The following is a 114706-nucleotide window of genomic DNA, read 5'->3' as shown; positions in this document are numbered from 1 at the left end:
GCAATCCTTGAACTTCGACACGACCTCGGGGTCGAAGATCATCCGCAGGCTGTCCACCGGCGCGTCCGGCATGATCTGCTTGATCTTGTCGACGTTGTAGGCGACGCCGATCACGCCGGTCATCCAGGGGATCAGATAGGTATTGTCCTTGTCGTAAACCGCCATGCGGGCCAGCAGCGATTTGTCGAGATGAACGGCATTGGGCAGCTTGGCCTTGTTCAGCGGCTGATAGAAACCGGCCTGAATCTGGCGGGCGGCGAAGGGAACCAGGCTGGGCACCACGAGATCGTAGCCCGATCCGCCGGCCGACAGCTTGGCCTCCAGGGTCTCGTTGGCGTCATAAAGATCGTAGGTGACCTTGATGCCGGTCGCTTTTTCGAATTCGGGAACCGTTTCGGGCGCGATGTAGTCGTTCCAATTGTAGATGTTCAAGGCAGACTGCTGCGCATGGGCGCCCGTTACGGAAAGTGCTGCCAAAGCGAAAGCGAAAACCGCCGCTCGGCGACATTGTTTCTTGGCCATGTACCACCTCTTCCTAATTCCGATATCCCACAAAGCGACGTCTCGTCCTTCGAACAGAAATGGCTTCGGCTGTCTATTACCACAATCAACCCGATCTTTTGTGATCACATCAATTGGAGACCAAGTGCGATCAGCAAAGATAGATCCGACGAAGACTGGCTCAAAGAACCGGTCTTAAATGATATTTGGCAACCCGCTCACGCCACCCCAACCAAGCAACCCAAAAAATGTGATCATATTATTAACCCACCGTTACCCCCTGTCAATTGAGAAGGCACTATTTTGGGCAGACAATCTATTTGCACAAAATATGATCAGTTAGCACAAAAAAGGACTCTCTTCGTCGCGAAACGCTTCACCTTAACGTCACCGGGCGGCATTCCCCTCTGGATCTCTGTGGTTTTTCACACCCGCCCTCCGATGACCTCGCACAAGCGATGCCAACTATCGGTTAAGGCGAAAAAAACCCGGAATCGATGATTCCGGGTTTTTTTTCGATTTTTCTCTTTGGGCGCCGGCCGGTCGCTCCACCCCTTAAGTTTCCAGAGCCTAAAGCGGTCCGCGATCGTATTGAATCATCATTTTTTCCGTCACCCCCGGACTTGATCCGGGGGTCCATGGATTGCCGGGTCACGCCCGGCAATGACGAAAGGGTAAGTGACCCAACGTGGTCGCAAATCGCTCTAAAGGCGTCCCAGATCGCGGGCCGTCAAGTCCAAGGCCTTGCCCGCCAAAGCCACCAGTTCATCGACCTCGCCCCTGGTGATCACCAGGGGCGGCGCCAGTACCATCCGAGCCCCCACCGCCCGCATCACCAGTCCATTATTGAAGCAGTGATCGCGGCAGATCTGCCCCACCTTGCCCGGCGCCTCGAAGAATTTCTTCGGAGATTTGCTATCGACCAGGGAAATGCCGGCGATCAGCCCCATGCCTTCGACTTTTCCGACGAGCGGATGGCCGCTCAGCGTGGCGAGACGTTCCTGGAAATAAGGTCCGATATCCTCCCGCACCCGGTCGATGATACCTTCGGCTTTCAAGATCTCGATATTGCGCAAGGCGACGGCCGCCGCCGCCGGATGCCCCGAATAGGTGAAGCCGTGGCAGAACTCCCCCGCCTTGGCGATCAGGCTGTCGCCGACGCGCCGCCCCACAGCGACGGCCGAAATCGGCAAATAACCGGAACTCAATCCCTTGGCCATGGTCATCAGGTCGGGTTCCATCCCGAAAGTCTGCGAACCGAACCAGTTGCCCGTGCGGCCGAAACCGCAGATGACCTCGTCGGCCATCAGCAGAACGTCGTACTTCCGGCAGATGCGCATCACCTCGGGCCAATAGGTGGACGGCGGAATGATCACGCCGCCGGCACCCTGGATGGGTTCGCCGAAGACGGCGGCCACCTTGTCCGCCCCCAGCTCAAGAATCTTGTCCTCGATCTGGCGCGCACGCTCCAGGCCGAACTCTTCGGGGGTCATGCCATCCCCTTCGCCGTACCAGAACGGCTGGTCGACCAGCGCGACGTCGGGCAGGATCGGCCCCCCTTGCGCCCGCTGCGCGCCTTGACCGCCCACCGAGGTGCCGCCGATGGTCGAGCCGTGGTAGGAATTCTTGCGCGAAATGATCCAGGTCTTCGACGGCTTTCCTTCCACCGCCCAGAAGGTGCGGACCATGCGGATGGCGGTGTCGATGGCCTCCGAGCCCGAATTGGCGAAGAATACCCGGTCGAGACCCGCCGGCGTCACCTGGGCGATGGCCGCCGCCAGTTCGGTGCTGGGCACCGTCGTCGTCTGGAAGAAATTATTGTAGTAGGGCAATTCCAGCATCTGCTGGGTCGCCGCATCGACCAGTTCGCGCCGGCCATAGCCCAGATTGACGCACCAGAGCCCGGCCATGCCGTCCAAGATCCGGTTGCCTTCCGAATCCCACAGATAGACCCCCTTCGAGCGCGTGATGACGCGGGCTCCCTTGGCGTTCAGCGCCTGGGTATCGGTGAAGGGATGCCAATGGTGCTGACGGTCCAGTTCCTGCCAATAGGCGGTGCCTTTATTGACGAGATTCATTTGTGAAACTCCTTGTTCTTTTGTTTTTGGGCAAATCTAAGGGCTTGTCGCCAAATAATCGCTCCAATCCCTTCGTTTCATATGACGCTTCCGCTCCGCTCCAGCGGGCTCAGGCGCCGCTCGGGCTAAGGCTCTGGGGTGAAATAATCCCCCCAGAGCCTTATGTTTATATGACGCCTGCGCCTCCGGCTTCGGCGGGCTCAAACGCCGCTCGGGCTAAGGGGCGTGCCGTCAGCGCAGACGCAGCCATGTACTCTTCAATTCGGTGTATTTTTCGAGGGCATGGAGGGATTTGTCCCTGCCGATTCCCGACTGCTTGAAGCCGCCGAAGGGAACCGTGATATCGTCGGCGTCATAGCAATTGGCATAGACCACCCCGGCCTTCAGCCGCCGCGTCACTTGATGAAGCACGTTGACGTCGTCGCTCCACACTGCGGCCGCCAGGCCGTAATCGCTGTCGTTGGCGACGGCGACGGCCTCATCGGCGTCGGCGACGGTGATCACCGACAGGACGGGGCCGAAAATCTCTTCCCGGGCGATGCGCATGGCATTGCTGACTCCGTCGAAAATGGACGGCTCGACATAACAGCCGCCGCTATCGACGCGGACCCTGGCTCCGCCCGTCACCAGCCTGGCACCCTCGCCCCGTCCGATATCGACATATTCGAGGACGCGGCGCGTATGCTGCTCGTCCACCAGGGCGCCCATGGTGGTCTTCGGAGCCAGCGGATCGCCCGGCCGGTAAGTGGAGGCGTGCGCGACCAACCGTTCCATCACCTTGTCGTGGATGCTGCGCTGCACGACAAGGCGCGATCCGGCCGTGCACATTTCCCCCTGATTGAAGAAAATCGCCCCCGCCGCCGCCTGCGCGGCGGTATCGAGATCCGAACAGGACTCCAGAATGATCTGCGCGCTTTTACCCCCGCATTCGAGGCCGATCCGCTTCATGTTGGACTGTCCGGAATATTGCAGGAACAGCTTGCCGACTTCGGTCGAGCCGGTGAAGAAGGCCCCGTTCACATCCCCATGCAGCCCAAGGGCCCGGCCGGCGACCGGGCCGAACCCCGGCACCACGTTCAGGACGCCGTCGGGCAACCCCGCCTCCGCCGCCAATTCCGCCAACCGGAGAGCGGTCAGCGGGCTCTGCTCGGCCGGCTTGACCACCACCGAATTGCCGGCGGCCAGCGCCGGGGCGATCTTCCAGGCGGTCATGATCATGGGAAAGTTCCACGGCACCACCACGGCCACCACGCCCAGCGGCTCCCGGGTTATGGTCGCCAGGACATTGTCGGCGGTCGGCGCCACCTCCCCATAAACCTTGTCGACGGCCTCGGCGTACCAGCGCAGGCACCGCGCCGCGGCCGGCACATCCACGGACAGGGAATCGGAAATCGGCTTGCCCATGTCGATGGTTTCGAGCAGGGCCAGTTCCTCGGCGTGATCTTCGACCGACTGCGCGAAAGCCAGCAACACGGCCTTGCGCCTGGCCGGGGCCAAGCCGCACCAGCGGCGATCGTCGAAGGCTTGGCGGGCGGCGGAAACGGCGCGATCGACATCGGCGTCCGAACATTCGGCGACACGCGCCACGACCCGGCCGTCGATGGGGCTGACGCAATCGAAGCGCCGACCGTCCAGGGCGTCGGTGAAGCGACCGCCGATGAAAGCCTGGGAACGGATGCAGAGCGCCTCCGCCCGTTGCCGCCAGATGTCCTGTTCCTGGGAAACCGTCATGACATCCTCGCCTAAAAATGTGATCACATTTTGTAGATGTGATCACATTCGGAAAGGACTGTCAATATCGCGCGACGCCTGCGGGCCTTAAGGCTTCTCCGTTGCCTCAGGCTCCCCGATGGCATGAAAGGAAACCCCGGATATTTTGAACCACCAAGGCACCAAGGCGTCTTTCGGATCAGTCGGTGGCGGCCAATCCGCGCCGCAGGCGTTCGGTCGACAGCCGATGACCGGACGGGAAAATGCCTGTGGCACACTCCGCCACCTTGGTGTCTTGGTGGTTCATCAAAAGCCGGAACGCACCGGAACGATCAAGATCTGGCCGATTGCCAAATGTACACACGCCCTAAGACGGTTGCCCCGCGCTTTCGACATAGGCCTTCAGTAATTCATTGGTTCCGACATGGGTGATGCCGTCGCGAATATCGGCTTCGATGGCAATGCGCAAGGCCAGCGGATCCTGGCGCTTCAGCGCCGCAAGGGCTTCCGAATGGCGATCCACCTGATAGAAATCCTGCAATTTCGACAGGGCGAGGCGGACGAAAGGGCCCAACTGCAGCCAAATGCTTTCGACCAGAGGCATCACCACCTGATTGGGATTGGCCTCGTAGAGGTGACGATGGAAATCCTGATTGAACATGGTGACCGCCTCGCGGTCGCCGGCCGCGTTGACCTGATCAATGCGCCGATCGATGGCAGTCAAATCGTCGACACGCTGCGTCGTGACATAGGGCAAGGCCCGCTCGGCCGCATGGCATTCGATCGAGATGCGCAGTTCGCAAAGCTCGCGAAACTTCGATGCGGTCATCTGAGGCACCATGATGCGTCGGTTGTCCCTGACCTCGAGCGCCTGTTCGGTGGAAAGCCGGCGCAATGCCTCGCGCACCGGCATGGCGCTGACACCCAGGGCGGCGGCCACGTCGCGGATGGTCAAGGCCCGGCCGGGCGGCACCAGGCCAATCATCACCGCCCGCCGCAGTGAACGATAAACCCACTGATTGGTCGTTTCCTTCGGCTCGCGCGCCAGCACTGGCAGATTGAGCGGCGCTGACGATACCATGACAAACACTCCTGATGGTTGACGCGAATTCAAAAATGTGATCACATTTTATCGAATGTGATCAACATAGCGCAACAGCCGGATTTACGGTTATATGAATTGCGCGGCGAGGTCGAGGCAAAATGGTGATGGAAGTTACGCTGGAAACGGCGAGGGCACAATTGGCCCAGTATCCCGGGATCGAGGAACTCGATCTTCTGGCCTGCGATCTCAACGGCATCCTCAGGGGCAAACGAATCCCGGCCGACAGCCTGGACAAGGTCTTCGGCGAAGGCATGAAGTTTCCCCGCTCGGTCCTCTGTCTCGACATCTGGGGTCATGATGTGCTGGCCAACGGGCTGGTCTGGGAATGCGGCGACGGCGACGGCGTCTGCAAACCCTGCGGCCCCGGCCTGATGCCGATGACCTGGAGCGAGCGTCCGCGCCTGCAGATGCTCACCATGATGCACAATGTCGACGGAACGCCGTTCGCGGCCGATTCCCGGCAAGTGCTGGCCAGCGTCGTCGAGCGGTTTCGGCCCCTTGGGCTGACGCCGGTGGTGGCGACCGAACTGGAGTTCTATCTGATGGCCGGCGACGCGGCCGGCGGCGGACGCCCCCGCCCGCCCGCCGCCCCCAAAAGCGGCTACGACCTGGATGCCCCCCGCGTCTATTCCATGGAGGAACTGGACGAATTCGACCAGGTCCTAAGCGCCATCCGCGAGGTCTGCCGCGCCCAGGATCTGCCCAGCGACACCATCATCGTGGAGAACGGCCCCGGCCAGTTCGAGGTCAATCTGCTTCATGTCGCCAATCCCCTGCTGGCCGCCGACCACGCGGTGCTCCTGCGCCGCGCCGTGCGGGCGGTGGCCCGTCGCCACGGCATGCATGCCACCTTCATGGCGAAGCCTTACGGCGACTGGGCGGGCAGCGGCTTCCACCTGCACGCCAGCCTGCTGGACGCGGCGGGACGCAATGTCTTCGACGACGGCACGCCGAACGGCAGTCCGCTTCTGCGCCAGGCCGTCGCCGGCATGATCGCCCTGATGCCGGAAAGCATGCTGATCTTCGCCCCGCACCTGAATTCCTATCGGCGCTTTCAGCCGGGAGCGCACGCGCCGACCACGGCAAGTTGGGGATATGAGAACCGCACCACCTCCTTGCGCATTCCCGACAGTTCCAACAAGGCCCGGCGCTTCGAGCACCGCCCGGCCGGCGCCGACGCCAATCCCTATCTGGTGGTGGCGGCCATCCTGGCGGGGGTCCTGCACGGCATCGAAAACCACCTGGAGGCGCCGCCGGCGGTACGCGGCGACGCCTATGGCGACGACGCGCAATCCACCCTGCCCTTGCCGCTGACCTGGGATCGCGCCATCCAGGCCTTCCAATCCGCCGAAACACTGCCGCGCTATCTGGGCGCGTCCTTCATGCGCGCGTTCGGCACCTGCAAGGCCCAGGAACTGGTCGAATTGGGACGCAGGGTGACGGATATCGAATACGCCACTTATCTGGGGTCCATCTGATGCTGATCGGCATTCTCGAGACGGGCCGCCCGGCCCCCGCCCTGGCCGGGCAATACGGCACCTACGCCGACATGGTCGAGGTCCTTCTGGGGGGGGACCCCGATCTCAACTTCCACCGCTTCTGGCTACCCGAGGAGGATTGTCCGGAATCGGCCTCCTCCTGCGACGCCTGGGTGATCACCGGATCGCGCTGCAGCGTGACCGAGGAGCAACCCTGGATGCTCGCCCTGGAATCCCTGCTGCGGAAGGCTCGGGATGCCAAGCGTCCGGTGATCGGCCTCTGCTTCGGCCATCAGATCCTGGCCAAGGCCATGGGAGGCCATGTCGCGCCCGCCCCCAACGGCTGGCAATTGGGCCTCAAGGACTACGAATTGCGCGACCGCCCCGCCTGGCTGGCCAAAGCGCCGGAACGACTGCGCCTCAACGCCATCCATCAAGACCAGGTGCTGACGCCGCCGCCGGGCGCGACCCTGCTCGCCAACGCCCCCGCCTGCCCCTATGCCGCCCTGAGCTACGGGAACTGGGCGGTGAGCTTCCAGGCTCACCCCGAATTCACCGTCGACTTCGAGAAGGCGCTGCTGTCGGCCTATGTGGGCGTCACCCTGCCCGAGGACAGCGGGCGCGCCGCCCTGGCCGACCTGGCCAAGCCGAATGCCGCCACCGATTCCCCGCTGATCGCCGAGGGACTGCTGCGTTTTCTGCGGCAACAAAGATGACATCAATTCCCGGTGAGCGGCGTCTCTCACCGGGAATTGGATATCACTCGCCGACCGCGTCCGAAAACAGATTGATCACCAGAACGCCGGCGATGATCAGGGTCATCCCGGAAATGGCCGGCCAATCGAGCTTCTGCCCGAACAAGGTCCAGCCGAGCAGGGAAATCAGGACGATGCCGACCCCCGACCAGATCGCGTAGACCACCCCGACCGGGATGGTCTTCAGCGTCACCGCCAGGAAATAGAAGGAGGCGGCATAACCCGCCACCACGATCACCGAGGGAACGAGACGGCTGAAGCCGTTCGAGGCCTTCAGCGCGGTGGTGGCGATCACCTCGGCGACAATGGCGATGGCGAGATAAAGATGTGACGACATGGGCACTCAAACATTCCTGAGATAGGCATCATATTCCACATCGGTCACGCGCAGGCGGAATTCGTTGAGTTCCTGCGTCTTGCAGGCCGCATAGAGCTTTTGGTAATCGTCGCCCAGATATTGGGAGACGAATTCGGACTCTGCGAAGGCCTCGATACCATCGTCCCAATTGCAAGACAGCCGCTCGAACTCCTCGTCGTCATCGCTCACCATCTGCGCACCGGGCTCGATCTGATTGGCGATGCCGTAGTGAGCTCCGGCCAGCATGGTGGCGATGGCCAGGTAGGGGTTGGCATCGGCACCCGAGACGCGGTGTTCGATGCGTGTCGCCGGTCCGCTGGTGGTGATCAGGCGCACCGCCGCATTGCGGTTGTCATAGCCCCATGAGGCGTAAAGAGGGGCGTGCTCGCTGTGCGTCAGCCGCCGATAGGAATTGGCGTGCGGAGCGAAGACCGCCATGCTTTCACCCATGGTCCGGACCAGTCCCCCCACGGCGTGCCGCATGACGTCGCTGCCACGCCCGTCGTCGCTGGAAAACACGTTCCGTCCGCGCCCGTCGAGAAGGCTGAAATGCACATGCATTCCGCTGCCCGCGCGGTCTCCGTAGGGCTTGGCCATGAAGGTGGCGTCCAGACCATGCTGGTGGGCGATCCCCTTCACCACCCGCTTCAACATCACCGCATGGTCGGCCGCCTTCATGGCATCGCCGACATGCTTCAGATTGATCTCGTACTGGCCCGGCCCGTTTTCCCGCAAAATGGCGTCGGCGGGAACGCCCTGCAAAGTACAGACGCGCGAAATGTCGGAAAGCAGATTCTCGAACTCGTGCAATTCGGCGATGGATAGAACCTGGGTCTGCCACCCCTGCCAGCGCCCGCTGCGGGAATTCGGCGGCCGCACGGGATCCGTCGCCGAGCGATGCGGGTCGATCAGATAGAATTCCAGTTCCGCCGCCACCACCGGCGTCAGCCCGGATTCGGAGAACCGCCGCAGAACCGCCGCCAGGATGGCGCGCGGATCGGCGAAGAACGGCTTATCGGGGCTTTCCATCATGGTCAGCATGACCTGGGCCGTGGGCCGCTCGAGCCAGGGCACCGGGGCCAGGGTGCCGGGAACCGGCATGCAGATACCGTCGGGGTCTCCGGTACCCTCGGCCAGACCGGCGGCCTCCACGTCGCGCCCCCAGATATCGAGGGCCAGCACGGAACGGGGCAAGGCCAGGCCCTTGGTCAAGATCTCATCGGCGCGATCGCGGGGGATCCACTTTCCTCTGGTCACCCCATTGACGTCGATGATGAAAGCCTCCAGAACCTCGATTTCTGGATGCTCTGCCATGAATGGCTTCAGAGCGTTGTCGAGACTGGATGTATTGTCCATTTAAATCACCATTTCTCGCGAAAGACTTATTGCGGTTTGTTCCGAAGCCTTCCTTGAAACGGGGGGACTGGATGCGACAGCATCGTCCACCCCCGGCATCGCCCCGATAAAATGATCACAATGTGACCCTAAATCTACGGGGTTCAGGTGTTGCGGAAACACCATATATCCGAAAACCGACAACAAAAAATCTCATAAAGTGATCACATTTACAAGCAGCTTCTTTTTCACCAACGGAAAGAGCGGGAAAACCAGGCTAGCCTCCACCATCACCCCCGTTATACTGCCCAAAAAACTATCCACCTGTGCCCAATTAATAGACAGTAGTTGCAAAAGATGGGCAGACCTCCAGATTTAATAGAGAAAAGATAATCGGAAGAGTCCGCACTTCATTTCATGCATGACTTGCGATCTATCGACTGCCGGCATAATCCGCAAGGATCGCCGATCGCAGAATCACGCATGAGACGGCGATGGGAAAGGGGCGGCAGGGACGACGGCGTCCATGCTTTTCCGGGGAGGGAGAAGGAACGTCAGAACTCCTGCCTGACCCGCAGCACCCCCGTATGGCTGCGGTAGTCGGCACGCAGATCACCGTCATATTCCAGACGGAGCGACAAGGCATCCGAGCGTTGCAACGTCGCCCCCAGCATCAACCGCGCGCCATCGGCGGCCGGACGGGCGCTGGTCACGGCGAAACCGGTGCCTCCCATCGAAGAGACGACCGTTACCGGACTGTTGGTGTAGGAATGCACCCAGCTTAGCTGCGTATCGACCAGCACCGAACCGAGCATGCTGGTCAATTGGCTCGAAAGCTTGCTTCCCAGTTCGCTTTCCACCGCATCGACCCCCCGCCCGTTCGTCGGCAGACCGGCCACTCCGGCGCCGCTTTCCCGGTAGCCGTCGTTGTCGACACGCACCTCCTGGATAGCGGCCATCGGGGTAAGGATCGGGCCACCCGCCAGCGGCATGTCATAGCCGCCGCCCAATTTGACCTGGATCTGCCGGCCGTCATATTTGGCCTGCGCAATCTCGCCCAAAAAGGCGATGGCGCGTTTTTGGTCATAGTGGTTGTAACCGCCCCCCAGCAATCCCCGCAGATAGGCGGGGCCGTTATCCGGCCGCCAGGTGCCGTAAGCGCTGAGTTGATAGCTGTCGAACCGGGTGCGGCTGCCGCTGAAGTCGGCAGTCCCATTCACATCGCCGCGCAGCCAACTGACCGCCAACCCGCCGACGACCTCGGCGGATAGCGGTTTGTCGGTCCCGATCAGCAGGCCGAAGGAAGACGATGTGTAGCCGGCCTTATTGATGCCGCCGTCCTGGCTGGCCACTCCGCCCAGAACCTGCCCCCACAACGCCCCCATGCTGTATTGGGAACCAGCCGCCCGTCCCGCCCCCTCACCCTGCGCCAAGACCGTCTGACGCAGCTCTATCGCCGTGCCGATCGGCAAGGTGGTGGCGCCACTGGCGACGATCTGCGGCACTTGCTGCGACGGCGCCAATTGACGAAGCGCGTGATACTGCTCTTGTATCGGCAGGGCGGCAAGCTGGGTCAGCATCGGCTGGTAGGAGGAATTACCGGCAATCTGGTCGAGCACGGATCCCACCGGCACCGCCCCGCCTCCCGCCACACGGCCCTTTTGCGTCCAGGAGGACGCCCCCGAACTCGATGACGAAACCGCCGCAAGGGTCACCAAAAGCTCACCGCCGCTGACGCTGAGCACGTCGCTGAAGCCATTGGTGGCCGCCGTCACATTGCTTCCCATCATCAAAGTCCCGGCCGAAATGACGGTGAAGGTCTCGCCGGCCGCCAGCCCGCTGCCGGAAATGGTGATGCTGGAATTGCTGATGCTGGCGACATTCGACACCAGCAATTTTCCGTAGCTCGTCGGCGAAGCCGCCACGACGGCCAGCACTCCCCCGGTCTGCACGTAGTTCCCGGTAATGGTCCGCGTATTGGCGACCCGCAGCGTCGCCCCGGTATTGCGCACCGTGTAGGCGGCCATGTTGATGTCGTCGTTGAGCAACAGGTTGCCCGATGCGAAGACCAGATCGGAAGCGCTGTTGGTGATGGTTCCTGCCCCGCTGCCGGAACCGGTCAAGGTACCGTAAGCCGAGCCGCCGGCGCCGCTGATGGTTAGCGGATTGGACGAGCTATTGAGAATATTGCCTTCGATGACGCCGCTGTTAGTGATCGTTCCCAAGGCGCCGCTATTGGTGATGGCGGCCTTGCTGCCTGAGATGATCCCGTTGTTGATCAGCGTCGCGATGCTGCCCGAATTCTCGATGGCCTGGGCGCCTATGGTCGTCAAGGAGGTGCTGGCGCTGATGACGCCGTCATTGACCAGCGTCGCGATGCTGCCGTCGTTGAGGATTCCCCAGAAACCGGCACTGATGGTGCCGCTGTTGCTCAACCTGCCGATCGTGGCTCCGGCGTTGTTGTAGATGCCGATGCCGGTGACGGTGCCGCCGCTGATCCTGCCGCTGTTGGTCAGCGCGCCGATCACCCCGTCGTTGCCGATCCCGGCGGTACCGCCGCTGATGGCGCCACCGTTGCCCAGCGCGGCGATGCTGCCGGTGTTCTTGATACCGCTTAAAAAGCCGTCGACGGCGGCGCCGTTGATCGCCAGCGTGCCGATGACACCGGAATTCAGAATGGCGCTCGACGTTATCAGGGACCAAGAGCCTGAAGTGAGGGAAGACCCGACACGCCCACCCGTGATACTCAGCATGCCGATAGTACCGCTGTTGGCGATGCCGGCATCGGAAACGGCACCGTTGCCGACGCCGCCGATCGTCGCGCCGTTGCTCGTCAGGGTGCCGACGGTGGAGCCGCCGGTGACCGAGATCCCCATGAGGCCGTTATCGATGACGACACCGCTGGTGAGCGACAGATCGCCCCCCGTCCAGGTCAGGGGACCGGTGCAACTGGCGGAGATCGTCATGCTCCCGCCACTGGCGGAACCACACGCCGCATAAGCGCTTTTCATCCCCCCGCAAGCCAGCGCCAAGACCGATACTCCGGCCAGCAATAGTTCCTTCCGCGCAAACATACGCCCCTCCCGGCAGCCCACCGCCATGATGGATCGAGCAATCTACATACCCCGATCACCAGACGAGCCTTAGAAAGGCTGCCGCGAGAAGTCAATACCCGCAGTTGTTTTTGAAGAAAAAGATCGCGTTAGGCGATGTTATTTTCAAGAATTTTCCACAAATAAGATCATTTCAAAATGATCTTTTCGAGAGAATCATTTGTTTATTCGAATAAGAATCGTAATTTAATAAAAATTACGTTAACAGCAAAACGATCCGGCCCTGCAAAAGGACCGGATCGCTCGCCACGGATACCGAAAAGACTTTCCGGCTCAGCCCGCCGAGGCGAGATCGCCCAGCGTCTTCTCGATGATGTCCAACCCTTCGTTCAGCACGGCGTCCGAGATGGTCAGCGGCGGCAGGAAGCGGATGACGTTACCGTAGACGCCGCAGGACAGCAGGATCAGGCCGGCCTCGGCGGCCTTGGAAACCAGGGCCTTGGTCAGCTCGGCGGCCGGCTCGCGGCTCGAGCGGTCCTTCACCAGTTCGACGGCGGTCATGGCGCCCAGACCGCGAACGTCACCGATGCAGGCGAAGCGGTTGGTCGTCGCCAGCTTCTTGAAACGCCCGGTGATGGTCTCGCCGATCGCCATGGCGCGGGCCAGAAGCTTTTCCTCTTCGATCACCGAAAGCACCGCGAGACCCGCCGCACAGGCCAACGGGCTGCCGGCATAGGTGCCGCCCAGACCGCCAGGGATCGGCGCATCCATCAATTCGGCCTTGCCAATGACGCCCGAGATGGGGAAACCGCCGCCCAGGCTCTTGGCCACGGTCATCAGATCGGGGGCAACGCCCGAATGTTCGACGGCGAACAGCTTGCCGGTCCGGCCGAAACCGGTCTGGATCTCGTCGACGATCAGAAGAATGCCGTTCTCGTCGCAGATCTTGCGCAAGGATTTCAGGAAATCGAACGGAGCCGGATTGAAGCCCCCCTCGCCCTGCACCGGCTCGATGATGATGGCGGCGACGCGGGCCGGATCGATATCGGCCTTGAAGAGCGTCTTCAGGGCGGCCAGCGACTGCTCGTTGGTGATGCCGTGGTAGGGATCGGGGAACGGCACATGATAGACGTCGCCGGGCAGCGGGGCGAAGCCGATCTTATAAGGGCTGACCTTGCCGGTGAGCGCCATGGTCATCATGGTGCGGCCATGGAAGGCTCCGGCGAAGGAGACGATCCCCGGGCGCCCGGTGGCGGCGCGGGCGATCTTCACGGCGTTTTCCACCGCCTCGGCGCCGGTGGTCAGGAAGATCGTCTTCTTGGGCCCGGGGCCGGGCATCCGCTCGTTCAGCTTCTCGGCAAGCGCGATATAGGATTCGTAGGGCGTGACCTGCACGCAGACATGGCTGAAGGCGTCCATCTGTTTCTGCACCGCGGCGACCACCTTGGGATGGCGGTGCCCGGTGCCGACGACGGCGATGCCGCTGGCGAAGTCGATGTAGCGACGGCCCTCGACGTCCCAGATCTCGGCGTTCTCGGCCTTGGCGGCGAAAACGGGGAGCATGGTCGAGACGCCGCGCGGAACGGCGGCGACGCGACGGGACTGCAGGGCGCTATTGCTGGTCATTCCTCAACACTCCTTAAAGCTTGCCCGAACACCGGACGATCAATCGTCCAGACCACCCAGGCAGATGTATTTCAACTCCAGGAAATCCTCGATTCCGTACTTCGAGCCTTCGCGGCCGGTACCGGATTCCTTGATGCCGCCGAAGGGAGCCACCTCGGTGGACAGCAGCCCCTCGTTAACGCCGACCATGCCGTATTCCAGGGCTTCCATGACGCGGAAGATGCGCCCGACGTCGCGGGCATAGAAATAGGCGGCCAGGCCGTATTCGGTATCGTTGGCCATCCGCACGGCCTCGGCCTCGGTCTTGAAACGGAACAGCGGAGCCAGCGGTCCGAAGATCTCTTCGCGGGCGATCGCCATTCCGGTCGTCATCCCGGTCAGGATGGTCGGCTCGAAGAAGGTGCCGCCCAGCGCGTGGCGCTTGCCGCCCAGCAATACCTTGGCGCCCTTCGCCGTGGCGTCGGCGATGAGGCTTTCCACCTTTTCGACGGCTCCGGCATCGATCAGCGGCCCCTGCGTCGTGCCCGCGGCCAAGCCGTCCCCGACCTTCAGACCGCGCACGGCCTCGGCCAATTTGGCGGCGAAGGCGTCGTAGACCTTGTCCTGCACGAGGAAGCGGTTGGTGCAAACGCAGGTCTGCCCGCTGTTGCGGAATTTCGAGGCGAGGGCCCCGGCCACCGCGGCGTCCAGATCGGCATCGTCGAAGACGATGAAGGGGGCGTTGCCGCCCAGTTCCATGCTGACCTTCTTCACGGTGTCGGCGGCCTGGCGCATCAGCAGCTTGCCCACCTCGGTCGAACCGGTGAAGGAGATCTTGCGGACCAGCGGGCTGGCCATCAGCTCGTTGCCGATCACCGATGACCGCTTGCCCGGCACCACATTGACCACGCCCGCCGGGATGCCGGCGCGCTCGGCCAGTTCGACCAGCGCCAGGGCCGAAAGGGGAGTATAGGTCGCCGGCTTGACCACCACGGTGCAGCCCGCGGCGAGTGCGGGAGCGAGCTTTCTGGTGATCATCGCCACCGGGAAGTTCCACGGGGTCACCGCGGCCACCACGCCCACCGGCTGCTTGATCACCAGGAAGCGACGGCTCGACGCCTGGGCGGGAATGGTATCGCCATAGACCCGCTTGCCCTCCTCGGCGAACCATTCGACGAAGGAGGCGCCGTAGACGATCTCGCCACGCGCCTCGGCCAGAGGCTTGCCCTGTTCGGAGGTCATCAGACGGGCCAGATCCTCCTGATGGGCGATGATCAGGTCGAACCATTTGCGCAAGATGGCGGCGCGGTCCTTGGCGGTCCTGGCACGCCAGCCCGGCAGGGCCGCATCGGCGGCGGCGATCGCCCGGCGCGTCTCATCGGCGCCGCAATTGGCGACGTCGGCCAGCAGCGAACCGTCGGCGGGATTGGTTACGGGAAAGGTTCCGCCGTCGTCTGCGGAAAGCCAGGCACCGTCGATATAGGCATGCTTGCGCAGCAATGCCGCGTCCTGGAGATCGATCATGCGAGCCGCGCTCCGAATGGGTTGTTCCTGGAAAAGACGCTAGCACTGTTTAAAAAATTAAACAACAGTCTTTAAGGATTGGCTTCCAGCTTATCTTTTGCGTGCGCTCTGACGGATCACGGCTTAAAATATCAAACGAATTTAAAGGAGAGCATCATGGAGTTCGACGTCGGTGCCCGCCTGAGGGTCATTCGGGAGAAACACGGGCTGTCCCAACGCCAATTGGCCCAGCGCGCCGGAATGACCAACGGCACCATTTCGCTGATCGAACAGAACCGCACCAGCCCGTCGGTGGCGTCGCTGCGCAAGGTCCTGGGCGGCATACCGATGACTCTCGCCGAATTCTTCAGCCATGACGATCTGCCGCCGGCCGAGCAGATCTTCTTCCACAATGATGAACTGGTCGAATTGGCCAGCGACATTCCCGCCGCCCGCAAGGGAACCATCTCCTTCCGCCAGGTCGGCGATCTGCGGGGGCGCACCCTGCAGATCCTGCACGAACGCTACGAACCCGGAGCCGACACCGGAACCGGCCGGAACATGCTGCAGCATGATTCCGAGGAAGGCGGCATCATCATCGAAGGCGAGATCGAACTGACCGTCGGCGACCAGAAGAGAATCCTGAAGAAGGGCGACGCCTATTTCTTCGACAGCCGCCTGCCCCACCGGTTCCGCAATCTCGGCGACAGGGTCTGCGTGCTGGTCAGCGCCTGCACCCCGCCCTATCTCTGATCCGGCTTCGCTCGCCGATAAACCCTCGCCCGCTCGCTTACGCTCGTCCCCTCGCCCGCAAGGGGCGAGGGGAGACTTTCTTATCCGAGCGCTCATGGGCAGGGACGCCGGCGCCACTGGGATTTTACGCCCCATCGCCGCTAGTTCGCCCCCGTCATCAAGCGCTCGCTGCGGCGGCGCAGCAGTTCCAGGCAGACCAGCAGCACCACCGAGGTCAGGATCAGAACCGTCGCCACGGCGGTGATGGTGGGATTGATGCTTTCCCGGATGCCGCTGAACATCTCGCGCGGCAAGGTGCGCTGTTCGGGCCCCGCGATCATCAGGGCCACCACCACCTCGTCGAAGGAGGTGGCGAAAGCGAACAGGGCGCCGGACGCCACGCCCGGCATGATCAACGGCAGCACCACGCGGAAGAACGTCGTCAGCGGCGGCGCCCCCAGGCTGGCCGCGGCGCGGGCCATGCCGATATCGAAATGGGCAAGGGTGGCCGAGACGGTGATGACGACGAAAGGCGCGCCAAGCGCCGTATGGGCGATGATCAGCCCGGAGAAACTGTTGGAAAGACCGAGGGGGGCGAAGAAGAAATAGACCCCGATGGCGGTGATCACCACCGGCACGATCATCGGCGAGAGCAGCAGCCCCATCACCACGGGCTTGAACGGCAGGCGGGCCCGGTTGAGGCCGATGGAGGCCAGCGTGCCCAGCACCGTCGCGGCGATGGTCGCCGAAACGCCGACGATCATGCTGTTGCGCAGGGCCGGAAGCCATTTGTCGGAGGTCAGAAGCTCCTCATACCAGCGCAACGAAAATCCGGGCAACGGATAGGTGAGAAAATTGCCCGAACTGAAGGACAGCGGAACGATGGCGAAAATCGGCACCAGCAGGAAGAACAGCACGGCGGCGGCGCCACCCCAGGTCAGAATGGCGCCCAGTCTTTGCGAAACGGTAAGGGGGACTTGCGGAGCGGCCATCGTCGTCAACCCATCTTGATGGCGCCGTCGCCGACCAGGCGGCTATAGACGCCGTAAAGGACCATTGTGGTGGCCAGCAGCACCGCCCCCAGCGCCGAGGCCATGCCCCAATTGACGCTGTCGGTGGTGTAGAAGGCGATGAAGTAGCTGAGCATCTGGTCGCCGGCGCCGCCGACCAGGGCGGGCGTGATGTAGTAGCCGATGGCCAGGATGAAGACCAGAAGACAGCCGGCGGCGATGCCCGGCAGGCATTGGGGCAGATAGACCCTGACGAAGGCCACGGCCGGCGGTGCGCCGAGACTGATGGCGGCGCGCATGTAATGCGGCTTGATCGCCTTCATCGTCGAATAGAGTGGCAGGATCATGAAGGGCAGCAGGACATGGGTCATCGCCACATGCACGCCGATGCTGTTGTAGATCAGGCGGATCGGAGCATCGATGACCCCCATCCAGACCAGCAGGCGGTTGACCAGGCCCTCGTTCTGCAGCAGCACCACCCAGGCGGCGGTCCGCACCAGAAGCGATGTCCAAAAGGGCAGCAGGACCAGGATCATCAACAGGTTGGCCACCTTGGCCGGCTGCGTCGACATCAGATAGGCGACGGGGAAGGCCATGAACAGGGACAACAGGGTGACGGTCAGGCTGATGCGGAAGGTTCGCCCCAGGACATCAAGGTAGATGGCCCGCTCTTCCGGGACATGAACGATGGAACCCGAGGCGTCGTGCTGCAAATCGACCGCCGCCAATAAATAGAAGTCGGTCAGCGGACCGCTGGCCCGCTTGACGGCGGCCCAGGTTTCCCGCTCGCCCCAACGGGCGTCGAGCGCCACGAAGGCGGCGCGGATGTCGGCCTCGTCGGCGGATGGAGCCTTGCGGGCCGCGGTCATGATCAAGGTGCGAAAACCATTGATGTCATAGTTCAGCCGCCGGGCCGCCGCGCTGGCCGTGCCATTCGCGCGGGCCTCGGCCAAATCCCGGGCGGCCGCGCGGTAGACCTCCTCGGACGGCAGATCCTGTCCGCCCCACCCCTTCAAGGCGGCAATGGTGCGCGGCATGACGGAGGAAACCTCGGTATCCTCGACGCTGCGCCAAAGCATGCCGGCGATCGGCAGGGCAAAACTGACGATGACGAACAGAAGCAGCGGCGCGACCAATCCGAAGGCCGCCACCTTGCGCATGCGCTCGGCCCGCCGCAAACGGGCTTTGAGCGCCCGGCCGCCGATGGCGGCATTCCCGTCGGTGGACGGGGAAAGTTCCCCGTCCGCGCCCTGATTGATCATTTGGCGGCCCATTTGTTGAAGCGTTCGGTGAGCCGGTCGAGGTTTTCGAGCCAGAACTGGTCGTCGATTGGCTCCACATTGGCCATGTTCTGCGGCGCCGTCGGCAGAACCGGCAGCAGCTTGGGATCAACCAGGGCGGTGGCCGCCTTGTTGGTCACCCCATAGGAGACGTAAGTCGGCAGGCTCTTCTGATTCTCGGCCTGGCCGGCGAAATCGAGGAACTTGTAGGCGGCGTCCCGGTTGGGACTGCCCTTCAGGATCACCCAGCTGTCGATGGTGTAAAGCGCGCCATCCCAGACGATCTTGAAGTTCTTTTTGTCCTTGTCGTTGGCCGCCGTGATGCGTCCGTTATAGGCAGAGGTCATTGCCACCTCGCCCGAGGCGAGAAGCTGTGGCGGCTGGGCGCCGGCCTTCCAGAAGATCAATTCGGACTTGATGCCGTCGAGCTTCTTGAAGGCCCGGTCGACTCCGGCCTCCGTCTTCAGGACCTTGTAGACGTCCTGGGGCTTCACCCCATCGGCGATCAGGGCGATTTCCAAATTGGTCTTCGGCCCTTGGCGCAGCGCCCGCTTTCCCGGATACTTCTTCAAATCGAAGAAGTCGGCCCAGCTCTTCGGACCTTCCTTCAGCTTGTCCCCGTCATAGGCCAGGATGAAGTCGTAGACGATGTTGCCGACGCCGCACTCGCTCACCGCCGCCGGCAGATAGGCGTCCTTGCCGCCGATCTTCGAATAGTCGAGCTTCTCGAACAGCCCTTCCTCGCAGCCGATGGCCAATTCCTCGGATTCGACCTCCACCACGTCCCAGTTGGCGTTGCCGCCCTGGATCTTGGCCCGCAACACCCCGACACCGCCGTCCCACGGCTCGTCGGTCATCTTGACCCCGGCCTTGGTCTGGAAGGGCTGGAAAAACACCACCTTCTGCGCATCCTGAAGCGCGCCCCCCCAGGACACCACGGTCAAATCGCGGGCCAGGGCGTCGCCGCCGGCCAGACATAGCGCGGCCCCGGCGAAAAGGGCCAATGAGGCGATCGATTTATTCATCGGACAAGTCCCTTCCAATCTTCAAAACGCGGTTTCAGGCGTCCCCGGCCGCCACCTTCAGCGGCGCATGGGCATGACAGTCTTCGGCGCGGAACGACAATTCGATCCGGTCGCCGGGTTTGGGTTGGGATAGATTCGGTCTGGCCTGCATCTTGATCATCAGGCTGGAACCACCGGGCACTTCCATGACCACCCGCAGATGGTCGCCCAGATAAATGCTCTCGACCACGGTGCCGGTCAGGCGGTTCGTCACGTCCGTCGGCGAATCGCCGATATAGAGGCGTTCGGGACGGATCGACAGAACCGTCGGCATGTCCGCCCCATAGACATTGACCCGGGTGGCCTGGACCCGGGCGCCACCATCGAGGACGACCGTGCAGCGATCACCGTCGATGGTTTCGATCCGCCCATGGAGATTGTTGTTCTCGCCGATGAAATTGGCGACGAAGGCGTTTTTCGGCTGTTCGTACAAGATATCGGGCGCGGCGATCTGCTGGATGACGCCGCCGTGGAAAACCGCCACCCGGTCCGACATGGTCAGCGCTTCCGACTGGTCGTGCGTCACATAGACGACGGTAATGCCCAACCGCTCGTGCAGATGCTTGATCTCCATCTGCATATGCTCGCGCAATTGCTTGTCGAGCGCGCCCAGCGGTTCGTCCATCAGCACCAATTCGGGATCGAAGACCAGGGCGCGGGCCAGGGCGACGCGCTGCTGCTGGCCGCCCGAAAGCTGGGCCGGGCGGCGTTTGCCGAATTCGGCCAACTGCACCATGTCGAGGGCATGGGCCACCTTGGCGCCGATCTCGGCCTTCGGCACCTTGCGCACTTCCAGGGGGAAAGCGACGTTCTGCGCCACCGTCATATGCGGAAACAGGGCATAGTTCTGAAAAACCATCCCGATATTGCGCTTGTGCGGCGGCAGGCTGTTGATCGCCTTGCCGTTCAGGGTGATCTCGCCGTAGGTCGGCACTTCGAAGCCGGCCAGCATCATCAGGGTGGTGGTCTTACCGGACCCGGAAGGTCCCAGCAGCGTCAGAAATTCGCCACGATGGATGTCGAGATCGAGATTCTTAACGACCAGAGCCTCGCCGTCGTAAGTCTTCTGCACCATCGAAAATCGAACAAGAACGTCACCGCCAACCATTCAACGCCCCCTTCACCCCCACCACTCCGGCGGGGGTTCATGATCAGGGGGTCACGATAGCAATGTTTAAAAAAATGAACAAGCAGATTGCTCATTTCCCGTGCATGTCTGATTTTTGGCCATTTTATGCCCATAAATTGAGCAAATGGCCGAAATTTTAAACAGTTGCCATTCCAGGGAAGAGCGACGCTACCAGGACTTCTTCTTCGGCAAGGTGGCAACGACGCCGCGCTCGGGATCGGTCACTTCCATCTTGATTTTGAACTGTCCGGTCCGATTGACCAGATCGGTCAAGGCGAGCGCCAGCTTGGCCGCGACATAAGGCGTCACGGCGAAATTATAGGGCGGTTCGCGGCCATCGGTCTCGGTTTGCAGGCGCACGGTGATGGTGTCGTTGGCATCCACATAGGCGAGCGAACTGATGACCAGATCGATCTTCCTGTTCTCCAGCCCGAAAATATCCGGGACATTGTTTTCGAACAGGGCTTCCGCCGCTTTCTTGTCGATCAGGAACTCCATTTTCGAAATCTCTTCTTTCATGCAACCGGATGGGCCGGAAGCCCTTCAGGTCTTCGGTTTCAAATGGACATGATGGGAATGCCCGTGATCATCCGCGTGATGATGCTCATCGGACGATCGGTGACTATGCCGGCCATGCTCCATCTCGGTGGCGACCAGATGCAGATACCCGTGCCGCACGCCGGTCTCGGCGATCGTCTGTTCGGAGAACTGCCGGACGGCGGGCGTCGCCCCCCGCAGCAGAACGACCTCCAGGCAATTCTCATGGTCGAGATGGACATGCAACGTCGAAAGCATCAGGTCGTGGTGGCTGTGCTGCGTCTCGGTCAGACGGCGCGCCAGTTCCCGCTGATGATGATTATAGACATAGCTGAGGCAGCCGATCGCATATTCGGCGTCGCCTTTTTCTTCCCGGTCGGCTTCAAGACGCTGGCGCAACAGATCGCGGATCGCCTCGGAGCGGTTTTCATACCCCTTGCGGCGGATGAAGCTGTCGAACTCCTCCAGAAGTCCGTCATCCAGGGAAATGCTCACCCGTTCCATCCCATCCTCCTCGCCGGCAATCACAGGGAGCGGTTTAGCATATTGCCGGCGGTCTGAGGAGTTGACAGTCTCCGCGCCCCACTGGTAATACAATTAGAAAATTCGTCATACGGACAAGACAGGGTTTGGAGACGACATGTTTTCGCGACTTCTCCATGACGCTCCAGGGGGCCTGCGGCGTCGGCTGATCGGTCTTTACGGGCTGCTGGCGGTGGCCAATCTCCTGACCTGGGGCTGGGCGCTGATCGCCTTCCGCGATTATCCGGTCCTGTTGGGAACAGCCCTGCTCGCTTACAGTTTCGGGCTCCGCCATGCCGTCGACGCCGATCATATCGCGGCCATCGACAATGTGACCCGCAAGCTGATGCAGGAGGGCAAACGCCCCGTCGCTGTCGGCTTCTTCTTTTCGCTCGGCCATTCGAGCGTCGTCGTCGGACTGTCGGTGGCCATCGCCGCCACCGCCGTCGCCCTGCAGGGCCGCTTTTCCGAATTCAAGGAGATGGGCGGCATCATCGGCACCAGCGTCTCGGCCTTCTTCCTGTTCGCCATCGCCATCGCCAATATGATCGTCCTGGCCGCCGTCTATAAAAGTTTCCGCGCCGTTCGGCGTGGCGAACGCTACGTCGACGAGGATATCGACCTGTTGCTGGCCAACCGGGGTTTCCTGGGCCGCCTGTTTCGCCGCCTGTTCCGCCTGATCTCCAAAAGCTGGCATATGTATCCGCTGGGATTGCTGTTCGGCCTGGGGTTCGACACGGCGACGGAGGTCGGCCTGCTGGGGATTTCGGCGGCCGAAGCCTCGCGCGGACTTCCCATCTGGTCGATCCTGGTGTTTCCCGCCCTGTTTACCGCCGGCATGTCGCTGGTCGACACGCTGGACAGCACCCTGATGGTCGGCGCCTATGACTGGGCCTTCATCAAGCCGATCCGCAAGCTCTACTACAATATGACCATCACCCTGGTTTCGGTGCTGATCGCGGTGTTGGTCGGCGGTCTGGAAACCCTGGGGCTGCTCGCCGACAAACTCTCCCTCGAAGGGCCCTTCTGGGAGCTGATCGGACAGATAAACGACAACTTCGGCGTCATGGGCTTCGCCATCGTGGGAATTTTCGCCGCCAGTTGGCTGGTCTCGATTGCCATCTACCGCTGGAAGGGCTACGACGAAATCGAAGTCACCGCCTGATCCCAGCCCCCAAGGGCCTGTTGACAAATAAGACAGTCAGGCCCTAAAGCCCGAGCGGCGCTTGAGCCCGCCTGAGCCGGAGGCGCAGGCGTCATTTATAACGTTAAGGCCTGACGCGATTATTTCGCGTCAGGCCTTAAAGCCCGAGCGGCGCTTGAGCCCGCCTGAGCCGGAGGCGCAGGCGTCATATAAAACCCTCAGGTCTTCTTTTCCGAAGGACCGTCTTTCTGCCCACGATCATCTCCATATCCGATCCCGAAGACCCGCGCATCGAGGCTTATCGCTCGGTGCGGGAACGCGATCTGGTCGGCCGGCAGGGCCATTTCATCGCCGAGGGCGAGGTGGTCTTGCGGGTTCTGCTGGCCAGCCGGCACCAGCCTGTGTCCCTTCTCCTCGCCGACAAGAGGCTGGATGGCCTGCGCGCCTTGTTGCAAGTCCTCGACGACGGCGTTCCGGTCTACACCGCGCCCCAGCCGATCATCGACGGCATCGCCGGCTTTCCCCTCCATCGCGGAATTCTGGCGCTGGGACGGCGTGCCCCGCCGGTCGATCCCGCCCAGTTGCTGGCCGCCTGCCCTCCCCGGGCGCTGGTCGTCGTTTTGAGCGCCATCGCCAACCATGACAACATGGGCGGACTGTTCCGCAACGCCGCCGCCTTCGGCGCCGACGCCGTTCTGCTCGACGCCCAGTGCTGCGATCCGCTTTATCGCAAGGCGATCCGGGTTTCAGTGGGCGGCTGCCTGAAGGTTCCCTTCGCCCGCATCGAGGCCGGCACCGACATTCCGGCCCTGCTCGCCTCCCAAGGCTTCACCGCCATCGCCCTTAGCCCATCGGCGGAAACGCCGCTGTCGCGAGCCCCCCGCCCGGAACGCACCGCGCTGCTGTTCGGCGCCGAGGGTCCCGGACTACCCGCCGATCTGCTGGCCCGCACGCAAACCGTCGGCATCCCGATGACGGGAGGGTTCGATTCCCTGAACGTCGCCACCACCAGCGGCATCGCCCTCTATCACTTCACCAGAGACTGACGCTTTCGGCTCGGGCTTGGATTTCGCCGAATTCCGAAAATTATCTTTGCCGATGGATTGTGCACTCTGGCAGCTTTGGCCAGAATGGCCCCCTCCCCTCAAACACCCGAAGGACATGACAAGCATGGGCAAAATCGACACGCGCCTCGCCGAATTGGGCATCACGCTTCCCGTCGCGGCGGCGCCGGCGGCCAATTACGTTCCGTTCGTGCTCAACGGCAATCAACTGATCCTGTCCGGCCAATTGCCCTTCCAGGACGGCAAGCTGATTCATCTCGGCCACCTGGGCGACAAATTGACGGTCGAGGAGGGATATCAGGCGGCCCGCCTATGCGGAATCAATCTGATCGCCCAGATCAAGGCCGCCGTCGGCGATCTGGATCGCGTCCGCCGCATCCTGCGCCTCGGCGGCTTCGTCGCCAGCACCGCTACCTTCGCCGATCAGCCGAAGGTAATCAACGGCGCGTCGGATCTGATGGTCGAAGTGTTCGGCGATGCCGGCCGCCATGCCCGTTCGGCGGTGGGTGTCCCGGCGTTGCCGCTCGGCGTCGCCGTCGAAATCGACGCGCTGGTCGACGTCAGCGTTTGATGCCACCCGGCCGGCTTGACCGGCCCGCTCCGTTCAGCGAACGAAAATCAGGCGAAGGCCGAACAGCAGGAAGACACCCCCGGCGACACGATCCAGCCAGGTTCCGGCCTTCGGCCTTCCCGACAGCCAGCGGCCGACCGATCCCGAAAACCAGCCGATGGCGGCGAACTGCACCGCCGCCTGCAGGGTGAACAGCACCCCCAGCTGCAAGATCTGCCAGACGATACCGCCCTTCGCGGCATCGACGAACTGGGGCAGGAAGGCCAGGAAGAACAGCACCACCTTGGGATTGATGGCGTTGGCCATCAATCCCTTGAGGAACAGCCTGCCCTGACCATCCTCGACGGCCGAGGCTTTCGCCGCCCCGCCGCGCCCGCGCAGGGCGCCGACGCCAAGCCACAACAGATAAAGCCCGCCTGCGACCCTCAGGGCGGTGAACAGCACCGGCGAGGCGGCGATCAACGCGCTGAGCCCCAACGCCGCCAGAACCGTATGGCTGAGACAGCCCAATGCGCAGCCCAGACCGAAGATCATCCCTTGCCGCCGCCCGCGCGACAGCCCCAAACCCAACACCATCAGATTGTCCGGTCCAGGCGCCAGGGTGATCAATCCGGCAGCCAGAAAAAACGCGGCGGCCTGCCCGAGATCCAGCATCACCATTTTCCTTACCCGAACACTTGCGACAAGGCGTGGACCAGCAGACCGACCAAGCCACCGACCAGGGTGCCATTGATGCGGATATATTGGAGATCACGCCCGAATTGCAGTTCCATCTTGCCGACCAGGGTGTCGGTATTCCAGTTGCGAACCACCCCGGCCATGAAGGCGCCGAACCGCTGGCGATTGGGCACCAGCAGATGCAAGACGGCGCGGGCGGCCCAGCCGTTCACCACCTCGCGCAGACGGACATCCTCCTCCAGACGACCGGCCAACCCGGACAGGGCGCCGGTCAAGGCGCGCTCGATCCGGTTGCCGGTGGACAAATCTTCCAGCAGCACGCGCTTGGTCTCGACCCACAGGGATTCGAGATAGGCCTGCACCTCGGGATGGCCGATGATTTCGTCCTTCAAGATCTCGGCGCGGGCCTGCGCTTCCGGCGCATGGGCCAATGCCTCGATCAGCGCTTCGACGCTGTCCTGGAATTGCAGGCGCCAGGGATGAAGAGGCTGTTCCATCTCCGACAATGTATCCAGAATCCCCGCGACGATGCGCTTGGCCAGACGGCTGTCGATCCACTCCGGCACCCACCAGCTCGACTTCTCATTGATCGCCTGATAGATCTGTTCCTGGTTGCCCTGGACGAATTCCCGCGCCGCCGTGATGCCGATGTCGAACAGCGCCAGATGCTGGCCGCCGGCCACCAGGATACGCAAGATGCGCGACATCAGGGGGGCCGCGGCCACCTGCCGCAAACGCTCGGCCGCCGCGTCGCGCAGCATCTGGCGGACCGGCTCGTCCTGCATGGCCGAGACGAGGGGCGGCACGGCGGCGATCAGGCGTCTGGCGGCGAAACGGGCATTGCCCTCGCGGGACAGCCAGAGCGACAGACGCCCCCCCACATCCAGCGAGCGGACCTTCGGCAGCAGCACGTCGGGACTGAGAAAATTGTTGGCCACGAAATTTCCGACGGCGTCACCGATGCGCTCCTTGTTGCGCGGTACGATCGCCGTGTGGGGAATGGGCAGGCCGAGGGGCCGGCGGAACAGCGCGGTGACGGCGAACCAATCGGCCAAACCGCCGACGATCGCCGCCTCGGCAAAGGCCCGCAGATAGGAAAGCCAGGGATAGCGCGCCTCGCCCATGCGAGCCGCGACATCGGCCAACACCATCACAAACAAAAGGCCCACGGCCGTCAGACGCATGCGCCGCAAGGCGCGCCATCGTCTCAAATCATCGGAATTGCCAGCCATGCGTCCGTCTGACCCCTTGCTCCATCGGCCCAGGCCACTCCTGTTTTAGACCGAAGCGTCCAGGGATTCATGCCAATTCTCGGTGATCGGAACCAACCACCGAGCCCTCAATCGTCGGGGGTGGTCGAGTGTTTGCCGGTCTTTGATTCAGTCATAATGCGAAATACCCCGCCGCACCCCATGTAAAGCGAAGCGATGTCACAGCCCATGAGGAAAATCGAAATGCCCGATGGAAGCGACGGCGTCACGGTCCGCAGCATCCGCGGCATCGGCGAGATCGCCGCGGCGGACTGGGATGCCTGCGCGGGCCCCGACAATCCATTCTGCGCGCATGCCTTCCTGAGCGCCATGGAGGACTCGGGCTCGGCCGCGACGGCCAGCGGCTGGTCGCCGCGGCATTTGCTGATCGAGCGGCCGGACGGCGGCGTTCTGGCCTGCGCGCCGCTTTACGTGAAAGGCCATTCCTACGGGGAATATGTCTTCGATTGGGCCTGGGCCGACGCCTGGCATAAGGCCGGCGGCCGCTATTATCCGAAACTGCAATGCGCCGTCCCCTTCACGCCGGTGACCGGCCCCCGCCTTCTCGTCCATCCCGCCTGGCGCCAGCGCGGCCTGGACGCCGCGCTGGCCGAGGCGATGACCAGCCTGGTCGACCAGGCGGGGCTGTCGTCGGCCCATGTCACCTTCTCGACGCAAGCCGAGGCCGAGGCTCTGGCCGCCCGGGGTTGGCTGCTCAGGATGGGCGAACAATATCATTGGACCAATCAAGGGTATGGCGGCTTCGACGACTTCCTGGGCGCGCTGTCGTCACGCAAACGCAAATCCATCCGCAAGGAACGCGAACGGGCATCCTCGCTCGATGTGCGAATCCACACGCTGACCGGCGACGATTTGCGCCCCGCCCACTGGGAGGCCTTTTACCGTTTCTATCTCGATACCATCGAAAAGAAATGGTCGAACGCCTATCTGACCCGCGATTTCTTCTTCCGCCTGGGCGAAACGATGGCTGATCGGGTCGTGCTCATCATGGCCGAAAAGGACGGACGCTGGGTCGCGGGCGCCCTCAACCTTCTCGGCAACGATACGCTTTACGGCCGCAACTGGGGGGCCGACGGCGATTTTCGCTATCTGCATTTCGAGATGTGCTACTACCGCGCCATCGACTTCGCCATCGCCAATGGCTTGAAAAAAGTCGAGGCCGGCGCCCAGGGCGAACACAAGCTCAGCCGGGGCTATATGCCGATTCCCACCTGGAGCGCCCACTGGATCGCCGATCCGTCCTTCCGCCGGGCCGTGGCGAACTTTCTCGGCGAGGAACGCCGCCGGGTGAGCGAAAGCATCCAGGAACTGTCCGAAGGCGGTCCTTACCGCCATTCCGATCCTTGCGGAGAATAGCGAACTCTCCGGCCTCACCCCGGCCAGCTCGCGCCTTTCAACGTTCCGCCCCGCCTGTCCGGCAATCTCACGAGCCATGAGACCGGAAAACCGCTTCCAGAAAAATATTGAATTATGAATTATCTGCTGAGATTATAGACATTCGAGAGTCATTGCGGTGATATTGCTTAAGTAATAGGCATATTTCCGGCGTGGAGCGCTTATGACGATCATTGTTCACGGACAGGCGTTGCTGACGACTCGACCGGACGGAACGGTGGCGGAGCATCGTGATGTCGGGGTGGTGGTGGAGGGCGCCACCATAGCGGCCATTCTTCCCTTCGACGGACTGACAAGGCGTTATCCCGATGTCCGCATCGTCGGTGACGGCCGCGACGTGATCCTGCCGGGCTTCGTCAACGCCCATCATCACGTCGGACTGACCCCGCTTCAGCTCGGGTCTCCCGACATGCCGCTCGAACTGTGGTGGATCACCCGAATGCTCTGCCGGGCGGTCGATCCCTATCTGGACACCCTTTACGGCGCCTTCGACATGATCTCGTCCGGGATCACCACGGTCCAACACATCCATGGCTGGGTTCCGGGCACCCTCGACACCGTCGCCGCCGCTTCCGAAAATATCTTGCGCGCCTACGACGACGTCGGGATGCGCGTCTCCTATTGCTACGCCGTCCGCGAACAAAATCGTCTGGTCTATCAGGATGACGCCGCTTTCGTAGACAGCCTGCCGAGGGACCTCCAGGGCCCCATGCGGTCCTGGTTCGACCGCTTCCGCACGTCGCTGGACGACATGATCGCGCTGTTCGAGCAATTGCATGAGCGGCATGGCGGCAAATCCCGCACCCGGATACAGCTTGCCCCCGCCAACCTGCACTGGTGTTCGGATAAGGCGTTGGACCGGATAGCGCTGGCGGCCGAGGGAAAAGACGTCCGCCTGCATATGCATCTTCTGGAAACCGCCTATCAGAAGGAATATGCGCGGCGGCGTGCCAATGGCGCCTCGGCCGTAGAGCATTTGCAGTCCCTGGGACTGCTGGGGCCGCGCATGACTCTCGGCCACGGGACCTGGCTGAACCAGACGGACATCGAACTGGTGGCGCGGACGGGCACCTGTATCTGCCACAATTGCTCGTCCAACATGCGACTGCGATCCGGGCTGGCCCCCCTGAATCACTTCAAGGCCGCCGGCATCACCACGGCGATCGGCCTCGACGAGGCGGGGATCAATGACGATCGGGACATGTTTCAGGAGATGCGCCTCGTACTTCGGGCCCACCGCACCCCCGGCATGGACGACACCGTGCCCACCACCGCCGACGTTTTCCGGATGGCGACGACCGGCGGCGCCCAGACGACCGATTTCGCGGGCGCCATCGGCAGCCTGGAGGTCGGGAAGGCGGCCGACCTGGTCCTTCTCGATTGGGACGGCTTGAGCCAACCCTATCTCGATCCGCTGACCGGCCGCCTCGACGCCGTGGTGCAGCGGGGCCGGCGCGACCATGTCCGCACGGTCGTTTGCGACGGCCGCGTGATCTTCGACGGAGGCCGGTTCACCCAAGTCGATCAGGCCGCCGCGATGCGGCAATTGCACGACCAGCTTCAAAGCGCCCTGAGCAACGACGAGGTCGAGCGGCGCAAATTGTCGCAAGCGCTGCTTCCGCATGTCCGCCGCTTCTATGCCCGGTATGTCGATCCGTCGCGACATGAACCGTTCTATCGGCAGAGCTCCCGTCTTTAAGAAGGGAAACAGAGTGTCCAAACGTAAATGTCGCCTGGGGATGCTGACGCCTTCATCGAATACGGCATTGGAACCGTTGACCGTCCGCATGCTCGGCGACCTGCATCACATATCGGTCCATTTCGGCCGTTTCAATATGGCGGGACCGTCTTCCTCCGGCGCCGCCCTGACCTCATGCGACACCGAAGAGATCGTGGCGGCGGCAAGCTTGCTGTCGCATGCGAAATGCGACGTCATCGCGTGGAGCGGAACATCGTCCGGCTGGATCGGGTTTTCCGCCGAAGAGGCGCTCCGCGCCGAAATCGAAAGAGTCACCACGGCTCGCGCCTGTACTTCGGTGCTGGCTCTGAATGAAGTCCTGCGCGCCACGCACGTTCGCACATTGGGACTGGTGACCCCCTATCTCGACGATGTCCAGGCCCACATCATCGCCGATTACCAGTCCATCGGCATCGACGTCGTTTCGGAATTTCATTTCAGGCTGCAGGACGGCTTCAGTATCGCCGAAGTGGAGAAAAATGCGCTGGCCGATGCCGTTCGCGGCGTGGCGCAGGCTCGGCCGGACGCCATCGTCACCGCTTGCGCGAATTTGCCGGCGGCTCCCCTGATTGAGGAACTGGAGACCGAACTGGGAATCCCCTGTTACGACACGATCCAAACGGCGGTATGGAAGTCCCTCGTGCTTTGCGAGGAAGCGCCGACACAGATCATCGGCTGGGGAAGTCTGTTCAGAAACGTGACCCCCCTGCTGGCGGTCGCCTGATTCATGCCCCCCTCCTCCGACACCGGTCAGAACGCGGCGAACATCCGGCTTGAAGGCGTTTCGCACAGGTTCGGACAGACGGACGTCATCAGTGACGTGTCCCTGGATATCGCCGATGGGGAATTCGTGGCCCTTCTCGGCCCGTCGGGCTGCGGCAAAAGCACGCTTCTACGGATCCTCGCCGGATTGCAGGAACAAACCATCGGGCGCGTGCTGATCGGCGAGCGGTGCGTAGATGGGCTGCCCCCCCGGACCCGCGGCGTGGGAATTGTTTTTCAGAATTACGCCCTGTTTCCCCATATGACCGCCCTCGCCAACGTGGCCTACGGCCTTGAGGCGGTCGGCATAAGCCGGGCGGAAGCGCTTGTCCGGGCGCGCGACGCTCTGGCCGGCGTCCAGATGACGCCGTTTGGCGAACGTAAGCCGCGAGCCCTGTCGGGTGGCCAGCAACAGCGGGTGGCGCTGGCGCGGACCCTGGCGATCGGCCCCCGCATCCTGCTGCTCGACGAGCCCCTGGCGGCCTTGGATAAAAACCTGCGGCTCGACATGCAGCTGGAAATCCGGCGCCTGCAACGAGCACTGCGCATTACCACGGTGATGGTCACCCATGACCAGGAGGAGGCGATGGGGATGGCCGATCGCATCGCCGTCCTGAACGCCGGTTGCGTCGAGCAGTTCGATACGCCCGAGGCAATCTACGATCGGCCGGAAACGCTTTTCGTCGCGAACTTCGTCGGAGCCGCCAACATGCTCGAAGCCGAACTGCAAGGCGGCCCGGAGGGATTTCGCCTGCATCTGGCCGACGGCACCCTGGATCTGGCAAAACCGGCCCCGGCCAGCCGGCCCGGCAGGGTGCAGGCATCGATCCGCCCCGAACACTGGAGCGTCGCTCCCGCAGATGGCGAGGGGCCGACCGCGACGGTCTCGATCGTCACCCCGCTGGGCCCATCGGCGCTGGTCGATCTGGTTTTGTCGGATGGACGGCCATGCCGTTTCTCCTTTCCCCGTGCGCAAGGCGTCCACCTGACACCCGGCGACCAAATTCGCCTGGGATTGCAGCCAGGCGCCGCGATCCGCCTGTTCGTCTAGGCTCTCAAGGAGTTCCCGCCATGTCCCTTCCCGTCATCAGCCGCCGCAATTTGCTCCGCTTTGCCGGAGCGGCGACCCTCGCCTTTGCGGCCCCGCAAGTGCGTGCCGCCGGCGGGCATGTCACAGCCACCACCTTTCCCGGAGCCTGGGAGGAAGCGCACCGTCGTTTCCTGCTGCCGGCGGTTCAGTCGGCGACGGGCATGGAGGTGACGCTCACCGCCTCGCAGGCGGTGGACACCGTCACCAAGCTGGCGGCAGCGCAATCCAATCCCCCGTTCGACGTGGTGATGATGGACGAAGGTCCGTTCCTGCAAGGCGTCGGACTGGGATTGTTCCGTCCGATGGTCGCCGGCGCGGTGCCGAACCTCGCCTCCCTGCCGACACGGTTCGTTCATCCCGAAGGGCTCGGCGCCTATGTCTCGGCCCAGGTTTTCGGCATCGCCTACAACAAGGAACGAATCTCCACTCCTCCCGCCGCCTGGGAGGACCTGCTTTCGCCGGCCTTCAAAGGCAGGGTCGGACTGGTCGGACTGGACTCCACCCTCGGCACCGTCTGGATGGTGGCGCTGGCCAAGATGCTGGGAGGCGACGAGGACCACATGGATCCCGCCTTCGACTTCATCGCGAAACTGCTTCCCAATGTCGGAGCGGTCGCCGCCAACCCCGGCGCGCTGGGCACTCTTTTCCAGTCCGGCCAGATCGATATCTCCTGCCACTACCTCAACAACGTCGCATCGCTGGCAGCGAAAGACGTCCCCGTGGCGCTCACGCGGCCGGCCAGCGGTTGGGGGCTGGTCCGCAGCCTCATGTGCGTGACGAAGAACACGGCCGTACCCGATCTGGCATCGGCTTACATCAACGTGGCTCTCAGCGAACCGGTACAGAGGCAGATGGCCGGCGCGCCCTATTATCTCGCCCCCACCAACAGCAAGGTCGCCTTCGGCTCGGAAATGGCGCTCATCGCCAAAAACGCCGGCGAGATCGACCAGTTCGTCCAGACCGACTGGATGAAGATCAATCCCAGGCGGGCGGAATATATCGATCGCTTCAATCGGCTGGTGAAACGGTGAGCAGAACCACCACCTGGCTGACGGCGCCGCTTTGCCTCTATTTCGTCGGCTTCGTGGGGATTCCGCTGCTGCTGATCTTCTTCATCAGTCTCCACGACACGCCGGCGATGACGGGTATCGGCATCAAGGGTTACATCCGGTTCTTCAGCGACGCCTACAATCGGGGAGTTCTGCTCGACACCCTGTTGCTTGGCGTCGAAACCACCGTCATCGATATCCTGTTGGGCTTCCCGGTGGCCTATCTCTATGTGGCGGCGCCGCGCTGGCGCCGTTTCCTGATGTTCATGGTCTTGCTGCCGCTGTTGACCAGCACGGTGGTCCGGACATTCGCCTGGGTGGTCATCCTCGGCAATCACGGCCTGATCAACACTCTTTTGGCGCAGGCGGGTTTGATCGGAACGCCGTTGCGGCTGCTCTACACACCGGGCGCCGTCGCCGTCGCCATGGCGCAAATCGAACTGCCGCTGATGATTCTGCCCCTGATCACGGCCATCGGCGGGATCGACGCCCATATCATCGAAGCCTCGCACGTCCTGGGAGCCGGGCGCTGGCGGACGCTTCGCCGCATCGTTCTCCCCCTTTGCGTGCCCGGCCTGCTGACGGGCACATTGCTGGTGTTCACCGGCGCCGTCAGCGCCCTGGTTACCCAAACACTGGTCGGCGGCGGACAACTGGCCTTCATGCCGTTCTATATTTATCAGCAGGCGATCCAGGCGCAGGATTATCCGTTCGCCGCCTGCGTGGCGATCGTCCTGCTCATGACCATCCTGCTGATCGTCTCGATCCTGAACGCCCTGGGGCGGCGCAGCGCCGGTTACGTCCATGGATAAGACGCGCCGCCGGCTGGATCGCTGGAGCTATTGGACGGTCATCCTCCTGCTGGCGGCGCTCGGCCTGCTGATGCTGGCGCTGCCCAGCCTCATTGTCGTCGCGACCTCGCTGACATCCGGCTATTCCCTCCGCTTTCCGCCGCCTGGGCTGTCCTTGCGCTGGTATCGGTCCCTGCTGTTCGATTCGCCCGATATCACGGCGGCCTTTGTCACCAGCCTGAAGCTGGCCGCCGCAGCCACCGCGATCGCCACGGTCCTCGGCGTCGCCGCCGCCATCGGCCTGGGACGCCGAGGCGCGCCTTGGGCGCGTCTGCTCGAAGCCCTTTTCCTGTCGCCGCTGACCATCCCCTCGCTCGCCCTCGGCCTCGGCATCCTGGTGCTGTTCAATCTGTTCAGCGCCGGGCTGTCGTTCGCCAGCTTGCTGACCGGACATGTCGCCCTTTGCGCGCCCTATATCGTCTTCACCACCTCGGCCAGCTACGCCCAACTCGATCCGACGTGGCTCGACGCCTCGCGCAGCCTGGGTGCCAGCCCCTTTTTCACTTTTCGCCGCGTCGTGCTGCCGAACATCCTTCCCGGCATCCTTTCGGGGGCCTTCATCGCCTTCATGAACTCTTTCGATAATGTCGCCCTGTCCCTTTTCCTCTCGGACGGCCGTTCGGAAGTTTTACCGATCCGCCTTTGGCATATCATCGAAGACAGCCTGGACGTCCGCGCCGCCGCCGCGTCGGGCGTCCTGATCGCCATCACCGTTCTGTCCATGCTGCTGATGGAGCGTGTGGCGGGGACATCCCGGTTCTTGCGCTGAACGACAAGGAGACAGTCATGAGTGGGAATGACATGGTGAAAGCGCCTCTTGCCGGCTCAGTCCTTCTGGGAACGGCACCGATTCGGCGGGCAAGTTTGCATGACGAGATCGTGCTGCGCCTGCGGGAAATGATTCTCACAGGCAGCCTGCCCGCCGGCAATCGGGTTCCGGAGGCCCATCTCTGCGAGACACTGGGAATTTCCCGCACCCCGTTGCGGGAAGCCTTGAAAGTGCTGGCCTCGGAAGGGTTGATCGAGCTGCGCCCCAATCGGGGATCCGTCGTCGCCGAGATCGATGCCACGGCAGTCCAGGCAATGTTCGAAATCATGGAGAGCTTCGAGGAAATGATCGGCGTCCTGGCCTGCCGCCGCGCCAGCGATGCCGAACTGCGCGATATCGACGACCTGCACCAATCCCTTAAGGAGCTGCACCGGACCAATGATCTCGCCGGTTACTTCCACGCCAATCAGACCATCCATCTCCGCATCATGGAGGCGGCTCACAATCCCGTTCTCGTGCCGATCTATGAAGGCTTGAGCATAAAAATCCGCCGGGCGCGCTACATGGCCAATTACGACGCGATGCGATGGCGGGAATCATTGGACGAACATGAAAAGCTCAACGCCGCGCTGCAAAATCGCGATGCGAGCCGCTTGGCGGTTCTCCTGCGCGAGCATATGCGTGTTACCGGAGAAGCGGTGATCAAGGCCCTTGATGCGCCGGATGAAGAACTCCGCAACACGGTATGAATAGCTATAGCGTGATGCCTTAAATCCGCATCACGCTGGATCGCGTTGACATATAGGATTCCCACGGACCTCTCGTGCTTTCATGTCCATCCTCGCCATCGTCAGCGCCTTTATTTGGACCAGATGAATGTCAACGCGATCTAGTGCATTGACACCAAAAGAAGATTCAACGATTTCGTCAATGCGCTCCAGCCCGCGCGGCGCTTGAGCGTTGAAAAAACGGAGCTTTTTCGCTCTTGACCGGACGTTCGATGGTCCAATCGTCAATCCCGGAAGCTACCGTTCGCAGAGTTCAGATGCTGACTGACCTAAATGACCGGGTCTGTGACTTATACCAACTCTCGGTGATCGGAACCGATCACCGAGCCCTCAATCGGCCAAGATCGCCATTTCATCGATCTGCTTCAGCACGTTGCTTTTCAATATCGCCACTCGACGGGTTTGTCAGGATGGCGCTTGTGACAAGGTGAACGAGATGATCCGCCCGTGGCGCGAATGAGGGTTGGTCGACCGCCCAGCCGAGAGCCGTTATCAGGGCGAACAGGTCGTCCCCATTCATATCGGCGCGCGCCATTCCCTCGCCCTGAGCACGGAGAAGTAGTTGCGCGCCTGCCGAATGCACCGCTGCGCACGAAGCATAAAGAGCGGAGTCCGGGTTCGTGTGGGCGGCCGCCATCATGGCGATAACGCCCCTATAGCTTTGGGCGAATGCCACCAATTCTCGAAACCAGGTGAGAAGTGCTTTGTCAGCCGAAGTCGACGTTTCGAGTTCGTCTGCCTTCTGCGTTAGTGCGTCCAGATTGGTACACAGCAACGCTTCGAACAAAGCTTCTCGCGTCGGGAAATGACGAAGCAGTGTGGCCAACCCGACGCCGGCCCGGCGGGCGATATCGCGCATCGACGCGTCGGTCCCATGCTCGGTGAGGGCGTCACGCGCAACGTTAAGAATTTGGCTGCGATTTTTTTTTGCGTCGGCTCGCATGGACTGCCTTGATAAATGGATCAGCGATCCATATTATCTGGATCAGTGATCCAGATTCTCGATTCGGATCAGTGGTCCACAAGATATAGCGCATTTGTGCCGATGGGAACAGAGACGCAGTCCGACACGACGAAAGGAAAAGTCATGGGAAAGCTTGAGGGTAGGGTTGCCGTCATCACGGGTGGCGCCACCGGCATCGGCCTCGCCGCGGCAAGGCGCTTCATCAAGGAGGGCGCCTTCGTCTTCATCTTCGGCCGACGGCAGGAAGCGCTTGACGCCGCTGTAGCCGACCTCGGCCCGAATGCCCGCGTGGTGAAGGGCTCGGTCTCCGATGAGGCCGACCTCGACCGACTCTACGCGGCGGTGAAGGCCGAACGCGGAACCCTCGACATCGTCTTCGCCAATGCCGGGACGGGAAGCCCGCTTCCGCTCGGCAAGATCACCGCCAAACACATCGACGAAACTTTCGACACCAACGTGAAGGGGACGATCTTCACGGTCCAGAAGGCGCTGCCGCTGATGGGACAGGGCGGTTCGATCATCCTGACCGGATCGAGCGCCGGCACCACGGGAGCTCCGGCATTCAGCGCCTACAGCGCGAGCAAGGCGGCCGTGCGCAACCTCGCGCGGACCTGGGCGGAGGACCTGAAGGGCACCGGCATCCGGGTCAACGTGCTGTCGCCTGGAGCGACGGCGACCGAACTCGCAAAGGAAGCGCTGGGCGAAGAGGGCCAGAAGGCCTTTGCCTCGATGACGCCGCTCCAGCGCATGGCCGATCCGGCGGAGATCGGAGCGGTAGCCGCCTTTCTCGCGTCGTCGGACAGCAGCTTCATGACCGCCAGCGAGGTCGCCGTCGATGGCGGCCTGGCGCAAATCTGACGCGCTTCGCCCAGCCGGGCTCCATTCAAATATTCAGAGCCCGTAGGGCTCGGCGAACCGAAGGAATTTATATGAGCTACGCAATCATCGGCTTCGGCAAGATCGGGCACGCTCTTGCCGAAGCGTTTGGCCGCAACGGCATCGAAGTATCCGTTGCAACCACGCGCGATCCGGAAAGCTTTGCGGCTGATGCGGCCGCGATCGGACCCACGATCATTCCCAAAAAATTGGCGGACGCCATCAAGGCGGACATCATCTTTTTGGCTGTCCGTTTCGCGCAGCACCCGGATGTCGCGAAGGCGCTTCCCACCTGGCAGGGGAAGACCATCATCGATGTGACCAATGCCTACGGCCTGCCCCCCGAGGAACTGGGAGGACAGCCTTCTTCCAAGTTCGTCGCGCAAGCCTTCACTGACGGACGACTGGTCAAGGGCTTCAACCATTTGGCTGCCGCGGTCCTTGCCCAGGACCCGGCCATACATGGTGGCAGGAGAGTGGTGTTCCTGGCGAGCGACGATGACGGCGCCGCAGCGGAGATTGGTGTACTCGCGGAAAATCTCGGTTTCGCGCCGATCAAGCTTGGCGGGCTCTCGGAAGGTGGGCTGCTGGTCCAGGCGCGCGGAAATAGCTGGGGTCAACTGATCTTCAAGGACCTGGTCAAGTTCGATGGATGAATCGCGCCTGACCCACAAGGAGCAACAACATGCATGTTTTCGTCACTGGCGGGACGGGCCATTCCGGTCCGTACATCATCTCCGACCTCATCGCCGCAGGTCACGAGGTCACCGCCCTCGCCCGGTCGGACAAGGCCGAGGAGGCGGTGTCAAAGCTCGGCGCGAAGGCGCGTCGCGGCAGCCTCGATGATCTCGACGGGCTCAAGGCGGCGGCTGCGGACTCCGATGGCGTCATCCATGTCGCCCACAGGCAAGACCTGATTCCCACGGGCGGGATCAACGCCGTGGCTGCCGCGGAGCACAAGATCATGCTTGCGTACGGCGAGGCTTTGGCGGGGACCGGAAAGCCACTGGTCGTATCGGCGAGCATTGGCGGACCTGGGTGGGAAGGCCTGGGCCGGCCGGCCACGGAGGAGGATCCGTCCCTTCCCGGCGGCGATCCATACAAGGGTACACTGCGGGTTCGCAACGTCGTGGAGACCACGGTAATCGGTCTCGCCGAGCAAGGCGTGCGGTCTTCGATCGTCCGGATTCCTGAGATCATGCACAGCGCTACCGATAATGCCGGCTTCTTGCCGCTGCTGGTCGGCCTCGCGAAGGAGAAGGGTGTCGTCGGCTACCCCGGAGACGGCGAGAACCGGTGGACCGCTGTGCACGCCCGCGATCTCGCCTCCGTGTTCCGCCTGGCACTGGAGAAGGGCCCAGCCGGCAGAAACTGGCACGCGGTTGCCGACGAGGGATTTCCGTTCCGCAAGCTTGCCGAGGCCCTTGGCAATCGCCTGAACTTACCGGCCGTGTCCATTCCTGCGGACGTGCTCATGCTGCCGGGATATTTCGGGTTCCTCGCCAACCTGGTCACGCTGGACACCCCGGCATCCAACGCAATCACCCGCCAGACCCTTGGCTGGGAACCATCTCAGCCTGGTCTGTTCGCCGATTTGGACAACGGCCATTACTTCCCTGCCGGCTGACGAGTTGACGGCAGGGAGCCGGATCACAGCGACGCCGGCGGACAGCGATAACCCAACTCACAAGGAAACCGCACATGAGCACTATCAGCATTATCGGATCGGGCGGCATGGCCGCGGCGATCGCTGGCCGCACCGCCAACGCCGGGTACACCGTGGAGGTGGTCGGCCGCGACCCTGTCAAGGCGCGGGCGCTGGCCGACCAACTCGCGGCCGGAGCGACCACGGGGACGTACCGCGCCGCGCCCGCAGGCGACATCGTTATCCTCGCCGTGCCGTACACCAGCGCCGCGGCGGTGGTGGCCGACTATGGGGAAGCGCTCGGTGGCAAGGTGATCATCGACATCACCAACCCGATTGCTTCCGACCTCTCGGGTTTCGTCAGCCCCGCCGGCAGTTCCGGTGCGCAGGAAATCGCCAAACGCGCCCCCGCCGGTGCACATGTCGTGAAGGCGTTCAACACCATCTTCGGCCATGTGCTCGCCAAAGGTGGGCGCCTTGATGCGTTCATCGCAGCCGACGACGCGGAGGCGAAGGCACGTGTCTCGACATTCCTCGAAAGTCTTGGGCTGCGTCCGCTCGACGTCGGCGATTTGCACATGGCCCTGACGCTGGAGGCGCTTGGTCTGATGATGATCGGCCTGGCCCAAAACGGTGTCGGCATCTGGGATTTCGCCATGAACGTCGATATCGGCTGAATCGTCAACACCACGTCCATGTCGGCTGATTGAGGTTTACGCTGTCGCGACGGAACGGGCAGATCCGAATGTCAGGTTTTGGGCGCACCTTCGGCCCATCGCAGTCGCATGGCGTGAACGGATAGAGCTGTCCAAACCGTCAAAACTTCTGTGACGCGGTACTAGCCTGTCTTATTCATGAAGCTTCATGAATAAGACAGGCTAGCGCATTGAATAGAAAAAACGGTTATCTCTGCAGGGACTGAAAGTCTTCCTTATCGATGGTCAGGATGTGGTCGATCAGCCAGCGGCATAAGCGGTCGCTGGTTTCCCCGGTCAAATCGGCGCGCCGCGACCGGACATCGAAAATCAGGCGATCGAGGTCGGCCAGAAGATAGCGGTGCTGGGCCACATGCCGGCGCGCGCGTTCACGATCCCCGAGCGCCAGATGGGCCTCCTCCTCGTGGAAATGATGCCAGGCGATCCGGCGCAAGCGTTCCAGCAAGGCATCGGCGTCGACCAGATCGTAATGCCGGGGAAGCAGGCCGATTTCATTGATGGTGTCGATCAGGGCGCGATGATGCTGATCGATCCAGTCGACCCCGAGGGCAAGATCGCGGGTCCAGCCGATCAGCGACTCGCGCGGCGCATTTTCCTCATCCCGTGAGAGGGCTATGTCTTGAAGCCCCCTTTGCGCTTCGTCATAGCGAAGATACCGTTCGATGGAAGCCGCCATGTCGAACCAGAGGCTCGCCCCGCCGCCGGCCGCGAAGTCGGCGAGAACGGCATCGATCTTGCGCATCATCGCGTCGTAACTCGCGGTGAATTGCAAAAGCTCGCCGTCGCTGGCGTCGGCCAGCGCGCCGACCTCCTGGTCGAAATGAATTTCCGCCTGCTGGCGGAACGCCGACAGGCGTTCGCCCAGGATCGACGTTTCCGCGCCCAGCCGCCAGATCTGCACGATTTCATCCAGACGATCGGCGAGATCCTGAAGCCCGCCCATGATCATCGAACGATCATTTGCAGGCAACTCGTTTCCCGATATCAACGCGCTTTCCACATTACGCTCCGTCCATGGCGCCGGTTCGAGGAATGGCGCAGTTCTTCGAAACACCCCGCGGAGGGCAGGTATTCGGCGCCCCGAATAACCATAAAATAATTATAGGAATATGCGTCTATCCGACACCGAGTTCAAGAGGCAAGCAAAAGCCGCCTTGGCTCCGGCCGCTATCACCGAGCGGATCCTAACGGGAGGTCTCCTCAAGCTGAAACAATTCGGCGGCGCTGGTTCCGCAAGGATCGCTGCAATGGACGCACTCCACCTCGCCTTCCGGACGATGTTCGAGAGCGGCCAGACGCGCCTCCAGTTGCACGATGCGCTCCGACATGCAATGCAGCGCCTTACCCACCGGATCGGGCATCAGATGATGGTCGAGGTCGATGCCGTGCTTGGTGATCCGGCGCGCTTCGGGCGGCAGGACGATGCGGCCGGGAATGCCGACCACCGTCATTCCGGCCGGAACATCCGAGATGACCACCGAATTGGCGCCGACATTGGCCCGACTGCCGACGCGGACCGGCCCTAGGATCTTCGCGCCCGCCCCCACCAGAACGCCATCCTCCAGAGTCGGATGCCGTTTTCCCTTGCTAAGGGAAGTGCCGCCCAGGGTGACCTCATGATAAAGCGTCACGTCGTCGCCGATTTCCGCCGTCTCGCCGATCACCACGCCGGCACCGTGATCGATGAAGAAGCGCCGGCCGATGGTCGCCCCGGGATGGATGTCGATATTGGTGACCATGCGGGCGAGAAAACTGACGAACCGCGCGGTAAACTTCGCCTTGCGCCCCCAAAGGCCGTGGGCGAAGCGATGGATCAGCAAGGCATGCAGGCCCGGATAGGTGCAAAACACCTCGATGCGGGTCCGTGCCGCCGGATCGCGCTCGAGAACGCATTCGATATCCTCGCGAAGCAGGGCCCACCGGCTCAATTGCCGTCCGTTCCGCTCTTGCACCTCACACTCTCCCGGCATTAAAGAAATCGACGCCTATCCTAAGACGCCGCGCGGAAAAGTCATCCGTCATTCCGCCCCCTGGGGAGGCTGCCCATCATGATGGGGATGACCATGATGATGAGGCTTATGCCGGTCGAGCCAGGCCACCAGACGGCGCACCACGATATAGAAGGCCGGCGTGAAAATTAACCCGAAACCGGTCACCCCGAGCATGCCGAAAAAGACGGCGGACCCCAGGGACTGACGCATCTCGGCGCCGGCCCCGGTGGCCCAGACCAAAGGAAGAACGCCCAGGATAAAAGCGAAGGAGGTCATCAGGATCGGCCGCAGGCGGGTTCGTGCCGCATAGACGGCGGCATCGACGCGGTTCATCCCTTCGGCCTCGCCCTGCCGGGCGAACTCGACGATCAAAATGGCGTTCTTGGCGGCCAAGCCGATCAGCACGACGAAACCGATCTGAGCCAGGATATTGATGGGAATGCCACGGATCTGCAGACCGGTCACCGCCGCCAGGAGGCACATCGGCACGATCAGGATCACCGAAAGCGGCAAGGACCAGCTTTCATACTGGGCCGCCAGGACCAGGAAGACGAAAAGCACCGAGGCGGCGAACACCAGGATACCGCTATTGCCGGCCAGCAGTTCCTGCAACGCCAGTTCCGTCCATTCGAAACCGAAACCGTCGGGCAGGCGCTCGGCCGCCAGCTTGGACATCTGTTCCAGCGCGTAACCGCTCGAATAGCCCGGTAAAGAGGCACCCTGCACCTCGGCGGCGGGATAAAGATTATATCTTGGCACCCGGTAAGCGCCGGTCATGAAGCTGAAACTGGCGACCGAACCGATGGGCACCATCTGTCCGCGGACGTTGCGCGTCTTCAGATTGCCGATGGCGTCGAGATCGGTGCGGAACATCCCGTCGGCCTGGGCCGTCACCCGGTAGGTTCGCCCCAGATAATTGAAATCGTTGACGTAGGACGAACCGAGATAGACTTCCAGTGCCTCCGACACCTGATCGGCCGAAACGCCCAGTATTTCCGCCCGCACACGGTCGACATTGGTGAAGACGCTGGGCGTCCGGTTGTTGAAGGTGGTGAAGACGCGCGCCAGACCGGGAATCTGGTTCGCCGCCGCCGCCATGTCGTTGGCCGCCGCCTCGAGGGCGGGCAGGCCGCGTCCGCGCTTGTCCTCGATCATCATCTTCCAGCCGCCGGCCGTTCCGATGCCGCGCACCGGGGGCGGCGCGATGGGAATGATCAAGGCATCCTGAATGGCCGACAGACGGCCGCTGAACGATGCCAGGATACTCCCGGCCGACAGCCCCTTGGCGGCGCGCGCCTCGAACGGATCGAGAATGATGAAGGCCGCGCCGGCATTGGAGGCATTGGTGAAGGTCGCCGCGTCGAGACCGGCGAAGGGCACGACATGCGCGACGCCAGGCGTATCGAGAGCCGCCTTGATGACCTGATGCAACACCTCATCGGTTCGGGCCAGGGACGCGCCCGGCGGCAACTGGATGATGGAGATCAGATATCCCTGGTCCTGATCGGGAATGAAACCCTTCGGCGTTTCATAGAATTGCAGGCCGGTCAGGCCGATCAGTCCGGCATAGACGGCAAACAGCAGGACCGAAATGCGCGCCAGGCGCCGGGTCAGGCCGCCATAGCCGCCGGCGATGCGGTCGAAGGTCCGGTTGAACAGCCGGAAGAACAGGATGAACGGCCGGGCCAGGGGCGAAGCCTGATGGTGATCCTGCTCCTGATGGCTTTGGAACAGGAGGGCGCAGAGCGCCGGCGAAAGCGTCAGCGAGACGATCAGCGAGATCACCGTCGAAGCCGCGATGGTCACCGCGAACTGCCGGAAGAATTGGCCGGAAATGCCCGGAATGAAGGCCGACGGGATGAACACCGCCGACAGCACCAGGGCAATGGCCACCAATGCGCCACCGACCTCGTCCATGGTGACGTGAGCCGCGTTCCTGGGCGTCATCCCCTCGCGCAGATTGCGCTCGACGTTTTCCACCACGACGATGGCGTCATCGACCACGATACCGACCGCCAGCACCAGGCCGAACAGTGACAGACTGTTCAACGAATAGCCGAGGGCGGCCAGGACGCCGAAGGTGCCGATCAGCGAAACGGGAATGGCGACGATGGGAACGAGCGAGGCCCGCCATGTCTGCAGGAAGGCGATAACCACCACGACGACCAGCAGAATGGCCTCGAAGATGGTCACATAGACTTCATGGACAGACTGTTCGATGAACTGCGTCGGGTTGTAGACGATGGTATATTTGACGCCCGGCGGGAAGGACCTCGACAGGTCGTCAATGGTCTTCATGATGCGGTTGGCCGTGTCCAGCGCGTTGGAGCCGGGCAACTGGAATATGCCCATGGGAACGGCCGGCGTGTCATCGAGATAGCCGTTCACATTGTAGTCCTGGGCCCCCAGTTCCACCCGCCCGATGTCGCGCACGCGGGTGATGCGCCCGTCGGCGTCGCTCTTGACGACCACATTGCCGAATTCGGCGGGATCGGAGAGACGGCCTTGCGTCTGGACGTTGAACTGGAAGGCTCCCGGCTTCGGCACCGGCGGCTGGCCCAGGACGCCGGCGGCGACCTGCACATTTTGGGCCTGCAAGGCCTTCAGCACCTCTCCGGGGGTCAGGTTGCGGGCGGCCACCTTGTCGGGGTCGAGCCAGATGCGCATGGCGTAATCGCGGGCGCCGAACACGGTGACGCTGCCCACCCCGTCGACTCGGGTCAGCACGTCCTTCACCTGCAAAGTGGCATAGTTGGAGAGGTAAAGCTGATCGCGCGATCCGTCCGGCGAGATCAGATGGATTACCATCAGGAAGTCGGGCGAGTTCTTGACCACGTTGACGCCCAGGCGCTGTACCTCGCTCGGCAATTGCGGATTGGCCAGGGCGACGCGGTTCTGCACGAGAACCTGGGCGATATTAAGATTGGTGCCGGGCCGGAAGGTGACGGTCAGCTTCAGATTGCCGTCACCCGTCGATTGGCTCGACATATAAAGCATGTTCTCGACGCCGTTGATCTGCTGCTCCAGCGGCGTCGCCACAGTGTCGGCCACCACCTGGCCGGAGGCGCCGGGATAGCTCGCCGACACCACGATGGTGGGGGGGGCGATCTCGGGATATTGGGCGAGCGGCAGCGTGAAATAGGCGATGGCGCCGATCAGGGTGATGAACACCGAGACGACGGTCGCGAAGATCGGCCGGTCGATGAAAAAGTGCGAAAACCGCATCGAAGCCTCTCTTCGTCAGCGCGCCGGCGGACCGGATGGAATGGTTCCGGCCTGCGGCGTCACCTTGGCGCCCGGCCGGGCCCGCATCAGCCCGTTGATGATGACCTTGTCATCCGGGGAAAGCCCGCTTCTGACCACCTGCATCCCGTCCTGCACGGGCCCCGCGACGATCGGCTTGACGCCCACCGTCCCGTCTTCGGCGACGATCAGGACGACCTTGCGCGACTGATCGGTGACGACCGCCGCCTCGGGCACCAGAAAGGCGTCGTAGGGCGCGCTCTTCGGCAGGCGGATCCGGGCGAACTGACCGGGAATGATCGACAAATCACGGTTGTTCAGCACAGCGCGGGCGCGGATGGTGCCCGCGCTACGGTCGATCTGGTTGTCGATGAAATCCAGGCGCCCCGGCAAGGTCCAATCCTTGTCGTCGGACAGGCGCAGTTGAACGGAAAGTTTGCCGTCCCGCCCCGAGCCGACATTCCCGGCGGCGACGGCATGCTGGAAGGCCAGATAATCGGCCTCGCTCATATCGAAGTTGAAATGGATCGGATCCAGCGAAACGATGGTGGTCAGCAGGGTCGAGGAGGACGAGCCGTTGCTCCCGCCACCGCTGATCAGGTTGCCGATGCTGACCTGATGGGCGCTGATCCGTCCGGTCACCGGGGCGGTGACACGGGAGAATTCGAGATTGAGTTCGGCATCCCGGACCTGCGCCCGCGCCACGTCGAGCGCCGCCTCGGCGGCTTTCGTCTGCTGCACGCGGGTATCGTAATCGCTGGCCGCCAGATAGTCCTTCTGCCGCAACTCGCCACCACGCACCAATTGCCGCTTGGCCAATTCCAGCGAAGCGGTGGCCTGGGCGAGACTGGCCCGGGCCGAAGCCACGGCGATTTCATATGGCCTGGGGTCGATGACGAACAGCAGGTCGCCCTTGTTGACGATCTGCCCGTCGGTGAAATGAATCTCGGTCAGATAACCGCTGACCCGCGCCCGGATCTCGACATTTTCCACCGCCGCGAACTGACCGGTGAAATCCATCCATTCGACGGTCTGGCGTTTCAGCGGCGGACTTACCGTCACGGCCGGCGGCGCTGCCTGCTGCTGGGCCAAGGCCGGCGCTCCGGACCAGGATACCCCTCCCGCCAGGCAGGCGCCGACCAGCGCGAAACCCCTCGCCCAACGCGAAAACACGATCCCCTGCATGCTTAGCGACCCCATGATCCGGCCAATACTGAACTGTTCAGTTTAGTAATGCCCCGGATCGAAGTCAACGCGACCGGGATGAAAAAAGTGGTTTGAAAACTTATAGTTGACACCAGCGGCCGCAGCCCACGAGGGGAGAAGGACTTTTGCCCGGACTTGTTCCACGGCTATTCGGCCATGACGAAAATGAAAATTGCCGCACCTGCGTGCCCGCCTCTCCCCCGGTTTCCATGTGGGGAGAGACCTGGGAATTGCGAGGGGATGGCAATGCCGGACGGACAAGCTTATTTTGGCAATGGACTTCGAGCGCGTGGCGGATAGGATCTCCGCGCGCCGGCGCCTCACCGCCCCGCGAGATGGTGACGACGGCGCGAGACCATCCGTATATCGAGTAAAAAAGTGACCCGTCAGCCCGTCCCCGCCCCGACCGCCCCATCGTCCGAAACCGACGGCCAACCGGTGTCCCACCGATGATCTGGCCGGTTGCCACCGACAAATATCTGGGATTTCTGGCCGTCATGGCGGCAATGGCCATCATGCCGGGACCCGCCATCCTGTTTGCCGTCGCCGCAGGCATGGCGCGTGGACCGCGCGGCGCCGTCCTTGCCACGGTGGGAATGAATCTGGCGGCGCTCGTCTGGTTCGTGGGGTCCGCCCTCGGCCTGGTCGTCCTCGCCTCGACCGTGCCCTGGGTCTTCAGGCTCGCCGGCTGGATCGGCGTTCTTTACATCGGCTGGTTGGGACTGGAGGCCCTCTTCGCCGCCTTCCGGCGGGAGCCGGCGGCGCCGAAGGCCATGAAGACGCCCGGCGTTTCGGTGTTCCGCGACGGCTTTCTGGTGCAGGCGACGAACCCCAAGGCGCTGCTGTTCTTCACCGCGGTCCTGCCCCCATTCGTCGATCTGGGCCGTCCCGTCTGGCCGCAGATGGCCGCCTTCGCCCTGGGCCTGTTCATCCTCGACGGAACCGCGATGATTTCCTATGGAATGCTGGGTGCCGCCTTCGCCCACAAAATGGGCGAACCGAAATTCCGACGCGCCTTCAGCCTGCTGGTCGGATCGATCCTGCTGTTCGTCGCCGGTCTGATGCTCTTGCGGCTTTAACTTAATATCCCCGGCGCCGGTCGACCAGCCCTTCGACGGTCTGCCCCTCCTCGAACCTGCGCATGTTGCGGACCACCTGACGCACCGACGGCCCCAGCAGGGTTACCGCCGCCACATGCGGCGTGATGCGGACTTTCGGGTGATTCCACAGACGGCTTTCCTCCGGCAGGGGCTCTTCGGGAAAAACATCGAGAAGGGCGCCGCGCAATCGCCCGGCATCGAGAAACTCGACCAGGGCGTCGGCATCCAACTGATCTCCACGCGCCGCATTGACGATCCCCGCATCGGCGGGAAGGCGCCCCAACCGTTCACGGTTCAACAGGCCCCTGGTTTCCTCGGTGGAGGGCAGGACATTGATCAGGACGTCCGTTTGCGCCAGCAACGTATCGAGGCTCGCCACTCCCGATCGGCAGACGACGCCGGGGATGTCCGTTCCGGCGCGGCTCCATCCCGAAACCTTGTAACCCAGCGCCGACAAGGTGGTGGCCACCACGCCACCGATGCGGCCCAGTCCCAGGACCGTTACCCGCGTCTCGTCGGACGAGCGTACCGGCAGCGGTCGCCACAAGCCGGACGTCTGCTGCGCTTCATAAAGATCGAGGTTCCGCTGGAAACGCAGCACGCCGGCAAGCGCATATTCCGCCATTTGCCGAGCCATGCCGGCATCGGTCAGACGGATCAGGGGAACCGAGTCCGGCAAATCGTCACGTTTCAGGAAACGATCGACACCCGCCCCCAGCGCGAACACCGCCTTGGGTTCGGGCAAGCGATGGAAAAATCCCTCGGGCGGATTCCAGGTCGCGACATAAAAGGTCGATCCCGGGGCCGGTATCGCCGGCCACATCCTCACCTGAAACTCAGGTGCCGCCTCGATGAAAAGTTGCTGCCAGCGTTCCGCATCCTCGGGAACGTAAAGAAGGAGCGTGCGGTCGGAATCAATCACTTTGCGAATAACCGGGACATATCTGAAAAAGCCTTGAACTCAATGGCGTTTCCGGCGGATTCGGGAAAGAACATGGTGGCCGTCCGCCGACTTGCCCCTTGAAACGCGGACATGAGGTTCGACGGCGAATGGCACACCGGGCCTTCCTCGGCCGGTCGGGCAGTTTTTGCCATTGCGGCATGGCGAGCACAACACCGAAATGCGGAACGGGCAGATCATCGCCCCACCCGCTTTGAAAACCTCCCTGCTATTTGCTTGCCCGGAGATCGACAATAACCGCCACCGACAATCCGACCATCTGGCCGCTGCTCCACTCGCCCTGGCCGACCCCATAGTCGGTCCGCAGCAGTTCCAGCCGCCCCTTCGCGTGGCCGGAACTTCCTTCCGTTTCGAAGGTGAAGGGCAGCACCACGTCCTTTTTGATGCCGCGAATGCTCAAGCTGCCGACGGCCTCATAGGCATTTCCGCCCCGAGCCCGAAAGGAGGTCGCCTCGAAGGTCGCCTGGGGAAAGCTTTTCACGTTGAACCAGTCCGATTGCGGCAAGGATTGATCCTTTTGCGGATCGCCCGTCACGGCACTTCCCATGTCGATGGTCACCACGGCATGCCCCGACGCGGGATTGGCCGGATCGAAATCGATCTGGGCCTGCCATTTGCCGAAGTGGCCCTCGAAGGGGGTTCCCGACTGGCTGCCGGCGAAGCCCAGGCTGCTTTTGGCGGTATCCACGGTCCAGGTGGCGGCCATGGCGGACGGGGCGGCGGCCAGGAGACAGGCCAGCGCGACGGCCGTCATACGGATGAAAGTCATGGATTGGCGCTCCGGGAAGAAGGGGAGAATCGCGGCAGCATTCGCCGCAAGACGTCGTCTTTCAGTAAAAAGTGATGCCGCAAGGCGGCTCCGATATGCACCACCAGAAGGGCGATGAGAACCCAGGCCGCCGCCGAATGGAGATCTTCCAACGCCTCGGCCACCGGCTTCTTATCGGCGAGCGTGCTCAGGATCGGCAGATGCGGCCAGGCAAGCACGCCGAAGAGAACCGTCGGGATATTGAACGGCGAGGCGGAAACCAGCGCCCACCCGCTGAAGGGCAAGCCGAGCAGCAAAAGGTAAAGGACGAGATGACCGGCATGGGCCGCCGCCTTTTCCCAGGCAGGCATGTCATCGGGCAGCGCCGGCGGCCGGTGGGCCAGCCGCCAGGCCAGACGCAGCAGCGTCAGGACGAGAACGCTTATGCCCACCGACTTGTGCATCTGGAACATCGAGAACTGCAAGGCCGAGCCCTTCGGCAGATCGGTCATGATCAAGCCCATGGCAAGCAGGGCGATGATGGCCACCGCCGTCAACCAATGCAGGAAGACCGCCACGCCGTCGTACCGGAAAGAGCCGGACATGAGCATTCTCCGCCGACTACTGGACGCGATTGAATTCGGCACTGATGGTCAAAGCGATATCGTCGCCCACCATCGGAACATAAGCCCCCAGACCGAAATCGCTCCGTTTCACATGCCCCGTGGCGTTGAAGCCCAGGTCATATTTCTTGGCCATGTTGGTGCCGCCGCCATTGAAGGTCACATCGAGAGTCACCGGCTTGGTCACACCATGCAGGGTCAAATCGCCGGTCACCGTGCCGGTGGTGGGGCTGATCACGGTGATCTTGGTCGATTTGAAGCTGGCGCTGGGGAACTTCGCCGTATCGAAGAAATCGGGCGTCTTCAAATGCTCGTTCAATTTGGCGACCATCGTCTCAATCCCGTCGAGATTGATCGTGGCTTCGAGGGTGCTCGACGTCGGGGCCTTGGGATCGAAGGTCAATTTCGCATCAAAGTCAGTAAACAATCCATAGGACGTCGAATAACCAAAATGGCTATAAGAAAAAAGAATCTTCGCATGGCCCTTGTCGACAGTGAAAACACCGCCCTCCAGCTTCGCCAGATCCGTGGTGGGCCCAGCCTGTTGAGCGAAAGCGGGAACGGCGGCAGCCATGGCCACTAGGAAAGCCATCACTTTAAATTTCATTTTGCACTCCGCATCTGTGTTTTCCGTGTCGCCATTTTTGGCGATATGGAACTTTCATTACTCTACGGTTTATTTTTTCGCGTACACGAATTTCAGAGACCGTGATTTGAAATTCACTGTTCCCTCTGCCGCAACAATCGAGCCGACCGGCTCCTTTGTGATCACAGTTGGGGAGCGTCGGGACGGGCGACAAGCCCCTTCCCCATGACGGAATTGGGAAAACTTGACGCCAGGGGCCGTCCCTGCGAAAGCTGGTTTCGCAAATGAATACCGGAGGATAGTTTGGCCCACGTCGTCGCGGCATTTCTAGGGGTGGTGATCGGACTGTTCCCCATCGTCAATCCCCTGGGCATGGCCCCCATCTTCCTGCGACTGACCAACGGCTCCAGCGACAAGGTGCGCGCCGCCCTGGCCTGGCGCGTGGCGATGGGCGGCCTTTTCCTGATGATCGCATCGCTCTTCGTGGGGTCGCACATCCTGGCCTTTTTCGGCCTCACCGTCGCTTCGGTTCAGGTGGCCGGAGGCATGGTGCTCGTCGCCTCGGGATGGCGGCTCCTGCAACAGGGCGACGACGGCAAGAGGCGCGAACAGCTCTCCCGCGTCTCGGAAGACGTCATGCTGACGCGCGCCTTCTTTCCACTGACCATGCCGCTGACGGTGGGGCCGGGAACCATCTCGGTGGCCATCACGCTGGGCGCCAAAAGCGCCGGCTCCGGCGATCTGCTGTTTGAAACGATCGGCACCCTGCTCGGCGTCGCCACCGTGGCCGGCGGCATTTATCTAAGCTACCGCTTCGCCGATCGCCTGCTTTCCGTCCTTGGCGAAGCCGGCCGCGACGTTTTTCTCCGCCTGTCGGCCTTCATCCTGCTTTGCCTGGGCGTGCAGATCGTGTGGAACGGCTACAGCGCCCTGATGGCCGGCCTGCCGCATTAGGCCGGTCAAACCCTGAGCGCCGCCAACCGCCCCATGTCGCCGGCATCCAACCGGTAGGGCAGCCAGGTCTCCAGATGCCGGAACCCGGCCGCCGCATAGAAACGGCGGGCCGGCTCGTTCCAGGCCAGCACATTGACATCCATCCGGCAACAGCCCCGCGATTCGGCGATCCGCGCCGCCTCGGCCAGCAAGGCTCGGCCGGCACCGGACCGGCGATGGGCCTCCAGGACGAACAGATCATGGACCATCAGGGTCGGCGCCGCCGACCAACTGGAATAGGCTTGATAGAAGATCAGCAGGCCGCAAGGAACGCCGTCCGTGTCGGCCAGCAGCACCTGAAAGCGGGGGTGATCGCCGAAAGCCTCTTCGCGGATGGCCCTCTCGGTCAGACAAATCCCCTCCGGCGCCCCTTCGAAACGGGCCAATTGCCCGAGAAGAGCAAGAATGGACTGGGCATCCTCCGGTTCAGCCGGCCGGATGGTGACAGAGGTCATGGAACATCCCCCATGATTTCATTAAAGATGTACCACTCTGCCAGGACGCGCCCTCCCCTTCAATTCCACCGATCCGACGGACGGGAAAGCGCACTGTCCGCATCGCCACCACATCAGCAGTACAGGACAAAATTCACCTGAAACTTTCTAAACATCCATTGATATATTCAAAACAACCAAACATATTTCTTGCAATAAGATAAATTTTGTTGAAAATATATTTTATTAATCAGCTCGGTTTTGGCAAAGACGTCACCGACTCATTTGTGACAATCCAGTGATGAAAAAGAAATTTTATCTCCAATATGCAGCCTTACCCTTCCGCGTAGAGGGGGGCGAGCTTCTCATCATGCTGGTAACCTCCCGGGAAACCCATCGCTGGATTATTCCCAAGGGTTGGCCGGAGAAAAATCTCAAGCCCTATCAGGTTGCCGAGACCGAGGCGTATGAAGAGGCGGGATTACGCGGCGGCATCGTCAAAACACCGATCGCCGCCTTCGAATATCAAAAAATCCTGGGCCCCAAGCAGAAGGTCACCTGCCTGGTCGATGTTTTCCCGCTGAAGGTTCGGGAAATTCTGGATAGCTGGCCCGAGCAAACCCAGCGCAAGCGCGCCTGGATGCGCCCCGAGGAAGCGGCCGCCGCCGTCGTCGAGAAAGGCCTGAAACGCCTGCTGCTGGCCTTCGCCAAGGATCCGGAGCAGGCCGATTTCGCCGACTAATACCAGATCTCGGTGATCGGAACCGATCACCTCTGCCCTCAATCGCCGGGCGGGTTTCTCCGAAACCCCTGGCTACGCGCCAACGATGGCGCGGGTGTCTCAATGGGCCAAACCAAGTCTCGATGAGTTATTCTCATCGAGACTTGGTTTAAGGGCCGCCGCCGCGGAAATTGAGAATTATGCCAGATCGGCCGGCGCCACGTCCCAGCATCGCAGGCAGGCCTCGCCGTCCTGGCAATCGATGATGCCCAGATGGCCGGTGCGCATCTTGAAGCTGTCCGGCTGCGCCTGCCCGGCCAGCAGCACACGCGGCAAAAACCGCAGAATGCCGTTGCTGCTGACCACCAATGGCCGCCGATGCCCGGCCAAAGCCAGACACTGCGTTGAAAAAGCCGTCACCGCCGCCTCGACCTCGGCCCATGTGGTGGCCCAGCCGACCTCGGCGGGCCAAACATCGCGACCGCCCCAGGCAACCATCGCCGCCTCGGCGTCGGGGCCATCAGAGGCGATCTCGTCATTGGTCCGGCCGGCCCATCGGCCATAGTCGATTTCATCGAGGCGGGGATCGATGACCGGCGCGGCCAGACCTAAACTGTCGGCGATGATTTCGGCGAAACGGCGCGTGCGGCGCAGCGAGGCGGCATAGACGGCATCGGGAATCAGTCCGGTCCGGCGCAAGGCTTCCGCCGCGGCCGCGGCTTGGACCAGACCTTTGTCGACCAGGGGGAGATCGGTCTCGCGGCCGACCCAGACCACCTTGTCTCCCGGAGCGAAGGTATTGCCGTGGCGGGCGAACAGAACCTCCATGTCACTCTCCGACCAGCTCACCCTCACGGGCGATGATGGTTTCGACGAAAGGAATATCCTCGGGCGAATCGATCGAACCGTGGGTCCGCCCCCGATAATCCACCACCACGACATTGATGGGAATGCCGTTTTCCAGCGCGCGCAACTGCTCCAGTTGCTCGGCGGCCTCGAGCGGCGACTGGGGCAGAGCGGACAATCGATCGAGGACGGCGCAGGAATAGCCGTAGATGCCGATATGCCGGTGGACGGGAGACAGCTCGCCGTCCCGCTTGCGCAGATAGGGAATGACCGCCTTCGAAAAATAAAGGGCGCGACCGAATTTATCCATGGTCACCAAGGTCCCGCTGGTCGGACTTAGTTTCTTCAGCGCCTCGATCTCGGCGACCTGCGTCCAACTGCAATGCACAGCGGCCGTCACCATGCCCACGCCGGAATCCGCGTGGAAGGCGTCGACCAGCCCCTGGACCACCCAGGGCGGAGTCAGGACGGCATCGCCCTGCAGATTGATTACCGCATCGGGACGTTTGGGAAGCTTGCTCAACGCCGCATGCACCCGATCGGTCCCGGTGGCGCAATCCGGCGAGGTCAAAATGGCCGAAGCGCCGAACGTGGCGGCATGGTCGGCGACGCGCTGATCATCGGTGGTGACATAGACCTGGCTGACGCCGCCGACCGCCTTGGCGATCCGCCAGACGCGTTCGAGCAGACTGCGGCCAGCCACCACAGCCATCGGCTTGCCGGGAAGCCGACGGGAATTGAAACGGGCGGGAATAACGATGGCGACGTCCATGATCGGAGCCAACTCCTGAAATGCTCTTTCCCCTCTCATGACCGGGACTGGTTCGCGCTTCAAGGGTTTTTCTCGGCCATCGTCACCGACGCGGCGATCTTTCCCTCCGACCGCTTCCGATCGAGGTGGTTATTTTCCATCGGCCAGCTCCCGACTTGACCCGTCAACAAACCTTGGGAATAGTACCCCTCGAAACGCGCACCTATTGATTATCAGAATCATGATCTCCGCGCCCCACAAATACACCGATATGCTGAGCCTATATCGTAAAGAGGATATAAATTGTCCGAGAAATTACTGGATGTTTTAAAGGTTTTCACCAAAGGCATCGGCTTAAGGCTCGTCATTTCTTTTATCCCGCCCTGTGCGCTTGCCTGGTTTTTTTTCTTTTTATATCTTCAGGAAATATTTCATAAAGATTACACTTCGTTTTTGACAACCCTCGCCCTGGGCCTGATTACCATCGCCATCGGCAGCGGTATCGTTATTTGGCTGATCCTTTCCCTGGTCCCCCCCTTGCGCCGGATCATCGAATGCACGATCGCGCTCGAGGGCGGACAACTCGATTGCGACATTCCCTATCTGGCCCGCAAGGACGAAATCGGCCAATTGGGACGGGCCCTCGAAACTTTTAAGCAGCACGCCATCGACAACGCCCAACTTCAGCGGCGCGAGGAGGAACTGAAACGTCAGGCGGAAGAGGAGAAGCGCCGTGCGATGACGGCTCTGGCCGACAGCTTCGAAACCAGCGTCAAGGGAATCGTCCAGATCGTCTCCTCGTCGGCAACCGAGTTGCAGGCGTCCTCGGAAACATTGGCCGCGATGTCGGAGCAGACCCGCAACCAGGCCGCCGCGGTGACGCAGGCGGCGAACCGCGCCTCGACCAATGTCGAATCAGTGGCGGAATCGACCCATATCCTCACCTCGTCGATCAGTGAAATCTCGCGTCAGGTGACGGAATCGTCGCAGGTGGCGCGGAATGCCGTGGAAGAAGCCCGGCAGACCGACCAGATGGTGCAAGGCCTTTCGGGGGCAGCCCAAAAGATCGGCGATATCGTCGCCTTGATCAACGACATCGCCAGCCAGACCAATCTGCTCGCGCTGAACGCGACCATCGAAGCCGCCCGGGCCGGCGATGCCGGCAAGGGCTTCGCCGTGGTGGCCTCCGAAGTCAAGTCCCTGGCCAACCAGACGACGCGGGCGACCGAGGAGATCGGCACCCAGATCGAAGAGGTGCAGCAGGCGACGGCGCAAACCGTCGTGATGATCCAATCGATGACGAAAACTATCGGAGACATCAGCCGCATCACCCAGGCCATCGCCGCCTCGGTCGAAGAACAGGGCGCCGCCACCTCCGGCATCGCGCGCAATGTCACCGAAGCGTCGACGGGAACCAGGCAGGTTTCTGATAATATCGACGGCGTCAGCCAAGCCTCGGCCGAGACCGGTCAGGCCTCGGCACAGGTCCTCGGCGCCGCCCGCGATCTGTCCGTCCAGGCCGAACATCTGCGGGAAGACATCGACCGTTTCATTTCCCATATCCGAACCAACTGAGGTCCCGTCGTGCAATCGAGAATTCAAAAGGGCGGTGACGCCGTCGAACTGTTCCTCGAAGGGCGTTTCACCTTCGCCGATCACGAATCCTTTCGTCACATCATCGAGGAATTGGGGGCCGACGCCCCACCCCGACAGTGCACGATCGATTTGACCGAGGTGAGCTATCTGGATTCGGCCGCGGTCGGCATGCTGCTTTTGATGCGCGAACGCTTCGACCGCAGCAAGATCACCCTCAAGGGTGGCAGTTCCTCGGTCAAGGAACTGATCCGCATCGCCAAGTTGGGCACCCTGTTCGATATCGCCGACTGACCTTCCGCCGATCTCCTCTTGAAACGGAGATCGGCGAGGGACTCATATCGACGAGCCACGTCAATGGCTCGCCGATATTATTTTCCGGCTTTCATGGCGTTTTGCCGATATTGGCGGAACACCGCGTCAGCCAGCTTGCGCTGGTCGTCCGTCATGGTCTGGTAAAGAACGTCAAAGGCATCCGCCAGCTTCTGGGCGGATTTGGCCTGAGCGGCAACGATCTCCTGGTAGGCCCGCAGATCCTCCACGGCCGTCATGCTCTGCTCGTTCTTCCTGCTTTCAGCCGTCAGGGCCTCGATGGCCTTGGCATTGGCGCGCATCACCCGCGCCACCGCCTCCCATTGACCGGCCTGCCCCTCGCTGATGTGCATTTTGTCGTGCAATTCGGCTATCCGTGTCTCGGTATAATCGGGCACGTCCTTCTGGGAGGTCGTCGCAGCGGAAGGGGCCGGCTGCGCCTCGCCAGGCCCGGCGATCAACAACGGGGAAAAACAAGCCAACAGAATTCCGCCGGCCGTCATCACTCCACGCGCCCGCCGCAAAAATGGCCGCCCCCGATCGTACTCGAACATCACTTGCATCCCTATATCTCCGCGCCCCCACGAGCCTTGGCATTCGCGGGGCCGACGGCATGATCATGACCGTCGCGATGACGTTTTGGTTAACACAAGGCGGCAATATCACCGTGAATTGTGAAAATCATTGGGCAGATATGGGGCATTCGCCATCGGATTTCGACATAATTGAGGAGCCATCCTCTTGCGGACGGGCCACGGCCCGTCCTTTAATCCCGGCATCCAACGGGGTGGAGGCCCCGCCCGGCGATTGAGGGCTCGGTGATCGGGCACGCATCACCGAGACTTGGTATAACGTTTCAAGGAACCAACAAATGGCGAAAGGCACACGGGCCACATTGGCTGTGGAAAAGGCTAAAAAACCCTTCGAAATTCTCGAATACCATTACGATCCCGACGCTCCCTCGATCGGCCTGCAAGCCGCCGAGGCCTTGGGACTTTCCCCGGCGATGGTCTTCAAGACCCTGATGGTGACGGCTGGCGACGAAATCTGCATCGCCCTCCTGCCATCGGATCGGGAACTTAATCTCAAAGCCCTGGCCGCCATCGCCGGAAAAAAATCGGCGGCCATGCTGCGTCCCGCCGACGCCGAGAGAATCAGCGGCTATCACATCGGCGGCATCAGCCCCCTCGGCCAAAAGAAACGATTGCGCTGCTTCATCGACGACAGCGCACAGAACCTTCCGTTCATGATCGTCAACGGCGGGCAACGGGGCCTGCAGATCAAAATCGCCCCGCAGCACCTGCAGGCCATTCTGGATGCCCGGACGGCCGACCTGGCCAGCAAAGATTGATCACGACCGAATGCCCCTTGAAAGCGATATCGCTTCGATATATGTTAAATAGACAAATGGAGACTTGGGACGGACAGAAATGATCATTGCCTTGGCACAGACCAAAGGCGGCGTCGGAAAGACCACCTTGGCGGTCAACCTGGCCATCGAAAGGGTGATTCGGCGGCATCGCGACGTATTGCTGGTCGACGCCGATGAGCAAGGAACGGCCACGGATTTCGCCAGTCTGCGCGGTGAGCGCCTGGGCGGCACCGGTTTCACCCTCGTGCAATTGACGAAAGGAACCTCCGTCCGCACCCAGATCCCCACCTTGCGCGAAAAATTCGACGACGTCGTCATCGACGCCGGTGGCCGCGACAGCGGCGCCCTGCGCGCGGCCCTCACTCTCGCCGATATCGCCGTCATTCCTTTCCAGCCTCGCAGTTTCGACGTCTGGACTCTCGACAAGGTCGCCAGTCTTGTCGCCGATGCCAAACTGGTCAATCCCGGGCTGCGCGCCCTCGCCGTGCTCAATTGCGCCGACCCTAAAGGTCAGGACAATGCCGCGGCGGCCGAAGCCTTGGCGGACAATCCGGAGATCGCCTATCTCGATTGCCCCATCGGCCGGCGCAAAGCCTTCCCCAACAACGCGGCTATTGGTTTGTCGGTCTTCGAAGCGGGCCAACCGGACGCCAAAGCCTGCCAGGAGCTGGAACGACTGGCCGACCATCTTTTCACCACGCCCCTCAGCACCCAATGAATGAAGGAGACCCCCCGATGACGATCACCAAGAAGCCCAGCCGTCCGAAAAAGACCGAGGAGCCGCGCGACGCCATCGCCTCGGCCTATATCGAGGCCACCGAAAAACGCGCCAAGACGGAAAGCGCCTCGGCCGCCGCCGCCGTCAAAAAAGCGTCCGCCAAGCCCAAGGTGAAATCGGAACTTCCCCCGGCGGAACCGGCGGAAGCCGCCAGCGCCTTGATCAAGGAAAAGAAATCAAAAGAAAAAGGTAAGGAAAAAGACAAGGCGAAGAAAAAAAAGCATAAGAAAAAAGAGGCGGTCATCATTCGTTTCGAGGACGCGCAACTGGCCGGCATCGACACCAGTGCCGACGCTCTCGGCCTGTCACGGGCCGCCTGGGTTCGCATGGTTGTGGCCCGCGCCCTGGCGAAAGCTTAAGAAGCGACAACGAATTGCGGGAGCGGGCGGCAGAAACCTCGTTATCATACCGCCCGCTCGGGTTGAAAAGCGCAACCCGGTGAATGCATCAAAACAAAATGACAAAACACATATTTTCTTCTTCAAATTTTCATAAATCACGATCGAAATGGTGAATTTTTGATGGCATGACCTGCCATCTATTTACGAAACGGATTCACGGAACTATTTTCGCCTTCAGCAAAAATAACCGTGAGCACAGGAATGTTTCGCCTTTCAGGCCTTGCCTCGGCCCTTGAACATATGGCCGATTTTCAGACGTTTTCCTGCGCGATCGTGGAAGACGTGGTGATGCCCGCCAAGCCGCTGCCCGACATGAGCGACGCGACCCTGATCCGTTGCGATCTGACGGCCGCCTCCATGCCCGAGGATCTGGGGAACGCTCTGTTCGTCGATTGCCGGATGAGCGGGCTGTCCTTCAAGGGGGCGAATATCTTCAACACCCGCTTCATCCGGTGCGATCTTTCCGGCTGCCGTTTCGTCGGCTGCGATCTTTCGGCGGCCCAGTTCGAAGACTGCCGCCTGGATGACGAGGCCTTTCAAGACAGCGATATCGACACCATCGAAATCATCAGAAGCGGAGCCACCATCGCGGCTTAATACCGCCCCCGACGAAACTTCATCCTATTGGATCGTCAGCCCAAGCTTTTCCACTTCGGCAATCGCGGCGGCATCCTCGATCCCCGTCATCGACGATAAAAACATGGCGCCTGCCACGATCCCTTCACGATGCGCGATCTCGCCGGACCGTCCCTGGGCGAGAGCCTCGGAAATCGTTTCATCATAGGCCTCGGCGATCAGCTTGCGCGTCGTGGCATCCATGCCTCGCTTCCCCCATGACACCAAACATTAAAAAAGCTTTGGCACAGGATAGCAGGGGACGTCTTGAGCAATCAACCTGTGAGCATCAATTCCCGGATCGAATCATTCGCTTCTTTATATTTCACTAAATAACAACGACATATTCTATTTTTACCAAACATTCCAATAAGGGAAAATCGCCGATAAGTTTCTCATTTGTCGATATAGACCAACCATTGTTATAGTTACACGCCATATAATAGATATTCACCCAGGGTAATTCGAAATATATTGTCACCACGTATTTTCCACTCCAGGTGATGCATGCCCTATCTTTCCCGCCTGAGCCTAACCGCGAAATTGGCCCTCCTTAGCATCGGAGCCCTCTTGCTGCTGGCCGTCGCATTGACATCCCTGATGGCGAACGATCTCCGAACGGCGATGGAGCGTCAGGCAATCGAGCGGCAAAACGTCAATATGAACGTCGCCAGGGACGTCCTACGAAACCAGGGATCGGAGTTTTCGGCGCGCGACGGACAACTGTTCGCAGGCCAGACCCGGCTCAACGACAACAACAATATCGTGGACCATATCCAGGAACTGGTCGGCGGAACGGCCACGATTTTTCTAGGCGATCTCCGGATCGCCACCAATGTCAAAAAGCCCGACGGCAGCCGCGCCGTGGGCACCACACTGGCCGCGGGTCCCGTGCGGGACACGGTTCTCGGTCAGCAGCGTTCCTATTCCGGAACCACCGAAATCCTCGGTCAAACCTATTACGTGCGCTACGACCCGATTGTCGATGCGGGTGGCAAGACCATCGGTATTCTGTTCGTCGGATTGCCGCAGAGCGATTTCATGAAAGTCATCGCCTCCCTGATCGAAAGAATCGCGGGGTTTTCCGCCGTCGTCACACTGCTTCTCGCCATCCCTCTGTTCCTGGCCATCCGCGCCAGTTTCCGCGCCCTCGAAAAGATCCAGATGGTTCTCCGGAAATTGGCCGACGGTATGCTCGACACCGAGATCCCCCATCAACACCGACAAGACGAAATCGGACGCATGGCCGAAGCCGTCGGCGTGCTCAAAGCCAATGCCCAGCATGCCAGGCAAACGGAAACCGAGGCCAAGCTCCTTGAAGAGCGGGTCGCCCGGGAGCGCCAGCAATCGGTCATCCAGATGGCCGACACCCTGGAAAGCAACGTCAAGCAGGTTTCCGACGCCATTACCGCCTCGGCGGCGGGGCTTCATCAGGCGGCCGGGTCACTTTCTCATCTGGCGGTGACGACCTCGGAACAGGCCTCATCCATCGCGGCGGCGGCGCAGCAGGCCTCTCTCAATGTGCAGACGGTTTCCTCGGCGACGGAAGAGCTGACGACCTCGATCCAGGAGATCCGCGGCCAGGTCACCCAGGCGTCGCAAACGTCGGCATCGGCCGTAACGGAAGCGCAGCAAACCAATCAGATGGTCCAAAGCCTGGCCCAATCGGCCAAGCGCATCGGCGAAGTCGTCAAGCTGATCAACGATATAGCCAGCCAGACGAACCTTCTGGCTTTGAATGCCACCATCGAGGCGGCTCGGGCGGGAGAGGCCGGCAAGGGGTTCGCCGTGGTGGCCACCGAGGTGAAGAACCTGGCCACACAAACGGCCAGGGCGACGGAGGAAATCGTCGGACAGATCGATGCCGTCCAAGGTGCGACGATACAAGCGGCGGAAGCGATATCCGGCATCAGCGGCACCATCGACAATTTGAATCAGATTTCGGGCGCCATCGCCGCGGCGATCGAGAAGCAACACGACGCCGCGCGGGAGATCACCCACAATATCATCGAGGCGTCGCAAGGCACCCGGCAGGTGACGCACAGCCTCACCGAGCTGAGCCGCTCCACGGCGCAGGTCGGCGAGACGTCGGCGGGCGTTCTGGAAGCCTCGCGCGGTCTGGCGCAGCAGGCCGCGCGATTGGATGGCGAAGTCGGCAACTTCCTGACGGAAATGCGCCAAGCCTGACTTGAGGCGCCGCGCAGGCCAAAGTGCATTGACGAAATCGCTTAATCTTCCTTTTGTGTCAATGCACTATGGCGTGTCGTCAGTTACCGCTCTTCCGGTATTTGGGTTTCGCGATTCAATCAAAAGACGTCATGCCCGGCCTTGAGCCGGGCATCCACGCCCCCGAACAAGTCTCCGTCGTTCGCTCCCTCCACGTGGATGGCCGTGTCGAGCACGGCCATGACGGTTTTTGGGGCACCAGCACCATATCCCGGTAACTGACGACAGGCTAGGGCGTGTGGACATTCATGACGACCATGCCCCCTTGATGGGACACATTGAGACTTCTCCCGTTGCCTCTGGTTCCCCAATGGCATGAAAGGAAACCCCGGATATTTTGAACCACCAAGGCACCAAGACGCCAAGGCGACTTTCGGATCGGTCGGCGGCGGCCAATCTGCGCCGCAGGCATTCGACCGACAGCCGATGACAGGGCGGGAAAATGCCGGTGGTACGCTCTGCCACCTTGGTGTCTTGGTGCCTTGGTGGTTAATCAAAAGCCGGAGCGCACCGGAACGATCAAGAGGACGAAGAGAATCTGGCCGATTGCCAAATGTCCACACGCCCTAATAAGACACTTTCAACGTCAGAAAATAACTGGTTTCCATCCGCTGAGTCACGACGTCCTTGTAAGGCCAAAGATTTTCAGCGCTCAGTTCGACCATGAGATTGTCCGTGGGACGCCAAGCGATGCGCGGCGCCAGATCGACATGCCCCTTCACCCCGACCGTCCTGGTAACGGTCGGAACACCGGCGGTGATCAGCACTCCTTTGGTCGCCGAGACATAGCTCGCATAGAGGTCGGTCTCCCACTCGCCCCATCCATAACCGATATTGGCGTTGACCTTGTTGACGGGGGCGGCGTTGCGCAGCCCCCCATCCGAATGCTCGTGAAGCCGCTGGTAGGTGTAAGTGCCCCCCCAGTTCCAGCCTTCCCGCGCCTTGTGGTCCAAAGTGAGTTCCAACCCGTTGGTCACCGAACCGGTCGTATAGGTCGTCACCTGGGCAAAGCGCGCCGGCACATAGGTCAAAAGGGCGTTCCGCGAACCGATATAGCGCATCGTCATGTCGTGAAAGACGTTGACCCGCGCCGTGGCGCCCAAATCGCGGAACTGATGGTCCCACCCCGCCCGGTAATCATAGACCGCCGACGCGGCGAGGTTGGGGTTGCCCTCGAAATAAACGGTCTGACCGTTGACATACTGCCTCTGATATTGCCCAAGCTGCCCGAAATTCATCAAGGAGGGCAGCTTGAGTCCCCGCGAAAAGGACAGGCGCAGCTTGTCTTCGTCGGTGACGGTCTTGACCAACGCCGAACTGACGCTGGTCCCCATGTCGGCCCGGTCGAAATCGGCATTGCTGTAGAGGTAGTCGTGCACCGTGCCGGAGCCGCTCCGGCCCAGCTTGAAATAATCATAGCGAACGGCGTTGACCGTCGTCAGGGTCGGCGAGAACTGATGTTCCCACATGGCCGAAGCGGCCCACAGATCGCCGGTCAGGACACCGCCGGTCACCAGGGGCGCGTCCACGCGATCCCGACGCGCGTCGGCGGCGAGACGGAAACTGTCATCGGCGCCGATCTTGAAAAGATCGGAAATTTGCGCGGCACCGGTCTGATCGTCCATACGAAAAACGTTCGCGATGGCCTGCGACGCCACCCAGGGCAGGTTGACGTCGCTGTAGGAGGCGTTGGCGTTCACCCGTCCGATGGCGGTCTCCGTCGTATAACTGGCTTTCACCGCGTCGCTCTTGATCCTCGCGTCAAAAAACACGCTGGAGGAAATCATCCGCTGGCTGACGTCGGTGTGGGAAGCCTCGAGATTGAGGCGGCTGTCGTCGGGAAGCCTGGCACCGGCGCTGACGGAAAGGGCGCGGCGGGCCGGATCCTTGGAATAAGCGAGATTGGCGGGAGTCTTGGAGGAAATGCCGCTGTCATCGATATGATCGTTGGCGACGGTCACGCGAACACCCGCCTGATCGGCCAATGGCCAAGTCGTCGTCGCGGCAAGGTTCCTGAGCGCATGATTGCCGACCCGGGCCCGGGCCATGTTGATCTTGTCGTCGACCGGATCGAAGGTCACGATATTGATCACGCCATCGACGGCATTGAAGCCGTAAAGCGCGCTTTGTGCGCCATGGATCACTTCGATCTGGCGAATCTCCTCAAGCTCCACCGGCAAGGCGGCCCAGAAAACCTCGCCGAAACCGTCGAAATAGACCTGCCGGCCATTGACCATCACCATGACGCGGCTGACCAGCGGCTGGATATAGCCGCCGATGCCGACATCCGAGGATCCGGCGGATTCGCGAACGACGTCGACTCCGGCCAATCGGCGCAGCAGGGTCGGAATATCACGCGCCCCTGACCGCGCGATGTCCTGGGCGGAGATCAAATCCATCGATACGGCGGAGTCGGAAACACGTTCGGGCTTTCCGGTGGCGCTCATGGTCACCGGTTCGCCGAACAGGGCTTCGTAGTTTCCATAGTCGAATTCCTGCGCATGGCCGGTCCCGGCCAGCAGAAGCGACAGGCAGCAGATGGTCGCGGGAGTGTGCCACCTCATCTCAGTACTCCCTGACCATCATGCGGAAGGCCTCGGAAAATTCCACCCGGTATGACGAGGCGACCGAACGGTTGATGATCACCTCGACGCGAGGAGAACTGGCGATGCCGACCACGCACTTCCCGGCCTGCAGGCAGCTCAGGTCCGAGGAAATGGTCAACGCGTGGTTTTTCAACGCGTAGTCCAGGATACGCTTGTCCAGCGCCTGCGTGGTACCGCTGGCGACGATGGCGATCTTGAAGGCGGGAACCTCATCGAGTCGATGGGCATCGACAAGACTGGGAACGAGCTCGGCCCTCACCGAACTGACACCCGAATTGACCCATTCCTGTATGGTTTGGGCATCGGCGACCGATGCCTTGTTCTCCCCGTCATAAATGACGGCCAAGGGGGTTTTCCCCCGGGGCGGCGCCATCATGAAGTCGAGGATCCGAACGCCAACCTTCAATTCGTTCAACGTCGTCGCCTGCCCGGATCCCGACAGCAACAGGCACAGCGAACAGAATATTCCGAATACAACTTTCTGGCGCATCTGTTCCTTAGCACCCCAACCACAGGAACTAGGGAAAGAGACTATGTGAAGTTTGCTATTTTCGTCAATATAACATTAAAAAATTTAAAAATACGGCCCCCACATCAACCAAATGATGCGCCAATCCATTGATTTAGCACCCTATAGTAGAACGGAGCGTTTTACTTGATTTCACGATCTTCATTGAGACGCATCCAGAACTGTTCGGCCGCCAAAGACTGCTTGGCCAAGGAACGGAATAAACGGATTTCCAGATCGATATCCCAGGATTCGCCAGCCGCGCGAACCAGCACCCCGCGATGCAAATCCTGTTCGATCACGCTGTAGGGCAGCCAGGCCACACCGCGCCCCTCCAACGCGAGCGCGCGCAATACGGCGGCCAGATGCGAGGTGAAAATCGGTTCCAGACAGGACCGCGCCCGAATGACGACAGGTGCCGCGGCGACGATACGCCCCAATCCCGATTCGGCATTGTAGGCAAGGCAAGGAATAGGCCCTTCCGCCGTTTCCAACGCATATCGCGGCGTGCCGTTCATCGGGGCGCTGACCGGCAGCAAGCGGTCGCGCCCGACGAGCCGGGATTGGAAGAGATCGGGTCCCAGCCGACCGGGAACGGCGGGATGGCAATGGCATAGAAGGAACTGGGCCTGGCCCTGCAACATGACCTGTTCGCAGGCTTGCAGGCTGTCCGAAATCAGCCGGACCGCCCCGAACGGCCCGCGATCCTCCAGCGATCTGAGCCAGGATGGAAAGAAGGTCAGCGAGAGGGAATGCGTCGCGGCGAATCGCAGCGTCGCGCCGGCCTGACCGTCCACCTCCCGACATTCCTCCCTGCTTTGAAACAGCCGGCGCAATGCCTCGTCGGCACTGGGGTGGAATATCCGGCCGGCCTCGGTCAGCGCCACCGGTTGATGGGTCCGGTCGAAAAGCGGCGCGCCCACCCAATCTTCGAGAGCCCGAATGCGGCGACTCAGCGCAGGCTGAGTCATATTCCGCAATTCGGCGGCACGCGAAAAGTTGGCACAGTTGGCCAGCGCCAAAAAATCCTCCAACCATGACAATTCCATGGTCAATACCACCCCTGCATTATGCCATCACAAATCAGAATTGGATCAAACACCACGGCCGAGCCTACTCTCGCAACAACAACGAAGGATATTACCATGCGCATTACCGACGTTCGCGAGAAGACTTTTTCCATCGCTTCGCCCATTGCCAACGCCTACATCGATTTCAGCAAGATGACCTGCTCGGTGGTGGCCGTGGTGACGGACGTGATCCGTGATGGGAAACCGGTCATCGGCTACGGCTTCAATTCGAACGGCCGCTATGGCGCCGGCGGCCTTTTACGTGACCGCTTCCTGCCCAGACTGCGCGAGGCCGATCCGAAAACGTTGATTGACGAGGCCAACGACAATCTCGACCCCTTCCGTATCTGGAAGACCATGATGTCCAACGAAAAGCCGGGGGGCCACGGTGAACGTTCGGTGGCGGTCGGCACGGTGGACATGGCCGTCTGGGACGCCGTCGCCAAGATTGCCGGACAGCCTCTCTATCGTTTGCTGGCGGATCGCTATCGCGACGGTCAGGCCGACGACAAGGTCTGGGTCTACGCGGCCGGGGGCTATTATTATCCGGGCAAGGACCACAAGGCTTTGCAGGCCGAGATGCAGAGCTATCTGGATCGCGGTTACCGGGTGGTCAAGATGAAGATCGGCGCCGTCCCCCTGGAAGAGGATTTGAGCCGTATCGAGGCCGTCCTCAAGATCGTCGGCGATGGCAGCCGCCTCGCCGTCGACGCCAACGGCCGCTTCGACCTGCCGACCGCCATCGCCTATGCCAAGGCGCTGCGGCCTTACGGCCTGTTCTGGTACGAAGAGGCAGGCGATCCCCTCGACTATGCCCTGCAAGCGGAACTGGCGCCCCATTACGCCAATCCGATGGCGACCGGAGAAAACCTGTTCTCGCATCAGGATGCTCGCAACCTTCTGCGCTACGGCGGCATGCGCTCTGACCGCGACTGGTTGCAGTTCGACTGCGCCCTGTCCTACGGGCTTGTCGAATATCTGCGCACCCTCGACATGCTCAAGGCACAAGGGTGGTCGAGCCGTCGCCTGGTCCCGCACGGCGGGCATCAGATGTCGCTCAACATCGCGGCAGGCCTGCATCTTGGTGGCAACGAATCCTATCCCGACGTCTTCAAGCCATTCTGCGGTTTCGCCGACGGCATCGCCGTCGAGAACGGCTATGTCGGCCTGCCGCAGGCCCCCGGCGTCGGATTCGAGGAAAAATCCGAGCTGTTTTCTGTCATGAAAACGATCCTGGACTGAGCCTGGCGATCATGAAACAAAAACTGGAAGAAACATGTCGCCCAAGAGCGTGGAATCGAATTTCCCCGAGCCCCCTCTTGCGATAGGCTTCTTCGGACCAACGCCCTCGCCGCCAGGGGTCAGCGTTTCCCCATAACGGCGCCAGAATTCAAAAAGCGCACGGGATGGAACGATGAACGATACCCCCCTGTTTCGCGGTACGATTTCTCCGGTTCCCACCATCTGGACGGCCGATGGAACGCTGGACCGGACCGGCATGGGCAATATGCTGGATTTCGTCATCAAGGGCGGCGCCGACGTGGTGTTCTGTTGCGGCAGCGCCGGTGAATTTTCGCAGATGACCGAGGGACAGCGCCGCGAGGTGGCGGCCTTCACGGTTGAGCATGTGGCCGGCAGGATCCCTGTGCTGGTGGGTATCGCCGCCTGCGGCACCGATCTCGCCATCGATTTCGGCCGGCACGCCAAAAGCATCGGCGCCAACGGCGTGGTCGCGGTCAATCCCTATTACGCCATCCTGCTGCCGGAAAACATCGAGCGGCATTACCGCCGTCTGGCCGACTCCGTCGATCTGCCGCTCATTCTTTACAATTTTCCGGCCCTGACCGGCCAGGACCTGTCACCGTCGATGATCCTTTCGCTGGCCAAGGCCTGCCCGAATATCGTCGGCGTGAAGGACACCACCGATACGGCGCGGCACATCCGCGACGTCATCGCGCTCGTCAAACCCGTTCGCCCGGATTTCGGCGTCTACGCCGGTTTCGACGAATATATGCTGGAAACGCTGATCATGGGCGGTGACGGCGGTTTCCCGTCGGCACTCAACTTCGCCCCCCATATTCCAGTCGGCCTGTGGAAGGCGTTCCAGGCCAAGGATGGCCCCCGGATGATCGAATGGCAGCGGCAGCTCTGCCTTTGCCCACCGATGTTCTCCCTGGAATCGCCGTTCTACGCGGTGGTGAAGGAGGCGGCGAAACTGGCGGGGGCCGATATTTCCACCCACGTCCTGCCGCCGGCGGCCCCGCTGTCTGACGCCAAACGGGAAAAAGTGAAGGAAACATTGCGCCTGTTGGGCGTAATAGACTGAAAAGCCAAGACCATCCCACCCTAAAAAAAGCGAGGAAAATTACCGTATTTGCGATTTTTTTTACTGTCCATTATCCATTGGGGTATAAACATCGTTGGGCGAGCCGCGTTCTTGGGGGCGGCGATAAAACGAAAAGAAACTGATTCACGCATGTTGACGCGCAGGGGGATGATCGCCGGTCTGGTCGGTTTGGCCGCAGCACCCATGGTGGGCTGCGCGAATCGTTCGCAGCCGGCCGTTTCAACCACATCCTCACCTCCGGTGACGGTGCCGGCCGTGGCGACCGATCCCAGCGGCAGACTGGATGCGGTCATCGATATCAGCCATTGGACGACGGTAAGCGACTTCAACCAAGCCCGGAGAAGCAGCAACATCCTGGGTGTCGTCCACAAGGCCAGCGAAGGGGGCGATTGGCGCGACCCGCTTTACGTCGAACGCCGATCGCAAGCCGAGGCAGCGGGACTCATGTGGGGTGCTTATCATTTCGGCACCCGCCAATATTCCGGCGCCCAGCAGGCGGCGATGTTCCTCTCCACGGCGCAGCCCGGCCCCAACACCTTGATGGCCCTCGATCTCGAATTCAACGAGGCCAATCCGGGCAACACGATGAAACTTTCCCAGGCCGAGGAATTCGTCCAGACCATCCTCGCCGCCACCGGCCGCCTACCCCTGGTCTACACCAGCGCGGCCTGGGCGGACGGAAAGCCGATGGGACGGGCGAAATGCAACCTGGGCGGCGCCATCGGCGGCCAATCCATCCTCGCGCAGTGCCAACTCTGGCTCGCCGACTACCGCGTCGAACCCCGGATTCCAGGTGCCTGGACCGACAAGGGATGGCACTTCTGGCAATATGCGGGCGACGCGGTGAAGGGCGGCCCCTTCGGAGCCCAGGCCCGCAGCGTGTCGGGCGTCGACAAGTGCGACCGCAATCTGTTCCCCGGCGACGCCGTGGCGCTTCGCCGGTTCTGGACCGAAGAAGCCGGCCGGAAGCTGGCCTGAGGGAAAGAAGCCCCGGCGGCGCGCGCCGCACGGATTATTCTCACACCCGCTCCAGCGCCAGGGCGATGCCCTGTCCGACGCCGATACACATGGTGGTCAACGCCCTCCGGCCACCGCTTTTTTCCAGATATTGAACCGCCGACAGCACCAGACGGGCTCCGCTCATCCCCAAGGGGTGACCAAGGGCGATGGCGCCGCCGTAGGGATTGACCCGAGACGAATCATCGGCGATGCCAAAGTCCCTCAGGCAGGCCAGGGCCTGGGCGGCGAAGGCCTCGTTGATCTCGATCACGTCGAAGTCATCGAACCCCAGGCCAAGCCGGGCCAACAGCTTTCGGCTGGCCGGCACCGGCCCGATTCCCATCAGCCGGGGAACCACGCCGGCCGTCGCCATTCCCAGAATACGCGCCCGGGGCCGCAGGTCATGCTCGCGGACAGCCCTTTCGGAGGCGATCACCAGCGCAGCCGCCCCATCGTTGATGCCCGCCGCGTTACCGGCCGTCACCGTTCCGGGAGAGCGGAACGGCGTCCGCAGCGCGGCCAGTCCCTCCGGGGAGCTATCCGGCCGGGGCTGTTCATCAACACTGATCAGGGACGCCCCCCCCTTCCTCGCCACCACGACCGGGACGATCTGCTCGGCCAGGATTCCGGCTTCGGCGGCCAGGGCGGCGCGGTTCTGGCTGCGCAAGGCGAAGGCGTCCTGATCGCCGCGCGAGATCTCGAATTCGGCGGCGACGTTCTCGGCGGTCTCGGGCATGGAATCGGTACCATAGCGGGCCCGCATCAGCGGATTGACCAGCCGCCAGCCGACCGTCGTGTCTTCGAGAACGGCCGCGCGCGAAAACGCCTGTTCGGTTTTCGGCAAGACGAAGGGAGCCCGCGACATGGATTCGACGCCCCCCGCGATGGCGAAGTCGATTTCCCCGGCGACGATGGCCCGCGCCGCGCCGCCGACCGCCTCCAGGCCCGAGCCGCATAGCCGATTGACCGTCACGCCGGGAATCTCCACCGGAAAATCGGCCAGCAGAAGAGCCATCCGGGCCACATCGCGGTTGTCCTCGCCGGCCTGGTTGGCGCATCCCAGATAGACCTCGTCGAGCCGCGACCAATCGGCGCCGGGGGTTCGCGCCATCAAGGCGCGCAACGGAACGGCGGCCAAATCGTCGGGCCGCACGGTGGCCAGGGCGCCCCCATGGCGTCCAATAGGCGTGCGCACGGCATCGCAGACAAATGCTTCGCTCATCTCAACCTTCTTCATCCAACAGGGTCAAATCCACGGCGCGGGCGCGGAGATCGGGGTCCTGTTTCAATTTGAACTTGGCGACACGGAATGTCGGTGTTTGCGGCAAGGCGTCAAGAAATGCAACATACCTTGGACATTTGACGCTGGAGAGAGACGTTGCGCACCACTTCTGGAGGTCGCGGGCGGTCAATCGGGAACCGTCCTTGAGGACGACAGCCACCAGAATATCCTCCTCCCCCAGATCGGATGCGACGCCGATGGCCGCCGCCTGGGCCACATCCGGATGGGCGCCCACGACACGGTCGAGTTCCGCGCCGGAGATGTTCTCGCCACGCCGCCGGATGATGTCTTTCCTGCGCGCCACGAAATAGTGGTAGCCGTCGGCGTCGCGGCGTACCAGATCGCCGGTGAGGAACCAGCCATCGCGGAACGCCGCCCGGGTTTGGTCAGGGTCCCGGTAATAGCCCTTCATGACGATCGGCGTCCGGACGAGCAGTTCCCCGACCTGCCCCGGCGGAAGATCACGCCCTTCGTCGTCGGCGACGCGCAATTCGCTGAAACGGACCGCCGGGTCGGGATGCCGGGCCGCCACCCCCATGCTGCCGATTCGCCGTTCGCCATCGAAGGGCAGATTGCAGGCCCCGGGTATTTCCGTCATGCCGTAACCCTCGATGACGTGATGCACCCCGAAATCGCGGATGAACACCTCGGCGATTTCCGCCGTCACCGGCGCGCCATAGACCTTGACCAGACCATGCCCCGGCACGAATTCCTCGCGCGGGCGACGGGCCAGAATGGTTCCGATGGCCGCGATGATATTGACCTCGGTCGCCCGCGAACGGGAAACCAGGGGCCAAAAGCCGGACGCGCTGAAGCGCGGCGCCAGAATCAGCGTGGCGCCCGCCGCCACCGCGCCGCCCAGCGAATAGAACAAGCCATTGATGTGGAAAAGCGGCAGGATGCAAAGCAGCCGGTCCTGCGTCTGCAAATGCATTCTTTCGACAAAGGCCTCACCGGCCATCACGAAATTTCCCTGGGAATGCGTCACCCCTTTCGGAAAACCGGTGGTTCCCGAGGTGTACATGATCAGGCAGATGTCGTCCGCCGTTCCGGCGGCGGGCGCCGCCCTCGGGGGCGCATTGTCCGGTACCTCGGAAAATCCGGGGACATCGTCGACAGCGGCGCCGAAAACCAGAAACCAGACGGCAAGCCCTTCGTCAGCCGCGGCTCGCCGGACAACCGGAAGGCTCGCCGGTGCGCAGACCACGCCTGAAACGCCGGCATGGGCCAGAATATAACCGGCCTCGCCGGCCCCGAAGTCGGGATTGACCGGAACCAGGATGGCGCCGATTCGCGCCAGGGCGAAGAAAAGCACGACATAATCGGCGCAATTGGCGGCCATCGCCGCCACGCGATCCCCCCGTTCCACCCCCCTGCCTCGCAGCATGCGAACGGTTTGTTCGACCGCCCCCTGGAATTGCCGCCAGCTCGTGGCGACATCATTGAAGATCAGAAACGGACGATCGGGATCGGGCCCCTGGCGACTTTCCAGGAATGCCCACAAGGTGCCGTCATGCGGGGGAAAGAATGACAAGGTTTCGAGCGGCGATCTCTCGGGCGGGGAACGATCGGACATGCACTCACCGAATGTTCGATTATCGCACATAAGTTCGAATATCGTACGAAACTAGGCGGCGGGCGACGAGCCTGTCAAGCGGGGAAATCGTTTATTTTTCGCTTGACCACTTTCCGTTTCACGCCCTAACGTGTAGGCGATATTCGAACATAAGTGCGATAATCGCCCATACGACGATCAGAAATGCGACCGCCACGCGACGCTCGCCGGCAGTGGCGGCACTGGAATTCGATGGATAAGCGCGACAACGCGAAAAGCGGAAGGCGCATCGACCCCGACGGGAGGAAAAACAATGAAACGAATTCTCCTGGCCATCGCCTGTCTATTGGCGACGGCCCTGCCGGCCCTGGCCGAGACGCCTTTGAAGATCGGTCTCGTCGCCCCCTTCTCGGGTCCCTTCGCCGACTACGGCAAGCAGATGGACGCCGGGATCAAGGCCTATATGCACCAGCATGGCGACACCGTCGCCGGTCGCAAGGTCGAGGTGATCGTCAGGGACACCACCGGTCCGTCGCCCGAAATCGCCAAACGTCTGGCCCAGGAACTGGTGGTCCGGGACCAAGTGGATTTCCTGGCCGGCTTCGGCCTGACCCCCGAGGCCCTGGCCGTCGCCGATATCGCCACCCAGGCGAAAAAACCGATGATCGTGATGAACGCCGCCTCCTCGGTGGTTACCACCAAGTCGCCTTACATCGCCCGCTTCTCGATGGCCCTGCCGCAGGTGGTGGCGCCGCTCGCCAGTTGGGCGGCGAAGAACGGAATCCGCAGGGTGTTCACGCTGGTCTCCGACTATGCTCCCGGCATCGATTCGGAAGCGGCCTTCAAAAAGGCGCTGACCGAAGCCGGCGGCGAAGTCGTCGATTCCATCCGCGTTCCCCTGCGCAGTCCCGAATTTGCCCCCTTCATCCAGCGCATCAAGGATAGCCAGCCGCAAGCCGTCTTCGTCTTCGTGCCGGCCGGGGAACAGGGAATCGCCTTCATGAAGGGGTTCCAGGAACGCGGTCTGGGGGCGGCGGGGATCAAAGTGATCGCCACGGGCGACATCACCGACGATCACGTGCTGGACGTGATGGGCGATGTCGCCTCGGGCATGATCACCAGCTTCCATTATTCGGCGGCCCACGATTCACCGGAAAACAAAGCCTTCCTGCAAGCCTATGAGGAGGTCGCGGGCGGCGGAGGCCGGGCCAACTTCATGGCCGTGGCCGCCTATGACGGGATGAACGCCATCTATCAGGTCGCCTCGAAACTCAACGGCAAGATCGACGGCGACAAGGCGATGGAGATCCTGAAGGGCATGAAATTCACCAGCCCACGCGGGCCGATCGCCATCGACCCCGATACCCGCGACATCGTCCAGACCGTTTACATCCGCCGGGTCGAAAACATCGGCGGTCATTATTTCAACGTCGAATTCGACCATGTCCCCGACGTCCGGGATCCGGGAAAATAACGATGGCGGCGAGCGTCCTCGGAGTTCTGTTCGATGGCGTGGCCTACGGCAGCCTGCTGTTTCTGATCAGCGTCGGGCTGTCGGTGACCATGGGCCTGATGAATTTCGTCAATCTGGCCCATGGCGCCTTCGCCATGGCGGGGGGATATCTCTGCGTCGCGCTGATGCAACGGGCCGGGATGCCTTTCCTGGCCACCCTTCCCCTGGTTTTCCTGGCCATCGCCCTGGTCGGCGCGGCGCTCGAACGCACCCTGTACCGCCGCCTTTACGACGCCAGTCATCTCGATCAGGTGCTGTTTTCCATCGGGCTGACCTTCATGGCCGTCGCCGCCGCCACCTATGTCTGGGGCCCCAACCAGCAGCCGGTGCGCCTGCCCGGCTTCCTGCGCGGCCAGATTCATCCGGGCGGCGTCGACCTCGGCGCCTACCGCCTGTTCCTGATCGGCCTGGTGGCCGCGACCACCCTGGCCCTGCATCTTCTGATGGCGAAAACCCGCTTCGGCGCCCGCGTCCGCGCCTCGGTGGACAATCGGGCCGCCGCCGCCGGACTGGGCATTCCCGTCGACAGGATCTTCGTCCTGACCTTCGCCCTGGGCACCGGACTGGCCGGCGTCGGGGGCGCCGTCGGCATCGACGTGCTGGGGCTCGACCCGACCTTTCCCATCAAATATATGGTCTATTTTCTGCTGGTGGTGGCCATCGGCGGCGCCGGCAGCATCAAGGGCCCGGCGTTGGCCGCCCTGCTCCTCGGCGTCTTCGACGTGGCGGGGAAATACTACGTTCCCGAGGCCGGCGCCTTCATCATCTACGGACTGATGCTGACGCTGCTGGCCTTCTTCCCCCGTGGTCTTTACGGGAGGAAGGCATGATGCTGCGCCCCTTTCCCACCCCGGCCGCCGTTTCCCCGGAGGAGGACGTTATCCGGCCAGCCGGACCATGCGAAAGGATCGCCCGGTTGCCGGCCGACCGTTGGACCCTGCGCGAAACGGCATTCTGGCTGATGCCGGTTCTCGGCTATTTCGCCTTCCCCGGTTACCTGATGCTGGGCAGCCAGATCCTCATCGCCGGCCTGTTCGCCCTCTCCCTTGACCTGATCATGGGCTATGCCGGCATCGTCTCGCTTGGACATGCCGCCTTTTTCGGAACCGGCGCCTATGCCGCCGGACTGCTGGCCAGCCATGGCTGGCACGAACCGTTGTCCGGCCTTCTCGCCGGGGCCGCCGCCGCCGCCCTCGTCGCCCTGCCGGTCAGCCTGCTGGTGGTGCGCGGCCAGGACCTGGGCCGGCTGATCGTCACCCTGGGCATCGGCATGCTGTTCTTCGAAGCGGCCAACAAGGCGGCCGCCATCACCGGCGGCGTCGACGGGCTGTCCGGCATGGAGATCGCCCCCCTGTTCGGCCTGTTCGATTTCGACCTGTTCGGCCGGACGGCCTATCTCTACAGCCTGGGCGTCCTGTTCCTTCTCTTCCTGTTGTGCCGACGGCTGGTCCATTCGCCTTTCGGTCTTTCACTTCGCGGCATCAAGGAGAACAGCAAGCGCATGGCCTCGCTGGGCGCCCCCGTCGAGCGGCGGCTGGTCAGCGTTTTCGTCATCGCCGCCGCCCTGGCCGGCGCCGCCGGAGCCCTGCTCGCCCAGACCACCAGGTTCGTCGGGCTGGATTCGCTGTCCTTCCAGCGTTCCGCCGAGCTTCTGATCATGCTGGTGCTGGGCGGCACCGGCCGTCTGTACGGCGCCCTGATCGGAGCCGCCCTGTTCCTGCTCGCCCAGGACATCCTGGCCGGGCTCGATCCGGTTTACTGGCAGTTCTGGCTGGGCCTGATGCTGGTGGCCGTCGTGCTCTATGCCCGGGGCGGCGTCCTGGGCGGCGCCGCCCTGCTTGCCGGACGGATCAGGGGAAAACGCCGATGACCACCGCCCTTCGTACGGAAGGACTGTCGAAAAGCTGGGGTGGGTTCGTCGCCAACAGCCAGATCAGCCTTTCCCTGCCGAAGGGCGCCCGCCACGCGCTGATCGGCCCCAACGGCGCCGGCAAAAGCACCTTCATCAATCTGTTGACGGGAGTGCTGGCGCCGTCATCGGGCGAGGTCTTTCTGATGGGCGAACGCGTCACCCACCTCGCTCCCCACGAACGGGTAAAACGGGGAATGGCACGGACCTTTCAGATCAACACCCTGTTTCCCGGCCTGACCGTGCTGGAATCGGTGGTCCTGGCCATCTGCGAACGATCCGGCGCCGCCCGCATCTGGCATCGCACGGTCGCCGGACGCCGGGCCGAGATCGACGAGGCCTGGGATCTGCTGGCCCGCCTGCACCTGGACCGCGACGCCGACCGCCCGACCCGCAGCCTGCCTTACGGCCGGCAACGACTGGTGGAAATCGCCCTGGCGCTGGCCGCCCGCCCCAAACTGCTGCTGCTCGACGAACCGGCGGCGGGCATCCCGACGGGCGAAAGTTCGGAGATCTTCGACGTCATCGCCGGGCTGCCCGACGATGTGACCATTCTCTTCATCGAACATGACATGGATCTGGTCTTCCGTTTCGCCCGACGCATCACCGTCCTGGTCGGAGGAAAGCCGCTCACCGAGGGAACACCGGACGAAATCGCCGCCGACCCGCGCGTCCGCGAGGTCTATCTGGGCGAGCTTCCCCATGTCTGAACTTCTCAGGCTGGACAACGTGACCGCCGGCTATGGTGACGGCATCGTCCTGGACGACGTCTCTTTCAGCCTGAAGGAAGGGGACAGTCTGGCGCTGCTGGGGCGCAACGGCGTCGGCAAGACCACGCTTCTCGTCACCCTGATGGGCTTCACCCGGCTCCACAAGGGCCGCCTGGCCTGGCGCGGCCGCGACCTCGGTGGAATGCCGACCTTCCGCAGGGCCCATGCCGGACTGGGCTGGGTGCCGCAGGAACGCCTCATGTTCCCCTCGCTCAGCGTCGAGGAGCATCTGACCTCGGTGGCCCGGCCGGGGCGATGGACTCTGAAGACGGTCTACCGTGTTTTCCCACGCCTCAGGGAACGGCGGGCCAATCTGGGCAACCAGTTGTCCGGGGGCGAGCAACAGATGCTGGCCATCGGCCGGGCGCTGATGGTCAACCCGAGCCTGCTGCTGCTGGACGAGCCGATGGAAGGGTTGGCGCCGATCATCGTCCAGGAACTGGTGAGCGTCATCCGCGATCTGACGACCGGGACCGGCATGGCGGTGATCGTCGTCGAACAGCATGCCCGGCTGGCCCTGGCCCTGACCCGTCAGGCCATCATTCTGGACCGGGGCCGCATCGTTCATCGGTCGGACAGTGCCAGCCTGGCGCATGACGACAGGCTGCTCCAGCGCCTGGTCGCCGTCGCCTGACGGGACGCGGCAAACCGAAAACCAAAAACCGAAAATCCAAAAAGGGAGGGTCGCATGCGGACACAGGTAGGTATCGTCGGTGCCGGACCGGCCGGACTGTTGCTATCCCATCTGCTGGCGCGGCAGGGCGTCTCCTCGGTCATTCTCGAAACGCGCAGCCGGGACGAGATCGAATCGACCATTCGGGCAGGCGTCCTCGAACAGGGCACCGTCGATTTGCTGACCGAGGCGGGGCTGGCGGACCGCATGCGGCGCGAAGGCCATGTTCACCACGGCATTGAATTGCGTTTCGAGGGCCAAGGCCACCGCGTCGATCTCAGCGGGCTGACCGGCGGCCGGGCCATCACCGTCTATGCCCAACACGAGGTCATCAAGGATCTGGTCAAGGCCAGGCTCGACGCCGGAGGCCGGATTCTTTTCGAAGCGAAAGACGTGCGCCTGTCCGGCCTGGATGAGCGGACGCCACGGATCTCGTTTCTGCATGAAGGCCGGGCACAAACGATCGATTGCGACTTCATCGCCGGTTGCGACGGCTTCCACGGCGTCTCGCGCGCGAGCATTCCCGCCGCGCTCAAGGTCGAATACGAGCGGAAATACGACTTCGGCTGGTTCGGCATTCTGGTCGAGGCGCCCCCCTCGTCGAAGGAGTTGATCTATGCCTCGCACGATCGCGGTTTTGCCCTGGTCAGCACGCGCTCGGAGACCATCCAGCGCCTTTATTTCCAATGCGACCCCAAGGACGATGTGGCCAACTGGCCCGACGAGCGGATTTGGGAGGAACTGGACCTGCGCCTGAGCACCGAAGACGGTTGGCGGGTCAAGCGGGGACGCATCTTCCAGAAAGGCATCATCGCCATGCGAAGTTTCGTCGTCGAGCCTTTACAATACGGCCGGCTGTTCCTGGCCGGCGACGCCGCCCATATCGTGCCGCCGACCGGCGCCAAGGGGCTCAATCTAGCCGCCGCCGACGTCAAGGTGCTGGCCCGGGCCTTCGAGGAGCATTACACCCGCGGGCGGAGCGATCTCCTGGAAAGCTATTCCGCCACGGTGCTGAAACGGATCTGGCGGTCCGAACATTTTTCCTGGTGGATGACCTCGATGCTGCATCGTTTCCCCGACGGAGACCCGATCCAGCGCCGCTTCCAGCTGGCCGAACTGCGCAACGTCGCGGCATCCGAGGCGGCGGCCAGGCTGCTGGCCGAGAATTATGTCGGATTGCCGATGGCGTAAGGCGTGTTGTTATTGCGCCGCCTTCGTCGCGTCAATCAGGGCCTGTTCGAAAGCGCGCACCGCGCGACGGTTGCCATCGGCACGCGGCGCGGCCAGGCGGAGCGCCTCGCGACGCGCCAGCCACGGGGCGGGTTTCCGGCATTCCCCGGCCCACCGGACGGCAAGCGCCGCATAGGCCTCCTCGGAAGCAACGATGCCTTCGTTCTGGCCGATCTGACGAAGCACGCCCGCCGCCAAGCGCTGACGCAGAAAAGCCCCTTCAAGGGTGATGATGGGTAGCCCGCCATGGGCGGCTTGCCAGGCCGTCGTATAACCGGAAAAGGCCGGACTATCCAAATAGATGTCCATTTCCTGGAGGAAACCGCCGAATTTTCCGGGCGGCAGCCACGGCAACATGCGCAAATAGTCACCCGGATCCAGCCCCTCGGAACGGAATGCGCCGGCGAGGCGATCGAACAGGCGATCCGAGGCCCAGGGATATTTCGCATCCCGCGATAGCCAGAACTGGCAGGCCCCGGCGGCCTTGGCGATCTGGACATAGAGATGATCGTAGCCGGGATCGAATTTAAAGGGCGTGTGGCAAAGGGCGAAGCGGACGGTTGCCCGATCGGCGGGCAGTCCCAGGCTCACCGGATCGATCGGAACGGTATCGACGGCGAAGGCCTTGGTGCAAACCCCGGTTCCCGGCAGGCGCACCAGTTTCTCCCGATAGTGGCGGTCGGCCTCGGCGCCCTCGAGCAGCGCGCCGGAAAAGAACAGATCGATGGTCGGCAAACCCGTGGTGATGGGATGCCCCCATCCGGCCACCTGGAGCGGAGCCAGCCGCAGGGCCGCCAGGGCGGATGTCGCGGGATCCATGCCGATTTCGGGATAGAACAGGATATCAGGCCGATGCGCCGAAATATCCGCCAGCCAGGAGGCCATGGTTTTGGGGCCCTGTTCGAAATGAGCGACCCGCCCCGCCGCCCAGATGGTTTCCTCGTCGGATTCCGGCCGGGTCTGATAGAGGAAAACCTCGAAACGACGCCGGTCCAGACCGTCGATGATCCCCCGCAACACCACGTCCCAGACCGGATGCCGCCGGATCTGCGCACTGACGATACCGATACGCAAACGATGGCGGGGAACACCCCCGCGTTCCTGGACGATTCTCGGCCCCTGCCAACGAATTTTGGCGGCCGCCGCCGCCAGATCACCGAACCGCGACAAACGGCCGCGATGATCGCCGGGACGATAGGCCAGATAGAATGGCTGGGCGCTTCCCACCGCGTCTCCGAAAGCGGCGCCATGGTCCTTCGCCCAAACGGCCAGATCATCCAAGGCCAAATCGAAGGAAAGTGGGGCGGCCAGACTGGAGGCCGGCGTTTCGGCCAGAATGGGCAGACTGTCCATCGTCCGCACCAGACGGCACTCGGCGTAATCGGGCTCCAGGGCGAGCGCCCTGCGAAAGGACGCGTCGGCGGCATCCCGGCAACCCAGGGCGCGCAAGGCCAGCCCCAAATTATAATGGCCTTCGGCGAAATCCGGCCTCACCGTCACGACGGAGCGATAGGCCGCGAGGGCGGCCTCCATCGCCCCCCCATCCTTGAGCGCGTTGCCCAGATTGTTGAGTGCTTCGAACCCGTTCGGCGTGACGGCCATCGCCCGGACGTAACAGGCGATGGCCTCACCTGATCGACCGTCGTCTCGCAACGCATTTCCCAGATTGACCAGAAGCTCGCCATAATCCGGCCGCAGCCGCAACGCTCGACGAAAGCAGTCGATCGCATCCTCGCGCCTGCCCAGGGCGATCAGTGCATTTCCCAGATTGTAGTGGGCCTCGGGCGAGACGGGGGCGAGACGGAGCGCGTGGAGGAAGCAACGGAAGGCGTCCCTCCATTGTTCCATGCTTGCGAGGACAAGGCCGAGATTGTGATAAATCTGCGGCAGACCGGGCGCAAGAGCGAGCGCCCGGCGGTAAGCCGAGGCAGCCTCGGCCTCCCGGCTCCGCGCCCGCAGGGCCAACCCCCAATTGTGATAGGCCTCGGCGAAATCGGCGTTCAGGAGGATGGCCTGGCGGTAACAGACGCACGCCTCGGCCGGCCGGCCTTGCGCCCGCAAGGCATCCCCCAGGCCGGCATGAGTGGCCGGGGACGTGCCGTCGACCGCGATCGACGCCAGAAATCTATCGACCGCCAAGGCGGGGCGCGCCGTCCGCAGGGCAATCATGCCCAGAAGATGCAAGCAACGCGCATGGCGGGGATCCGCCGCCAAAATAGTCAGATAAAGCTTCTCCGCCTCGACCAGACGCCCCGCCTGATGAAGACGAAGAGCCTCGGCCAACGACGGCGCGACCGGCGTCTGTTCTTGCTGCTGCCGCGAAGGGGTCATCTGTCTCCGGTCGAATTCCTGTCAGGAGCTTTGGCCAGCCGTCTGTCGATTCCCGGCAGCATAGACCTTCCCAAGGCGGAGATGGAAGCGGCCCAGAGGAATCGATGAAGACTGATGCTTAAGAATTGAAAAATGACCTAAAAACTTAGGCAGTTCGCCGTTTCATCTGGCCCCCACCCCCGGCGATTGAAATGGCGCGTTGTCCCAGATGATTCCGGAACTGACCCGCTACCGCGACTGGGCCCACGCCCGAAGGCATCAAAGATTATAAAACTGAAAGAACAATCATCTTAAGGTTGAAAAACACAGTCTCAACACAATAATTCCGGAAAAAATAGACGAATAGAATCGGCAAATACGCCGAATTGGCGAATGCAGCCTCAAACAGACAGTAAAAATTCATATATATCTTTATATTTCATTGACATAAAGCATATGCGATGACATAGACATAAGATATATTTCAATTGTAAGAAATCCTATTTCACAGTCGGATTCATGATGAAAATCAAGACCATCCTTAAAACTACATGGAGAATGACAACGTCGAATTGGCGACCTTTGGATGCCGACACGGCAACTCTCGAACGGTTCAAATTTCGCCAATACCATGCCATAGCACGACTAGTTCCTTTTCGAATGGCCGCTGACTGTGCGAATGCTTTTTTGATATGCATCATCGCTCAAGCGGCACTTCCAATACCCCTGTTGGCCGGGTGGTACGTTTGCATTCTGGCGGTCGCCGGCATGAGCGTATCGGTCTGGTGGCGCTGGTTTCGCAATGGGACGCCGGACAATGCCGGCGGCGCCCCCTTTTCCCGGCCCATCCTGCTTTCCGCCGCCATGGCCTGCCTTTACGCGGTGGCGATCATCATGGTTTTCGACCATGTCCACCCCGACGGGCAGGTGGTCCTGCTGACTTTGCTGGGCGGCCTGATCGCCGCCGGCGCCCTGGGACGGGCGATGGTGCCGCCCTGCGCCTTCGTCTGGATGGCGCCGCTCACCGCCGCCGCCGCCTATGCCCTGTGCCAGACGACGGTCGGTTCTTCCTCCTTTATTCTGATATTGCTGGCGATCTACGTCCTGATCGTCCTCATTTCGGTCCTGTCCATGTCGAAAATGTTCCTGGCGAGGCTGACGGCGGAAGCGTCGGCCGAGCATCAGGAACAGGTGGTAAGCCTGTTGCTCCGAGATTTCGAAACCCATGCCAGCAACTGGCTGTGGGAAAGCGACAAACAAGGACGGATGACCCGCGTCTCGACACGCATGTCCCAGATCTTCGGACAATCGCCTTCCGCAATGCTGAATGTCGAACTCGGCCGCCTCCTCAGCGGCGAGGAGTCGGAAAAGACGGATACAGTCGGGGAAATTCGGGCGTTCGAGAATAGGCTGTCGCTTCCCCAACCCTTCCACAATCATATCGTCCCCTTCAAAGGCGGGAACGAATGGCGATGGCTGAGCCTGACCGCCAAACCCATCCTGGATGAGCGCGGGAACCACGGAGGCTGGCGCGGCGTCGGCGCCGACATCACCGAAAAACGCCGCTATGAGATGGAACTGGAGACCCTCGCCAAGCAGGACCCGCTCACCGGCCTGCCCAACCGGCGCCATTTCCTGAAGATCCTGGCGGACCAGACGGCGGCGGGTACCACCAACGCCCTCTTTCTCATCGATCTCGACAACTTCAAGACGATCAACGACACACTGGGTCATTCCATCGGCGACAAACTGCTGCAAATGGTGGCGCGGCGCTTTCAGGCCTGCACCACGAGCGGCGGATTGTTGGCCCGGTTGGATGGCGATGAATTCGCCTTCCTTGAAAAAGACATCGATTCGATCGAAAGCGTTATCGAGCAGGCCACCGCCTTTTTGGACAGTCTCAGCGATCCCCTCCATGTCTCCGATACCAGAACCGAAATTCGCGCCAGCATCGGTATTGCCCTGGCTCCGGAACACGGCCGCACGACCAATCTTCTGCTGAGAAACGCCGATGCGGCCCTTTATGCGGCCAAGGAAACCGGCGGCGGCGCGGCGCGCGTCTTCGACAGTTCCCTCGGCAACCGGCAACAAGAACGCTTTGAAATCGTCAGCGACCTCGGCTTCGCGCTGAAGCAGGGGCAATTCACCCTGAACTACCAGCCCCAGGTCGACTGTCTTAGCGGACGCATCACGGCGTTCGAGGCCCTTTTGCGCTGGCGGCATCCAGAAAAAGGTCTGATCCCTCCGGATCACTTCATCCCCATCGCCGAGGAGACGGGGCAGATCATTTCCATCGGCGCCTGGGCTCTGGAGCAAGCCTGCCGCGACGCCGCCCAATGGCCGGACGATCTGACCGTCGCGGTCAACCTTTCCGCCGTCCAGCTCAACAGCCGGGGAATCATCCAGACCGTCCGCCAAGCCCTCGACGCCAGCGGCCTGCCGCCGCACAGGCTGGAACTGGAGGTCACCGAATCTGCCCTGGTCAGCGATGCCGCATCGGCACAGGCCACCTTGCAGGCCTTGCGCGACATGCGGATCGAAATCGCCCTCGACGATTTCGGAACCGGCTATTCCATGCTGTCCTATTTACGGAACTTCCCCTTCGACAAGCTCAAGATCGACCGATCCTTCGTTATGACCCTGACCGATACGCAAGGCGATGAAAGCCGGGCGATTTTCCGCGCGATCATCGATCTTGCCTCGGCCCTCGACTTGAGAACCGTGGCCGAGGGGATCGACAGTGAGGAGAAGCTCTCGGCCGTCCGCAATTACGGCTGCGACGACGTACAGGGTTATCTCGTCGCCAGGCCGATGGAAGCGGTGGAGGTGTTCAAATTCCTGAAAGGCTGGCAAGCCTGGTAACCCGATTCAATCCACCGGCGGCGGGGACGCCTCGCGATCCATGTCCTGAAAGACCCCGACCGCCAGATGAAAGGCGTGATTGGCGGCCGGCACACCGCAATAAATCGCCGTTTGCAGCAGCACTTCCTTGATTTCATCACGCGTCACGCCGTTATTGGCGGCGGCACGGACATGAAGTTGAAATTCCGCGTCGCGATTGAGCGCCACCATCATGCTCAAGGTCAGCAGGCTGCGTGTATGCCTGGGCAATCCCGGCCGCGTCCAGATTTCACCCCAGGCATAGCGCGTGATCAGATCCTGAAAATCCTCGCTGAAAGCGGTACGCTGACGAAGGGCCCGGTCGACATGGACATCGCCCAGAACCTCGCGCCGGACGCTCTGTCCCTGCCGATGACGATCTTTTTCATCCATGATTCGCCTACCCGTTCAGAAACGCCAGGACAGCCCTGGTAAAAGGGCCGGCGGCTTCGACATTGGACAGATGGGCCGCCGGCAACTCGACATAGATCGCCCCGGGGATCGCCCCGGCGAGGAAACGGCCGTCGCCCGGCGGCGTCGCCACGTCGTGCGTTCCGGCGATGACCATGGTCCTGGTAGAGATCGCCGATACCAGGAAACGCAAGTCATGCTCGCGGATTGCATGACAGCACCCGACATACCCCTTGGGCGGCGTATCCCTCAGCATCGCGGCGAACGGCGCCACATCGTCTGGAAAACGCCGCAGGAAGTCGGCGGTGAACCACCGTTCGACCACCGGAGCGACGGCCGCCATGCCTCCGGCCTCAACGGCGGCGGCCCGCCGGTCCCACGCCTCCGGTGGACCGATGACGGCGGCGGTATTGCAAAGCAGCAGGCGATCCAGTCTTTCCGGCGCCCGCAGAGCCAGGGACTGCCCGACCATCCCTCCCATGGACAGCCCGCAGAAATGAACGCGATCGAAGCCCAAGGCGTCGAGCAATCCCAGAAGATCGCCCGCCATCTGCCCGATTGCGTAAGGCCCGGGCGGAACCGTCGTTTCTCCATGGCCCCGGCTGTCGTAACGCAGGAGACGGAAGCGCCGGCTGAAAGCGGCGAGTTGCGGCCGCCACATGTCGAGGGTGGTCCCCAGGGAATTGGACAACACCAGAACCGGCGCGTCTTCCGGTCCATCCAGGCGGTAGTGCACCGCCAACCCGGCGACATCGATCATCGGCATGAAAGGCCTCTCATCGGCGTTCCCGCCAGGCCGCCAGGACGCGATCGACATAAACGCCCGCCAGCCCCAAGGACTTGGCGGGATCGAACAGCGCGTCCAGCCCGGCTTCGGTCAGATGGGCCCGCACGGCCGGATGGCCCGCCAGAACGTCTCTCAACTCACGGTCTTCGGCAATGGCGCGGCGTGAGCAGTCCTCCACCACCGCATGGGCCGCCCTGGCCCCCAGATGGGGGGCCAGGGCCATGGCGGCGGAGGCGCTGAAGATCAGGCCGTGCGTCAGGCCGATGTTGTCCCGCATCCTTTCCGCGTCGATCTCCAGACCTTCGAGAACCGCCGCCATCTGTTCCACCGCCCCTCCCGCCAGCACGCAGATCTCGGGCAACGTCTCCCATTCCGCGAGCCAATTGCCGAGACCGCGCTCATGTTCCTGGATCATCGCCGCCAGCATGGTCGAAACCAGCCCCGGCACGCGGATCGCGGCGGCCAGCACGCTGGCCGAGGCGACCGGATTGCGCTTGTGGGGCATTGCCGACGACCCTCCGCGTCCCGGTCCCGCCGGCTCGAAAACTTCGCCGACTTCGGTTTGCATCAGCAATGAGATATCGCGGGCGACTTTTCCCAGACTGCCGACCAGCAATCCCAACACCGCGGCCAGTTCGGCCAATCTATCGCGCTGGCTGTGCCAAGGCAGATCCGGCAAAGCCAGCCCCAATTCCTCGGCCAGGGCCGCCGCCACCGCCATTCCCCGCTCGCCCAGGGATGCCAGCGTCCCCACGGCGCCACCGAATTGCAGCACCAGGAGACGCGGCCGTATCTCGGCGAGCCGCGCCCGGTGCCGTTCGTTGGCGCTCAGCCATCCGGCCGCTTTGAGCCCGAAGGTGGAGGGCTGGGCCTGCTGCAGCCAGGTCCGCCCGGCGATCAAGGTGCCCCTGTGACGTTCCGCCATATCCGCCAACAGGCCGGAGAGTTGTTCCAGCCCCCCTTCGATATGGCGCAAGACCTCCCGCAACTGCAGGATCAGGCCGCTATCCATGACATCCTGCGACGTCGCGCCCCAATGGACGAAAGCTGCGGCCTCGGCATTCCGGTCTCCGACCAGGGCGGTCAGTGCCATGACGAGGGGAATGGCGGGGTTCCCCGCACGTCCCGCCGCCTCGGCCAATTGCCCGACATCGAACGCTTCGGCGCGGCAGCACGCCGCAATGGCCGCCGCCGCCGCCGCAGGAACGATACCGCAGCGCGCCTCGGCCCGGGCCAGCGCGGCCTCGACCTCCAGCATCGCCTGCAAACGTCCGTGATCCGAGAAAACCTCGCGCAGCCGGACGGAGACGAACAGGGGATCGAGTAATTCCCGCCCGTTGCCTCTCGCCCGCGATTTTCCCTCGTCCATCGCCTCGTCCCGCGTCACATGGTCATCCTTGCTCAACCGGCTTTGCGGACGTCCCCGTCAAAATTCGAAAAAGACGGTTTCCCTCGGGCCTTGCAGGACGATGTCCCACTCCAGAAGTTCATCCCCGGCAGCCCTTGCGATCAGCGTGTCGCGCCTTTCCGGGTCGACCAGAGCGAGAATGGGATCCGAGGCGTTGTCCGGCTCATCGGGGAAATAAAGCCTGCTCACCAAATGCTTGAGCAGGCCACGGGCGAAGATCGAGACCAGAAGATGGGGGGCTTGCCACCCGCCGCCCGGCCCTGGAACGCGGCCGGGCTTGATCGTCTGGAAACGAAAGGCGCCCTCGGCGTCGGTGGGAACGCGTCCGAAGCCACGAAATCCCGGTTCCACCTCGCCAGCCCGCGCATCTTCCGGATGGGCGAAGCGGCCCCGATGGTCGGCTTGCCAGATCTCCAGCATGGCGTCGGGAACGAGGGCGCCCTCGCCATCGATGATCCTGCCGGAGATCCGAACCCGCCGGCCGGCCATTCCCGGCGGTGCGATTTCGTCGGTGTTGAGCCAGCTCAGCCCGAGATGAAGATAGGGACCTACGGTTTGCGACGTCGTGGCCTGTAGGCTCATGTCAGCTCTCCATCGGAGTGGCGTTCCGTCCATGCAGGACGATGTCGAAGCGATAGCCCAACGCATGTTCGGGCATCGTCACCTCCCAGTCGAACTGGGAAATCAGGCGATTGCGGGCCTTTTCATCGGCGGTGCAATTGAAGATCGGGTCATAGGGCAGCAGGGGATCGCCCGGAAAATACATCTGGGTAACCAACCGCGTCATGAAGGCCGGACCGAACAGCGAAAAATGAAGATGAGCCGGACGCCAGGCATTGTGATGATTGCGCCAGGGATAGGCACCCGGCTTGACCGTGACGAAGCGATAGCGGCCGGCCTCGTCGGTCAGCATCCGGCCGCAGCCGGAGAAATTGGGATCGAGCGGGGCGTCGTGCTGATCGCGCTGATGATGATAACGGCCCGCGGCATTGGCCTGCCATAATTCGACCAGGGTCCGTGCGACGGGCCGCGCGTTTTCGTCGAGCACCCGGCCATGAACGATCATCCGTTCCCCCAAGGGGGCGCCGTCATGCTGGCGGGTCAGGTCGTCATCGTTCCGCCCGATACCGTCTTGCCCGAAAACCGGACCGGTGAGCTCCGAAAGGGTTTGCGGAATCAACACCAATGGCCTCGATGGCGACCTTATCCTGGTCGAAACATAGGTCGAATGAAGATATTCGGGCTGCGTGCCCCAAAAAGGGCGACGGTAACCGGCGAGTTCCGGCATCTCTGATCCTCCCGTGACCGGCCTGTTTCGGCCGTTGTTCCTTGATCTGAGGACGCGCCGGGGAATTACAAGCCGAATGGTTCGTTCCGGCCGATTCGCCCAGGCCCGCCCCGATTATCCGTGCGATAATCGCACTTATAATAAGTATATCGCACAGATTACGCTCCAGCCCCCAAACCTTGTCAAGGGCGTTTTCCGATGATAACGTTCGATAATCGCCCAAAACTAACACCCCCTCCATTTGAAACAGACAAGGGTATTCAGCGATGATCGAACCAAAGACTGCGGAAGCCGTCGCCGACGATCGCAATTTCATGACGTCGCTGGCCCGCGGACTGACGGTCATCCGCGCCTTTTCCGAACAGACCAGCAACCTGACCATCGCCGACGTGGCAAAGATCACCGGCCTTCCCCGGGCGGCGGCCAGGCGGTGCCTGCTGACGCTGACCCAGCTCGGTTACGCCGGCACGGATGGACGGGTTTTCTTCCTCCGGCCCAAGGTTCTGGCTCTGGGCTATTCCTTCCTGTCGTCGGCCCCGCTGGCCACCGTGCTCGATCCGGTGCTGAGCCAGGTCAGCCGCACGCTGGAGGAATCGTCGTCGGCCGCCGTCCTCGATGAGGAGGAGGTGGTCTACATCGCCCGCGTGGCGACCAAGAGGATCATGTCGCTGGGGCTCAATATCGGCAGCCGCCTGCCGGCCTATTGCACCTCGATGGGACGGGTCCTGCTGGCCAGCCTGCCGCCGGAAGATTTCGAGGCTTACCTGAAACGCGTCACCTTGAAGCCGTTCACCGCGCAGACGGTAACGGCGAAGAGCGAATTCAAATCGGTCATCGAAGAAACCAGGGCCAAAGGATATGCGCTGATCGACCAGGAACTGGAGATCGGGCTTCGCTCGCTTGCCGTTCCGGTCAAAAATCCCTCGGGCGTGGTGGTCGCCGCCATCAATGTCAGCACGCAAGCCGCCCGCGTCGAGAAAGACGAAATGATCGGGCGCTTCCTGCCGGTGCTGCGAACCGCCGCCGACGAAGCCCGACTGCTGCTGGTACGTTAATCGCCTTGGACCAAGGGTGCGGAGACACCCCCGCCCGGCTGGAGGGCTCCGCATAAATCACGCGCATAGCAAAAGACCGGCCTCTAAGACCGGTCTCCGCGTCGTGCGATCGTCAGTTCACCGGTCTATTCGAGGCCACCCTCGGCGCCCCGCTTGTCCAGCCAAAGCTGAACATAAGGGACGTAATCGCGATCGACCTTGAGGATATGCTCACCCAGCCATTGCTGGAGAAATTCGCGGACTGTCCGGGCGTCCAGGCTGGCCCGGGACCGCAGATCGATGACCTTCTGGGCGAAGACCTTATGCTGCTCGCGATGCATTTCCAAATGCGGATAACCGGCCTTTTCCATCAGGCCTTCCTCATGCTTGAAATGCGTCTCGACGTAATCGGCCAGTTCGCTGACGACTTTTCCGACGGTCCGCAAGGCGTCAGGACGCCCTTCGACCGTCTCCAGGCGCGCCATCATCTCGATCATACGCTGATGTTCCGCATCCATCTCGGGAATCCCGAGCGAATACTCGACCTTCCAACTGATTTGCATCGTCTCTCTCCCGAGCGCTCAAGGAGCGCCTTATTTCCGCATCCGCACCGTCAAAGCGGGCCATGCCCACCCCGAACCCTAAAAGCGACCCTCATATCAAGAGCCACACGGCCTTCCCACATGTCCTGGATATATGGAGGAATCCACCGGACGAACAGTAGCCTCTTCGTAAGTATCGACTTCGACGATCGCTTAAGCGCCGGCGTGGATGCGATCCCACGCACGGCCAGCCCGTACCCATCCAAGGAGCATTATTTACCCATAATTATTTTGGCACTTTTTCATCGCCAGATCAATCAGGGCGAAAGGCCGGACATCCCTGGCAAGCCTGGGTTTCGCGGGAGATCGGCTCACCGGAGTCCGTCTCCTGCCTCTTTTGATCATGACTGTGCTGACAAAATCGTCATTCACGAACTCCTGACGAAGATGCAAAATGGATTTCAGCCATATTCACTCGCATAAGTCCCGCCAGAAAAAGACGGTATCAAGAGAGAAGATGCCATGAGCCAGACACGTTACGCTGATAATCAGAAATCAATAGATGAATTTATGCACATTATTCATGATAAAGCGGAAACTTATAGCGCCGTATCAGAAGCGCATGAGCTGGAAAAGCTTGTCAGAAGCATGTGGAGTCTCTTGACGCCCACCCAATGCGTTCGCTTTACCAACAGCGAGGAAGTGAAAAGCCTGCTGGCGCATGACAATACGCCGCCAACCCGCGGTGGTTTTCGAGGAAGCCTGGGCGGCTTCGGCACCGAGGAATTGGAGGAATGGCAACGGATGGTTCACTGGCCGACGCCCTGACGGTTTTCAGCGGCGGCTGACCGTCAGTTTCCCGGCCAGCGAGTCGAGCCCACCCGTATAGATCTCGGCGATGACCGCCTTGGCCTTATCGTCGGGAACACCTTTGGCGCTGAATGTGCCGCCCCAGGTGATAATGGCCCCATGCGCCCCGCGCCGGACCGAGATAGTCGATCGATAACCGGCAACGGGCAGCGGACCGTCGACAATCCCATAGCTGTAGCGCCTGTGAGCCGCGTCCCAGGACAGCAATTTCTCGACGAGCGTCCCGCCGCCGTTCAACGACAATGTCCGGTAGGTTATGCCGTCCCGCCTGGACAATTCGCATTTGGCCACGGCCGGGTGCCACTGAGCGATACCGCAGAAATCGCCGATGGCACGCCATGCCGCCGACGGGGCGGCGGCCACCGGGACATGCTTTTCGACATCGATGGCATGGGCGGAACCGCCGGACGCAAAGGATGCGGCCGATGCCAGTATCGCGGTGAAAATGATTTTCCGAAACATCGCACCCCCTCGAACGCCGGACGGGTTTCAAACAGCCCGACTGTTTTGCCAACCTAGCGGAAAGAACTCGGCCTCGCCCTGCTACTTTGGTCGACCTACATGATTAACAGAAATATTAATCAATATTTTTTCTTGGTTATTCTTATGATTAATAAATAATCATCTGCGACAAAGAAGACGTCATACCTAGGTCGGATTGACTCCTCCCGAGGCGAGAGTGCTGACTGCCTGCACGGCATCGCGCATCGAGCGCTCCACCATGGAGGACGGACGTCATGTTTCAGCAATCCCTGGATGCCCTGCGCAAGCAGACCGGCTTCCGCACCCGCTATGACAACTACATCGGCGGAAAGTGGGTCAGCCCGGTCAAAGGCCAATATTTCGTCAACAACAGCCCGATCAACGACGAACCGCTTTGCGAAGTGGCCCGCTCAACCGCCGAGGACATCGAACTGGCGCTCGACGCGGCCCATGCGGCGAAGGACGCCTGGGGCCACACCGCCGCCGCCGATCGCGCGCAGGTCCTGTGCCGGATCGCCGATCGGATGGAACAAAACCTCGATCTGCTCGCCGTCGCCGAAACATTGGACAATGGCAAACCCATCCGGGAAACCCGGGCCGCCGACATTCCGCTGGCCATCGATCATTTCCGTTATTTCGCCGGCTGCATTCGGGCTCAGGAGGGATCGCTAGGCGAGATCGACGGCGATACCATCGCCTATCATTTTCACGAACCTCTGGGCGTGGTCGGCCAGATCATTCCCTGGAATTTCCCGATCCTGATGGCCACCTGGAAAGTGGCACCCGCCCTGGCGGCCGGGAATTGCATCGTCCTGAAACCCGCCGAACAGACACCGATGAGCATCATGGTGCTGCTTGAGATCATCAGCGACCTGCTGCCGCCCGGAATTCTGAACGTGGTCAACGGATTCGGCATCGAGGCGGGGAAGCCCCTGGCGTCGAGCCCCCGCATCGCCAAGATCGCCTTCACCGGCGAGACGACGACCGGCCGGCTGATCATGCAATATGCATCCGAGAACATCATTCCGGTGACGTTGGAACTGGGCGGCAAATCGGCCAACATCTTCATGCCCGACGTGATGGACGCCGACGATGATTTCTTCGACAAGGCCTTGGAAGGCTTCGCCATGTTCGCCCTGAACCAGGGCGAGGTCTGCACCTGCCCCTCCAGGGTTCTGGTGCACGAGGCGATCTTCGATAAATTCATGGAGCGCGCCGTCGCCCGGGTGAGGACCATCAAGGCCGGCCATCCGCTCGACCCGGAAACGATGATCGGCGCCCAGGCCTCCAACGATCAATTGCAGAAAATCCTGTCCTATATCGAAATCGGCAAGGAGGAAGGCGCCCGCTGCCTGACCGGCGGCGAACGCAACCATCTTGGCGGCGAACTCGAAAAAGGTTTCTACGTCCAGCCGACGGTCTTCCTGGGGCACAACAAGATGCGCATCTTTCAGGAGGAAATCTTCGGCCCCGTGGTTTCCGTCACACCCTTCAAGGACATCGAGGACGCGCTGCACATCGCCAACGACTCACTCTACGGCCTGGGCGCCGGCGTATGGTCCAGAGACGGCAATACCGCCTATCGTCTGGGCCGAGGCTTGAAAGCCGGCCGCGTCTGGACCAACTGCTATCACCTCTACCCGGCGCATGCGGCCTTTGGCGGCTACAAGCAATCCGGCATTGGTCGCGAAACACACAAAATGATGCTGGATCACTATCAGCAGACGAAGAATATCCTGACCAGCTACAATTCGAAGGCGTTGGGGTTCTTCTGATCGACCGAGAGAAAATGGGCGGGAGCGGAACGGCAGGAAATGAACGTCGCATCGCTGAACATTCTCGATCAGAAGATCAGACGCACTGCGGCCAGCACGACCGATGTCACGCTGGCCGCCGATCAGATCGCCGCGGATCTCATGCAGCAGGATCTTGCCCTGGTTCTGTTGTTCTGCTCGCCGTCCCTTTCCTCCGACGCCTTCGCCGGTGAGATCGCCGGCCGCTTTCCGGAGGTTCCCGTTGTCGCCTGCACGACGGCGGGAGAAATAACCCCGTTCGGCCACCGCCATGGCAGCATCACCGGAGTGAGCCTCGCCGGCCCCGATTTCCATGCGGCCGTCCGTGGCATCCCGGATGTCCGCAGCTTCAGCGTGGCCGACGGACGCGATCTGGTGCAGAACGCCCTGGCCGACCTGCGCGGCCGGGCACCTGGACTGTCCGCCGACCAGATCTTCGCCATGCTGCTCATCGACGGCCTGGATGCCTGCGAGGAATCGGTGGTCAGCGCCATCCACAGGGAATTGGGTCCCATTCCCCTGTTCGGCGGGTCGGCCGCCGATGAACTGGCCTTCAAGGCCACCAGGGTCTTATGGGACTCCACATGGCACCGGCATTCGGCGGCCCTCGTCCTGGTCGCCACCAACCATCCGTTCCGGGTTTTCAAAACGGAACAATTCGCGAGTTCCGGGGAAAAGCTGGTCGTCACCGCGGCCGATCCGGCCCGCCGCACGGTCCGCGAGATCAACGCCGAACCGGCGGCCGAGGAATACGCCCGAAGGGTCGGTGTCAGCACCGACCGGCTGACACCGATGATCTTCGCCAACTATCCCGTCGTCGTGCGGGTCGGCAACATGCCCTATGTCCGCTCCATCCAAAAGGTCAACGCCGACGGCAGCCTGACCTTCTTCTGCGCCATTGACGAAGGCGTCGTCTTCACCATCGCCAAGGGAATGAACATCGAGACGGATCTGTCGCGGGTCTTCGAAGACATCCGCCGACAGATCATGACGCCCGAACTGATCATCGGCTGCGACTGCATCCTGAGAAGCATCGAACTCGACGAGAAGGAAATCGGCAAACGCGTTTCCGATCTGATGATCGAAAACAACGTCGTCGGATTCAACACCTATGGAGAGCAATTCCACGCCATGCATGTCAACCAGACCTTCACGGGGGTGGCTATTGGGCGGCGGGACTGACATGGCGCAGCGCCCCCCCTCCGACGAAGCCTGGAGCCGTCTCGCCGAACTGGAGCGGGAAAACGCCAAGCTGCGCAAGATCAACCAGGTGCTGATCGATCGTGTCGAGCGCAGCATGGATTTCCAGGGCAACGCCTATTCCCTGTTCCAAACCGCCATCGTCTTGGAAAACCAGGTGCGGGACCGCACCGAGGAATTGGGAAGCGCTCTGCGCGAACTGGGCAAGATCAACCGCGACCTGCACTTCACCAAGGAGGAAGCCGAAACCGCCCGGGTCCGCCTGACGGTGGCCATCGAATCGATCAGCGAGGGATTCGTTCTTTGCGACGCCAATGACCGTCTGGTCATGTGCAACGGCAAGTACCGTGAATTCTGGCCGGGCCTGACCGACATGATCAAACCCGGCGTTCCCTTCACGGCGCTGCTCCGGCGCGCCCAGTCCCTGGGCCTCTTCGACACCGTGGAAGGTTCCGGTGAGGAAGCCCTCCAGCAGCGTCTGCAGTATCATGAGCGGCCGGAGGGATTGCTGGTGGTCAAACTGACCGACGGCCGCTGGCTGCAGATCAACGAACAGCGGACCGAGGACGGCGGCAGCGTCGCCATCTATACCGACATCACCGCCCTGAAGCTGTCCGAACAACGTCAGCGCGAACGCGAACTGGCGGTCAAGAACACTCTGTTGCAGGCCATCTTCCACAACATTTCGCAAGGCATCCTGGTGGTCGACGAGGAGCGGCGCATCGTCGCCTGGAACGACCGATTCCTGGAAATCCTCAAGCTTCCGTCAAGCGAACTGGCCGCAGGCAAGAGCATCCGCGACTTCATTCACGTCAAGGCGGTCCGCTGCCTGTTCATCTATTTCGGCTTTGGCTCGGACCCCAATCACTTCGATTCCTTTTGCATGGAGGAAACGGGGGACGACGGAAGGGTCGTCGAAATCCGCCTGAGCCCCATGCCCGGCGGCGGCATCGTCAGCACCTATACGGACATCACCGAACGAAAGCGCTCGGAATGGGCGCTCAGGGACAGCGAACATCGCATCCGGGTCATCACCGACGCGCTGCCGGCCCTGATCGCCTATGTCGACGCCGAGCAGTGCTTCCGTTTCACCAATAAGCCCTATGAGGACTGGTTCGGACGGCCACGCAGCGAAATCAACGGCCAGCCCATGAGCAAGGTGCTGGGACGGAAGCTTTATGAAGCGCGGCAATCCCATGTCGAACTGGCTTTGAGCGGGCGAAACACCACCTTCGAGATCGATTTGAGCACGACGGATCAGAAATTCCGTTACGCCCTGGCCACCTACGTTCCCCATTTCGGCCCCGATGGGACGGTGCTCGGCTTTTTCGCCCTCATCCAGGACATCACCGAACGCAAGGAAGCCGCCCGGCAACTCCAGGAGGCGAAGGAAGGTCTGGAACTGCGCGTCGCCGAACGCACGCGGGAACTGACGACGCTCAATCTGCAACTGAAGCAGGAGGTCGAGGAGCGACGCCAGGCCGAGGAGGCCCTGCATGCCGCCAAGGCGGAAGCCGAGCAGGCCAATATGAGCAAAACAAAATTCCTCGCCGCCGCCAGCCATGATCTTCTGCAACCGCTGAACGCCGCCCGCGTCTTCGCCGCCGCCCTGGGCGAATCCCGCATGGCCGAGCGCAACCGTGACCTGGTGGCCAATGTCACCCTGGCCCTCAACTCGGTCGACGAACTGCTGAGCGCGCTGCTCGACATCTCGAAGTTCGACGCCGGCGCCCACACTCCCGACATCGTCGATTTCCGCCTGGACGGCATCTTGAAGTCGCTGGTCGACGAACATGTACCCCAGGCCAAGGTCCGGCAGCTCGGCTTGCACTGGGTTTCCAGCTCGGCCGTCGTGCGGACCGATCCGGTCCTGATCACGCGGATCTTGCGGAACTTCCTCAGCAATGCCATGCGCTACACGCATTCGGGACGGATCCTGTTGGGGTGCCGGCGCCGCCCCGATGGGGTGGAGGTCCAGGTCTGGGACACCGGCATCGGCATCCCGCCCGACAAACTCACCGCGGTTTTCGAGGAATTTCACCGCCTGGACGCGGGATCGCGGGAAAATGACCGGGGAATGGGCCTGGGGCTGGCCATCGTCGAACGGATCTCCCGCCGGCTCGGCCATCAGGTCGTCGTCCGCTCGCAACTCGGCAAGGGATCGCTGTTCGGCATCGTCCTGCCTTACGGCAATCCACAGCGGGTCAGCCTGCAAGCCGCCGGCTTCGAGCTTCCGCCGACCGTCGATCGCGTGGCCGACACCTCAGTCATCGTCATCGAGAACGATCCCGGGGAACTGGCAGGCATGAAGGCGCTGTTACAGTCCTGGCGATGCGAGGTGCAAATCGCCAAGCACAAGGAAGGCGCCCTTCAGCAACTGCGCGCCGCCGGCAAGCCGCCCCAGGTCGTCGTTGCCGACTATCAGCTCGATGACGGCGCGACCGGCCTTGAAGCCTTTCACTCCATCCAGGCCCTCTTTGCGCTCCCCATCCCCGGCATCATCATTACCGCCGACCGCACCGACGAGGTCCATGCCGCCATCCGCCGGGCCGGCTGCCACCTGCTCAACAAACCGCTGAAACCGGCCCGCCTGCGTTCCCTGCTGGCTCATCTGACAGCGCACGACTAGTGGCGTGTGGACATTCATGACGGCCATGCCCCCTTGATGGGGCGCCCTAAGACTTCTCCCGTTGCCTCTGGTTCCCCAATGGCATGAAAGGAAACCCCTGATATTTTGAACCACCAAGGCACCAAGACACCAAGGCGTCTTTCGGATCAGTCGGCGGCGGCCAGTCTGCGCCGCAGGCATTCGGCCGACAGCCGATGACAGGACGGAAAAATGCCAGCGGTACACTCCGCCACCTTGGTGTCTTGGTGCCTTGGTGGTTCATCAAAAGCTGGAGCGCACCGGAACGATCAAGAGGACGAAGAGAATCTGGCCAATTGCCAAATGTCCTCGCGCCCTAGGCGGCTTCCTGTCCTAAAGTCTCATTTGGCGCGCTCGGGCGGGCTTCTAAACTTCCCCCATGACCGTGATCCGCATCCTGTTCGTTCTGGCGGCGCTCTGCGCCCTCGCTCCGGCGGCGACGTCCGCCGACGCGCTTCATCTGCGCCTGGGCCTGGTCAAATATGGCACGGCGGCCTGGGAAGTGGACAGCATCCGGCGGCATCATTTCGACGGCGGCAACGGTATCGTCATCGACGGCGTCGAACTGGCCAATCCCGCCGCCGGCGAGGTCGCCCTGATGGCCGGCGGCGTCGACGCCATCATGACCGACTGGCTTTGGGTGGCCCGCCAACGGCTGGCCGGACAGCCGCTGACCTTCGTCCCGCATAACGCCATCCTGGGCGACCTCGTCGTTCCCGCCGACTCTCCCGTGCGGACGCTGGCCGACCTCGACGGCAAGCGTCTGGGCGTGGCGGGCGGCCCCATCGACAAATCCTGGCTACTCCTCCGGGCCTACAGCCGGAAATCCCTGGGATGGGACCTGGCCCAGCGGGCGGTGCCGGTTTATGGCGCGCCCCCGCTTCTCTCGCAGGAACTGGAAGCCGGACGCATCGACGCGCTGCTGACCTATTGGCCGTTCGCCGCCCGCCTCGGTTTGCGGGGCTACCGCAGCCTTTTCGCGCTTTCCGACGTCATCGCCGGACTTGGGCTCGACAATCCCGTCCCCATGCTGGGATTCGCCATCTCCGAATTGTGGATCTCCGGCCATCCGGGCGGCTTGCAGGCGTTTCTGGCCGCCATCGGGCAGGCCGACGCGGTAATGGCGTCCTCGGACGAGGAATGGCGCCAACTGGGCCCGTTGACCGCCGCCGAGAACGACGCCGTGCTGAGCGCTCTGCGCGACCGCTTCCGCCATGGCCTGGTGCCGACCTGGACGCCGGCCGGCCTCTCCCAGACCGCGACGCTGCTCGCCCTGATGGCCGAAACCGGCGGTAACGATTTGACCGGCGGCGCCCGGACCATTCCCGCCGGAACCTTCTGGACGGGGGACCGGCCATGATGCCGGCCGGACTGCTGCCCGCCCTTCGATGGCCGCGAAGGAACCCGCCGATCACGGCGCGGACGGGCCGACTGGTGCCGGCCCTTTCGATCCTTGCCGTCTGGCAGATGCTGGCGTCCGGATTGAACAGTCCACGGCTGCCCTCGCCCCTCGCCGTCCTCGAAATGCTGGTCGCCGAAACGCTACATGGACCGCTGCTCCATCATCTCGGCGTTACCCTGCTCCGTGTCGCCCTCTGCTTCCTTCTCGCCATGACGGCGGGCAGCGCTCTCGGCATCGCCATGGGCTCGTCGCAGCGTCTCAATCGCTGGCTCGATCCCTGGCTCCAGCTTTTTCTGAACATGCCGGCGATGGTGGTGGCCATTCTCGTCTATGTCTGGCTGGGCCTGGGCGAACCGGCGGCCATCCTGGCGGTGACGCTGTCCAAGCTGCCCAATGTGATGGTGATTCTGCGGGAAGGCCGCCGCCGCCACGACCGCGATCTGGCGGACATGGCCCGGGCCTTCCGCTTTCCGCGGAAAGCTCTGCTGTTCGACGTTCTGATCCCCGAATTGGCGCCGTTCTTCCTGGCGGCGGCGCGCTCCGGCCTGTCGCTGGTCTGGAAGATCGTCCTGCTGGTCGAACTGTTGGGGCGGTCGGACGGTATCGGCTTTCAGCTCAACGTCTATTTCCAGATGTTCGACATGACGCGGATTCTCGCCTATGCGGCCAGTTTCATGCTGGCCATCCAGTTGGTCGACGTCCTGCTTCTCTCATGGGTGGATCGCCATGTCGGTCGTTGGCAACGCTAAGCGGCTCTCCCTTTCGCTTCACGCCAAGCATTGGCCGGATGGCCGGCAGGTTCTCGGAGCCATGAATTTTTCATTGGCGGTAGGTGAAGTACTTGCCATTTCCGGACCTTCGGGCTGTGGAAAATCCACCCTGTTGTCCATCGTCGCCGGCCTGGACCAGGCTTTCGACGGCCGCCTCGAGTGGTCGGGCGGACAGCCACCCGGGCTCGGCATCGTTTTCCAGACTCCACGGCTGTTGCCCTGGCGCACGGTGCTGGCCAACGTCTCCCTGGGTCTCGCCGACGGCGCGAAAAATACATCGCCCGCCCGCCAAGCCCTGGCCGAGGTCGGCTTGAGCGAGGCGGCGGATGTCTATCCCGCGCGCCTCTCCCTCGGCATGGCCCGCCGTGTCGCGTTCGCCCGGGCCCTGTTGTCGGAACCCGATCTGCTTTTGCTGGATGAAGCCTTCGCCTCGCTCGACGACGAGGCCGCCGGAAAGCTGCGAGCCAGCGTGATGACCAGGGTGGCCAACCGCCGCATGTCCGTGCTGATGGTCACCCACGATCTCCGCGACGCCGAGGAGATGGCCGACCGTCTGCTGGTTCTGGGCGGAACGCCGGCCCGCGTCGTCGATGAAAGGGCGATGCCGACGCGGACGTCGGCGCCGACCCTCACATCGACGGCCGTGCCGACTGATCGTTCATTTGCGAGAGGATCTTGCCCGCCTTGATGACCGCCTGGGTGCGCGAATGCACCTTGAGTTTTCTCAAAATCGCCGAAACATGGGCTTTCACCGTGCTTTCAACGATATTGAGCTCATAGGCGATCTGTTTGTTGGGTCGGCCGCTGACCAGCATTTGCAGAACGATGCGTTGCTGATGGGACAGTTGGGAAATGCTCTCGGCGAGTTTCATGTCGACGCGAATGGCTTGCCGCTGCCCACCGCCGATGGCGGTAGGCGGCGTATAGACGCCGCCGTCCAGAACCAGACGCACCGCCGCCACCATCTCGTCCTTGGACAGGGATTTCGGAATGAACCCCGATGCGCCGTAGGTGATCGCCTCGCGCACGGTCCCGACGTCCTCGGTCGCCGAAACGACGATGATCGGAACAGACGGCGCCGCGTTGCGCAGCGACATCAAACCGTTGAAGCCGTCCATTCCCGGCATGTTGAGATCGAGGAAGATGAGTTCGAGATTGTCGTCATCGATCGCCGCGACGGCCTTGTCGCAGCTGTCGACCTCGAAAAAGGCGTGATCGGCGAAAACCTCGGAGGCAACCCTCTGTAATGCTTCGCGAAACAGCGGATGATCATCCGCAATCAATATGGTCGCACTGTCGTTTTCTGACATCTCTCCCATCCCTAGCTTATTGTTCTTTAGGTCATTGTCCCAAGGACCTGGGGTGGGGAAATAGAAAAAACAAGAGTGCCGCACCTATATCTAGAGAAAGAATCGATCAGGAAACCGTATAACCACACTCATCCTAAAGTCTATACACAGACCGGTTGCACAGCTCTTATTTTCCAGATGAAATATATGGAACAGATACCATAAAATTATTGCTGCAATGCAGCATTGTAATTTTCTTATATATTGGACAATCTCGACGACTGCTTACTAATGATCAAACGAAATATTTCTTCTTTTGGTAGAGGGAATAACCCAGGCATCGTCGCTGGATTGAAAGATCCATGGCATCGAACTATCGGGAGACGACATAGCGTGATCGGCAAAGTTTGCGCGCGGGCGATATTGCTCTTTGCCATGACATGCCTCATCGGTCATGCGGCTGGCGCGGAAACCTTGCAACCGGTGAATGCCGCCTATCTCGGCCGATCGCCGGATCCGGCCACCGACCCCGCCGGCCTGGGTTTCGACGGGGCGTCGCAGGCCATCGACGACGACAACACCACCGGGCAATTCGTCGGACAGCGTTTCTTGCTGAAAGACGCCAGACTTCCGGCCGACGGGGACCTGCCGGCGGCGTTCCGCGCCCTGACGGGAGAAGGCCAGCGCCTGATCCTGGTGGATCTGCCGGCGAAGGATCTGCGGGATTTGGCCGACCTGCCCGAGGCGAAGGGCGTGACGCTCTTCAATGTGCGCGCCACGGACGACGAATTGCGCGGCGCCGACTGCCGCCCGAACATTCTGCATACGGCGCCCAGCCGGGCCATGCTGGCCGACGCGCTGATCGAATATCTGATCGCGAAGAAATGGCCGAACATCTTCCTCGTCGTCGGCCCGACCGACGCCGACCGGGCTTATGCCGCGGCGATCAAACAGTCCATCGCCAAATTTCGCGCCCGGCTGGCGGCCGAGAAGGCATGGACCTTCGACCCTGGCGCCAAACGCTCCGACAGCGGCCATTACGCCGTCGCCGCCCAGGTCGCGGAGTTCACCCAGGGCGTGAGCTACGACATTTTGATCGTCGCCGACGAAGATGCCCAGTTCGGAGACTATCTGTCCTATGCGACCAGCTTGCCGCGTCCCGTCGCCGGCACCCAGGGACTGGTTCCCGCCGCCTGGTCGCGGCCGCACGACGAATGGGGCGCCAGCCAATTGCAGAACCGCTTCCGCCACCGTTTCAACCGCCCGATGGAAGCGCGGGATTATGCGGCATGGCTGGCGGTCCGCGCCGTCGGAGAAGGCGCCACGCGGACCGCCTCGACGGAGCCGGAGCGGATCGCCGCCTATGTGCGCGGCGATCAATTCCAATTGCCCGGTTACAAAGGCGAACCCTTGAGCTTTCGTCCATGGGACGGCCAGATGCGACAGGCCATCCTGCTGTCCGACTCGCATGTCCTGGTTTCGGTCTCGCCGCAGACGGGTTTCCTGCATCCGACCACGGGTCTCGACACGCTTGGCCAGGACCGTCCGGAAAGCCGATGCCATGCGCGATAACGCAGTCCCCTCATGCGAAAAGGATCCGGACATGCCATGCTGCCGTCGTCTCCCCGAGCTTTCCGCCGCCCTGGCCGCCTTGTTCTGGACGGCGGCGGCGGCGGGCGAAACGGTGCTGGTTTCCAACGAAAAGGGCAACAGCATCACCGCGCTGGACGCCGACAGCCTCGCCGTCATCCGCACGATCCGCGTCGGGCAGCGCCCCCGTGGCATCCTGTTGTCCAAGGACCACAAGTTTCTTTATATCTGCGCCAGCGACGACAACCGGATCGACGTTCTGGATCTCGACACCTACACCCTGAAGCCGCCGCTGCCGAGCGGACCGGATCCCGAGACCTTCGCCCTGCATCCGGACGGCAACCATCTCTACGTCTCCAACGAAGACAACAGCCTGGTTTCCATCGTCGACATCGCGGGAAGACGCATCGAAGGCGAAATTCCCGTGGGCGTCGAGCCCGAGGGCATGGCGGTCAGCCCGGACGGCAAATGGACGGTCAACACCTCGGAAACCACCAACATGGCGCATTTCGTCGACAACGACAGCCATCAGGTGGTCGGCAACGTCCTGGTCGACAGCCGCCCCCGGCATGCCGAATGGACATCGGACGGCGCGCAGGTCTGGGTTTCCTCGGAAATTGGCGGCACCGTCAGCGTCATCGACGCGGCCACCCGTCAGGTCGTTCACAAGATCGGCTTCGCCGTGCCGGGCGTTCCCAAACAAGCCATCCAGGCGGTGGGCATCGCCCTGACCAAGGATCGCAAACGGGCTTTTGTCGCCTTGGGGCCATCGAATCGTGTCGCCGTGATCGATATGGAAACCTTCGAGGTGGTCAAATATCTTCTGGTCGGCCAGCGGGTGTGGAATCTGGCCTTCAATCACGATGAAAGCCGGCTGTTCACCACCAACGGGGTCAGCAACGACATCTCGGCCATCGATGTCCCCAATCTGCGGGTGTTGAAATCGGTCACCGTCGGCAACCAGCCCTGGGGCGTGGTGGTGCGGCCATGACCGGACGGATGATTCTGGTCATCGTCTTCGCCGCGCTGCTCGGCCTGCCGTCCGGACGGGCCGCTGCCGCGCCCCCCTCTTCCGATCCCGACTGGCCCTGCGAGCAGGCCCTGGTGCCGTCGGTCTCGGCGGAAATGGTGTGGAGCGGCCCGCCGCTCGACGGCATCGGCGACTGGCGGAGCGATCCCACCGCCGCCCCCCTGGTCGCCGCCATCTCGCCCCGCGAGGTTCCCCTCGCCGAGGGGCTGGCGGCCATCGGCCGCTTCCTGCGGGCCCGCCCCCCGAACCGCACGCGCGCCATCAAACGAGCCGTCGCCGGGCTTCTCGAAGAGAACGCCACCGCCAGGACGCGGGTGATCGAGCATATCAAGATGCTGGCCGAGCGACAGCGCACCTTTGCCGGACTGGTCTCGGAGATGGCGAACGAACGGGAAAAGGCGGGCCAGGGCGCCAGCGCCGAGCTGACGGACCGCTGGACCCTCACCCAGAGGACCTATTACGAGGCGCAGCGCACCCTGCGCTATGCCTGTGAAATTCCGGCGGAACTCGACCAGCGGCTGGGGGCTTATGTGCGGGCCCTGCAGGAGGGTATCCGCTGAAACGGATTTCTCATGGGGGCGAACCGTCGATCCGTGCCGTTCGCCGATATCAAACGACAAGCGAGGGAGACGCCGCATGACAAGACGTATATCCGCCGGCCGTTGGCTGTTTTGTCTGGCCACGCTGTTGCCGTCCGCGGCGGCGATGGCGGAAACGTCCGTCGTCCCGCCTGACACACCCGCACAGATCGCCCTGTTCGACAGCGACCATCTGGGCAACATCACGGCGCCGGTCCGCCTCGATTACAGTTTCGTCCGCCAAGGCGATCCGGCGCGAACCTACGATGACCGCGTGAGCGCCGACATCCGGACGCTTCGCGACAACGGCGGAAAAGATGTGTGGACCGACTTCCTGAGCGGCGACCGGCGGATGCCGACGCCGCCGGTGAGCGGGTTCCACGGCAATCCCCTTTTGATGTTTTTCCTGGAACATGACGTACTGGAGATGCGCCAGGAAACCGGCCGGCCGGCAACCTATTTCCGCAACCGCATCCGCCGGGCCTTTCTCGACGGCGCGCAGGTCAGCCAAATCACTCTTGACCTTCAAGGCCGGACGGCCCCCGCCACCGAAATCGACATCACGCCGTTCCGCGACGATCCGGCGCTGACCGAACTGCCCACCGTCGCCGGCAAGAGCTACCGTTTCGTCCTGAGTGCCGAGGTTCCGGGCACGCTCTACCAGATCAGTTCGCACGCGCCGCCATCCGCCGGGGCGGCGGGCATCGACGAAGTGATGACCTTCGCCGGGAAACAGCCATGAAAGCCGCTTGGCGAGCGGCGGGGCTCGTCCTGCTCTGGCTGTTCGGCGCGGCGGCGAGCACGGCCGCAGCCGCGCAGCGGACGGAGAAGATCAACGACTACCCCACGGCCGAGCGCGCCGATTACGTGCTGGGCTGCATGGCGGCCAACGGCAACAGCCGCATGGCCCTGCTGAAATGCTCCTGCGCCATCGACGCCATCGCCCGGACCATGCCCTTCGCCGATTATGAAAAGGCGCAGACCGCGCTTGGCATGCAGGCGGGCGGCGGGGTCGGCGGCCGGGTCGGCCTGTTCCGTGATCCCCCGGAATTGAAGCTGTTGATCGAAAAACTGCACCGCGCCCAGGCCGACGCCGACCTCACGTGCTTTTGACATGAACGGAAAAGGAAACCGACAGATCGGTCGAAGGCGGGTCCTGCAGGGACTGGCGGCCCTGCCCTTCGCCGGCATCGCCCGCGCGAGCACCGGCGACACCCCCCTGGAAATGCGGGAAATCGCCCCCGGCGTATTCGTCCATCAGGCCCCCTACGAGGAGGCCACGCCGGCCAATCGGGGCGACATCGCCAATCTGGGCTTCATCGTCGGAGATCAGGCGGCCGCCGTCATCGACAGCGGCGGCAGCCTGCGGGAGGGCAAGGCCCTGCTGGCGGCCGTCCGCCGCGTCACCGACCGCCCCGTCGCCTATGTGATCAATACCCACTTCCACCCCGATCATATTTTCGGCAACGCGGCCTTTCCCGTTGCCCGCATCGTCGGACATCAGCGCATGGCCGCCGCCCTCAAGGACCGCGGCGCCTATTACCGGCAAACCCTGGACCGCGATCTGGGAGAGGTGGCGGCCGGATCGGCGGTGGTGCCGCCCGATCTGGCGGTCACGGACAGCCTGGGCTTGGACCTGGGCAACCGGCGGCTGCTGTTGCAGGCATGGCCCCCCGCCCATACCGATTGCGATATGACGGTGCGCGACGAGCGGACGGATAGCTGGTTCCTGGGCGATCTGCTGTTCTGCCGGCGCATGCCGACCATCGACGGCAGCCTGCGCGGCTGGATCGCGCGGCTGGAGCAACTGCGCGCCATTCCGGCCGCCCGCGCAGTACCCGGTCACGGTCCGGCCACTGTTGCCTGGCCGGACGCCACCGACCCGCTGCTGCGCTATCTGACCGGCTTGTCGGACGAGGTGCGCACGGCCTTGAAGAATGGCGTCAGCCTCGCGGAGGCCACCGGGACCGTCGGCCGGGACCTCAAGGCCGACTGGATCCTGTTCGAGACCGTCCATCCGCGCAATGTCGCCGTCGCCTTCGCCGAACTGGAATGGGAGTAATCCGGCCACGGATGCCTCTCGCGAAGCAGGAGGAAACAGAAATGCGATCATCGAAGCCCGTCCTCGCCGTCCTGACCCTTCTGCTGACGGGATTGACCGTCCCCTGCCCAGCCGTGGCCGAAGACGGGGCCGCCGCCGAAGCCCGCTGGGAGGATATCCGCTCGGCCCTGTTCAAAGGCAAAACGCTGATCGACGGCTCGGACGTCCTGGAACTGCAAGCCCCGGCCCGGGCGGTGGAAGCGGCCCTGGTGCCGGTCGGCGTCCATGTCAAATTTCCCCAGACCGCCGAACGCTACGTGACTTCGCTCAGCCTGGTCATCGACGAGAATCCGGCGCCGCTGGCCGCCGTTTTCCATTTCACCCCGGACAGCGGACAGGCCGATATCGAAACCAGGCTCAGGGTCAACGACTACACCTATATCCATGCGGTCGCCGAAACGAACGACGGCAAGACTTACGTCGTCAGAACCTATGTGAAAGCGGCCGGAGGCTGTTCAGCCCCGATGAGCAAGAACGCCGAGGCCGAAGCCGGCCATCTGGGGGAAATGAGATTTCAGCAGATCGGCGCGTTTCAGCCGGATGTGCCCAACCGCGCGCAAGTGATGATCCGCCACCCCAACAATTCCGGCATGCAAATGGACCAGATCACCCGCCTCTATCTGCCGGCGCACTATGTCCAATCCATCGCCGTCACCCTGGACGGCAAGCCGGTCCTGGCCATCGACGCCGACATCTCGCTGAGCGAGGATCCGCATTTCCGTTTCTTCTATCTGCCCCATGGCCCAGCCACCCTGAAGATCAGCGCGAGGGACAACCTGGACCAGACCTTCTCCGGAAGCTGGGCGGTGGGACCGGCGGGGCGTTGACGGCCAAGCGGAAGGCCGGCATCGAGCCTTCTTGGATAGACACGAGAGGCATCGGCGGCGCTCGGATTAAGAAAAATCTCCCCTCGCCCCTTGAGGGAGAGGGGACGAGCGTAAGCGAGCGGGGTGAGGGGATTTACGCGCGGACGCGCGGAAAAAGTGTGCGGAAACAAGCAAGTCTTTATGTCGCGCGGACGCTAAGCCCCCCTCACCCGCTCGCCTCCGCTCGCCGCCCTCTCCCGCAAAGCGGGCGAGGGTTTATCCTAACGCCGCCGGAGCCACTCGTATCAGAGCGGGCGGGCGCCGGTACGGATGATCGTTCCGACGTGATCGCCACGCAGCGCGGCGGTGAGCCGGCCCGGAACGAGCCCGTTGACGATCTGCACGCGCTCGATATGGCGGGCATTCGCCATCACCTCGGGAAGCGCACGGTCCACCGGCAACGTGCCCTCGAACTCCACCAGATCGGCGGCGCTCGTCTCGCGGATCAACTGCGCCTTCTCACCACCGGGGCCGTGGGGATCGCTGGTGTAAACCCCGTCCACGTCCTCGACGATCGTCAGTCCGGCCGCGCCGAGCGCGTCGGCGAGCAGAAACGCGCCCGTGTCGGCCCGGTGAGGCGGAATGCGCGAGGTCGGGAACTCGTGGTGGTGATAAGGAGGAAAAGCGCTTCCCACCACCGCGCGAGCCGCCGAAAGATGGATCGCCAGCTGACTCGAGATGGTGGGATGTTCGACGTAGGAAACCCCCTCGGGCGCGAGCAGCGAGGCGAGAATGTGGCCGTTCTGCCCGGCCTCGCTCGCGGCGAGCGGAGCGAGCGAGCCGACCGGCAGGCCGAGGTCGAGGCCGACGCCATAAAGGTGGCGGGCGCGGATGCCGGCACCGGTCAGGATCAGCAGACGATGCTCGGGCAGCAGTTTCCGCAGCTCGTCGACGATCGGGAGAATGGCGTCACGGCCGCGGTCCATGATGGAACGGCCGCCGATCTTCACGACCTGCAGCCAGGGGAGGAGCCGGATCGGGCGAACGCCGGCGACGGGACGGGTAAGATCGCCGTCGAGGAGGGTCTGGCGCGCGAGCGGCGAAGCGACGTGCTTGATGCTATTGGTGGATTCGGACATGGCAGTGGTCCTCTAGCTCGCGGTGATGATGGTGCCGACGTGCTCTCCGGCGAGCGCGCGGGTCAGGTTGCCGGGGACGAGGCCGTTGACGACCTGCACCTGGCGGACGTGGCGTGCCGACTTGAGCAGGTCGAGCACCGGGAATTCCAGGATCGAGTCCTGCAGCCCCTTCGCCTTCATCTCGTCAACCGAGATCTTCGGGATGAAGGTGGCACCCTTCGATGTTTTCGGATTGGCGGTATAAAGACCGTCTTCGTCCTTCACATAGATCATCGCCTTGCAGCCGAACTGCTCGGCGACGAGGAAACATCCGGCGTCGGTGCGATAGGGCGGAATGACCCCCTCGGGGGCCGGGCGGATCCACAGCTTGTAGGGCGGCATGCCGCTGAAGATCACGGCATTCACCTCGGCGAGGTAGAGCGGCACCGAGGAAAGCCCGACATCGTCGACCACCGAGATACCGTGCTTGGCGAGGAGCTGTCCCAGCATCGCGGCGTTCTGGTCGGCAACCGAGGCGCCGAGCTGCGAGAGCACGCCCGCCGGCAGGTTGAGCCCGGCCGCGATCGAATAGAGGTGCCGGGCCCGGGTGCCCGCGCCGGTCCCGATAAGAAGCTTGTGGGTCTTGCGGGCGGCGGCGATCTCGTCAACGAGCGGGTAGAGCCCCGCGCGGCCCCGGTCGATAATGCTCTGCCCGCCGATCTTGATCACCGTCGCGTCCGGCTGGATCCGGAAGTCCGCCGCCGCCTCCGCCGCCGTTTGCAACTGCGCGTCGGTCAGGGATCGCTCCATGAGAAGCGCCTCGAGCTCTGCCGTCGTATTGGCCATGGGGGGGTCCTCTCCTTCGTTGTTACGATGCCTGTCGGCCCGGCGGGCCGGCAAACCCCACCGAGAAACCATACGCGCCGTTTCATACCTAGGCACGCACGAGAAAATGACCAATCCCCGCTGGCGCGTCAATCGAAGAATTAAAAAAATCGTTGTATTTCAATTCGTTATAACGGTTCAAGCTATAACGGTATCATGGGAAGCCCCACGTTCCCTAAAGCCGGCCGAAAACTCGACAATGCCGACCAGCGACGATCCGAACCGATCACCGCCCCCAAAAAAAAGCCCCCACCGGAGTGAGGGCCTGAGTTTTTTGGAGGGGAAAACATTCAATGCTCCATGAAGTTAGAGCCGAAGACAGCCCGTCGATATCCCCATTTGGGGACTGTCGATCATATTTTGACGAATTCGCTTTCGCTCATGATGGGCGTCCGCTCACGCGGGCCTGCGCATGCGGAACAACTGATTCGGACCGATGGAGAAATAATCGGCGGGTCCGCCGCCACGCAGAACATGTCCGGCGGCGGCCGTGTCATAAACGCCATCCTTCAGAAGCGCTTTCGCGATATGCACCTTCACCACCTCGCCGAGGACCAGCCAGGTGCCCACCCTGCTTCCGTCGGCGCCTTGCAATTCGATGATCTGGGTGCGACGGCACTCGAAACTCACCGGGCTTTCGCCGACACGCGGCACCGCGATCAGGTCGGATGGCACCGGCGTTAATCCGGCCAGCCCGAATTCGCTGACCTCGGGCGGTACCGCGGCGCAGGTCTGGTTCATCGCCTCGGCCAACGGACGGGTCACCAGGTTCCAGACGAATTCGCCGGTTTCCCCGATATTGCGCACCGAATCCTTGCGCCCGACGCTGGCAAAACCGACGATCGGCGGAATGTAGTTGAAGGCGTTGAAGAAGCTGTAGGGCGCCAGATTGAGATTACCGTTTCCGGCCCGGCTCGATATCCAGCCGATCGGCCGCGGACCGACGATGGCATTGAAGGGATCATGCGGCAGACCATGGCCCGCCCTGGGCTCGTAGCTGTGAATGGCGTCGGGCACGGATGAATGCTCCTTGCTGGGAGGGGAAGGAGATATTTGAAGCGTCGGAGTTCCCGAACGCCAAGACAATTCGCAGCCGTTCCATCGGCTCACCGCATCTTGGAAAGCGCCCGCCCCGCCCTATTTGATAGGAGATGATCCCTTTTTCCCTGCTCGACCTCTCTCCGATCACTCAGGGCGGCAATGCCGCCCTGGCCCTTCACAACACGCTCGATTTGGCCCGCCATGCCGAGGATTGGGGTTACCGGCGCTATTGGCTGGCGGAACATCACAACATGACGGGCATCGCCAGCGCGGCGACGGCTGTGGTCATCGGAACGGTGGCCGGCGCCACCAGGTCCATCCGCGTCGGGGCCGGCGGCGTCATGCTGCCCAATCATTCGCCCCTGGTCATCGCCGAGCAGTTCGGCACGCTTGAGGCGCTTTATCCCGGCCGTATCGACTTGGGCGTGGGCCGCGCCCCCGGTTCGGACCAGATCACCGCCCGCGCGCTCAGGCGCCATCTGGCCGGCGACGTCGATGAATTTCCCCGCGACGTTCTGGAGCTTCTGGATTATTTCGCGCCGGCCAAGCCGGGACAAGCCGTCCGCGCCGTACCCGGCGAAGGCCTGGCCGTTCCGGTGTGGATTCTGGGCTCCAGCCTTTACGGCGCGCAACTCGCCGCGGCTCTCGGCCTGCCTTACGCCTTCGCCTCGCATTTCGCGCCGGAGCAGATGATGGCCGCCGTCCAGATCTATCGCGAACGGTTCGAACCCTCGGGCTATCTGGCCTCCCCGCATGTCATGCTGGCGGTCAATGTTTTCGCCGCCGACGGCGACGAGGAGGCGAAAGCCCTGTTCAGTTCGCAGCAACAGGCCTTCGCCAATCTCCGCCGGGGCCAACCCGGTCCCCTGCCGCCGCCGGTGCCAGCCATCGAGAAGGTCCTGTCGCCGGCCGAGCTGGCCATGGTCGACCGCTCACTGGCCTGCCGGGCGGTCGGCTCTGCCGCCACCGTCGCCCGTGACCTGGCCGACTTCATCCGGCGGACCACCCCCGACGAGGTGATCGTCACCGGGCATATCTTCGATCATCAGGCGCGGCTGCGTTCCTTCGCGATCGCGGCGGAGGTCCTGCGCGGTCTCGACGAAAACGCCTTAGGCTCTGGGGCGAAATAATCGCTCCAGAGCCTAAGGTTTATATGACGCCTGCGCCTCCGGCTTCGCCGGGCGGGAGCGCCGCTCGGTAAGAGGGGCAAAAACGCAGGTGCAGCAATTATCAGTTTCGTCATGGCCGGGCTTGTCCCGGCCATCCACGCCGGGGGACGGCACAGGCGCTTCCATTGAGATCAGTCTATTGAATTAACATGATTTTTTTAAACCGTTTAAGCCTGAGAGGTTGCACGGCGTGGATACCCGGCTCAAGGCCGGGCATGACGATTTCGAGTTTTGCCGCACCTGCGTGCCCGCCCTTTTGCCCCTCTTACGCCGCTCGGGCTCTCAGGACGGGGACGTGACTATTTCGTCCCAAGTCCTAAGTCCGTCAGGACCGTTTCATCTTCATGCTGACGGAAACGACCACCGAGAGCAGGCAGCCGCCGGCCAGATAGGCTGCAACCGCATGCCAGGTGCCGTCGATGCCGAGCAGAGCGGTGGCGATGAAGGGCGTGAAACCACCACAGACGACGCTGGCCACCTGATAGCCGACGCCGGCGCCGCTGTAACGGTATTCAGTGCCGAAGAACGCGGTGAACAAGGGCTGCTGGACGCTGACTACCATGTCATGGGCGACATTGGCCAGCATGACCGAGAAGACCACGATCCACACGATGGACCGGGCCTCGAGGGCGAGGAAGAACGGAACCGACGACAACACGCCGATCACCGCCCCCGTCACATAGATGCGCTTCTTGCCGAAGCGGTCGGCCAGCGCCGCGAAAATCGGAATCGTCACGCAACTGATCGCGCCGACCAGCAGGCTGATGTTGAGAAACAGATCCCGCGACATGCCGAGATTTTTCGTCGAATAGGCCAGGGCGAAGGCGGTGACGATGTACATGCTGAACATTTCGGCCATGCGCAGCGCGATGATGAACAGAAAGCCCTCGGGATGCTGGCGCAGCGCGGCGATCACCGGAATCTTCACCTTGCGCTCGCCATGGACGCCGACCTTTTCGACGAATTCCCGGGATTCGTCCATGGTGATGCGAATCCACAGGGCGATGGCGACGAGGACGATGCTGAACACGAAGGGAATGCGCCACCCCCACGACATGAAGGCGTCGTTGTCCAGCGCATGGCTGAGAAGCGAGACGATGCCGGTGGCCAGAACCAGCCCGACCCCATAGCCGACCTGCACGCCGCTGCTATAGAAGGCCTTCTTGCCTTCCGGCGCGCTCTCGACGGCCATCAAGGCCGCGCCCCCCCATTCGCCGCCCACCGCGAAACCTTGCAGGGCCCGCAGGATGACCAGGGCGAGAGGCGCGTACCAGCCGATCTGGTCATAGGTCGGCAGCACGCCGATGAGGGCGGTACAGATTCCCATCATGCCGACGGTGATCACCAGCATGCGCTTGCGCCCCAGGTGATCGCCGTAATGGCCGAACACGATGCCGCCCAGCGGCCGGAAAAGGAAGCCGACGCCGAAAGTGGCGAAGGCGGCCAAGGTCCCCGCCGTCGGACTGACGTTGGGAAAGAACTGGCTGTTGAAGACGATGGCGGCGGTAATGCCATAGAGCAGGAAATCGTACCAATCGACGATCGCGCCGACGAAGCTTCCAAGTGCGGCCTTCCGAGAACGGCGCTCAGCAAGTGTTCGCTCCGAGACGAGACCCTCGCCTGAGGCCAAAGAGCCGGTTGCCATATTGCGTTTCCTCCAGATTTGTTATGACCCGCCACGTGTCGCCGGTTTGTCTTTTAGCGCACATGCCTTCTTTTTTTCTAATTGTTTGCCAGAAAATTTCTGAACATTCGATCGGCATCGGGTTTCGTGCCGATGAAAAGCGGCACCGCCGATCCTTCAATCCGACGAAAAAGGCCGGACGGTTTCCCGTCCGGCCAAGTGAGGCTCATGCGAACCGCGATTCCGTCGTCTGAAGAACGGAACAGGCCTCCGCAGGGAGCCTGACCTGCGGAGAAGGAAGGGCGTCCGTTAATGCCAAGCAACGGTTTCGGAGGCACCCCGCCCGGCGATTGAGGGCTCGGTGATCAGTTGCGATCACCGAGATTTGGTATTACGCGGCCAGATGATCGGCCAGAGCCTCCAGGGCCAGTTGGTAACCGATGGCGCCAAAGCCGCAAATCATGCCGACCGACACCTTCGACAGATAGGACAGATGCCGGAAAGTCTCGCGCTTGTGGATATTGGACAAATGCACCTCGGCCACGGGCAGTTCGACGGAGGTGATGGCATCCATCAGGGCGATGGAGGTGTGGGTATAGGCTCCCGCATTCATTACAATCGCGGCGAACTTGCCTTTCGCCTCGTGGATCCAGTCGACCAGTTGTCCTTCGTGGTTGCTCTGGCGACACTCGACCTGGTAGCCGAGCGCCTTTCCGCGAAGAATGCAGTCTTTCTCGATTTCGGCGAGCGTCACCTTGCCATATACCTTGGGGTCCCTGGTCCCAAGAAGATTCAAGTTCGGTCCATTCAGGACAAGGATGGATTTCGTCATCATTACACTCTCTCTGCTATCTCATACCAAGAACAGAACGCACTGTTCTTTAATTTTCTTCGTTGAAGTGGCGCAACATTCTCGCGATATCGGGCTTTACACCGGTGAAATGTTTGAATGCGTCGGCGGCCTGGAGGACTACCATCGCCCCGCCGCCGACCGTTCGGCAGCCGAGGGTTCTCGCCGCGTGCAGCAATTCGGTTTCGGCCGGAAAATAGATGATGTCCGCCACCCACATTTCCGGGCGCAGCAACGCGGTCGGCATGGGCAGACCGGGATGGCTGCTCATGCCGACCGGCGAGGTCTGGACCAACCCATCCGCTTTCTTCACGGCCTCGGCCAGGGCACTCAGATCGGGAATGACGTAGGCCCTGCCCTCGCCGAAATGCCGGACGAGGTTTTCCACCAGTTTCCCGCTGCGCGCCGCATCGACGTCATAGATGCCGATGTTGCCCGCCCCACCCCTCAGCAGAAGAGCGTGCGATGTGGCGGAACCGGCCCCGCCGGCTCCCAACTGGACGATTCTCTCGACGACCGCCCCCGGCAGACCGTCATGAAAACAGCCGAGAAAGCCCGAGGCGTCGGTGTTGTAGCCGATGCGTTTACCGCCCCGGAAGACAACCGTATTGACGGCGCCGACGCCGCGCGCCATGTCCGACATTTCATCAAGGAACGGCAAGATGAGTTGCTTATAGGGATGGGTGACGTTCAACCCGTCGAAGCCGAACCGTTCGGCGGCTTGCAGGACGTTGGGCAACGCCTCGCCGCCTGCGCCGAAACTTTCGAAGTCGATCGTGCGATAGACCAGGCGAAGCCCGAGCGCGGCGGCTTCCGTCTCGTGGATATCGGGACTGCGGGATTTTCTAATCCCGCTGCCCAGCAACCCGCACAAGTAGGAACGGCCGCTCCTGTCGGCGGGGAAAGGTACTAAAATGGCAGGGTCAGGCTGCATGACGATTACTCCGCATGAGCGCCGCTGACAGGGGCGCTCCCTTGCTCAGGAAAGAGAAGGTCCGCCCGTTCCCCCCTCACCCGGCGACGGATGAGGGGACAGTTTCACAAGCGGGCAGACCGGCTCGATGCGCTCAGTGGGCTGCCACCGAAACGGCGGGACCGATCGCTTGTTTCCTCGTCAGACGACCCTTGACGAAGGCAGCGATGATCCCGACCCCGATGGGCAGGCAGAGGAACCAGAAGATTTCTCCCATGGTCAGATGGAAGGCCAGCAGCACGGCGCCGACGGAAGCCCCGGAGATTCCGCCGAGACGACCGAAGAAGGTCACCCAGCCGGTTCCCGTTGCCCGCATCTCCGTCGGATAGAAGTTGGTGGACATCGGATACCAGGCGGTATGGGTACAATTGGTGGTCAGGCCGATGACGAAGATCATGACCATCAGGATCGGCAGGCTGAGCTTCACGCCCATGGCCGCGACGCCGAGCGCGATGGCGGCGAGAGCGCCGACGAACAACACCACGCAGACCACGCGATGCTGTTCCCACTTATCCATGGCCCAGCCGATGAAAATATTGCCGATGGTGCCGCCGACCTGGCCCATGGCGCCGATCAGGGCGGCATCGCCGACACTAAAGCCGACGTCCTTAATCAGGGTCGGCAACCAACTGTTCATCAGATAAACGGTCACCTGCGCGCAAAAGACGCCAAGCCACAACAGGACGGTCACCGAGAGGTAGGGAGGGGTGACGATCCTGACGAAGGGCACCTTGCTTTTGACCACGGCCTCGTTGACGAACTGGGTATTGGGACCAGCCGTACCGGGAGCGATCTTGTTGACGATCGCGCACAGGTCCCGGTGCCGGTCGGGATGCAGGGACAGGAAGCGGGGAGATTCCGGCAGGAAGAAGAAATACAGGACCGCAAAAAACATCGGCACGATGCCGCCGACGATCAAAATCGACGGCCAACCGTAGGACGCCAGCATGCCGGCGCTCAGGAAACCACCCGCGGCGGCCCCGACGGTAAAGCCGCAATAGGTCAAAGTGACGAAGACGGAACGATGCCGCCAGGGAGCGAACTCGGCCATCAAGGTTCCCGTGTTCGGTTGCGATGCGCCCAGACCCAATCCCGTCAGGAACCGCATGACCACGAGCATGGTCAGACTGGTCGACCAGGCGGTGGCAAAGCTCATGATGCCGAAGAACATGACGGAGCCGATGATGACCTTCCGCCGGCCGATACGATCGGCAATCGGCCCCCCGCAAAAGGCCCCCGTGGCCAAGCCGAACAGTCCGGCGACGAGGGCGGGCCCCAGCGCTTCGCGGGTAACATGCCAGTCATTGATCAACGAGGGCAGGATAAACCCGATAGCGACGATATCGAACCCGTCACAAACAAGGACACTGAACGCAAGAAGACCGACGCGCCATTGAAAGGCGCTTACCGCACTCTTGTTTAATAATTCTTGTAGATTTAGTCGATTTGCACTACCCGTCATTTGTGTCGACATTGTTTCCTCCTCAACACTTTATTTATTTGATGGGATTTCAAATCCTGTTTTTATATTGATATTTACAGCAGCCAACTCGGCCGGGGTGATCGCCTCCTCAACTCAAATGAAGGACGGAATTTTCCGTCCAACTTTCGCCTATAAAGAAGGACGGAAAATTCCGTCCAACTGCCGGCGCCAAAGATGGACCAATTTTTCCATCTTATTTTTGGGAGATTGAACCAAATTAGAATTTGATTCCAGTTTAAAGATCGCAATTTTTCGGGTCGATGTGGAAAAGCGATCATCCCGGACATGCGGCGATAAGCCATTGACGGACGCAAACCCAGGCAGTTTGATCATTTGCATGATCAGAATCACGTCCGACCCCGACAATAAACCCTCGATGAATGACAACGCCAGGCAGGAGCCCCCCTCCCGCCGGTCGAAGCGCGGGCGCAAACTGGATCCGGACGGCACCAGGCGGGAAATCCTGCGCGAGGCGCGCATCGAATTTGCCGAAAAGGGGTTCAGCGGCGCCCGCATCGATGACATCGGCGCCCGCACCAAGACCGCCAAGCGGATGATTTATTATTATTTCGGCAACAAGGAGGGACTTTACGTCGCCGCCCTCGAACAGGCCTATGCCGATATCCGGGCCATGGAGACCACGCTCGAACTCGACCATTTGTCCCCGGAACTCGCCATGTGCCGCCTGGTCGACTTCACGTTCGATTATGAACAGGAAAACACGGATTTCGTTCGCATCATCAGCAGCGAAAACATGAATTACGCGCAGTATTTAAAGCAATCCAGAAACGTGAAGGAACTGAACAGCAATATTCTGGATAGCGTTTCCCGAATTCTTGAACGAGGCTATGCCGAAGGAGCCTTTCGGCGAAAGCTGCGGCCGCTCGACCTGCATCTGATGATCATCAGCCTGTGTTATTACCGGGTATCGAACATGCACACCTTTTCGGTCATTTTCGACTGCGATCTCACCGACGCGGAAACCTCGGAACGACATAAGAAAATGATCCGCAACACTATCCTCTGCTATCTCTGCAGCGATGACGAACACCCCGGTACGGACGCCTGAAACATGAACCCGCGAAGGCGGAGATGGGGACATCGCTCAAAACATCAGGGAAGACGAATTATTTCCGCGCAATCCTTAGGGCGTGTCCTCAATTAAGCCAGACGACAGAGGCGGCCAGGTGAACGGCGGCGAGGAAATTCCGTGCGGTTTTGTCAAACCGTGTCGCAATGGCGCGAAATTGCTTGAG

At 62.2% G+C, this 114706-nt stretch carries 107 protein-coding genes and 1 pseudogene (1 of these 108 cut by a window edge); 55 read left to right on the top strand and 53 right to left on the bottom strand.

Annotation, left to right across the window (positions count from 1 at the left end):
* From CWS72_RS12920 to CWS72_RS12905, 4 genes are all read right to left on the bottom strand, one after another.
* On the bottom strand, positions 1-522 hold the beginning of the coding sequence (locus CWS72_RS12920) for a polyamine ABC transporter substrate-binding protein (protein ID WP_101251018.1). Its footprint begins 585 nt before the window's first position; 522 of the gene's 1107 nt are visible here — the first part of the coding sequence; its start codon is at positions 520-522; the stop codon falls past the left edge of the window.
* A gap of 683 nt (positions 523-1205) precedes the next feature.
* On the bottom strand, positions 1206-2579 hold the full coding sequence (locus CWS72_RS12915) for an aspartate aminotransferase family protein (RefSeq protein ID WP_101251017.1): 1374 nt from the start codon (positions 2577-2579) through the stop codon (positions 1206-1208).
* Between the two features lie 231 nt (positions 2580-2810).
* Complete coding sequence (locus CWS72_RS12910; RefSeq protein ID WP_101251016.1) at positions 2811-4310, bottom strand: aldehyde dehydrogenase; 1500 nt, start codon at positions 4308-4310, stop codon at positions 2811-2813.
* A 346-nt stretch (positions 4311-4656) separates the two neighbouring features.
* The gene (locus CWS72_RS12905) at positions 4657-5370 is read right to left on the bottom strand and encodes a GntR family transcriptional regulator (protein WP_101251015.1); all 714 of its coding nucleotides are present in this window, start codon (positions 5368-5370) and stop codon (positions 4657-4659) included.
* 122 nt (positions 5371-5492) lie between these two features.
* Between CWS72_RS12905 and CWS72_RS12900 the strand changes: the two genes are divergently transcribed.
* Both CWS72_RS12900 and CWS72_RS12895 read left to right on the top strand, forming a co-directional pair.
* On the top strand, positions 5493-6872 hold the full coding sequence (locus CWS72_RS12900) for a glutamine synthetase family protein (RefSeq protein WP_241911716.1): 1380 nt from the start codon (positions 5493-5495) through the stop codon (positions 6870-6872).
* Entirely contained in the window at positions 6872-7588 is a 717-nt protein-coding gene (locus tag CWS72_RS12895) for a type 1 glutamine amidotransferase (RefSeq protein ID WP_101251014.1), read from the top strand. Before CWS72_RS12900 ends, CWS72_RS12895 begins: the two co-directional genes overlap by 1 nt.
* Positions 7589-7631: 43 nt before the next feature.
* Here the strand turns inward: CWS72_RS12895 and CWS72_RS12890 are convergent, their stop codons facing one another.
* The 5 genes from CWS72_RS12890 to CWS72_RS12870 all read right to left on the bottom strand — a co-directional run bounded on the left by CWS72_RS12890 (position 7632) and on the right by CWS72_RS12870 (position 15502).
* On the bottom strand, positions 7632-7964 hold the full coding sequence (locus tag CWS72_RS12890; RefSeq protein ID WP_101251013.1) for an SMR family transporter: 333 nt from the start codon (positions 7962-7964) through the stop codon (positions 7632-7634).
* A gap of 6 nt (positions 7965-7970) precedes the next feature.
* On the bottom strand, positions 7971-9299 hold the full coding sequence (locus tag CWS72_RS12885; protein ID WP_241911715.1) for a glutamine synthetase family protein: 1329 nt from the start codon (positions 9297-9299) through the stop codon (positions 7971-7973).
* Positions 9300-9874: 575 nt separating this feature from the next.
* Complete coding sequence (locus tag CWS72_RS12880) at positions 9875-12394, bottom strand: autotransporter outer membrane beta-barrel domain-containing protein (RefSeq protein ID WP_158240636.1); 2520 nt, start codon at positions 12392-12394, stop codon at positions 9875-9877.
* Between the two features lie 312 nt (positions 12395-12706).
* The gene (gabT, locus tag CWS72_RS12875) at positions 12707-13999 is read right to left on the bottom strand and encodes a 4-aminobutyrate--2-oxoglutarate transaminase (protein WP_101251010.1); all 1293 of its coding nucleotides are present in this window, start codon (positions 13997-13999) and stop codon (positions 12707-12709) included.
* 39 nt (positions 14000-14038) lie between these two features.
* Positions 14039-15502: an NAD-dependent succinate-semialdehyde dehydrogenase gene (locus CWS72_RS12870; RefSeq protein WP_101251009.1), complete on the bottom strand. Its 1464-nt coding sequence runs from the start codon at positions 15500-15502 to the stop codon at positions 14039-14041.
* A gap of 156 nt (positions 15503-15658) precedes the next feature.
* Here CWS72_RS12870 and CWS72_RS12865 point away from each other — a divergent pair, with 156 nt between their 5' ends.
* Complete coding sequence (locus tag CWS72_RS12865; RefSeq protein WP_101251008.1) at positions 15659-16234, top strand: cupin domain-containing protein; 576 nt, start codon at positions 15659-15661, stop codon at positions 16232-16234.
* A gap of 140 nt (positions 16235-16374) precedes the next feature.
* On the opposite strand, the gene CWS72_RS12860 is transcribed toward CWS72_RS12865, so the two are convergent.
* The 6 genes from CWS72_RS12860 to nikR form a co-directional block, all read right to left on the bottom strand.
* On the bottom strand, positions 16375-17205 hold the full coding sequence (locus CWS72_RS12860) for an ABC transporter permease (RefSeq protein WP_101251007.1): 831 nt from the start codon (positions 17203-17205) through the stop codon (positions 16375-16377).
* A 5-nt stretch (positions 17206-17210) separates the two neighbouring features.
* Positions 17211-18485 (bottom strand): ABC transporter permease, encoded by a 1275-nt coding sequence (locus tag CWS72_RS12855; protein ID WP_101251048.1) that lies wholly within the window; start codon positions 18483-18485, stop codon positions 17211-17213.
* A complete protein-coding gene (locus tag CWS72_RS12850; protein ID WP_101251006.1) occupies positions 18482-19528 on the bottom strand; it encodes an ABC transporter substrate-binding protein in 1047 nt (348 codons plus the stop codon). The genes CWS72_RS12855 and CWS72_RS12850 overlap by 4 nt, the downstream gene beginning before the upstream one ends.
* Positions 19529-19562: 34 nt before the next feature.
* A complete protein-coding gene (locus CWS72_RS12845) occupies positions 19563-20675 on the bottom strand; it encodes an ABC transporter ATP-binding protein (RefSeq protein WP_101251005.1) in 1113 nt (370 codons plus the stop codon).
* A gap of 189 nt (positions 20676-20864) precedes the next feature.
* Positions 20865-21215, bottom strand: coding sequence for a hypothetical protein (locus CWS72_RS12840; protein ID WP_101251004.1), 351 nt, complete (start codon positions 21213-21215; stop codon positions 20865-20867).
* Positions 21216-21239: 24 nt separating this feature from the next.
* Positions 21240-21737 carry a nickel-responsive transcriptional regulator NikR gene (gene nikR / locus CWS72_RS12835; RefSeq protein WP_101251003.1) on the bottom strand — a complete coding sequence of 166 codons (498 nt, stop codon included), beginning with the start codon at positions 21735-21737 and terminating at the stop codon, positions 21240-21242.
* A gap of 136 nt (positions 21738-21873) precedes the next feature.
* Between nikR and CWS72_RS12830 the strand changes: the two genes are divergently transcribed.
* The 3 genes from CWS72_RS12830 to CWS72_RS12820 all read left to right on the top strand — a co-directional run bounded on the left by CWS72_RS12830 (position 21874) and on the right by CWS72_RS12820 (position 24534).
* Positions 21874-22920 carry a HoxN/HupN/NixA family nickel/cobalt transporter gene (locus CWS72_RS12830; protein ID WP_101251002.1) on the top strand — a complete coding sequence of 349 codons (1047 nt, stop codon included), beginning with the start codon at positions 21874-21876 and terminating at the stop codon, positions 22918-22920.
* Positions 22921-23207: 287 nt separating this feature from the next.
* Positions 23208-23945 carry a TrmH family RNA methyltransferase gene (locus tag CWS72_RS12825; protein WP_241911714.1) on the top strand — a complete coding sequence of 246 codons (738 nt, stop codon included), beginning with the start codon at positions 23208-23210 and terminating at the stop codon, positions 23943-23945.
* Between the two features lie 124 nt (positions 23946-24069).
* Positions 24070-24534: a RidA family protein gene (locus tag CWS72_RS12820; RefSeq protein ID WP_101251000.1), complete on the top strand. Its 465-nt coding sequence runs from the start codon at positions 24070-24072 to the stop codon at positions 24532-24534.
* A gap of 33 nt (positions 24535-24567) precedes the next feature.
* Here CWS72_RS12820 and CWS72_RS12815 read toward each other — a convergent pair whose 3' ends face one another.
* Positions 24568-25188 (bottom strand): LysE family translocator, encoded by a 621-nt coding sequence (locus CWS72_RS12815; protein ID WP_101251047.1) that lies wholly within the window; start codon positions 25186-25188, stop codon positions 24568-24570.
* 11 nt (positions 25189-25199) lie between these two features.
* On the bottom strand, positions 25200-26444 hold the full coding sequence (locus tag CWS72_RS12810) for a DUF445 domain-containing protein (protein ID WP_101250999.1): 1245 nt from the start codon (positions 26442-26444) through the stop codon (positions 25200-25202).
* A gap of 222 nt (positions 26445-26666) precedes the next feature.
* On the opposite strand from CWS72_RS12810, the gene CWS72_RS12805 reads away from it, so the two are divergent.
* The 8 genes from CWS72_RS12805 (at position 26667) to CWS72_RS12770 (ending at position 34886) form a co-directional block, all read left to right on the top strand.
* Complete coding sequence (locus CWS72_RS12805) at positions 26667-27839, top strand: GNAT family N-acetyltransferase (RefSeq protein ID WP_101251046.1); 1173 nt, start codon at positions 26667-26669, stop codon at positions 27837-27839.
* Between the two features lie 202 nt (positions 27840-28041).
* Entirely contained in the window at positions 28042-29577 is a 1536-nt protein-coding gene (locus CWS72_RS12800) for an amidohydrolase family protein (protein ID WP_101250998.1), read from the top strand.
* Between the two features lie 13 nt (positions 29578-29590).
* The gene (locus CWS72_RS12795) at positions 29591-30340 is read left to right on the top strand and encodes a maleate cis-trans isomerase family protein (protein WP_199175670.1); all 750 of its coding nucleotides are present in this window, start codon (positions 29591-29593) and stop codon (positions 30338-30340) included.
* A gap of 3 nt (positions 30341-30343) precedes the next feature.
* The gene (locus CWS72_RS12790; protein ID WP_101250996.1) at positions 30344-31429 is read left to right on the top strand and encodes an ABC transporter ATP-binding protein; all 1086 of its coding nucleotides are present in this window, start codon (positions 30344-30346) and stop codon (positions 31427-31429) included.
* Positions 31430-31449: 20 nt separating this feature from the next.
* The gene (locus CWS72_RS12785; protein ID WP_101250995.1) at positions 31450-32499 is read left to right on the top strand and encodes an extracellular solute-binding protein; all 1050 of its coding nucleotides are present in this window, start codon (positions 31450-31452) and stop codon (positions 32497-32499) included.
* The gene (locus CWS72_RS12780; protein WP_199175669.1) at positions 32496-33329 is read left to right on the top strand and encodes an ABC transporter permease; all 834 of its coding nucleotides are present in this window, start codon (positions 32496-32498) and stop codon (positions 33327-33329) included. Before CWS72_RS12785 ends, CWS72_RS12780 begins: the two co-directional genes overlap by 4 nt.
* Entirely contained in the window at positions 33322-34137 is an 816-nt protein-coding gene (locus tag CWS72_RS12775; protein ID WP_101250994.1) for an ABC transporter permease, read from the top strand. Before CWS72_RS12780 ends, CWS72_RS12775 begins: the two co-directional genes overlap by 8 nt.
* A 17-nt stretch (positions 34138-34154) precedes the next feature.
* Positions 34155-34886, top strand: a complete 732-nt coding sequence (locus CWS72_RS12770) for a GntR family transcriptional regulator (protein WP_241911713.1) — start codon at positions 34155-34157, stop codon at positions 34884-34886.
* A 391-nt stretch (positions 34887-35277) separates the two neighbouring features.
* On the opposite strand, the gene CWS72_RS12765 is transcribed toward CWS72_RS12770, so the two are convergent.
* A complete protein-coding gene (locus CWS72_RS12765; RefSeq protein ID WP_101250993.1) occupies positions 35278-35868 on the bottom strand; it encodes a TetR/AcrR family transcriptional regulator in 591 nt (196 codons plus the stop codon).
* Positions 35869-36012: 144 nt separating this feature from the next.
* Between CWS72_RS12765 and CWS72_RS12760 the strand changes: the two genes are divergently transcribed.
* The 4 genes from CWS72_RS12760 to CWS72_RS12745 all read left to right on the top strand — a co-directional run bounded on the left by CWS72_RS12760 (position 36013) and on the right by CWS72_RS12745 (position 39087).
* Positions 36013-36747, top strand: coding sequence for an SDR family NAD(P)-dependent oxidoreductase (locus CWS72_RS12760; RefSeq protein WP_101251043.1), 735 nt, complete (start codon positions 36013-36015; stop codon positions 36745-36747).
* A gap of 71 nt (positions 36748-36818) precedes the next feature.
* Entirely contained in the window at positions 36819-37421 is a 603-nt protein-coding gene (locus CWS72_RS12755; protein WP_101250992.1) for an NADPH-dependent F420 reductase, read from the top strand.
* A gap of 29 nt (positions 37422-37450) precedes the next feature.
* Positions 37451-38392: an SDR family oxidoreductase gene (locus tag CWS72_RS12750; protein ID WP_101250991.1), complete on the top strand. Its 942-nt coding sequence runs from the start codon at positions 37451-37453 to the stop codon at positions 38390-38392.
* 74 nt (positions 38393-38466) lie between these two features.
* Positions 38467-39087, top strand: a complete 621-nt coding sequence (locus tag CWS72_RS12745; protein WP_101250990.1) for an NADPH-dependent F420 reductase — start codon at positions 38467-38469, stop codon at positions 39085-39087.
* A gap of 226 nt (positions 39088-39313) precedes the next feature.
* On the opposite strand, the gene CWS72_RS12740 is transcribed toward CWS72_RS12745, so the two are convergent.
* From CWS72_RS12740 to CWS72_RS12725, 4 genes are all read right to left on the bottom strand, one after another.
* Complete coding sequence (locus CWS72_RS12740) at positions 39314-40126, bottom strand: bacteriohemerythrin (RefSeq protein ID WP_146002734.1); 813 nt, start codon at positions 40124-40126, stop codon at positions 39314-39316.
* Between the two features lie 184 nt (positions 40127-40310).
* Positions 40311-41078, bottom strand: a complete 768-nt coding sequence (cysE, locus tag CWS72_RS12735) for a serine O-acetyltransferase (RefSeq protein WP_241911712.1) — start codon at positions 41076-41078, stop codon at positions 40311-40313.
* 66 nt (positions 41079-41144) lie between these two features.
* Entirely contained in the window at positions 41145-44342 is a 3198-nt protein-coding gene (locus tag CWS72_RS12730) for an efflux RND transporter permease subunit (protein ID WP_101250987.1), read from the bottom strand.
* 15 nt (positions 44343-44357) lie between these two features.
* Entirely contained in the window at positions 44358-45545 is a 1188-nt protein-coding gene (locus tag CWS72_RS12725; RefSeq protein WP_241911711.1) for an efflux RND transporter periplasmic adaptor subunit, read from the bottom strand.
* 470 nt (positions 45546-46015) lie between these two features.
* Here CWS72_RS12725 and CWS72_RS12720 point away from each other — a divergent pair, with 470 nt between their 5' ends.
* Positions 46016-46645, top strand: coding sequence for a LysE family translocator (locus CWS72_RS12720; protein WP_101250985.1), 630 nt, complete (start codon positions 46016-46018; stop codon positions 46643-46645).
* A 1-nt stretch (position 46646) separates the two neighbouring features.
* Here the strand turns inward: CWS72_RS12720 and CWS72_RS12715 are convergent, their stop codons facing one another.
* The 4 genes from CWS72_RS12715 to CWS72_RS12695 form a co-directional block, all read right to left on the bottom strand.
* On the bottom strand, positions 46647-47588 hold the full coding sequence (locus tag CWS72_RS12715; RefSeq protein WP_199175668.1) for a 2-hydroxyacid dehydrogenase: 942 nt from the start codon (positions 47586-47588) through the stop codon (positions 46647-46649).
* Between the two features lie 247 nt (positions 47589-47835).
* Positions 47836-48396, bottom strand: a complete 561-nt coding sequence (locus CWS72_RS12705) for a YceI family protein (RefSeq protein ID WP_101250984.1) — start codon at positions 48394-48396, stop codon at positions 47836-47838.
* On the bottom strand, positions 48393-48980 hold the full coding sequence (locus CWS72_RS12700) for a cytochrome b (protein WP_101251041.1): 588 nt from the start codon (positions 48978-48980) through the stop codon (positions 48393-48395). Before CWS72_RS12700 ends, CWS72_RS12705 begins: the two co-directional genes overlap by 4 nt.
* A 16-nt stretch (positions 48981-48996) precedes the next feature.
* Positions 48997-49605 carry a YceI family protein gene (locus tag CWS72_RS12695; RefSeq protein WP_101250983.1) on the bottom strand — a complete coding sequence of 203 codons (609 nt, stop codon included), beginning with the start codon at positions 49603-49605 and terminating at the stop codon, positions 48997-48999.
* A 282-nt stretch (positions 49606-49887) separates the two neighbouring features.
* On the opposite strand from CWS72_RS12695, the gene CWS72_RS12690 reads away from it, so the two are divergent.
* Positions 49888-50538 carry a MarC family protein gene (locus CWS72_RS12690; protein WP_199175667.1) on the top strand — a complete coding sequence of 217 codons (651 nt, stop codon included), beginning with the start codon at positions 49888-49890 and terminating at the stop codon, positions 50536-50538.
* A gap of 5 nt (positions 50539-50543) precedes the next feature.
* Here the strand turns inward: CWS72_RS12690 and CWS72_RS12685 are convergent, their stop codons facing one another.
* Positions 50544-51032 carry a GNAT family N-acetyltransferase gene (locus CWS72_RS12685; protein WP_101250981.1) on the bottom strand — a complete coding sequence of 163 codons (489 nt, stop codon included), beginning with the start codon at positions 51030-51032 and terminating at the stop codon, positions 50544-50546.
* 349 nt (positions 51033-51381) lie between these two features.
* Here CWS72_RS12685 and CWS72_RS12680 point away from each other — a divergent pair, with 349 nt between their 5' ends.
* A complete protein-coding gene (locus CWS72_RS12680; RefSeq protein ID WP_241911710.1) occupies positions 51382-51753 on the top strand; it encodes an NUDIX hydrolase in 372 nt (123 codons plus the stop codon).
* 177 nt (positions 51754-51930) lie between these two features.
* Here the strand turns inward: CWS72_RS12680 and CWS72_RS12675 are convergent, their stop codons facing one another.
* Both CWS72_RS12675 and CWS72_RS12670 read right to left on the bottom strand, forming a co-directional pair.
* The gene (locus CWS72_RS12675) at positions 51931-52560 is read right to left on the bottom strand and encodes a histidine phosphatase family protein (protein WP_158240635.1); all 630 of its coding nucleotides are present in this window, start codon (positions 52558-52560) and stop codon (positions 51931-51933) included.
* A gap of 1 nt (position 52561) precedes the next feature.
* The gene (locus tag CWS72_RS12670; protein ID WP_101250978.1) at positions 52562-53350 is read right to left on the bottom strand and encodes a 3-deoxy-manno-octulosonate cytidylyltransferase; all 789 of its coding nucleotides are present in this window, start codon (positions 53348-53350) and stop codon (positions 52562-52564) included.
* Between the two features lie 432 nt (positions 53351-53782).
* Here CWS72_RS12670 and CWS72_RS12665 point away from each other — a divergent pair, with 432 nt between their 5' ends.
* Positions 53783-54904 (top strand): methyl-accepting chemotaxis protein, encoded by a 1122-nt coding sequence (locus CWS72_RS12665; RefSeq protein WP_158240634.1) that lies wholly within the window; start codon positions 53783-53785, stop codon positions 54902-54904.
* A 9-nt stretch (positions 54905-54913) separates the two neighbouring features.
* On the top strand, positions 54914-55216 hold the full coding sequence (locus CWS72_RS12660; RefSeq protein WP_101250976.1) for an STAS domain-containing protein: 303 nt from the start codon (positions 54914-54916) through the stop codon (positions 55214-55216).
* Between the two features lie 77 nt (positions 55217-55293).
* Here the strand turns inward: CWS72_RS12660 and CWS72_RS12655 are convergent, their stop codons facing one another.
* A complete protein-coding gene (locus tag CWS72_RS12655; RefSeq protein ID WP_158240633.1) occupies positions 55294-55788 on the bottom strand; it encodes a Spy/CpxP family protein refolding chaperone in 495 nt (164 codons plus the stop codon).
* A gap of 317 nt (positions 55789-56105) precedes the next feature.
* Between CWS72_RS12655 and ybaK the strand changes: the two genes are divergently transcribed.
* From ybaK to CWS72_RS12635, 4 genes are all read left to right on the top strand, one after another.
* Positions 56106-56585 (top strand): Cys-tRNA(Pro) deacylase, encoded by a 480-nt coding sequence (ybaK, locus tag CWS72_RS12650; protein WP_101250974.1) that lies wholly within the window; start codon positions 56106-56108, stop codon positions 56583-56585.
* 91 nt (positions 56586-56676) lie between these two features.
* Positions 56677-57324 carry an AAA family ATPase gene (locus tag CWS72_RS12645; protein WP_241911709.1) on the top strand — a complete coding sequence of 216 codons (648 nt, stop codon included), beginning with the start codon at positions 56677-56679 and terminating at the stop codon, positions 57322-57324.
* Between the two features lie 17 nt (positions 57325-57341).
* Positions 57342-57743: a hypothetical protein gene (locus CWS72_RS12640; protein WP_146002733.1), complete on the top strand. Its 402-nt coding sequence runs from the start codon at positions 57342-57344 to the stop codon at positions 57741-57743.
* Between the two features lie 243 nt (positions 57744-57986).
* Entirely contained in the window at positions 57987-58382 is a 396-nt protein-coding gene (locus tag CWS72_RS12635; protein ID WP_101250971.1) for a pentapeptide repeat-containing protein, read from the top strand.
* A gap of 24 nt (positions 58383-58406) precedes the next feature.
* On the opposite strand, the gene CWS72_RS12630 is transcribed toward CWS72_RS12635, so the two are convergent.
* Entirely contained in the window at positions 58407-58604 is a 198-nt protein-coding gene (locus CWS72_RS12630; protein WP_101250970.1) for a hypothetical protein, read from the bottom strand.
* Positions 58605-58907: 303 nt separating this feature from the next.
* On the opposite strand from CWS72_RS12630, the gene CWS72_RS12625 reads away from it, so the two are divergent.
* Positions 58908-60587, top strand: a complete 1680-nt coding sequence (locus tag CWS72_RS12625; RefSeq protein ID WP_101250969.1) for a methyl-accepting chemotaxis protein — start codon at positions 58908-58910, stop codon at positions 60585-60587.
* Between the two features lie 605 nt (positions 60588-61192).
* Here the strand turns inward: CWS72_RS12625 and CWS72_RS12620 are convergent.
* From CWS72_RS12620 to CWS72_RS12610, 3 genes are all read right to left on the bottom strand, one after another.
* The gene (locus CWS72_RS12620) at positions 61193-63190 is read right to left on the bottom strand and encodes a TonB-dependent receptor plug domain-containing protein (protein WP_101250968.1); all 1998 of its coding nucleotides are present in this window, start codon (positions 63188-63190) and stop codon (positions 61193-61195) included.
* A 1-nt stretch (position 63191) separates the two neighbouring features.
* Positions 63192-63722, bottom strand: coding sequence for a hypothetical protein (locus CWS72_RS12615; RefSeq protein WP_101250967.1), 531 nt, complete (start codon positions 63720-63722; stop codon positions 63192-63194).
* 161 nt (positions 63723-63883) lie between these two features.
* On the bottom strand, positions 63884-64789 hold the full coding sequence (locus tag CWS72_RS12610) for a LysR family transcriptional regulator (RefSeq protein ID WP_101250966.1): 906 nt from the start codon (positions 64787-64789) through the stop codon (positions 63884-63886).
* Positions 64790-64885: 96 nt separating this feature from the next.
* Between CWS72_RS12610 and CWS72_RS12605 the strand changes: the two genes are divergently transcribed.
* From CWS72_RS12605 to CWS72_RS12595, 3 genes are all read left to right on the top strand, one after another.
* Complete coding sequence (locus tag CWS72_RS12605; RefSeq protein ID WP_101250965.1) at positions 64886-66052, top strand: mandelate racemase/muconate lactonizing enzyme family protein; 1167 nt, start codon at positions 64886-64888, stop codon at positions 66050-66052.
* 172 nt (positions 66053-66224) lie between these two features.
* A complete protein-coding gene (locus CWS72_RS12600; protein ID WP_101250964.1) occupies positions 66225-67136 on the top strand; it encodes a dihydrodipicolinate synthase family protein in 912 nt (303 codons plus the stop codon).
* A gap of 150 nt (positions 67137-67286) precedes the next feature.
* Positions 67287-68135 carry a glycoside hydrolase family 25 protein gene (locus CWS72_RS12595; RefSeq protein WP_101250963.1) on the top strand — a complete coding sequence of 283 codons (849 nt, stop codon included), beginning with the start codon at positions 67287-67289 and terminating at the stop codon, positions 68133-68135.
* 40 nt (positions 68136-68175) lie between these two features.
* Here the strand turns inward: CWS72_RS12595 and pcaF are convergent, their stop codons facing one another.
* A complete protein-coding gene (gene pcaF / locus CWS72_RS12590) occupies positions 68176-69378 on the bottom strand; it encodes a 3-oxoadipyl-CoA thiolase (RefSeq protein ID WP_101250962.1) in 1203 nt (400 codons plus the stop codon).
* A gap of 1 nt (position 69379) precedes the next feature.
* Entirely contained in the window at positions 69380-71014 is a 1635-nt protein-coding gene (locus tag CWS72_RS12585; protein WP_101250961.1) for a class I adenylate-forming enzyme family protein, read from the bottom strand.
* A gap of 292 nt (positions 71015-71306) precedes the next feature.
* Here CWS72_RS12585 and CWS72_RS12580 point away from each other — a divergent pair, with 292 nt between their 5' ends.
* The 6 genes from CWS72_RS12580 to pobA are packed head-to-tail and all read left to right on the top strand — an operon-like array spanning position 71307 to position 77049.
* Entirely contained in the window at positions 71307-72467 is a 1161-nt protein-coding gene (locus CWS72_RS12580; RefSeq protein ID WP_101250960.1) for an ABC transporter substrate-binding protein, read from the top strand.
* Between the two features lie 2 nt (positions 72468-72469).
* On the top strand, positions 72470-73336 hold the full coding sequence (locus CWS72_RS12575) for a branched-chain amino acid ABC transporter permease (RefSeq protein WP_101250959.1): 867 nt from the start codon (positions 72470-72472) through the stop codon (positions 73334-73336).
* Positions 73333-74376 carry a branched-chain amino acid ABC transporter permease gene (locus CWS72_RS12570; protein WP_241911708.1) on the top strand — a complete coding sequence of 348 codons (1044 nt, stop codon included), beginning with the start codon at positions 73333-73335 and terminating at the stop codon, positions 74374-74376. The genes CWS72_RS12575 and CWS72_RS12570 overlap by 4 nt, the downstream gene beginning before the upstream one ends.
* Positions 74373-75125: an ABC transporter ATP-binding protein gene (locus CWS72_RS12565; protein ID WP_101250958.1), complete on the top strand. Its 753-nt coding sequence runs from the start codon at positions 74373-74375 to the stop codon at positions 75123-75125. Before CWS72_RS12570 ends, CWS72_RS12565 begins: the two co-directional genes overlap by 4 nt.
* Positions 75118-75819 carry an ABC transporter ATP-binding protein gene (locus tag CWS72_RS12560; RefSeq protein WP_101250957.1) on the top strand — a complete coding sequence of 234 codons (702 nt, stop codon included), beginning with the start codon at positions 75118-75120 and terminating at the stop codon, positions 75817-75819. The genes CWS72_RS12565 and CWS72_RS12560 overlap by 8 nt, the downstream gene beginning before the upstream one ends.
* Positions 75820-75873: 54 nt before the next feature.
* Entirely contained in the window at positions 75874-77049 is a 1176-nt protein-coding gene (gene pobA / locus CWS72_RS12555; protein WP_101250956.1) for a 4-hydroxybenzoate 3-monooxygenase, read from the top strand.
* Between the two features lie 9 nt (positions 77050-77058).
* Here the strand turns inward: pobA and CWS72_RS12550 are convergent, their stop codons facing one another.
* Positions 77059-79419 (bottom strand): tetratricopeptide repeat protein, encoded by a 2361-nt coding sequence (locus CWS72_RS12550; RefSeq protein ID WP_101250955.1) that lies wholly within the window; start codon positions 79417-79419, stop codon positions 77059-77061.
* Positions 79420-80166: 747 nt separating this feature from the next.
* On the opposite strand from CWS72_RS12550, the gene CWS72_RS12545 reads away from it, so the two are divergent.
* Positions 80167-82260, top strand: a complete 2094-nt coding sequence (locus tag CWS72_RS12545) for a putative bifunctional diguanylate cyclase/phosphodiesterase (RefSeq protein WP_158240632.1) — start codon at positions 80167-80169, stop codon at positions 82258-82260.
* 6 nt (positions 82261-82266) lie between these two features.
* Here CWS72_RS12545 and pcaC read toward each other — a convergent pair whose 3' ends face one another.
* Genes pcaC through pcaH form a run of 5 tightly spaced genes read right to left on the bottom strand, consistent with a single transcriptional unit; the run spans position 82267 to position 86172 of the window.
* Complete coding sequence (gene pcaC, locus CWS72_RS12540) at positions 82267-82671, bottom strand: 4-carboxymuconolactone decarboxylase (protein ID WP_101250953.1); 405 nt, start codon at positions 82669-82671, stop codon at positions 82267-82269.
* A gap of 7 nt (positions 82672-82678) precedes the next feature.
* Positions 82679-83455 carry a 3-oxoadipate enol-lactonase gene (gene pcaD / locus CWS72_RS12535; protein ID WP_101251039.1) on the bottom strand — a complete coding sequence of 259 codons (777 nt, stop codon included), beginning with the start codon at positions 83453-83455 and terminating at the stop codon, positions 82679-82681.
* Positions 83456-83465: 10 nt separating this feature from the next.
* Complete coding sequence (locus CWS72_RS12530; protein ID WP_241911707.1) at positions 83466-84863, bottom strand: 3-carboxy-cis,cis-muconate cycloisomerase; 1398 nt, start codon at positions 84861-84863, stop codon at positions 83466-83468.
* 39 nt (positions 84864-84902) lie between these two features.
* Positions 84903-85466 carry a protocatechuate 3,4-dioxygenase subunit alpha gene (pcaG, locus tag CWS72_RS12525; RefSeq protein WP_101250952.1) on the bottom strand — a complete coding sequence of 188 codons (564 nt, stop codon included), beginning with the start codon at positions 85464-85466 and terminating at the stop codon, positions 84903-84905.
* Position 85467: 1 nt separating this feature from the next.
* Positions 85468-86172, bottom strand: a complete 705-nt coding sequence (gene pcaH / locus CWS72_RS12520) for a protocatechuate 3,4-dioxygenase subunit beta (RefSeq protein WP_101250951.1) — start codon at positions 86170-86172, stop codon at positions 85468-85470.
* A 266-nt stretch (positions 86173-86438) separates the two neighbouring features.
* Between pcaH and CWS72_RS12515 the strand changes: the two genes are divergently transcribed.
* The gene (locus CWS72_RS12515) at positions 86439-87227 is read left to right on the top strand and encodes an IclR family transcriptional regulator domain-containing protein (RefSeq protein ID WP_101250950.1); all 789 of its coding nucleotides are present in this window, start codon (positions 86439-86441) and stop codon (positions 87225-87227) included.
* A 125-nt stretch (positions 87228-87352) separates the two neighbouring features.
* Here CWS72_RS12515 and CWS72_RS12510 read toward each other — a convergent pair whose 3' ends face one another.
* Entirely contained in the window at positions 87353-87769 is a 417-nt protein-coding gene (locus CWS72_RS12510) for a bacteriohemerythrin (RefSeq protein WP_101250949.1), read from the bottom strand.
* 501 nt (positions 87770-88270) lie between these two features.
* Between CWS72_RS12510 and CWS72_RS27435 the strand changes: the two genes are divergently transcribed.
* The gene (locus tag CWS72_RS27435; protein WP_146002732.1) at positions 88271-88576 is read left to right on the top strand and encodes a hypothetical protein; all 306 of its coding nucleotides are present in this window, start codon (positions 88271-88273) and stop codon (positions 88574-88576) included.
* Positions 88577-88582: 6 nt separating this feature from the next.
* Here the strand turns inward: CWS72_RS27435 and CWS72_RS12500 are convergent, their stop codons facing one another.
* Positions 88583-89080, bottom strand: coding sequence for an SRPBCC family protein (locus CWS72_RS12500; protein ID WP_101250947.1), 498 nt, complete (start codon positions 89078-89080; stop codon positions 88583-88585).
* A gap of 275 nt (positions 89081-89355) precedes the next feature.
* Here CWS72_RS12500 and adh point away from each other — a divergent pair, with 275 nt between their 5' ends.
* The 6 genes from adh to CWS72_RS12470 all read left to right on the top strand — a co-directional run bounded on the left by adh (position 89356) and on the right by CWS72_RS12470 (position 97601).
* Positions 89356-90876, top strand: coding sequence for an aldehyde dehydrogenase (gene adh, locus CWS72_RS12495; protein ID WP_101250946.1), 1521 nt, complete (start codon positions 89356-89358; stop codon positions 90874-90876).
* A gap of 39 nt (positions 90877-90915) precedes the next feature.
* Positions 90916-92076, top strand: a complete 1161-nt coding sequence (locus CWS72_RS12490; protein WP_101250945.1) for an FIST N-terminal domain-containing protein — start codon at positions 90916-90918, stop codon at positions 92074-92076.
* Between the two features lies 1 nt (position 92077).
* Positions 92078-94723, top strand: coding sequence for a NahK/ErcS family hybrid sensor histidine kinase/response regulator (locus CWS72_RS12485; RefSeq protein ID WP_158240631.1), 2646 nt, complete (start codon positions 92078-92080; stop codon positions 94721-94723).
* 397 nt (positions 94724-95120) lie between these two features.
* A complete protein-coding gene (locus CWS72_RS12480) occupies positions 95121-96101 on the top strand; it encodes an ABC transporter substrate-binding protein (RefSeq protein WP_101250943.1) in 981 nt (326 codons plus the stop codon).
* Positions 96098-96892 carry an ABC transporter permease gene (locus tag CWS72_RS12475; protein ID WP_241911706.1) on the top strand — a complete coding sequence of 265 codons (795 nt, stop codon included), beginning with the start codon at positions 96098-96100 and terminating at the stop codon, positions 96890-96892. Before CWS72_RS12480 ends, CWS72_RS12475 begins: the two co-directional genes overlap by 4 nt.
* Positions 96870-97601: an ABC transporter ATP-binding protein gene (locus tag CWS72_RS12470; protein WP_158240630.1), complete on the top strand. Its 732-nt coding sequence runs from the start codon at positions 96870-96872 to the stop codon at positions 97599-97601. Before CWS72_RS12475 ends, CWS72_RS12470 begins: the two co-directional genes overlap by 23 nt.
* Here the strand turns inward: CWS72_RS12470 and CWS72_RS12465 are convergent.
* Entirely contained in the window at positions 97543-98223 is a 681-nt protein-coding gene (locus CWS72_RS12465; protein ID WP_101251036.1) for a response regulator, read from the bottom strand. The two genes, CWS72_RS12470 and CWS72_RS12465, sit on opposite strands and share 59 nt — an antisense overlap.
* A gap of 414 nt (positions 98224-98637) precedes the next feature.
* Here CWS72_RS12465 and CWS72_RS12460 point away from each other — a divergent pair, with 414 nt between their 5' ends.
* The 7 genes from CWS72_RS12460 to CWS72_RS12430 all read left to right on the top strand — a co-directional run bounded on the left by CWS72_RS12460 (position 98638) and on the right by CWS72_RS12430 (position 104328).
* Entirely contained in the window at positions 98638-99774 is a 1137-nt protein-coding gene (locus CWS72_RS12460) for an ABC transporter substrate-binding protein (RefSeq protein WP_158240629.1), read from the top strand.
* Positions 99775-99805: 31 nt separating this feature from the next.
* Complete coding sequence (locus tag CWS72_RS12455; RefSeq protein WP_101251035.1) at positions 99806-100783, top strand: PQQ-dependent catabolism-associated beta-propeller protein; 978 nt, start codon at positions 99806-99808, stop codon at positions 100781-100783.
* Positions 100780-101382, top strand: coding sequence for a hypothetical protein (locus CWS72_RS12450; RefSeq protein WP_101250940.1), 603 nt, complete (start codon positions 100780-100782; stop codon positions 101380-101382). Before CWS72_RS12455 ends, CWS72_RS12450 begins: the two co-directional genes overlap by 4 nt.
* 76 nt (positions 101383-101458) lie before the next feature.
* Positions 101459-102142 carry a hypothetical protein gene (locus CWS72_RS12445; protein WP_101250939.1) on the top strand — a complete coding sequence of 228 codons (684 nt, stop codon included), beginning with the start codon at positions 101459-101461 and terminating at the stop codon, positions 102140-102142.
* The gene (locus tag CWS72_RS12440) at positions 102139-102513 is read left to right on the top strand and encodes a hypothetical protein (protein ID WP_101250938.1); all 375 of its coding nucleotides are present in this window, start codon (positions 102139-102141) and stop codon (positions 102511-102513) included. Before CWS72_RS12445 ends, CWS72_RS12440 begins: the two co-directional genes overlap by 4 nt.
* Position 102514: 1 nt before the next feature.
* Entirely contained in the window at positions 102515-103462 is a 948-nt protein-coding gene (locus CWS72_RS12435; protein ID WP_101250937.1) for a quinoprotein relay system zinc metallohydrolase 2, read from the top strand.
* Between the two features lie 41 nt (positions 103463-103503).
* A complete protein-coding gene (locus tag CWS72_RS12430; RefSeq protein ID WP_158240628.1) occupies positions 103504-104328 on the top strand; it encodes a quinoprotein dehydrogenase-associated SoxYZ-like carrier in 825 nt (274 codons plus the stop codon).
* 284 nt (positions 104329-104612) lie between these two features.
* Here the strand turns inward: CWS72_RS12430 and CWS72_RS12425 are convergent, their stop codons facing one another.
* The 3 genes from CWS72_RS12425 to CWS72_RS12415 all read right to left on the bottom strand — a co-directional run bounded on the left by CWS72_RS12425 (position 104613) and on the right by CWS72_RS12415 (position 107327).
* On the bottom strand, positions 104613-105446 hold the full coding sequence (locus CWS72_RS12425; RefSeq protein WP_101250935.1) for an amino acid kinase family protein: 834 nt from the start codon (positions 105444-105446) through the stop codon (positions 104613-104615).
* A 12-nt stretch (positions 105447-105458) separates the two neighbouring features.
* Positions 105459-106271 (bottom strand): amino acid kinase family protein, encoded by an 813-nt coding sequence (locus tag CWS72_RS12420; RefSeq protein WP_101250934.1) that lies wholly within the window; start codon positions 106269-106271, stop codon positions 105459-105461.
* 435 nt (positions 106272-106706) lie between these two features.
* The gene (locus CWS72_RS12415; protein WP_101250933.1) at positions 106707-107327 is read right to left on the bottom strand and encodes a flavin reductase family protein; all 621 of its coding nucleotides are present in this window, start codon (positions 107325-107327) and stop codon (positions 106707-106709) included.
* Between the two features lie 134 nt (positions 107328-107461).
* Between CWS72_RS12415 and CWS72_RS12410 the strand changes: the two genes are divergently transcribed.
* Positions 107462-108481, top strand: coding sequence for an LLM class flavin-dependent oxidoreductase (locus CWS72_RS12410; protein ID WP_101250932.1), 1020 nt, complete (start codon positions 107462-107464; stop codon positions 108479-108481).
* A gap of 364 nt (positions 108482-108845) precedes the next feature.
* Here the strand turns inward: CWS72_RS12410 and shiA are convergent, their stop codons facing one another.
* From shiA to CWS72_RS12390, 4 genes are all read right to left on the bottom strand, one after another.
* On the bottom strand, positions 108846-110165 hold the full coding sequence (gene shiA / locus CWS72_RS12405) for a shikimate transporter (protein ID WP_101250931.1): 1320 nt from the start codon (positions 110163-110165) through the stop codon (positions 108846-108848).
* 370 nt (positions 110166-110535) lie between these two features.
* Positions 110536-110979 carry a type II 3-dehydroquinate dehydratase gene (gene aroQ, locus CWS72_RS12400; RefSeq protein WP_199175666.1) on the bottom strand — a complete coding sequence of 148 codons (444 nt, stop codon included), beginning with the start codon at positions 110977-110979 and terminating at the stop codon, positions 110536-110538.
* 46 nt (positions 110980-111025) lie between these two features.
* Positions 111026-111928, bottom strand: a complete 903-nt coding sequence (locus CWS72_RS12395; RefSeq protein ID WP_101250930.1) for a shikimate dehydrogenase — start codon at positions 111926-111928, stop codon at positions 111026-111028.
* A gap of 133 nt (positions 111929-112061) precedes the next feature.
* Entirely contained in the window at positions 112062-113429 is a 1368-nt protein-coding gene (locus CWS72_RS12390; protein ID WP_101251033.1) for an MFS transporter, read from the bottom strand.
* Between the two features lie 358 nt (positions 113430-113787).
* On the opposite strand from CWS72_RS12390, the gene CWS72_RS12385 reads away from it, so the two are divergent.
* A complete protein-coding gene (locus CWS72_RS12385; RefSeq protein WP_199175664.1) occupies positions 113788-114519 on the top strand; it encodes a TetR/AcrR family transcriptional regulator in 732 nt (243 codons plus the stop codon).
* Positions 114520-114607: 88 nt separating this feature from the next.
* Here CWS72_RS12385 and CWS72_RS12380 read toward each other — a convergent pair.
* Positions 114608-114706: pseudogene (locus CWS72_RS12380) on the bottom strand (IS5/IS1182 family transposase); the annotation flags it as partial.

The organism is Telmatospirillum siberiense (assembly GCF_002845745.1).
GTDB classification, from domain to species: domain Bacteria; phylum Pseudomonadota; class Alphaproteobacteria; order Rhodospirillales; family Magnetospirillaceae; genus Telmatospirillum; species Telmatospirillum siberiense.
The sequence above is the reverse complement of the archived record's forward strand: the minus strand, read 5'-3'. Positions and strand labels throughout refer to the sequence as shown.

Bases quoted from the DNA above. Each gene is read 5' to 3' on its own strand.
- CWS72_RS12915 (WP_101251017.1), bottom strand. From the start codon at position 2,579: ATGAATCTCGTCAATAAAGGCACCGCCTATTGGCAGGAACTGGACCGT.
- CWS72_RS12910 (WP_101251016.1), bottom strand. From the start codon at position 4,310: ATGACGGTTTCCCAGGAACAGGACATCTGGCGGCAACGGGCGGAGGCG.
- CWS72_RS12905 (WP_101251015.1), bottom strand. From the start codon at position 5,370: ATGGTATCGTCAGCGCCGCTCAATCTGCCAGTGCTGGCGCGCGAGCCG.
- CWS72_RS12900 (WP_241911716.1), top strand. From the start codon at position 5,493: ATGGTGATGGAAGTTACGCTGGAAACGGCGAGGGCACAATTGGCCCAG.
- CWS72_RS12895 (WP_101251014.1), top strand. From the start codon at position 6,872: ATGCTGATCGGCATTCTCGAGACGGGCCGCCCGGCCCCCGCCCTGGCC.
- CWS72_RS12890 (WP_101251013.1), bottom strand. From the start codon at position 7,964: ATGTCGTCACATCTTTATCTCGCCATCGCCATTGTCGCCGAGGTGATC.
- CWS72_RS12885 (WP_241911715.1), bottom strand. From the start codon at position 9,299: ATGGCAGAGCATCCAGAAATCGAGGTTCTGGAGGCTTTCATCATCGAC.
- CWS72_RS12880 (WP_158240636.1), bottom strand. From the start codon at position 12,394: ATGTTTGCGCGGAAGGAACTATTGCTGGCCGGAGTATCGGTCTTGGCG.
- gabT (WP_101251010.1), bottom strand. From the start codon at position 13,999: ATGACCAGCAATAGCGCCCTGCAGTCCCGTCGCGTCGCCGCCGTTCCG.
- CWS72_RS12870 (WP_101251009.1), bottom strand. From the start codon at position 15,502: ATGATCGATCTCCAGGACGCGGCATTGCTGCGCAAGCATGCCTATATC.
- CWS72_RS12865 (WP_101251008.1), top strand. From the start codon at position 15,659: ATGGAGTTCGACGTCGGTGCCCGCCTGAGGGTCATTCGGGAGAAACAC.
- CWS72_RS12860 (WP_101251007.1), bottom strand. From the start codon at position 17,205: ATGGCCGCTCCGCAAGTCCCCCTTACCGTTTCGCAAAGACTGGGCGCC.
- CWS72_RS12855 (WP_101251048.1), bottom strand. From the start codon at position 18,485: ATGATCAATCAGGGCGCGGACGGGGAACTTTCCCCGTCCACCGACGGG.
- CWS72_RS12850 (WP_101251006.1), bottom strand. From the start codon at position 19,528: ATGAATAAATCGATCGCCTCATTGGCCCTTTTCGCCGGGGCCGCGCTA.
- CWS72_RS12845 (WP_101251005.1), bottom strand. From the start codon at position 20,675: ATGGTTGGCGGTGACGTTCTTGTTCGATTTTCGATGGTGCAGAAGACT.
- CWS72_RS12840 (WP_101251004.1), bottom strand. From the start codon at position 21,215: ATGAAAGAAGAGATTTCGAAAATGGAGTTCCTGATCGACAAGAAAGCG.
- nikR (WP_101251003.1), bottom strand. From the start codon at position 21,737: ATGGAACGGGTGAGCATTTCCCTGGATGACGGACTTCTGGAGGAGTTC.
- CWS72_RS12830 (WP_101251002.1), top strand. From the start codon at position 21,874: ATGTTTTCGCGACTTCTCCATGACGCTCCAGGGGGCCTGCGGCGTCGG.
- CWS72_RS12820 (WP_101251000.1), top strand. From the start codon at position 24,070: ATGGGCAAAATCGACACGCGCCTCGCCGAATTGGGCATCACGCTTCCC.
- CWS72_RS12815 (WP_101251047.1), bottom strand. From the start codon at position 25,188: ATGCTGGATCTCGGGCAGGCCGCCGCGTTTTTTCTGGCTGCCGGATTG.
- CWS72_RS12810 (WP_101250999.1), bottom strand. From the start codon at position 26,444: ATGGCTGGCAATTCCGATGATTTGAGACGATGGCGCGCCTTGCGGCGC.
- CWS72_RS12805 (WP_101251046.1), top strand. From the start codon at position 26,667: ATGCCCGATGGAAGCGACGGCGTCACGGTCCGCAGCATCCGCGGCATC.
- CWS72_RS12800 (WP_101250998.1), top strand. From the start codon at position 28,042: ATGACGATCATTGTTCACGGACAGGCGTTGCTGACGACTCGACCGGAC.
- CWS72_RS12790 (WP_101250996.1), top strand. From the start codon at position 30,344: ATGCCCCCCTCCTCCGACACCGGTCAGAACGCGGCGAACATCCGGCTT.
- CWS72_RS12785 (WP_101250995.1), top strand. From the start codon at position 31,450: ATGTCCCTTCCCGTCATCAGCCGCCGCAATTTGCTCCGCTTTGCCGGA.
- CWS72_RS12775 (WP_101250994.1), top strand. From the start codon at position 33,322: ATGGATAAGACGCGCCGCCGGCTGGATCGCTGGAGCTATTGGACGGTC.
- CWS72_RS12770 (WP_241911713.1), top strand. From the start codon at position 34,155: ATGAGTGGGAATGACATGGTGAAAGCGCCTCTTGCCGGCTCAGTCCTT.
- CWS72_RS12765 (WP_101250993.1), bottom strand. From the start codon at position 35,868: ATGCGAGCCGACGCAAAAAAAAATCGCAGCCAAATTCTTAACGTTGCG.
- CWS72_RS12760 (WP_101251043.1), top strand. From the start codon at position 36,013: ATGGGAAAGCTTGAGGGTAGGGTTGCCGTCATCACGGGTGGCGCCACC.
- CWS72_RS12755 (WP_101250992.1), top strand. From the start codon at position 36,819: ATGAGCTACGCAATCATCGGCTTCGGCAAGATCGGGCACGCTCTTGCC.
- CWS72_RS12750 (WP_101250991.1), top strand. From the start codon at position 37,451: ATGCATGTTTTCGTCACTGGCGGGACGGGCCATTCCGGTCCGTACATC.
- CWS72_RS12745 (WP_101250990.1), top strand. From the start codon at position 38,467: ATGAGCACTATCAGCATTATCGGATCGGGCGGCATGGCCGCGGCGATC.
- CWS72_RS12730 (WP_101250987.1), bottom strand. From the start codon at position 44,342: ATGCGGTTTTCGCACTTTTTCATCGACCGGCCGATCTTCGCGACCGTC.
- CWS72_RS12725 (WP_241911711.1), bottom strand. From the start codon at position 45,545: ATGCAGGGGATCGTGTTTTCGCGTTGGGCGAGGGGTTTCGCGCTGGTC.
- CWS72_RS12720 (WP_101250985.1), top strand. From the start codon at position 46,016: ATGATCTGGCCGGTTGCCACCGACAAATATCTGGGATTTCTGGCCGTC.
- CWS72_RS12705 (WP_101250984.1), bottom strand. From the start codon at position 48,396: ATGACTTTCATCCGTATGACGGCCGTCGCGCTGGCCTGTCTCCTGGCC.
- CWS72_RS12700 (WP_101251041.1), bottom strand. From the start codon at position 48,980: ATGTCCGGCTCTTTCCGGTACGACGGCGTGGCGGTCTTCCTGCATTGG.
- CWS72_RS12695 (WP_101250983.1), bottom strand. From the start codon at position 49,605: ATGAAATTTAAAGTGATGGCTTTCCTAGTGGCCATGGCTGCCGCCGTT.
- CWS72_RS12685 (WP_101250981.1), bottom strand. From the start codon at position 51,032: ATGACCTCTGTCACCATCCGGCCGGCTGAACCGGAGGATGCCCAGTCC.
- CWS72_RS12680 (WP_241911710.1), top strand. From the start codon at position 51,382: ATGCTGGTAACCTCCCGGGAAACCCATCGCTGGATTATTCCCAAGGGT.
- CWS72_RS12675 (WP_158240635.1), bottom strand. From the start codon at position 52,560: ATGGAGGTTCTGTTCGCCCGCCACGGCAATACCTTCGCTCCGGGAGAC.
- CWS72_RS12670 (WP_101250978.1), bottom strand. From the start codon at position 53,350: ATGGACGTCGCCATCGTTATTCCCGCCCGTTTCAATTCCCGTCGGCTT.
- CWS72_RS12655 (WP_158240633.1), bottom strand. From the start codon at position 55,788: ATGTTCGAGTACGATCGGGGGCGGCCATTTTTGCGGCGGGCGCGTGGA.
- ybaK (WP_101250974.1), top strand. From the start codon at position 56,106: ATGGCGAAAGGCACACGGGCCACATTGGCTGTGGAAAAGGCTAAAAAA.
- CWS72_RS12640 (WP_146002733.1), top strand. From the start codon at position 57,342: ATGACGATCACCAAGAAGCCCAGCCGTCCGAAAAAGACCGAGGAGCCG.
- CWS72_RS12635 (WP_101250971.1), top strand. From the start codon at position 57,987: ATGTTTCGCCTTTCAGGCCTTGCCTCGGCCCTTGAACATATGGCCGAT.
- CWS72_RS12630 (WP_101250970.1), bottom strand. From the start codon at position 58,604: ATGGATGCCACGACGCGCAAGCTGATCGCCGAGGCCTATGATGAAACG.
- CWS72_RS12625 (WP_101250969.1), top strand. From the start codon at position 58,908: ATGCCCTATCTTTCCCGCCTGAGCCTAACCGCGAAATTGGCCCTCCTT.
- CWS72_RS12620 (WP_101250968.1), bottom strand. From the start codon at position 63,190: ATGAGGTGGCACACTCCCGCGACCATCTGCTGCCTGTCGCTTCTGCTG.
- CWS72_RS12615 (WP_101250967.1), bottom strand. From the start codon at position 63,722: ATGCGCCAGAAAGTTGTATTCGGAATATTCTGTTCGCTGTGCCTGTTG.
- CWS72_RS12610 (WP_101250966.1), bottom strand. From the start codon at position 64,789: ATGGAATTGTCATGGTTGGAGGATTTTTTGGCGCTGGCCAACTGTGCC.
- CWS72_RS12605 (WP_101250965.1), top strand. From the start codon at position 64,886: ATGCGCATTACCGACGTTCGCGAGAAGACTTTTTCCATCGCTTCGCCC.
- CWS72_RS12600 (WP_101250964.1), top strand. From the start codon at position 66,225: ATGAACGATACCCCCCTGTTTCGCGGTACGATTTCTCCGGTTCCCACC.
- CWS72_RS12595 (WP_101250963.1), top strand. From the start codon at position 67,287: ATGTTGACGCGCAGGGGGATGATCGCCGGTCTGGTCGGTTTGGCCGCA.
- pcaF (WP_101250962.1), bottom strand. From the start codon at position 69,378: ATGAGCGAAGCATTTGTCTGCGATGCCGTGCGCACGCCTATTGGACGC.
- CWS72_RS12585 (WP_101250961.1), bottom strand. From the start codon at position 71,014: ATGTCCGATCGTTCCCCGCCCGAGAGATCGCCGCTCGAAACCTTGTCA.
- CWS72_RS12580 (WP_101250960.1), top strand. From the start codon at position 71,307: ATGAAACGAATTCTCCTGGCCATCGCCTGTCTATTGGCGACGGCCCTG.
- CWS72_RS12575 (WP_101250959.1), top strand. From the start codon at position 72,470: ATGGCGGCGAGCGTCCTCGGAGTTCTGTTCGATGGCGTGGCCTACGGC.
- CWS72_RS12570 (WP_241911708.1), top strand. From the start codon at position 73,333: ATGATGCTGCGCCCCTTTCCCACCCCGGCCGCCGTTTCCCCGGAGGAG.
- CWS72_RS12565 (WP_101250958.1), top strand. From the start codon at position 74,373: ATGACCACCGCCCTTCGTACGGAAGGACTGTCGAAAAGCTGGGGTGGG.
- CWS72_RS12560 (WP_101250957.1), top strand. From the start codon at position 75,118: ATGTCTGAACTTCTCAGGCTGGACAACGTGACCGCCGGCTATGGTGAC.
- pobA (WP_101250956.1), top strand. From the start codon at position 75,874: ATGCGGACACAGGTAGGTATCGTCGGTGCCGGACCGGCCGGACTGTTG.
- CWS72_RS12550 (WP_101250955.1), bottom strand. From the start codon at position 79,419: ATGACCCCTTCGCGGCAGCAGCAAGAACAGACGCCGGTCGCGCCGTCG.
- CWS72_RS12545 (WP_158240632.1), top strand. From the start codon at position 80,167: ATGAGCGTATCGGTCTGGTGGCGCTGGTTTCGCAATGGGACGCCGGAC.
- pcaC (WP_101250953.1), bottom strand. From the start codon at position 82,671: ATGGATGAAAAAGATCGTCATCGGCAGGGACAGAGCGTCCGGCGCGAG.
- pcaD (WP_101251039.1), bottom strand. From the start codon at position 83,455: ATGCCGATGATCGATGTCGCCGGGTTGGCGGTGCACTACCGCCTGGAT.
- pcaG (WP_101250952.1), bottom strand. From the start codon at position 85,466: ATGAGCCTACAGGCCACGACGTCGCAAACCGTAGGTCCCTATCTTCAT.
- pcaH (WP_101250951.1), bottom strand. From the start codon at position 86,172: ATGCCGGAACTCGCCGGTTACCGTCGCCCTTTTTGGGGCACGCAGCCC.
- CWS72_RS12515 (WP_101250950.1), top strand. From the start codon at position 86,439: ATGATCGAACCAAAGACTGCGGAAGCCGTCGCCGACGATCGCAATTTC.
- CWS72_RS12510 (WP_101250949.1), bottom strand. From the start codon at position 87,769: ATGCAAATCAGTTGGAAGGTCGAGTATTCGCTCGGGATTCCCGAGATG.
- CWS72_RS27435 (WP_146002732.1), top strand. From the start codon at position 88,271: ATGAGCCAGACACGTTACGCTGATAATCAGAAATCAATAGATGAATTT.
- CWS72_RS12500 (WP_101250947.1), bottom strand. From the start codon at position 89,080: ATGTTTCGGAAAATCATTTTCACCGCGATACTGGCATCGGCCGCATCC.
- adh (WP_101250946.1), top strand. From the start codon at position 89,356: ATGTTTCAGCAATCCCTGGATGCCCTGCGCAAGCAGACCGGCTTCCGC.
- CWS72_RS12490 (WP_101250945.1), top strand. From the start codon at position 90,916: ATGAACGTCGCATCGCTGAACATTCTCGATCAGAAGATCAGACGCACT.
- CWS72_RS12485 (WP_158240631.1), top strand. From the start codon at position 92,078: ATGGCGCAGCGCCCCCCCTCCGACGAAGCCTGGAGCCGTCTCGCCGAA.
- CWS72_RS12480 (WP_101250943.1), top strand. From the start codon at position 95,121: ATGACCGTGATCCGCATCCTGTTCGTTCTGGCGGCGCTCTGCGCCCTC.
- CWS72_RS12475 (WP_241911706.1), top strand. From the start codon at position 96,098: ATGATGCCGGCCGGACTGCTGCCCGCCCTTCGATGGCCGCGAAGGAAC.
- CWS72_RS12470 (WP_158240630.1), top strand. From the start codon at position 96,870: ATGTCGGTCGTTGGCAACGCTAAGCGGCTCTCCCTTTCGCTTCACGCC.
- CWS72_RS12465 (WP_101251036.1), bottom strand. From the start codon at position 98,223: ATGTCAGAAAACGACAGTGCGACCATATTGATTGCGGATGATCATCCG.
- CWS72_RS12460 (WP_158240629.1), top strand. From the start codon at position 98,638: ATGACATGCCTCATCGGTCATGCGGCTGGCGCGGAAACCTTGCAACCG.
- CWS72_RS12455 (WP_101251035.1), top strand. From the start codon at position 99,806: ATGCCATGCTGCCGTCGTCTCCCCGAGCTTTCCGCCGCCCTGGCCGCC.
- CWS72_RS12450 (WP_101250940.1), top strand. From the start codon at position 100,780: ATGACCGGACGGATGATTCTGGTCATCGTCTTCGCCGCGCTGCTCGGC.
- CWS72_RS12445 (WP_101250939.1), top strand. From the start codon at position 101,459: ATGACAAGACGTATATCCGCCGGCCGTTGGCTGTTTTGTCTGGCCACG.
- CWS72_RS12440 (WP_101250938.1), top strand. From the start codon at position 102,139: ATGAAAGCCGCTTGGCGAGCGGCGGGGCTCGTCCTGCTCTGGCTGTTC.
- CWS72_RS12435 (WP_101250937.1), top strand. From the start codon at position 102,515: ATGAACGGAAAAGGAAACCGACAGATCGGTCGAAGGCGGGTCCTGCAG.
- CWS72_RS12430 (WP_158240628.1), top strand. From the start codon at position 103,504: ATGCGATCATCGAAGCCCGTCCTCGCCGTCCTGACCCTTCTGCTGACG.
- CWS72_RS12425 (WP_101250935.1), bottom strand. From the start codon at position 105,446: ATGTCCGAATCCACCAATAGCATCAAGCACGTCGCTTCGCCGCTCGCG.
- CWS72_RS12420 (WP_101250934.1), bottom strand. From the start codon at position 106,271: ATGGCCAATACGACGGCAGAGCTCGAGGCGCTTCTCATGGAGCGATCC.
- CWS72_RS12410 (WP_101250932.1), top strand. From the start codon at position 107,462: ATGATCCCTTTTTCCCTGCTCGACCTCTCTCCGATCACTCAGGGCGGC.
- shiA (WP_101250931.1), bottom strand. From the start codon at position 110,165: ATGGCAACCGGCTCTTTGGCCTCAGGCGAGGGTCTCGTCTCGGAGCGA.
- aroQ (WP_199175666.1), bottom strand. From the start codon at position 110,979: ATGATGACGAAATCCATCCTTGTCCTGAATGGACCGAACTTGAATCTT.
- CWS72_RS12395 (WP_101250930.1), bottom strand. From the start codon at position 111,928: ATGCAGCCTGACCCTGCCATTTTAGTACCTTTCCCCGCCGACAGGAGC.
- CWS72_RS12390 (WP_101251033.1), bottom strand. From the start codon at position 113,429: ATGACGGGTAGTGCAAATCGACTAAATCTACAAGAATTATTAAACAAG.
- CWS72_RS12385 (WP_199175664.1), top strand. From the start codon at position 113,788: ATGATCAGAATCACGTCCGACCCCGACAATAAACCCTCGATGAATGAC.